The sequence below is a fragment of the Aeromonas sp. 604282 genome, from assembly GCF_049170575.1.
Taxonomy (GTDB): domain Bacteria; phylum Pseudomonadota; class Gammaproteobacteria; order Enterobacterales; family Aeromonadaceae; genus Aeromonas; species Aeromonas veronii_A.
Genome location: NZ_JAAKMV010000002.1, coordinates 1 through 115,343 on the forward strand (window position 1 = coordinate 1; position 115,343 = coordinate 115,343).

General features: G+C 56.4%; 98 protein-coding genes, 3 tRNA genes and 1 pseudogene (1 of these 102 running past the window's edge). 38 read left to right on the forward strand and 64 right to left on the reverse strand.

Translation table 11 applies throughout. The features are described from left to right. From G5367_RS03110 to G5367_RS03140, 7 genes are all read right to left on the reverse strand, one after another. On the reverse strand, nt 1-964 hold a 964-nt coding region (locus G5367_RS03110), incomplete at its 3' end, for a retention module-containing protein (protein ID WP_421243793.1). A 269-nt stretch (nt 965-1,233) separates the two neighbouring features. After that, complete coding sequence (locus G5367_RS03115; protein WP_421243794.1) at nt 1,234-3,159, reverse strand: EAL domain-containing protein; 1,926 nt, start codon at nt 3,157-3,159, stop codon at nt 1,234-1,236. A gap of 3 nt (nt 3,160-3,162) precedes the next feature. Further along, nucleotides 3,163-3,915, reverse strand: coding sequence for a transglutaminase-like cysteine peptidase (locus tag G5367_RS03120; protein WP_421243924.1), 753 nt, complete (start codon nt 3,913-3,915; stop codon nt 3,163-3,165). 135 nt (nt 3,916-4,050) lie between these two features. After that, nucleotides 4,051-5,376, reverse strand: a complete 1,326-nt coding sequence (locus G5367_RS03125; RefSeq protein WP_005346740.1) for a TolC family outer membrane protein — start codon at nt 5,374-5,376, stop codon at nt 4,051-4,053. A gap of 37 nt (nt 5,377-5,413) precedes the next feature. Further along, on the reverse strand, nt 5,414-6,847 hold the full coding sequence (locus G5367_RS03130; RefSeq protein WP_203117815.1) for an HlyD family type I secretion periplasmic adaptor subunit: 1,434 nt from the start codon (nt 6,845-6,847) through the stop codon (nt 5,414-5,416). After that, entirely contained in the window at nt 6,840-8,984 is a 2,145-nt protein-coding gene (locus G5367_RS03135) for a type I secretion system permease/ATPase (RefSeq protein WP_335844055.1), read from the reverse strand. The genes G5367_RS03130 and G5367_RS03135 overlap by 8 nt, the downstream gene beginning before the upstream one ends. Before the next feature lie 377 nt (nt 8,985-9,361). Further along, nucleotides 9,362-10,291, reverse strand: coding sequence for a TIGR01212 family radical SAM protein (locus G5367_RS03140; protein ID WP_042083735.1), 930 nt, complete (start codon nt 10,289-10,291; stop codon nt 9,362-9,364). Between the two features lie 612 nt (nt 10,292-10,903). Here G5367_RS03140 and gltB point away from each other — a divergent pair. Beyond that, on the forward strand, nt 10,904-15,361 hold the full coding sequence (gltB, locus tag G5367_RS03145) for a glutamate synthase large subunit (RefSeq protein WP_421243795.1): 4,458 nt from the start codon (nt 10,904-10,906) through the stop codon (nt 15,359-15,361). Nucleotides 15,362-15,373: 12 nt separating this feature from the next. After that, a complete protein-coding gene (locus tag G5367_RS03150) occupies nt 15,374-16,789 on the forward strand; it encodes an FAD-dependent oxidoreductase (RefSeq protein ID WP_005346752.1) in 1,416 nt (471 codons plus the stop codon). A 140-nt stretch (nt 16,790-16,929) separates the two neighbouring features. On the opposite strand, the gene G5367_RS03155 is transcribed toward G5367_RS03150, so the two are convergent. From G5367_RS03155 to G5367_RS03170, 4 genes are all read right to left on the reverse strand, one after another. Then, nucleotides 16,930-17,691 carry an amino acid ABC transporter ATP-binding protein gene (locus G5367_RS03155; RefSeq protein ID WP_042056191.1) on the reverse strand — a complete coding sequence of 254 codons (762 nt, stop codon included), beginning with the start codon at nt 17,689-17,691 and terminating at the stop codon, nt 16,930-16,932. Then, nucleotides 17,688-18,344, reverse strand: coding sequence for an amino acid ABC transporter permease (locus tag G5367_RS03160; protein ID WP_178378368.1), 657 nt, complete (start codon nt 18,342-18,344; stop codon nt 17,688-17,690). The genes G5367_RS03155 and G5367_RS03160 overlap by 4 nt, the downstream gene beginning before the upstream one ends. A 57-nt stretch (nt 18,345-18,401) precedes the next feature. Next, nucleotides 18,402-19,175: an amino acid ABC transporter substrate-binding protein gene (locus G5367_RS03165; RefSeq protein ID WP_139441836.1), complete on the reverse strand. Its 774-nt coding sequence runs from the start codon at nt 19,173-19,175 to the stop codon at nt 18,402-18,404. A 337-nt stretch (nt 19,176-19,512) separates the two neighbouring features. Beyond that, nucleotides 19,513-20,091, reverse strand: a complete 579-nt coding sequence (locus G5367_RS03170; RefSeq protein ID WP_088869238.1) for an O-methyltransferase — start codon at nt 20,089-20,091, stop codon at nt 19,513-19,515. A gap of 287 nt (nt 20,092-20,378) precedes the next feature. On the opposite strand from G5367_RS03170, the gene G5367_RS03175 reads away from it, so the two are divergent. Then, a complete protein-coding gene (locus G5367_RS03175) occupies nt 20,379-21,674 on the forward strand; it encodes a DEAD/DEAH box helicase (protein WP_421293817.1) in 1,296 nt (431 codons plus the stop codon). 98 nt (nt 21,675-21,772) lie between these two features. Further along, nucleotides 21,773-22,423, forward strand: a complete 651-nt coding sequence (locus G5367_RS03180; protein ID WP_257700383.1) for a DUF2913 family protein — start codon at nt 21,773-21,775, stop codon at nt 22,421-22,423. A gap of 95 nt (nt 22,424-22,518) precedes the next feature. Here the strand turns inward: G5367_RS03180 and G5367_RS03185 are convergent, their stop codons facing one another. From G5367_RS03185 to G5367_RS03195, 3 genes are all read right to left on the reverse strand, one after another. Beyond that, nucleotides 22,519-22,758: a FeoC-like transcriptional regulator gene (locus tag G5367_RS03185; protein ID WP_005350974.1), complete on the reverse strand. Its 240-nt coding sequence runs from the start codon at nt 22,756-22,758 to the stop codon at nt 22,519-22,521. Beyond that, a complete protein-coding gene (feoB, locus tag G5367_RS03190; RefSeq protein ID WP_201954633.1) occupies nt 22,755-25,025 on the reverse strand; it encodes a Fe(2+) transporter permease subunit FeoB in 2,271 nt (756 codons plus the stop codon). The genes G5367_RS03185 and feoB overlap by 4 nt, the downstream gene beginning before the upstream one ends. Before the next feature lie 129 nt (nt 25,026-25,154). After that, nucleotides 25,155-25,382 carry a FeoA family protein gene (locus tag G5367_RS03195; protein WP_005337384.1) on the reverse strand — a complete coding sequence of 76 codons (228 nt, stop codon included), beginning with the start codon at nt 25,380-25,382 and terminating at the stop codon, nt 25,155-25,157. A 119-nt stretch (nt 25,383-25,501) separates the two neighbouring features. Here G5367_RS03195 and G5367_RS03200 point away from each other — a divergent pair, with 119 nt between their 5' ends. The 8 genes from G5367_RS03200 to G5367_RS03235 all read left to right on the forward strand — a co-directional run bounded on the left by G5367_RS03200 (nt 25,502) and on the right by G5367_RS03235 (nt 31,884). Continuing rightward, a complete protein-coding gene (locus tag G5367_RS03200) occupies nt 25,502-25,831 on the forward strand; it encodes a stress response translation initiation inhibitor YciH (RefSeq protein WP_346211516.1) in 330 nt (109 codons plus the stop codon). A 259-nt stretch (nt 25,832-26,090) separates the two neighbouring features. Then, nucleotides 26,091-26,648 carry a TMEM165/GDT1 family protein gene (locus tag G5367_RS03205; protein ID WP_005337386.1) on the forward strand — a complete coding sequence of 186 codons (558 nt, stop codon included), beginning with the start codon at nt 26,091-26,093 and terminating at the stop codon, nt 26,646-26,648. A gap of 152 nt (nt 26,649-26,800) precedes the next feature. Further along, complete coding sequence (locus tag G5367_RS03210; protein ID WP_421293818.1) at nt 26,801-27,739, forward strand: DUF2157 domain-containing protein; 939 nt, start codon at nt 26,801-26,803, stop codon at nt 27,737-27,739. Beyond that, nucleotides 27,732-28,736 (forward strand): DUF4401 domain-containing protein, encoded by a 1,005-nt coding sequence (locus G5367_RS03215; RefSeq protein ID WP_335837458.1) that lies wholly within the window; start codon nt 27,732-27,734, stop codon nt 28,734-28,736. Before G5367_RS03210 ends, G5367_RS03215 begins: the two co-directional genes overlap by 8 nt. Next, a complete protein-coding gene (locus tag G5367_RS03220; protein ID WP_421243797.1) occupies nt 28,733-29,251 on the forward strand; it encodes a GDYXXLXY domain-containing protein in 519 nt (172 codons plus the stop codon). Before G5367_RS03215 ends, G5367_RS03220 begins: the two co-directional genes overlap by 4 nt. Nucleotides 29,252-29,322: 71 nt before the next feature. Then, the gene (locus tag G5367_RS03225) at nt 29,323-30,069 is read left to right on the forward strand and encodes a substrate-binding periplasmic protein (protein WP_337072729.1); all 747 of its coding nucleotides are present in this window, start codon (nt 29,323-29,325) and stop codon (nt 30,067-30,069) included. Between the two features lie 127 nt (nt 30,070-30,196). Further along, nucleotides 30,197-30,961 (forward strand): substrate-binding periplasmic protein, encoded by a 765-nt coding sequence (locus tag G5367_RS03230; protein WP_216978497.1) that lies wholly within the window; start codon nt 30,197-30,199, stop codon nt 30,959-30,961. Between the two features lie 104 nt (nt 30,962-31,065). After that, entirely contained in the window at nt 31,066-31,884 is an 819-nt protein-coding gene (locus tag G5367_RS03235; protein WP_216978496.1) for a substrate-binding periplasmic protein, read from the forward strand. A 170-nt stretch (nt 31,885-32,054) separates the two neighbouring features. Here the strand turns inward: G5367_RS03235 and G5367_RS03240 are convergent, their stop codons facing one another. The 4 genes from G5367_RS03240 to G5367_RS03255 form a co-directional block, all read right to left on the reverse strand. Then, entirely contained in the window at nt 32,055-33,410 is a 1,356-nt protein-coding gene (locus G5367_RS03240) for an 8-oxoguanine deaminase (RefSeq protein WP_421243798.1), read from the reverse strand. A gap of 252 nt (nt 33,411-33,662) precedes the next feature. Further along, complete coding sequence (locus tag G5367_RS03245; protein ID WP_421243799.1) at nt 33,663-35,648, reverse strand: MtrB/PioB family decaheme-associated outer membrane protein; 1,986 nt, start codon at nt 35,646-35,648, stop codon at nt 33,663-33,665. 11 nt (nt 35,649-35,659) lie between these two features. Beyond that, nucleotides 35,660-36,634 (reverse strand): DmsE family decaheme c-type cytochrome, encoded by a 975-nt coding sequence (locus G5367_RS03250; RefSeq protein ID WP_216978493.1) that lies wholly within the window; start codon nt 36,632-36,634, stop codon nt 35,660-35,662. 55 nt (nt 36,635-36,689) lie between these two features. Continuing rightward, nucleotides 36,690-38,774 (reverse strand): OmcA/MtrC family decaheme c-type cytochrome, encoded by a 2,085-nt coding sequence (locus G5367_RS03255; protein WP_421171940.1) that lies wholly within the window; start codon nt 38,772-38,774, stop codon nt 36,690-36,692. Nucleotides 38,775-39,020: 246 nt separating this feature from the next. Here G5367_RS03255 and pdsA point away from each other — a divergent pair, with 246 nt between their 5' ends. The 4 genes from pdsA (at nt 39,021) to nrfD (ending at nt 42,094) form a co-directional block, all read left to right on the forward strand. Next, a complete protein-coding gene (pdsA, locus tag G5367_RS03260; RefSeq protein ID WP_216953317.1) occupies nt 39,021-39,632 on the forward strand; it encodes a periplasmic diheme shuttle PdsA in 612 nt (203 codons plus the stop codon). Between the two features lie 153 nt (nt 39,633-39,785). Continuing rightward, nucleotides 39,786-40,406 carry a cytochrome c nitrite reductase pentaheme subunit gene (gene nrfB, locus G5367_RS03265; RefSeq protein ID WP_005346804.1) on the forward strand — a complete coding sequence of 207 codons (621 nt, stop codon included), beginning with the start codon at nt 39,786-39,788 and terminating at the stop codon, nt 40,404-40,406. Then, nucleotides 40,403-41,071 (forward strand): Nrf-like electron transfer protein NetC, encoded by a 669-nt coding sequence (netC, locus tag G5367_RS03270; protein WP_323912211.1) that lies wholly within the window; start codon nt 40,403-40,405, stop codon nt 41,069-41,071. The genes nrfB and netC overlap by 4 nt, the downstream gene beginning before the upstream one ends. Nucleotides 41,072-41,140: 69 nt before the next feature. Next, nucleotides 41,141-42,094: a cytochrome c nitrite reductase subunit NrfD gene (nrfD, locus tag G5367_RS03275; protein ID WP_323912213.1), complete on the forward strand. Its 954-nt coding sequence runs from the start codon at nt 41,141-41,143 to the stop codon at nt 42,092-42,094. A gap of 177 nt (nt 42,095-42,271) precedes the next feature. On the opposite strand, the gene G5367_RS03280 is transcribed toward nrfD, so the two are convergent. From G5367_RS03280 to G5367_RS03295, 4 genes are all read right to left on the reverse strand, one after another. Beyond that, nucleotides 42,272-45,694 carry an ImpA family metalloprotease gene (locus tag G5367_RS03280; RefSeq protein WP_421243800.1) on the reverse strand — a complete coding sequence of 1,141 codons (3,423 nt, stop codon included), beginning with the start codon at nt 45,692-45,694 and terminating at the stop codon, nt 42,272-42,274. A gap of 299 nt (nt 45,695-45,993) precedes the next feature. Continuing rightward, nucleotides 45,994-46,749 carry a UDP-2,3-diacylglucosamine diphosphatase gene (gene lpxH / locus G5367_RS03285; protein ID WP_421243801.1) on the reverse strand — a complete coding sequence of 252 codons (756 nt, stop codon included), beginning with the start codon at nt 46,747-46,749 and terminating at the stop codon, nt 45,994-45,996. Further along, nucleotides 46,746-47,543, reverse strand: a complete 798-nt coding sequence (locus tag G5367_RS03290; protein WP_421243802.1) for a DUF4269 domain-containing protein — start codon at nt 47,541-47,543, stop codon at nt 46,746-46,748. The genes lpxH and G5367_RS03290 overlap by 4 nt, the downstream gene beginning before the upstream one ends. Then, nucleotides 47,533-48,030, reverse strand: coding sequence for a peptidylprolyl isomerase (locus G5367_RS03295; protein ID WP_005337417.1), 498 nt, complete (start codon nt 48,028-48,030; stop codon nt 47,533-47,535). The genes G5367_RS03290 and G5367_RS03295 overlap by 11 nt, the downstream gene beginning before the upstream one ends. A gap of 212 nt (nt 48,031-48,242) precedes the next feature. Between G5367_RS03295 and cysS the strand changes: the two genes are divergently transcribed. Further along, entirely contained in the window at nt 48,243-49,619 is a 1,377-nt protein-coding gene (gene cysS / locus G5367_RS03300) for a cysteine--tRNA ligase (protein ID WP_019445081.1), read from the forward strand. Between the two features lie 920 nt (nt 49,620-50,539). Here the strand turns inward: cysS and G5367_RS03305 are convergent. The 5 genes from G5367_RS03305 to G5367_RS03325 all read right to left on the reverse strand — a co-directional run bounded on the left by G5367_RS03305 (nt 50,540) and on the right by G5367_RS03325 (nt 55,130). Continuing rightward, nucleotides 50,540-50,827: a hypothetical protein gene (locus G5367_RS03305; RefSeq protein ID WP_335831306.1), complete on the reverse strand. Its 288-nt coding sequence runs from the start codon at nt 50,825-50,827 to the stop codon at nt 50,540-50,542. A 139-nt stretch (nt 50,828-50,966) separates the two neighbouring features. Beyond that, nucleotides 50,967-51,656, reverse strand: a complete 690-nt coding sequence (locus G5367_RS03310; RefSeq protein WP_421243803.1) for a hypothetical protein — start codon at nt 51,654-51,656, stop codon at nt 50,967-50,969. A gap of 104 nt (nt 51,657-51,760) precedes the next feature. Then, nucleotides 51,761-52,639, reverse strand: a complete 879-nt coding sequence (locus G5367_RS03315) for a hypothetical protein (RefSeq protein ID WP_167567363.1) — start codon at nt 52,637-52,639, stop codon at nt 51,761-51,763. Between the two features lie 1,004 nt (nt 52,640-53,643). Then, nucleotides 53,644-54,297, reverse strand: a complete 654-nt coding sequence (locus G5367_RS03320) for a hypothetical protein (RefSeq protein WP_127006434.1) — start codon at nt 54,295-54,297, stop codon at nt 53,644-53,646. A gap of 131 nt (nt 54,298-54,428) precedes the next feature. Then, nucleotides 54,429-55,130 (reverse strand): hypothetical protein, encoded by a 702-nt coding sequence (locus G5367_RS03325; protein WP_279490632.1) that lies wholly within the window; start codon nt 55,128-55,130, stop codon nt 54,429-54,431. Between the two features lie 663 nt (nt 55,131-55,793). Between G5367_RS03325 and G5367_RS03330 the strand changes: the two genes are divergently transcribed. Further along, nucleotides 55,794-55,988, forward strand: coding sequence for a hypothetical protein (locus G5367_RS03330; RefSeq protein WP_279490633.1), 195 nt, complete (start codon nt 55,794-55,796; stop codon nt 55,986-55,988). A gap of 505 nt (nt 55,989-56,493) precedes the next feature. On the opposite strand, the gene G5367_RS03335 is transcribed toward G5367_RS03330, so the two are convergent. Further along, nucleotides 56,494-56,616, reverse strand: coding sequence for a hypothetical protein (locus tag G5367_RS03335; protein ID WP_421293819.1), 123 nt, complete (start codon nt 56,614-56,616; stop codon nt 56,494-56,496). A gap of 807 nt (nt 56,617-57,423) precedes the next feature. Between G5367_RS03335 and G5367_RS03340 the strand changes: the two genes are divergently transcribed. From G5367_RS03340 to G5367_RS03355, 4 genes are all read left to right on the forward strand, one after another. Continuing rightward, entirely contained in the window at nt 57,424-58,443 is a 1,020-nt protein-coding gene (locus G5367_RS03340) for a Fic family protein (RefSeq protein ID WP_421293820.1), read from the forward strand. 403 nt (nt 58,444-58,846) lie between these two features. Beyond that, entirely contained in the window at nt 58,847-59,629 is a 783-nt protein-coding gene (locus tag G5367_RS03345) for a nuclease-related domain-containing protein (RefSeq protein ID WP_421243805.1), read from the forward strand. 195 nt (nt 59,630-59,824) lie between these two features. After that, nucleotides 59,825-61,324, forward strand: a complete 1,500-nt coding sequence (locus G5367_RS03350; protein WP_421243806.1) for a hypothetical protein — start codon at nt 59,825-59,827, stop codon at nt 61,322-61,324. A gap of 153 nt (nt 61,325-61,477) precedes the next feature. Next, nucleotides 61,478-62,683, forward strand: a complete 1,206-nt coding sequence (locus G5367_RS03355; RefSeq protein WP_421243807.1) for a hypothetical protein — start codon at nt 61,478-61,480, stop codon at nt 62,681-62,683. Between the two features lie 175 nt (nt 62,684-62,858). Here G5367_RS03355 and G5367_RS03360 read toward each other — a convergent pair whose 3' ends face one another. Then, the gene (locus G5367_RS03360; RefSeq protein WP_421243808.1) at nt 62,859-64,544 is read right to left on the reverse strand and encodes a sigma 54-interacting transcriptional regulator; all 1,686 of its coding nucleotides are present in this window, start codon (nt 64,542-64,544) and stop codon (nt 62,859-62,861) included. A gap of 132 nt (nt 64,545-64,676) precedes the next feature. Between G5367_RS03360 and G5367_RS03365 the strand changes: the two genes are divergently transcribed. The 4 genes from G5367_RS03365 (at nt 64,677) to G5367_RS03380 (ending at nt 67,230) form a co-directional block, all read left to right on the forward strand. Continuing rightward, the gene (locus tag G5367_RS03365; RefSeq protein WP_421243809.1) at nt 64,677-65,042 is read left to right on the forward strand and encodes a hypothetical protein; all 366 of its coding nucleotides are present in this window, start codon (nt 64,677-64,679) and stop codon (nt 65,040-65,042) included. Between the two features lie 61 nt (nt 65,043-65,103). Continuing rightward, nucleotides 65,104-66,360, forward strand: a complete 1,257-nt coding sequence (locus tag G5367_RS03370) for a GTPase (protein ID WP_421243810.1) — start codon at nt 65,104-65,106, stop codon at nt 66,358-66,360. Nucleotides 66,361-66,703: 343 nt separating this feature from the next. Then, nucleotides 66,704-66,829, forward strand: a complete 126-nt coding sequence (locus G5367_RS03375; protein WP_421243811.1) for a hypothetical protein — start codon at nt 66,704-66,706, stop codon at nt 66,827-66,829. A 191-nt stretch (nt 66,830-67,020) separates the two neighbouring features. Then, nucleotides 67,021-67,230 (forward strand): hypothetical protein, encoded by a 210-nt coding sequence (locus tag G5367_RS03380; RefSeq protein WP_421243812.1) that lies wholly within the window; start codon nt 67,021-67,023, stop codon nt 67,228-67,230. A 271-nt stretch (nt 67,231-67,501) separates the two neighbouring features. Here the strand turns inward: G5367_RS03380 and G5367_RS03385 are convergent, their stop codons facing one another. Continuing rightward, nucleotides 67,502-68,731 carry a hypothetical protein gene (locus G5367_RS03385; protein ID WP_421243813.1) on the reverse strand — a complete coding sequence of 410 codons (1,230 nt, stop codon included), beginning with the start codon at nt 68,729-68,731 and terminating at the stop codon, nt 67,502-67,504. A 387-nt stretch (nt 68,732-69,118) separates the two neighbouring features. After that, nucleotides 69,119-70,323, reverse strand: a pseudogene (locus tag G5367_RS03390) (IS3 family transposase). A 149-nt stretch (nt 70,324-70,472) separates the two neighbouring features. Between G5367_RS03390 and G5367_RS03395 the strand changes: the two are divergent. Further along, complete coding sequence (locus G5367_RS03395; RefSeq protein ID WP_421243814.1) at nt 70,473-71,294, forward strand: hypothetical protein; 822 nt, start codon at nt 70,473-70,475, stop codon at nt 71,292-71,294. A 158-nt stretch (nt 71,295-71,452) separates the two neighbouring features. Here G5367_RS03395 and G5367_RS03400 read toward each other — a convergent pair. The 11 genes from G5367_RS03400 to G5367_RS03450 form a co-directional block, all read right to left on the reverse strand. Beyond that, a tRNA-Leu gene (locus G5367_RS03400) sits at nt 71,453-71,539 on the reverse strand. Between the two features lie 41 nt (nt 71,540-71,580). Continuing rightward, nucleotides 71,581-71,654: transfer RNA gene (locus tag G5367_RS03405), tRNA-Cys, on the reverse strand. 35 nt (nt 71,655-71,689) lie between these two features. Then, nucleotides 71,690-71,765: transfer RNA gene (locus tag G5367_RS03410), tRNA-Gly, on the reverse strand. A gap of 181 nt (nt 71,766-71,946) precedes the next feature. Further along, the gene (pgsA, locus tag G5367_RS03415; RefSeq protein WP_031227442.1) at nt 71,947-72,501 is read right to left on the reverse strand and encodes a CDP-diacylglycerol--glycerol-3-phosphate 3-phosphatidyltransferase; all 555 of its coding nucleotides are present in this window, start codon (nt 72,499-72,501) and stop codon (nt 71,947-71,949) included. Between the two features lie 199 nt (nt 72,502-72,700). Then, complete coding sequence (gene uvrC, locus G5367_RS03420; protein WP_139472809.1) at nt 72,701-74,554, reverse strand: excinuclease ABC subunit UvrC; 1,854 nt, start codon at nt 74,552-74,554, stop codon at nt 72,701-72,703. 127 nt (nt 74,555-74,681) lie between these two features. After that, nucleotides 74,682-75,326, reverse strand: coding sequence for a UvrY/SirA/GacA family response regulator transcription factor (gene uvrY, locus G5367_RS03425; RefSeq protein WP_005337448.1), 645 nt, complete (start codon nt 75,324-75,326; stop codon nt 74,682-74,684). Between the two features lie 212 nt (nt 75,327-75,538). After that, nucleotides 75,539-76,288 (reverse strand): 3-deoxy-manno-octulosonate cytidylyltransferase, encoded by a 750-nt coding sequence (gene kdsB / locus G5367_RS03430; protein WP_421243857.1) that lies wholly within the window; start codon nt 76,286-76,288, stop codon nt 75,539-75,541. After that, entirely contained in the window at nt 76,285-76,473 is a 189-nt protein-coding gene (locus G5367_RS03435; RefSeq protein WP_005347033.1) for a Trm112 family protein, read from the reverse strand. The genes kdsB and G5367_RS03435 overlap by 4 nt, the downstream gene beginning before the upstream one ends. A gap of 121 nt (nt 76,474-76,594) precedes the next feature. Further along, a complete protein-coding gene (gene lpxK / locus G5367_RS03440) occupies nt 76,595-77,590 on the reverse strand; it encodes a tetraacyldisaccharide 4'-kinase (RefSeq protein ID WP_337072745.1) in 996 nt (331 codons plus the stop codon). Next, complete coding sequence (gene msbA, locus G5367_RS03445; RefSeq protein ID WP_421243858.1) at nt 77,590-79,353, reverse strand: lipid A ABC transporter ATP-binding protein/permease MsbA; 1,764 nt, start codon at nt 79,351-79,353, stop codon at nt 77,590-77,592. Before msbA ends, lpxK begins: the two co-directional genes overlap by 1 nt. A 104-nt stretch (nt 79,354-79,457) precedes the next feature. Then, entirely contained in the window at nt 79,458-81,659 is a 2,202-nt protein-coding gene (locus G5367_RS03450; protein WP_421243859.1) for a DNA internalization-related competence protein ComEC/Rec2, read from the reverse strand. A gap of 27 nt (nt 81,660-81,686) precedes the next feature. Between G5367_RS03450 and G5367_RS03455 the strand changes: the two genes are divergently transcribed. Beyond that, nucleotides 81,687-82,205 carry a DUF2062 domain-containing protein gene (locus tag G5367_RS03455; RefSeq protein WP_005347037.1) on the forward strand — a complete coding sequence of 173 codons (519 nt, stop codon included), beginning with the start codon at nt 81,687-81,689 and terminating at the stop codon, nt 82,203-82,205. Then, complete coding sequence (locus G5367_RS03460; RefSeq protein WP_236345165.1) at nt 82,199-82,702, forward strand: DUF2062 domain-containing protein; 504 nt, start codon at nt 82,199-82,201, stop codon at nt 82,700-82,702. Before G5367_RS03455 ends, G5367_RS03460 begins: the two co-directional genes overlap by 7 nt. 102 nt (nt 82,703-82,804) lie before the next feature. Here G5367_RS03460 and G5367_RS03465 read toward each other — a convergent pair whose 3' ends face one another. The 9 genes from G5367_RS03465 to glpT form a co-directional block, all read right to left on the reverse strand. Beyond that, nucleotides 82,805-83,995 (reverse strand): amino acid aminotransferase, encoded by a 1,191-nt coding sequence (locus G5367_RS03465; protein ID WP_005350888.1) that lies wholly within the window; start codon nt 83,993-83,995, stop codon nt 82,805-82,807. 145 nt (nt 83,996-84,140) lie between these two features. Further along, on the reverse strand, nt 84,141-85,082 hold the full coding sequence (locus G5367_RS03470; RefSeq protein ID WP_005347040.1) for a hypothetical protein: 942 nt from the start codon (nt 85,080-85,082) through the stop codon (nt 84,141-84,143). 172 nt (nt 85,083-85,254) lie between these two features. Beyond that, complete coding sequence (gene hdfR / locus G5367_RS03475) at nt 85,255-86,127, reverse strand: HTH-type transcriptional regulator HdfR (protein ID WP_421243860.1); 873 nt, start codon at nt 86,125-86,127, stop codon at nt 85,255-85,257. Further along, nucleotides 86,127-86,498 carry a DUF413 domain-containing protein gene (maoP, locus tag G5367_RS03480; protein ID WP_005337527.1) on the reverse strand — a complete coding sequence of 124 codons (372 nt, stop codon included), beginning with the start codon at nt 86,496-86,498 and terminating at the stop codon, nt 86,127-86,129. The genes hdfR and maoP overlap by 1 nt, the downstream gene beginning before the upstream one ends. 298 nt (nt 86,499-86,796) lie before the next feature. Then, a complete protein-coding gene (gene eco / locus G5367_RS03485) occupies nt 86,797-87,279 on the reverse strand; it encodes a serine protease inhibitor ecotin (RefSeq protein WP_005337529.1) in 483 nt (160 codons plus the stop codon). 218 nt (nt 87,280-87,497) lie between these two features. Further along, on the reverse strand, nt 87,498-88,586 hold the full coding sequence (gene glpQ, locus G5367_RS03490; RefSeq protein ID WP_005337531.1) for a glycerophosphodiester phosphodiesterase: 1,089 nt from the start codon (nt 88,584-88,586) through the stop codon (nt 87,498-87,500). Between the two features lie 96 nt (nt 88,587-88,682). Further along, complete coding sequence (gene glpD / locus G5367_RS03495) at nt 88,683-90,170, reverse strand: glycerol-3-phosphate dehydrogenase (protein ID WP_421243861.1); 1,488 nt, start codon at nt 90,168-90,170, stop codon at nt 88,683-88,685. A 317-nt stretch (nt 90,171-90,487) separates the two neighbouring features. Continuing rightward, the gene (locus G5367_RS03500) at nt 90,488-91,246 is read right to left on the reverse strand and encodes a DeoR/GlpR family transcriptional regulator (RefSeq protein WP_005347045.1); all 759 of its coding nucleotides are present in this window, start codon (nt 91,244-91,246) and stop codon (nt 90,488-90,490) included. Nucleotides 91,247-91,348: 102 nt separating this feature from the next. After that, on the reverse strand, nt 91,349-92,707 hold the full coding sequence (gene glpT, locus G5367_RS03505) for a glycerol-3-phosphate transporter (RefSeq protein WP_005347046.1): 1,359 nt from the start codon (nt 92,705-92,707) through the stop codon (nt 91,349-91,351). A gap of 490 nt (nt 92,708-93,197) precedes the next feature. Here glpT and G5367_RS03510 point away from each other — a divergent pair, with 490 nt between their 5' ends. The 4 genes from G5367_RS03510 (at nt 93,198) to G5367_RS03525 (ending at nt 98,203) form a co-directional block, all read left to right on the forward strand. Continuing rightward, nucleotides 93,198-94,046 carry an MIP/aquaporin family protein gene (locus G5367_RS03510; protein ID WP_005350866.1) on the forward strand — a complete coding sequence of 283 codons (849 nt, stop codon included), beginning with the start codon at nt 93,198-93,200 and terminating at the stop codon, nt 94,044-94,046. A 54-nt stretch (nt 94,047-94,100) separates the two neighbouring features. Next, entirely contained in the window at nt 94,101-95,603 is a 1,503-nt protein-coding gene (gene glpK / locus G5367_RS03515) for a glycerol kinase GlpK (RefSeq protein ID WP_005347048.1), read from the forward strand. Nucleotides 95,604-95,799: 196 nt separating this feature from the next. Beyond that, the gene (locus tag G5367_RS03520; RefSeq protein ID WP_236345166.1) at nt 95,800-97,776 is read left to right on the forward strand and encodes a methyl-accepting chemotaxis protein; all 1,977 of its coding nucleotides are present in this window, start codon (nt 95,800-95,802) and stop codon (nt 97,774-97,776) included. Between the two features lie 193 nt (nt 97,777-97,969). Continuing rightward, a complete protein-coding gene (locus G5367_RS03525) occupies nt 97,970-98,203 on the forward strand; it encodes a hypothetical protein (protein ID WP_421243862.1) in 234 nt (77 codons plus the stop codon). A 171-nt stretch (nt 98,204-98,374) separates the two neighbouring features. Here the strand turns inward: G5367_RS03525 and G5367_RS03530 are convergent, their stop codons facing one another. Next, nucleotides 98,375-99,277 carry a LysR substrate-binding domain-containing protein gene (locus G5367_RS03530; RefSeq protein ID WP_005347051.1) on the reverse strand — a complete coding sequence of 301 codons (903 nt, stop codon included), beginning with the start codon at nt 99,275-99,277 and terminating at the stop codon, nt 98,375-98,377. A 193-nt stretch (nt 99,278-99,470) separates the two neighbouring features. On the opposite strand from G5367_RS03530, the gene G5367_RS03535 reads away from it, so the two are divergent. Continuing rightward, nucleotides 99,471-99,854, forward strand: a complete 384-nt coding sequence (locus tag G5367_RS03535) for a DUF6404 family protein (protein ID WP_005347052.1) — start codon at nt 99,471-99,473, stop codon at nt 99,852-99,854. Nucleotides 99,855-99,968: 114 nt separating this feature from the next. Here G5367_RS03535 and G5367_RS03540 read toward each other — a convergent pair whose 3' ends face one another. Next, a complete protein-coding gene (locus G5367_RS03540; RefSeq protein WP_421243863.1) occupies nt 99,969-101,477 on the reverse strand; it encodes an AbgT family transporter in 1,509 nt (502 codons plus the stop codon). Further along, nucleotides 101,467-103,437, reverse strand: a complete 1,971-nt coding sequence (locus G5367_RS03545) for a TonB-dependent receptor domain-containing protein (RefSeq protein ID WP_421243864.1) — start codon at nt 103,435-103,437, stop codon at nt 101,467-101,469. The genes G5367_RS03540 and G5367_RS03545 overlap by 11 nt, the downstream gene beginning before the upstream one ends. A 226-nt stretch (nt 103,438-103,663) precedes the next feature. Between G5367_RS03545 and G5367_RS03550 the strand changes: the two genes are divergently transcribed. Together G5367_RS03550 and G5367_RS03555 are read left to right on the forward strand one after the other, a co-directional pair. Continuing rightward, complete coding sequence (locus G5367_RS03550) at nt 103,664-104,842, forward strand: MFS transporter (protein ID WP_421243865.1); 1,179 nt, start codon at nt 103,664-103,666, stop codon at nt 104,840-104,842. A gap of 155 nt (nt 104,843-104,997) precedes the next feature. Beyond that, the gene (locus G5367_RS03555) at nt 104,998-105,669 is read left to right on the forward strand and encodes an NAD(P)H-dependent oxidoreductase (RefSeq protein WP_139411956.1); all 672 of its coding nucleotides are present in this window, start codon (nt 104,998-105,000) and stop codon (nt 105,667-105,669) included. 97 nt (nt 105,670-105,766) lie between these two features. On the opposite strand, the gene G5367_RS03560 is transcribed toward G5367_RS03555, so the two are convergent. The 8 genes from G5367_RS03560 to G5367_RS03595 all read right to left on the reverse strand — a co-directional run bounded on the left by G5367_RS03560 (nt 105,767) and on the right by G5367_RS03595 (nt 112,251). Further along, a complete protein-coding gene (locus G5367_RS03560) occupies nt 105,767-106,375 on the reverse strand; it encodes a DoxX family protein (RefSeq protein WP_041208529.1) in 609 nt (202 codons plus the stop codon). After that, nucleotides 106,372-107,166: a DUF2063 domain-containing protein gene (locus tag G5367_RS03565; protein ID WP_421243866.1), complete on the reverse strand. Its 795-nt coding sequence runs from the start codon at nt 107,164-107,166 to the stop codon at nt 106,372-106,374. Before G5367_RS03565 ends, G5367_RS03560 begins: the two co-directional genes overlap by 4 nt. Beyond that, nucleotides 107,159-108,016: a DUF692 domain-containing protein gene (locus G5367_RS03570; RefSeq protein ID WP_421243867.1), complete on the reverse strand. Its 858-nt coding sequence runs from the start codon at nt 108,014-108,016 to the stop codon at nt 107,159-107,161. The genes G5367_RS03565 and G5367_RS03570 overlap by 8 nt, the downstream gene beginning before the upstream one ends. Next, on the reverse strand, nt 108,004-108,330 hold the full coding sequence (locus G5367_RS03575) for a hypothetical protein (RefSeq protein ID WP_213386993.1): 327 nt from the start codon (nt 108,328-108,330) through the stop codon (nt 108,004-108,006). The genes G5367_RS03570 and G5367_RS03575 overlap by 13 nt, the downstream gene beginning before the upstream one ends. Next, a complete protein-coding gene (locus G5367_RS03580; RefSeq protein WP_201995463.1) occupies nt 108,323-109,282 on the reverse strand; it encodes an MBL fold metallo-hydrolase in 960 nt (319 codons plus the stop codon). The genes G5367_RS03575 and G5367_RS03580 overlap by 8 nt, the downstream gene beginning before the upstream one ends. 131 nt (nt 109,283-109,413) lie before the next feature. Beyond that, nucleotides 109,414-109,524, reverse strand: a complete 111-nt coding sequence (cydX, locus tag G5367_RS03585) for a cytochrome bd-I oxidase subunit CydX (RefSeq protein WP_005337572.1) — start codon at nt 109,522-109,524, stop codon at nt 109,414-109,416. 16 nt (nt 109,525-109,540) lie between these two features. Next, complete coding sequence (gene cydB, locus G5367_RS03590) at nt 109,541-110,680, reverse strand: cytochrome d ubiquinol oxidase subunit II (protein WP_139462118.1); 1,140 nt, start codon at nt 110,678-110,680, stop codon at nt 109,541-109,543. Beyond that, on the reverse strand, nt 110,680-112,251 hold the full coding sequence (locus tag G5367_RS03595; RefSeq protein WP_421243868.1) for a cytochrome ubiquinol oxidase subunit I: 1,572 nt from the start codon (nt 112,249-112,251) through the stop codon (nt 110,680-110,682). The genes cydB and G5367_RS03595 overlap by 1 nt, the downstream gene beginning before the upstream one ends. A gap of 122 nt (nt 112,252-112,373) precedes the next feature. Between G5367_RS03595 and G5367_RS03600 the strand changes: the two genes are divergently transcribed. Beyond that, nucleotides 112,374-113,789: a PLP-dependent aminotransferase family protein gene (locus tag G5367_RS03600; protein WP_115544541.1), complete on the forward strand. Its 1,416-nt coding sequence runs from the start codon at nt 112,374-112,376 to the stop codon at nt 113,787-113,789. Nucleotides 113,790-113,882: 93 nt separating this feature from the next. Here G5367_RS03600 and G5367_RS03605 read toward each other — a convergent pair whose 3' ends face one another. Both G5367_RS03605 and G5367_RS03610 read right to left on the reverse strand, forming a co-directional pair. Further along, the gene (locus G5367_RS03605) at nt 113,883-114,341 is read right to left on the reverse strand and encodes a GNAT family N-acetyltransferase (RefSeq protein WP_421243869.1); all 459 of its coding nucleotides are present in this window, start codon (nt 114,339-114,341) and stop codon (nt 113,883-113,885) included. A gap of 154 nt (nt 114,342-114,495) precedes the next feature. Beyond that, entirely contained in the window at nt 114,496-115,134 is a 639-nt protein-coding gene (locus tag G5367_RS03610; protein WP_139690650.1) for a tellurite resistance TerB family protein, read from the reverse strand. 141 nt (nt 115,135-115,275) lie between these two features. Here G5367_RS03610 and G5367_RS03615 point away from each other — a divergent pair, with 141 nt between their 5' ends. Continuing rightward, nucleotides 115,276-115,343, forward strand: partial view of a hypothetical protein gene (locus G5367_RS03615; RefSeq protein ID WP_337072758.1) — the beginning only. Its footprint extends 235 nt past the window's final position; the window shows 68 of its 303 coding nt (coding positions 1-68); the start codon lies at nt 115,276-115,278; its stop codon lies beyond the right edge, outside the window.

Below are 115,343 nucleotides of genomic sequence, written 5' to 3' on the forward strand. Positions count from 1 at the left end.
TCTCTGACCCGTCGCCATCGCTGATACTCACCGTGTTGGTCAGCAGCACCTGTACCGTGCCATCCGTTTCGGTCGCCCCCGCATTCAGCGCCTCGACGTTGAAGTCGATGTCACCTTGTGGTGCCACTGTAAGTGTCAAGGTAGAAGTAACAACATCGGAGCTATCGGTGACCAGATAACTCACCGTAGGAGCCGCGCCAGAATAGTCAGGGGCGGGGGTAAAGGTAAAAGAGCCATCACTATTGATGACTAGCGTACCAATCCCAGTCAGGATCGATGTCACACCAGCGGGAACATCAATATTACTGCCCCAGCTATAGCTAATGATGGATTGAGTCAGGGGGCCATCGGGGTTGGTACTGTTAACCAAAAGATCACCACTGACGGCAGTATCTTCATCCATCGAAAATACTTCGCTCTCATCCAGCAAGATATTCGTTACTGGCTCTGGTTCCAACAGTGGTTCAGGCACTTGCTCTGTATTAATAAAGGGAGCAGCCTGATAATTAGTATCAAAACCGGCCTCGGCAATTGTCGCATCACCAGTTCTATCAATGGTGACAAAACCACCGTTGCCGCTTGCTCCCGCTACCCCACCAATACCGCCACCACCTGCTGCTGGTGCCCCACCGGCAGCAGAAGCCTCAAAGTTTTGAGTCGGGTCAACACCCTGCAGAATAGATTCTTGCAATGCGGCAATATCTGAAGGAGCACCTTCCTGGCTTGCCGCAACTTGCGGTTGAGCAGATTCAGCAGACTCGGAACCTGCTGGAACATCCGATGCAGGAGTATCGTCGTAAGGTGAAAGAGCCAGCTTTGCATCATCCGCTATGGCTAATTTGGCCCCGGGTTGGAGAATTTCCCCTCTTTGCAGAGGGCGGCTGCTTCCATCAGCCAGCACAATCTCCACATTACCTTCAATCGCAGAGACAACCACGGACTTGTCGATGATTTGGGTACGCATATCCATTGCTCCAATGGTGACAGATCTTGATGTCTACACCGTAGAGGGAGATACCGTGCTTTTCCGTTGCAATAATGTATAGATTTGACTGCTCTCAAACAGATATAGAGAATAAAATCGAAAGATTAGTTTTTCTTTTTTAAAATCATAAGGATATGAGCAAAACCAAATAGACCTCATGTTGATTTGATAATAAAAAAATCAAAAAACATAATTTATTGATATAAAAACGGCCCCTTTCGGGGCCTAATTTGTGATGCACATATCAATCAAGATAGGGGGAAGGCAGGATGCACAAATCCCTGATAACCATCGATATGCAACTTGGAAAGCAGTTCCACTTGATGTTGATCTTCGACGCGGGTTGCAATGGTGGTCACACCAGCATTGTGTGCGGCGCGACACACTGCAGCTAGGAATGAGGTGTCAGCCCCCGGCTCCATGACCTGACTGGTATAACCGTGATCGACCTTGACATAAGCCGGCGACAACTCCTCCAGATAGCCCAGAGACTGGAAGTGACGACCATAGTGGTCAACCCCCCACTGGAAGCCATGAGCTTGCAAGGTGCCCACCAACGCAGCCACGTTGTCTTTATGTTTCATGATGGCAGCTTCAGGTATTTCAAATAACAACCGCTCTTTCAGCTCTGCATGCTCGGTCAGATAGCACGTCAGCCAAGTTAAAAATTCATCCGAGCAGAGCGAGCCAGCAGTGATGTTGATCGCCAGTACCAGATCAGACTGTTTTTGCAGTAATGGAACGCAAGCATCAAGCACCGCTTGGTCAAACTCGCCACCCAGTTTGAACTGTTCAATCGCAGGCAAGAACTGACCGGCAAAATAGTCTGTGCCATCCCGAGAGATAGACGCAAACAGTTCGGCATGTAATCTGGCACCATTATCAAACCGGCAAGCTGGTTGAGCTTTAAAGCGCCAAAGTTGTCGTGAAATGGCATCTTGTACCAGATCTCGCCAGGCCAAACGCCCCATCAAACCTTGCTCGGTGCCTCCTTCCATCACCACAGCACCACGGCGTTCATTACGCGCCTTGCCAAGCGCATTATCGGCTTTGGTCAACAAGGCGGAGAGATCATCATTGCCATCACGACCGGCAATACCAATGACGGAGAGCGCATCCCCTTCGCCCATTGGATTCACCACCAGATCGGCAATGCGGCTATTAATCACTTCAGCCAGCTCTTTTAGCTGAGTCAGATCGTCAGTTGGACAGAGCAGCGCATATTCCGTCGCGGAGATCCGTGCCAAGGCTGCGCCATCCCACCCTTTTAATTGCTCTTTCAAAGCCTGAGCTATCGACTTGACCATGTTGTCGCGGGCAGCAAAGCCTTCATCGCGATAGATATCATCCAGCATGTCGACCGCAACCAGCATGACGCCACCTTGGCCAGCCTCCGCTATCCATGCGTTTACCTGGCCTACAAAATAGGCTCTGTTGCCCAGTCCCGACACGGCATCGACATAAACCCGCTCACGCAATTTCTCGGCCTCATCGGCTTGCTCTTTAAACTGCAGCGCCAACTTGCTTGAGAGGGTGTTGATCGCCTGAACGACCTGCTTCAATTCATGGGTTTTAGGCTCCGGGATCGTATGGCCGAAATGGTGCAGCTCGATCTCGACGGCTTGATCACAGATCTGTTTCAGTGGCTTGAGTAAGTAGTTGAGTGCTCTCATCAACAAAATGGTGGTGATCAAAAATCCGACCAGAAACCAGCTCGCCAGCTCACTCATACCCCGCCACAACTCGTAATAAGCCTGGCCGGGGTGACCCACTACTTTTAATTTTCCAAGCTGCAACCAGCCAGATGTCAGAATTGACTCGTTGGATACCTCAGGAAACAGACCCAAATTCACAAACCACTGCGGCACCCCCTGAATATTGTTGGTATTTTCCTGCTCGATGACATCCTTTGATGCCAGCAGATCAAGGCGAACCAGTCGATAATAGCCGCCATCAAAGATGGCCTGGATCACCGACTCGGCACCGACCTTGTCACCGTTTTCCAGATAGGGGGTGAGCGCAAGCCCCAGCGAGGTTGCCGTATTGATGACCGTTGTTTCCTGTTGCTGCGCCAGATAGGTGCGGGTTGAATTGAATTGCACCCAGTATGTGGCCGCAAATAACAATCCAAACAGCAGCAGCATGGTGGCTAATAACTGTCGATAGAGCGTCATAGGTTAATCATCCAAATTCACCACTGGCCGAGCCAATCGCCCCGAGGTCATGCGATTGCGTAAATCATTCCATAATCCCAAGCGGGATGATTGACCAGCCAGTTCCCCTTGGCCTCGTGCCTTCATCAACCACAAGTGACTACCGTTAAAACTGTAAATAGGCACCAAATCACGCCGCTGTGTGGCAGGGCGAATCGAGCCGATCAAATTATCCAAAATAACCGGAACGGAAGAGGGTGTCTCATAATATGCCACCACCATGTGAAACTGGTTGTAATCAAGAGCCTTGACATACACCATCCGCATTTTATCATCCGGGATCCCAAGCTCGAGCAGCGTAGAGTATTTGGCGATACTGAAATCTTCACAGTCTCCCCCGGCTGCCCCCAAAAATTCCAGCGGGGTTGCCCAATAATCCTTTTTGCGCCACAACTTGATATCATCAATAAAGCGCATCCGATTGAAAAAATTATTTACCCGCTCAAGTTTTTTTTCTTCGCTCAGGGCCCTGCCCTTCGTCTCCATGACCAGCATACGCCAACTGGCCACACGCTTGCCGGCTCTGACTCCATAGGTCTGCTCCGCCCGCTTGATCAAGTTGAGATCTTCCTGTGGCAAAGGCTGACTGGCACAGAGCAGAAGTGAGAAGGGCAACAGCAGGATCCATAAGGAGCGGCTCAGAACACGTAGGGCTAGGTGTCTCCATTCATTGAGGAGATAACACCATCTGCCACCATTATTGCACTGGAGTGTCACATCATATTCCTGCTGCATTATTGCTGCTGCACTCCTCAAAACCCGAGCAACCACCTGCTTTAGCCAAATATGGTGACTGCCAGCAGCAGTCACCATATTAGCGTTCATCATCCCGGCTGGATCATGGACAAATGGTTATTGCCTGGCCTGCCATTCAGCGGGTTGTTTGACGCTAAATGCATTGAGCAGGCTACCTGTCGCATTGAGAATGCGATAGTCCGCCAGCAGTGCATCATACTCGGCGGTGATATAGCTGCGACGCGCCTCGAACAGTTCGTTCTCGGTGTTCAATACGTCCAGCAATGTCCGTTGACCCAACCCAAACTGCTTCTTGTATGCCTGTACGGTGTCATAGCTGGCATCAACATGCTCTTTCAGGAAGGTCTTTTGCTTGGCCAGCGACTCTTTCGCGTTCCAGGCCAGACGAGTGCCCTCCTCCACCTGACGGAACGCATTCAAATGAATGTCTTTCGCCTGAGAGTAGAGCGCCGATGTTGCATTGCTCTCTGCCACGTCAGAACCGCCACGGAACAAGTTGTAACGCATCCGCACCATTGCGGTCAGATCATCGTTGCGCCCTTTGACCGCATCGATATCCTCATTCCAGTTCTGATCGACCTCGAATGTCACATTGGGGTAGAAACCGGATTTCGCACCTTCATGCTGATACTTGGCCGCTTCGATATCCTGCAGGGAAGAGAGCAGGGTTGGGTGGACTTCGGTCGCTGTTTTCAGAGCACTATCGAGGCTGGTCGGGATAAGCTCGGTATTGGGAACCGGCTGTACCAGGTCTTTGGGTACCTCGTTCACGACACGAATAAATTCACTCTCTGCATCGCGATAGTTATTTTCGGCAGCGGCCTGATTTGAATAGGCCCGGGCAACACGACCTTCAATCTGGGTCTGATCCGCAGTAGAACCAAGCCCTGAATCAGTCCGCTTGCTGATGTCGCTGCGGATCTGTTCGTGGGTTTCCAGGTTCTGTTTGGAGAGTTCCAGGATCTCCTGCTGACGCAGCATATTGAGGTAGACCTCAGCTACTCGCAGCGCGGTATTTTCAGCTTCGGAGATCATCGCCAGACGCTGGGCATTGGCTTCAGCTTCAGTTCGGGAGACGTTGTTGCTGACATCAAAGCCATCAAACAACATTTGCCGCAAACTGAGTCCAGCCTCCTTGCGAGTCATGGAATCATCGATATTGCTGTTGGCGCTGGCAGCACGGGTAGAAGGGCTGTCAGTTTTTTCATAGCCTACGCCACCACGCAGATCGATCGTAGGATAATAGCCACCCTTGGCTCCATCATGCTGATAGAGTCGTGCCTGATACAGATCAAAGGCTTCCTTGATCTTGGGATGCGTAGCAAGTGTCTGTGCCACCGACTCTTCCAGAGTCTGAGCCTGACCCAAACTCGGGATCAGGGTGCAGCCACTGACCAGCATGGCAACAATCGTTTTTTTCATGTTATCTCCAGTCATGTTTTGTTTTTAGATTGTTGGCTTATCGTTCTCTCAGTGCCGACTGCTTTGCCCGTAAGATCGGCTTAAGCAAATAGTCTAGGACACTTTTTTTACCAGTAATGATATCAGCACTGGCTAACATACCGGGGATGATGGGAAGTGCGTTAAGCTCATCGCCCAAGTAACTCTTCTCTGTCCGAACCCGAACCAGATAAAAGGAGTTCCCCTCCTCATCCTGGATCGAATCAGCACTTATCTGTTCAACCTTGCCATGCAATCCTCCATAGATTGTAAAGTCGTAGGCAGTAATTTTGACGATAGCATCCAGCCCCGGTCGCAGGAAGGCGATATCTTTCGGTGACACCTTGGCTTCTACCAGCAAGGTATCCTCCAGCGGCACAATCTCCATTAGATCCATGCCGGGCTGAACCACACCGCCCAACGTGTTGATCTTGAGCTTCTTGATGGTTCCTTTGAGCGGAGCAATTACGCTGGTTCGGTCAACCCTGTCTCGCAAGCCAACCTGCCCTTCTGACAACTGGCCAAGTCGCCCTTGTTTCTCATTCAGTTCAGTCTGGGAGTCTGCCCTGAACTTCAGCGCAATATCATTACGCTTGGAGATGGTCTCACGCAGCACCGAATTGAGTTTTGGGATCAGCAGACGGTTACTCTCCAGTTCCCCCTGCATTTCGTTAACCTGCCGTTCCAGCTTGATTAGCTCCACTTGCGGCACTATGCCCTCTTTCGCCAGTGGACGGCTAATATTCAGCTCTTGTCTGGCCAGATCCACACTGCGATTCACAGTGCGGATCTTGGCATTCAGTTCAATCAGCTCCTGCTCTTTCTGTTCGATTTGCTGACCAAGAATATAGAGCTGGTTCTTCAGGTTATTGAGGCGATCCCGCTGTACAGAGCGCTCACGGTGCGCATATTCGGCAAAGACGGTTTCATAACCATCGGGGAACTGGATTGGCGCTTCGCCTACCACGACCTGCTCACGCCACCCCAGTGCCGGGTCGTTTTTCACCTCGACGCTGGCCATCTCAGCGCGCAGACGAGCCACATCCCCCTTGAGAGTGACCACCTCCTGCTCCCGTTCTCTAAAGTCGGAGCGGAAACGGGTGTCATCAATACGCAGCAGCGGCTGCCCCTTTTCGACGATATCCCCCTCTTTGACGAAGATCTCTTTGACGATCCCCCCTTCCAGGTTCTGGATCACCTGCAGCTGGCGTGACGGAATAACTTTGCCCTGACCCACGGTGACTTCATCCAGCTCAGCCCAGGCCGCCCAGACGATGGCACTCATGAAAAAGAGGAAACAACACCACAACAGGATGCGGGCACCGGTCGGCGTGGTGAGCAGCACAGCTGCCGCACCGTCATCGACAAACTCCAGATGCTCGGGCGCCGGCAATACATCGCCGGAAGGCGCCTTTTTGCTGCGCTTGAACCAGTCCATGAGCCCCTTAACCATGGGACACCTCCTGCACGCGCACTTTGCCTTCCTTCAACTGCTGTAACACCACCTCTTTGGGGCCATCAGCCACTATCTGTCCCTGCTCGATGACGATCACTCGCGATGCCACATCCAGCATCGAGGTTTTGTGAGTGATGAGGATCAATGTGGTTTCCGGGCCCAGTCTGGCAAGCTCCTGTTTGACCTGCATCTCGGACTGGTTGTCCATGTTGGAGGTCGGCTCATCCATCACCAGAATGGGGGGATCATTAAGCAGGGCGCGTGCCAGAAGGATCGACTGACGCTGGCCACCGGAAAGCTGACGGCCACCCTCGCCTATCTGCCGATCCAGCCCGTTGGGATCGCGGTTGGTAAAGTTGGTAACACCCGCCCGCTTGGCGGCGCGCAAGACTCTCACGTCATCCACCAGCGGATTACCCAGCATGATATTGTCTCGCACGGAGCCAAAGAAGAGAATGACATCTTGCGGTACACAGCCGATATTGCGGCGGATCACTGACGGAGGCAGCTGGTCGATTTCAAAACCATCGAGGCGAACAGAACCATCGGTCGGTCGATACAGCCCCATCAACAGCTTCTCAAGGGTCGTTTTACCCGCCCCAATCCGACCGATAATCGCCACCTTTTCGCCCGGCTGAATGCGCAAATTGATATTGTGCAGAGTGCTAGTTTCCATTCCCGGATATTTGAACGAAACATTCTCGAATTCAATTCGACCGGCAAGCACCGGATGATGGATATATTGCTTGCCCTCCTCCTGCTCCCCCGGGGTTTGCATGATTTTTTCCAGAATATCCAGTGCAGACTTGGCCTGGTTATAACGGGTCGACAACACCGAGAGTTGTACCATGGGCGCAATGGCACGGCTGGAGAGCATCACGGCGGCAATCATGCCACCCATAGTGACCAAGCCTTCGGAGATCTGGTAAACACCGACGATCACCAGACCGACCGTCACCACCTGCTGGATATAACTAGCCAGTGAAGACATGGAGTTGGTAATACGGCGGGTCTGTACGCCCCAGGTGGAAATATGAGAGACAGCCTGTTCCCAGCGATGCTGGAACATGCTCTCCGCACCGAAAATTTTGACGGTTTCCAGCCCGGAAATACTTTCAATCAGGTTGGCGTTCTTCTGGGATGCAAGACGTGATCCCTCTTCGATGGACTGCTTGAGGGGCTCCTGAATATAAAAACTGTAAGCGATCAGGATCAGCATGGCGACGATAGGGACCACCACCATCACGCCGGCAAACATCCAGATAATAAAGAGGAAGAAGATGGCAAAGGGCAGATCGATAAGAGTAGAAACCGTCGCGGAGGTGAAAAACTCCCGCACCGATTCAAACTCCTGCAGATGTTTGGCGAACGCGCCGGTGGAAGCGGGGCGAGACTCCATCCGCATGCCCATCACCTTGGCGAAAATCTTGGCGGACAGCAGTACATCAGACTTTTTTCCGGCGATATCGATAAAGTAACTGCGTAGCTGCCGCATCACAAAATCGAAGGTAAAGACCACCATGGCCCCGACCGCCAGCACCCAGAGTGAATCAAATGCCAGATTGGGCACAATCTTGTCATAGACGTTCATGGTAAAAAGGGGGCTGGCAATGGCAAACAGGTTGATCAGAATGGAGGCAATAAGCACATCGCGATAGATGCCGCGGGATTCGAACAAGGTGCTCCAGAACCAGTGTCCATCACGGGTTTCCAACACCTTGGGAGAGCGCTCGTCAAACTTGAACTGCTTCTTCACGTAGAAGAGGCGCCCCAGATACTCATCACCCAACTGGGCTGCGGTTAGCCATTGGGCTGCATCACCTGCCTGCGGGAAAATCACTTTCCCTTGGCTGCGATCTTCGTTCCACTCCAGCAAAATGCAGGCGCCACCATTGCGCATCTGCAATACACAAGGCAGCAGCAAGGGAGAAATATCGGCCAGTGGCTGTATCACTTCACGGGCGGATAACCCGCCCCGCTCGGCAGCACGGCAAAAGAGTGCGGTAGTCAGGCGCCCGGAGACCAGTGGCAACCCGGTCGTCAGGGCATCTTGGCTGTTGGGCACACCATAAAAGCGGGTCAAGAAGACCAGACACTCCAATAACTCATCAATACGACTTGTTTCTGCTTGCATAGCATCCTGTCACTGCATAAATGAGGTAGATAAGAGCGTTCATCGCTCATATTTCCCTGCTATAGCCACGCTAAAACCGAGTGGCCTTCCCGCTGATGAGACTGATCAGGGGATAAACCTGTCCAGATAGATCGCGACACTCATCCCCAATTTCCCGGCACAGCAGCAATGGCGGCATGATTCGTTATTGGTAAAAATAATCGGCTCATCAACACCATGCTAACACTGCAATCAGGGTGAATGCCGGAGTTAATTGATAATGACATTTATTATGGCGCACCACTATATCAACCGGCACGTACCAAAACTATAGTTTAGGGTATGAAGTTTTTTATATAACCCTATGTTTTACGTGAAAATAATAATCTGGCGCTCAATTATAGGTCAGGAAGTATGAAGGGTCTGCCCAACGCGTGACCTTGCGGGCCGTTCAATGAGAGTGCTTTGGCAATGTCCGCCATGGCTGTCCAGCGGTTTTCACACCAGGCTGGCGCCAACAGAGTCGGACGGCGCGCGGAGGCCGAAATCCGGTGATACACCACCTCGGGCGGCGTGTGCTGGATCATGGCAACGGCCGCTTCCACATACTGCTCCAGCGTCAATACCTCAAGGCGCCCAGCCTGCCACGCCTTGCCGAGAGTACTACCCTCAACCACATGAAGCGGATGCAGCTTGATCCCCTCAACACCGGTCTCAACGATGCGATGCAGGGTATCGAGGCTGTCCATTGGCACCTCGCCCGGCAGGCCGACGATCAGATGAGCACATACCTTGATGCCGCGCTGATGGGCACGTCTTACCGCATCCTCATAGGCGGCATAACCGTGGCCGCGGTTGATCCGTTGCAGGGTCTTGTCATTGGCACTTTGCAGCCCGAGCTCCAGCCACACCTCGTAACCCCGGGCCTGATAGCCCGCCAACAGATCCAGCACCGCATCCGGTACGCAATCGGGGCGAGTGCCCACGCAGAGCCCCACCATATCGCTCACCGACAGCGCCTCTTCATACATCCGCTGCAGATATTCGACCTCGGCATAGGTACTGGTATAGGCCTGAAAGTAGGCAAGATAGCGCTTGGCACGGGTGACTTCGTCCCGGCGAGCCAGCAGTTGTTGCACCACGGAGAGTTGCTGAGCCGACTCGTCAGCAAAAGAGGATACATTGCAGAAGGTGCAGCCACCGCGGCCCAGGGTGCCGTCACGGTTCGGGCAGGTGAAGGCCCCGTGGATGGAGAGTTTGTGGATCTTCTGACCATGACGCTGCTTGAGATCCTGACCGAATGTATTGACGAGTTCGTGTAACTGCATGACACCTCCGCTAAAGGAGCGCCATTGTACGAGCTTGCGCAAAACAGGGGCTGAGCTGGATCAAGCTAGCGGAGAGGGTAAAACATATAAATACCCGACCAATTTTGAATAAATATAGAGAAAAAGCGCAAAAAAAAGGATTTTTACAGTTCTTTGACGATTCAAACAGTAAACATCCATATGAAAATGAGACCTGATAACCCACTGTTGAACAATGAGAAATTCAAAGAGACCCGACAGCACACAATTGCAAGCATGGGATATTGAAAATGTGATCCCTTCCGCTGTCGGCCACATCGGGTTGGTAAAATTACTACATTCGCCCATCGTCGCCGAGCACACCATTGAGCCTGTCAATGGCGATATATTTAACCAACAAAATCAAACAACACAGAATAAATACTTCATAACTGCGAGCGAATCCCCCTAACCCGACATTTTGTTATGCGAATGTAACCATGAAGACAAACCTGACCTGCGATTGACCTCGCCAGAAAATCCCATTAGTTTGGAGATTCGCCACGTCAGGCAGACGGAACCACAAGAGCCAATCGCAATTTATGCAGTCAGGTGATGACTGTGCGATACAAGGCCGAGCAAGGGAGAAATGCAATGTCACTATATGATCCAAAGCTGGAGAGGGATAACTGTGGCTTCGGCCTGTTGGCCCACATGGAAGGGGAAGCCAGCCACAAGCTTGTCCGTCTCGCGATGTCAGCATTGGCTCGCATGCAGCACCGCGGCGGGATCTCCGCCGATGGCAAGACCGGCGATGGTTGCGGTCTGCTGCTGCAAAAACCGGACAGCTTCTTCAGAGCTGTCGCCGAGGAGAAGGGATGGCACCTTGGCCGCAACTATGCGGTCGGCATGCTGTTTCTCAACCCTGACCCCGTATTGGCCCAGCAGACCCGCGACATCATCGACGAAGAGCTGGAAAAAGAGACCCTGAGTCTGGTCGGCTGGCGCAAGGTGCCTGTCGATACCAACGTACTCGGTACCATCGCCAAAGCCTCCCTGCCCAGCATTGAACAGGTCTTTGTCAACGCCCCGCCCGGCTGGGTCGACAAGGATCTCGAGCGCCGCCTCTATATCGTGCGCCGCCGCATCGAAAAGCGCGTCAACGACGACTACTTCTATGTGGTCAGCCTCTCCAATCTGGTCACCGTCTATAAAGGACTGTGCATGCCGGTGGACTTGCCGCGCTTCTATCTGGATCTCGCCGACATCCGTATGCAGGCGGCCATCTGCGTCTTCCACCAGCGTTTCTCCACCAACACCAGCCCGCGCTGGCCGCTGGCGCAGCCGTTTCGCTATCTGGCCCACAACGGCGAGATCAACACCATCGCCGGCAACCGCCAGTGGGCCAAGGCGCGCAGCTACAAGTTTGCCACGCCGCTGATCCCCGATTTGCAGGAAGCGGCCCCCTTCGTCAACACCACCGGCTCTGACTCCTCCAGCCTCGACAACATGCTGGATCTCTTCCTCGCCGGTGGCATGGACCTGTTCCGCGCCATGCGCCTGTTGATCCCGCCAGCATGGCAAAAACATCCGAACATGGATGATGACCTGCGCGCCTTCTACGACTTCAACTCCATGCACATGGAGCCGTGGGACGGCCCGGCCGGTATCGTCATGACCGACGGTCGCTACGCCACCTGCGCACTTGATCGCAACGGTCTGCGTCCGGCCCGCTACGTCATCACCAAGGACAAGTTCATCACCCTCGCCTCCGAGGTCGGCACCTGGGACTATACCCCGGACGAAGTGCTGGAGAAGGGCCGGGTCGGCCCTGGCGAGCTGTTCGTGGTGGATACCAGCAACGGCAAGGTGTGGACCAGCTTCGAGATCGATGACGATCTCAAGACCCGCCACACCTACAAACAGTGGATGGACAAACATTGCCGCCGACTGGTCCCCTTCGAGCAGATGGACGACAGCCAGACCGGTAGCCGCGAGTTCTCCGACGACCAGCTGAAAACCTATCAGAAGCTGTTTGGCTACTCCTTCGAGGAGCTGGATCAGATCATCCGGGTTCTCGGTGAAAATGGTCAGGAGGCGGTGGGCTCCATGGGGGATGATACCCCGATGGCGGTGCTCTCCTCCGGCCCGCGTACCCTCTATGACTACTTCCGCCAGATGTTTGCACAGGTGACCAACCCGCCCATCGATCCGCTGCGTGAGAACCACGTCATGTCGCTGGCCACCTGTATCGGTCGCGAGCAGAACGTCTTCAACGAGACCTTCGGCCACGCCCACCGGGTGCTGTTCCAGTCACCGATCCTGCTCTACTCCGACTTCCACCAGCTGCTGGCACTGGAAGGTGAGTACTACCGTCATCAGGTGATCAGCCTCAACTTCAAGCCAGAAGAGGGGCTGGAAGCAGCCATCGTGCGCATCTGCGATGAGGCCAAAGCCGCAGCCAAGAGTGGCACCGTACTACTGGTGCTGTCGGATCGCGACATCAGCGCCGACACCCTGCCGATCCCGGCCGCCATGGCGGTGGGTGCAGTACAGCGTACCCTGGTGGACAACAACCTGCGCTGCGACGCCAACATTCTGGTGGAAACTGCAAGCTGCCGTGACCCGCACCACTTCTCGGTGCTGCTGGGCTTTGGCGCGACCGCCATCTACCCCTATCTCGCCTACGAAACCCTGGCCAAACAGGTTGAAGAGGGCGTGCTCACCATGTCCCTGCGCCAGGCGATGGTCAACTATCGCAACGGCATCAACAAGGGGCTCTACAAGGTGATGTCCAAGATGGGCATCAGCACGGTCGCCAGCTACCGCTGCTCCCAGCTGTTTGAAGCAGTGGGTCTGGCCAAATCGGTGGTCGATACCTGCTTCCGCGGCGTATCGAACCGTATTCAGGGTGCCGATTTTGCCGACATCCAGCAGGATCAGCACAATCTGGCCCGTCAGGCATGGCTGGTGCGCAAGCCCCTCCCCCATGGCGGCCTGCTCAAGTTCGTCCACGGCGGCGAGTACCACACCTACAACCCGGATGTGGTGCAGACCCTGCAAACCGCGGTGCGCTCCGGCAACTATGCCGATTACAAGGAGTACGCCCGTCTGGTGAACGAGCGCCCGGTTGCCACCCTGCGCGATCTGCTGGCCCTGAAAAAAGTCGACAATCCGGTCGCGCTGGATCAGGTTGAGCCAGCCGACAAGCTGTTCCCCCGCTTCGACTCCGCCGCCATGTCCATCGGCGCCCTCGGCCCTGAAGCCCACGAGGCGCTGGCTGTCGCCATGAACCGCCTCGGCGGTCAGAGCAACTCCGGTGAAGGGGGCGAGGATCCCAAGCGCTTCGGTACCGAGAAGAACTCCCGCATCAAGCAGGTGGCTTCCGGCCGATTCGGTGTCACCCCCCACTACCTGATGAACGCCGATGTAGTGCAGATCAAGGTGGCGCAGGGTGCCAAGCCCGGCGAGGGTGGCCAGCTGCCCGGTGACAAGGTCACCGCCCAGATCGCCCAGCTGCGTTATTCCGTGCCCGGCGTGACCCTGATTTCACCGCCGCCGCATCACGACATTTACTCCATCGAGGATCTGGCCCAGCTCATCTTCGATATCAAGCAGATCAACCCGAGCTGTCTGGTGTCGGTGAAACTGGTCTCCGAACCCGGCGTTGGCACCATTGCCTGCGGCGTGGCCAAGGCCTATGCCGACTTCATCACCATCTCCGGTTATGACGGTGGCACTGGCGCGAGCCCCCTCACCTCGGTCAAATATGCCGGCTCCCCGTGGGAGCTGGGTCTGGCCGAGACCCAACAGGCGCTGGTCGCCAACGGTCTGCGCCATAAGGTGCGGCTGCAGGTGGATGGTGGTCTCAAAACCGGCCTCGACATCATCAAGGCGGCCATCCTCGGCGCCGAGAGCTTCGGCTTTGGCACCGGCCCCATGGTGGCGCTCGGTTGCAAATACCTGCGTATTTGCCACCTGAACAACTGCGCCACCGGCGTTGCCACTCAGGATGAGAAGCTGCGTCGCGAGCACTTTACCGGCCTGCCGGAGATGGTGATGAACTACTTCAAGTTCATCGCCGAAGAGACCCGCGAGCTGATGGCCCAGCTCGGCGTCACCCAGCTGACCGACCTGATTGGCCGCACCGATCTGCTGGAAGCCCTGCCCGGCCTCACCGCTCGTCAGGCCAAGCTGGATCTCTCTGGCATTCTGGCCCGTCCGGTAGCACCGGCAGGTTCCAGCCTCTTCAGCCAGCAGCACAACCCCACCTTCGACAAGGGGCCGCTCAACCTGAAAATGGTGGAAGATCTGCTGGAAGCGGTGGAAACCTCAAGCGGTGGCGAGTTCCGCTACGACATTCGCAACACCGACCGCTCGGTGGGTGCGCGCCTCTCGGGCGAGATTGTCAAACGTCACGGCAATCAGGGAATGGCGGCGGATCCGGTCAAAGTGCACTTCAACGGCACCGCAGGCCAGAGCTTCGGCGTCTGGAACGCGGGTGGCCTTGAGATGATCCTCACCGGCGATGCCAACGACTACGTGGGCAAGGGGATGACCGGCGGCAAGCTGGTGATCAAGCCCCATGTCGGCGTGGCGTTCAAATCCCATGAAGCGGCCATCATCGGCAACACCTGCCTCTACGGCGCCACTGGCGGCAAACTCTACGCCGCGGGCACTGCCGGCGAGCGTTTCGCGGTGCGCAACTCCGGCGCCTTGGCGGTGGTCGAGGGGATTGGCGACAACGGTTGTGAATATATGACCGGCGGCATCGTCACCGTGCTCGGTCAGACCGGCGTCAACTTCGCGGCGGGCATGACCGGCGGCTTTGCCTACGTGCTCGACGAGTGCGGCAACTTCGCCAAGCGCACCAACCCCGAGCTGGTGGAACTGCTGGACGTGGCGGATCTCGCCATCCATCAGGAGCACCTGCGCGGCATCATCACGGCGCACCTCAATGAGACCGGCAGCTCGCGCGCCGAGGAGATCCTGGCCAACTTCGACTCCTATGTGCCCAAGTTCAGGCTGATCAAACCCAAGTCCAGCGACGTGAAATCGCTGCTGGGTCACACCAGCCGTTCCAGTGCAGAACTCAGAATCCAGGCGCAATAAGGAGGGAACCCTATGAGCCAGAACGTATTTCAGTTTATCGATGTGCAGCGGGTCGACCCGCCCAAGAAGCCGCTCAAGATCCGCAAAATCCAGTTTGTGGAGATCTACGAGTCCTTCAATCAGCCGCAGGTACAGATGCAGGCGGATCGCTGCCTCGAGTGCGGCAACCCCTATTGCGAGTGGAAGTGTCCGGTCCACAACTACATCCCCAACTGGCTGAAACTGGCCAAAGAGGGGCGCATTCTTGAGGCGGTGGAGCTCTCCCACCAGACCAACAGCCTGCCGGAAGTGTGCGGTCGGGTCTGCCCGCAGGATCGCCTGTGCGAGGGCTCCTGCACCCTCAACGATCGCTTCGGCGCGGTGACCATCGGCAACATCGAAAAGTACATCACCGACAAGGCGTTCGAGATGGGCTGGAAGCCCGATCTCTCGAACGTGGTCAAGACCGGCAAGCGGGTCGCCGTTATTGGCGCCGGCCCGGCGGGTCTCGCCTGTGCCGACGTGCTGGCACGCAATGGCGTCACCCCGGTGGTGTTTGACAAATATCCGGAGATCGGCGGCCTGCTCACCTTTGGCATCCCCTCCTTCAAGCTGGAAAAAGAGGTGATGCAGCGTCGCCGCGAGATATTCCAGGGGATGGGCGTGGAGTTTCGTCTCGAGACCGAAGTGGGCAAGGACATCACCTTCGCCGACCTGCTCGGCGAGTTCGATGCGGTCTTCCTCGGGGTCGGCACCTACAAGTACATGAAGGGTGGCTTTGCCAACGAAGAGGCGCCGGGAGTCTATGATGCCCTGCCCTACCTCATCGCCAACGCCAACCGCTTGCTGGGCTTCGAGAAGGCACAAGCCGACTACATCGACTTCGCCGGCAAGCAGGTGGTGGTACTGGGCGGTGGTGATACCGCCATGGACTGCGTGCGTACCGCTATCCGTCAGGGCGCCGCCAAGGTGATCTGTGCCTATCGCCGCGACGAGGAGAACATGCCGGGCTCCAAGCGGGAGGTGAAAAACGCCCGCGAGGAGGGGGTTGAGTTCATGTTCAACCTGCAACCGGTGGCGGTCGAGCTGGATGCCAGCGGTCGCACCGTCGGCATCAAGGTAGTGAGCACCGAGCTGGGTGAACCTGATGCCAATGGCCGCCGCAACCCGGTGGTCATCGAGGGCTCCGAGCAAGTGCTGGCTGCCGATGCGGTGGTGATGGCGTTTGGCTTCCAACCCAACCCCCAACCCTGGATGGCGGAGTTTGGCATCGAGCTCGACAACCGGGATCGCATCAAGGCCCGCGAACAGGCGGAGTATGCCTTCCAGACCAGCAATCCCAAGGTGTTCGCCGGTGGCGACGCCGTGCGTGGCTCCGATCTGGTGGTGACCGCCATCTACGAAGGGCGCAAAGCCGCCGAAGGGATCATGGACTATCTGGCGGTCTAACCTGCACTTCCGCAGTCAACCCAAACAGAGCCCCGCCAGTGCGGGGCTCTTCTTTTGAGGCTAGGAATTTAAGGCTCGGAATTTAAGGCTAGGAGTTCTCGCTGGCGACTTGTCACCTATCACTCCCGTCCGGGGAGCGGCTAGATGCTCCAGCTCTCCGGCAACCGCTCGGTGAGGGTGGAGATGTACTCGAAGGTACGCGCCCGCTTGGGAGTGGTGAACATCTGGCGTGCGCTGCCTGCTTCCACCACCTCACCCGCCTCCAGAAAGATCACCTGCTGCGCTATCTGGGCTGCCAGCCGCAGATCGTGGGTAGCAATCAGCATGGTGGTTCCCTCGCGGGCCAGCTGGCGCAGCACGGTCACCACCTCCTGGGCAAGCTCGGGATCCAGCGCCGAGGTGGGTTCATCACAGAGCAGTACCTTGGGCGATGGCGCCAGCGCCCTCGCAATGGCAACCCGCTGCTGCTGGCCACCGGAGAGGGTGGCAGGCACCGCCTCGGCCTTGTGCCTGAGCCCCACCTTGTCGAGCAGTTGCAAGCCTCGCACCTCCGCTTTCGCTCTTGGCCACTTCAACACGGTCACCAATCCCTCAATAACGTTTTCCAGCACCGTCATATGCGGGAACAGCTGGAAATTCTGGAACACCATGCCGGTCTGCTGGCGCAATGCCTGCACGCTCTGGCGAGGCAGATGGTGAGAAAAATCGAGTTCGCCCCCCCCCAGCACCAGGTGCCCCGCATCCGGCCGCTCCAGCACATTGACACAGCGCAACAGGGTGCTCTTGCCACTGCCGGAGGGGCCAATCAGGGCGGTCACACTGCCCGCCACCATGGCAAGATCGATCCCCTTGAGCACCCGCTGCCCGCCAAACTGCTTCTCGATACCACGCAACCGGATCATAGGGCGACCTCCCGGGTCTCTTTGTGGGTCAACTTGCGCTCCAGCCGGTCTTGCAAGGTGGAGAGCACCGAGCTAAACAGCAGGTAGATGATGGCCGTCTCTATGTAAAGGATCAGCGGCTCATAGGTGACAGAGGCGAGCCGCTGGGCCGCCTGAAACAGCTCAGGCACGGTCACTGCCGCCGCCAACGAGGTGTCCTTCACCAGCGAAATAAAGGTGTTGGAAAGCGGTGGCACCGCAATGCGCGCCGCCTGCGGCAGGATCACCCGCCACATCACCTGGGGCCAGTTCATGCCAATCGAATAGGCTGCATCCCACTGCCCTTTCGGGATCGCCGCGAGAGTAGCGCGGATGATCTCAGAGCTGTAGGCGCCGATGTTGAGGGTGAACCCGATCACCGCGGCGGTGAAGGCATCCAGCACAATGCCAGCACTCGGCAAGCCATAGAAAATCAGAAAGAGCTGCACCAGCAGCGGCGTACCACGAATAAGCCAGACATAAAAACGAACCAGTGCCACCAATGGTGTCGGGCCATATAATCTGGCCAGCGCCACCAGCAAGCCGAGCAATATTCCCAAGACAAAGGTGATCAGGGTCAGTGGCACGGTAAAAATAAGCCCCGCTCTAAGCAGGGGCCAAAAAGAGTCGATCATTAACTGCAACCAGGCTGGCACGTTAATTACCTCGCTAGTTATTATTTTCCGGCAATATTATTGCGAGACATCAGTACCAAAATACTTAAGAGATATTTTCTGGTAGCTACCATCCTGTTTGGCAGTGCGCAGTGCCTGATTGATAGCGGCCAGCAATTCCGGCTGTCCCTTGGCGAGCAACACTGCCGATTGATCCCCCTTCGCCTCGGTCGCCGCCACCCTCAATTTGGCATCCGGTTTCTGTTTCTTGAAGTCGAGGAACGAGAGGCTGTCATTGATGGTGGCATCCACTCGCCCGGTCAGCACCAGCTGTAGTGACTGGTTGAAGCCCTCGGTGGCGACCACCTCGGCGCCCGAGGATTTCGCCAGCTGAGCAAAGTTGCTAGTCAGGGACTGGGATGATTTCTTACCCTTCAGATCCGCAAAGCTGTTGATGCTGTGATTATCGCTGTGCACCACGATCACCGCTTTGGAGGTGATGTAGGGATCTGAAAAATCATACTTTTTCAGCCGCTCCGGGGTGATGGCCACTTCGTTGAGCACCAGATCGTAGCGCTTGGCATCCACCCCGGCGATGAGACCATCCCACTTGCCTTCGACAAACTCCGGCTTCACCCCAAGGCCTTTTGCAATCAGCTCGCCAATCTCCACATCAAAGCCGACCAGCTTGCCGCTCTTGTCGTGATAGGTGAACGGAGGATAGGCGCCTTCAGTGCCGATTTTGATCGCACCGGCACTCTGGATAGCGGCGAGGCTGGACTCGGCTTGCGCCGATGTCATCAAAGCCAGTGGAAGGGCTGCCAGCAAAAACAGGGAGTGCAGTTTTTTCATTATTCACCTCGTTATATTTGTAAACATCCAGCACGCTTGCCAACGATAATCCGGATTACCATGCAATTATTATTTTGAATCCTACTGCTACCAGCACCATTTAATCGGCTCACGCCACATATACGATGACAGTCAATAAACGATTGCACTTGGCGGCACCAGCAAAAAATAACGCGAAGGTTCCCGTTACCAAACCATGAAATATGAAGATGTTAAGTGAAATAATGAATAACGAAAAAGCAGTCCCGCATTCGCTACTGATTGCGGGACACACTGTTTATTCATGATGAATAAACATACACTGCCAGCCCGATACCAAATCCAGGCCATCACCTTGTTACAAACGCACCACCAGCCACTCCCCCTTGCCGACCGGCACCAGCGAGGTGGCAAAGGCCGGATCCTGCCCGACCTCGTTCATCCACTCCACCATCTCGCTGCGATGGGAGATGGCGTTATCGACCACCAGCAGGCCACGGGGTGCCAGCAGGCGGCGGATCTGCGGCCACCATGCCCGGTAGTGCTGACGATCCGAATCGAGGAAGATGAGCTGATAGCCGCCTTGCGGCAAGGTCGGTAACAGCTCGCCTGCATCCCCTGCCAGCAAGGTTACCCAGGGGGCCAGCCCTGCCCTCTGAAAGTTGTCATGGGCCAGCACGCGCTTATCCTCATCCAGCTCAATGGTGGTCACGTGCCCCTCCAGCCGACGCACCGCTTCTGCCAGCCAGAGTGTGGAGTAACCATTGGAGGTGCCAATCTCCAGCACCGCCTGCGCCCCACGGGTCTGCACCAATACTGACAGCAACTCCCCCGTGTCGCGGGTGATATTGAGCAGCTTGCGGTGTCGAGCCTGCTGCATGCTGTCATTGCGCTCGCCAAGCTGCTCCAGCTGGCGTTTTAACTGTTCCAGTTCCATCGATATCCCTTTCGTCCTTGCCCAAAACCGTTAGCCCACACCTCCAAGCTTGGCATTTGGGAGTCAAATGATTGCTTTCAACCGCCACTCACACCACAAAGGATGAGAAAAGGACAACCATTTGAGGCAGAATTTGTGACGTCTATCTGTTACACTTCGCGCCCGCCATTTTCCGGCTCACTCTCTGACTTGATGTCAGGCGCAGCCGTCGGTGGTTACAACCTCCGTCTCGCTCATGCCGAGCTAACCAAGCCAAACACAGCCCAGCTGGAACACAGGAACCCATTATGAGATTTGAATCGTTCGATTTTGCCCCCGAGATTTTGCGTGCTGTCTCAGATTGCGGTTATCAGGAGATGACCCCTGTGCAGCAACAGGCGATCCCGGCCATTCGCCGTGGCCGCGATGTGCTGGCCAACGCCCAGACAGGTACCGGCAAGACCGCCGCCTTCGCCCTGCCCATCTTGCAGCGTCTGGTAGACAATCCGGCTCCGGTCCAGCCTTCCAACGCCCGCGTGCTGATCCTGACCCCGACCCGCGAGCTGGCGGCTCAGGTGGCGAGCAACATCAATGACTTCGCCAAGTATCTCGATATCACCACCATCACCATCGTCGGCGGTGGCAAGCAGGACGTGCAGGCCAAGAAGCTCAAAGCGGGCGCTCACATCATTGTGGCCACCCCGGGCCGTCTGCTGGAGCACCTCACCGCCTGCAACCTCAGCCTCTCTGGCGTCGAGTGTCTGGTGATGGATGAAGCGGATCGCATCCTCGACATGGGCTTCAGTGCCGATGTGCAGAAGATCCTGCAAGCGGTCAACAAGACCCGTCAAAACCTGCTCTTCTCCGCCACCTTCTCCGATGCGGTGAAGAAGCTGGCCAACCTGATGCTGGACAGACCGCAGATCGTCAGCGTCAACAAGCAGAACTCCACCGCCGACACCGTCAGCCACACCGTCTATCCGGTCGAGCAGAAGCGCAAGCGCGAGCTGCTCTCAGAGCTGATTGGCAAGCAGAACTGGCAGCAGGTGCTGGTGTTCGCCAGTACCCGCGAGAGCTGTGATGTGCTGGTCGAGGAGCTGAACCTCGACGGCATCAAGTCCGCCGTTGTCCATGGCGAGAAGGCCCAGGGCAACCGTCGCCGCGCCCTGCGCGAATTCATGGAAGGCAAGGTACGGGTACTGGTCGCCACCGAAGTGGCCGCCCGTGGTCTGGACATCCCGGACCTGGAATACGTGGTCAACTATGATCTGCCGTTCCTGGCGGAAGATTACGTGCACCGCATCGGTCGTACCGGTCGTGCCGGCAAGCGCGGCATGGCCATCTCCTTCGTCAGCCGTGAAGAGGAGCGCACCCTGCTGGAGATCGAGGCCCTGATCGGCCAGAAGATCCGTCGCATCATGGTGCCGGGCTATGAGGTGAGCAGCCGTGACGAGCTGATCAAACAGCTGCAGGAGCGTCGCCGCTTCGGCAAGCGTCCGCAGCGTGAAGATAACGCAGTGGCCCAGGTGATGGCCGAAGCCAAGCTGCAGGGTCAGCGCCTCAAGCGTCTGGCTGCAGCCAAGAAGCCCCGTCAGCCGAAATAAGGCGGGCAGTTGCTCTATTGAACCGCAAAGGCGCCACTGGCGCCTTTGCCATCTCTGTCATCGGTGTTGACCCCTGGTGGTCAACTCAAGGATTGCTTATGACCTCTCCGACCTACAATCAGGCCCTGCTCGAGATGGCCACTCAAAGCCTGGCCGAACTGGCCCGCACCGCCGAGCAAAAGGCGGGCAAGCGCACTCCGGCGCAAGAGAGCCACTTTCTCTGCACCTGGATGGCCGACTCCCTCAAGGAGAAGCGCTTCTCCCGTCTGGTGATGGAAGATTTGAAAGCTTGGGTGCAGCTTGGCCGCACTCTGGGTGCGGGCGCCGATCTCAAGGGATTGCTGGAGCGCATCGCCTTCCAATACCAGTGCGCCATGACCAATCCGCAGCAACTGGGGGCCAAGCTGGCTGCCCTGCTGGAGGAGCTCTCAGCGGCAGGCTGGCTGGTGCTGACCGAGAGCGAGGTGAACGCCAAGCTGCGCCTGCAATCGGGCGGTCAGGCGAGTCTGGTGGTAAGCCATAACGAATATGCAGGCCATATCGAGGACGGTGAGCTTGTCAAACCCCTCACCCTCTATGTGCGCGGTGACGAGAAGGTGCTGGCCGAGGCGGCCTTCAAGCACGGCCTGCTGCTGAGCCAGGGCAACAAGAAGACCACCCTGGTCAAGCACCACAAGGCCTACCGGCTGATGCCGGACAACGCCCAACCGGCGCTGGCACTGCTGAGCGAGGCTCGCCAAGGCGCCTGATCCCGCCTGTCTTCAGCAATAAAAACGGCAGACCCTTGAGCAGGATCTGCCGTTTTTTTATTGTTCGATGTTTGATGATGAGGTTGGGTAGTCGTTTAGCGGATCTTGATGCCAATCTGGCCCGCGTCACACCACTCGAACATCACCTCTTCGCTCTTGCCGCAGCAACTGCCACCACAGACCCGGCTTTCACGCTTGATGACCCGCCCCTTGCGCATCCAGACGCCGAGCATGGCCTCCACCGCATCTTCCGAGGTGTGGAAGTGGCGAGCCAGATCACGCCGGCTCACCTTCTGCTGCGCGGCGAGGTAATCCCCCAGCTCGCGCAGGATCATAAGGTCACCACCTTGCGGGCAACGATGTCACCGTGACGGCGACCGGCCCACCAGAGCAGTACCAGAGAGAGGCCATAGCTGACGATCCAGAACAGGCTCTGCTCCGGGTGAGCGGCGAAGGTCGCCACCTGATAGAAGAGGGTGGCGCACATAAAGGCCATATAGTTGCACCATACCGCCGTCATCAGCGCCCACTGGCGACCGGTTTCCCGCACCAGCGCGCCCATGGCTGCGGCGCAGGGCATGTAGAGCAGCACGAACAAGAGGTAGGCAAAGGCACCGGCCGCCCCGTCGAAGTGGGTCTGCATATTACCGTAGGTGGAAACATCGACCTCCTGCGCTTCGGCGGCAGCTTTCTGGTCGTCGAGGTTGCCAACATCAAGCCCCATGGGGTCGCTCGGGTTGATCTCCGCCAGATTGGCCGCCACGGCATCGATCGCCTCGTGGAAACTAGCCACCAGCGAGAACTCGCTCTCCTCCTCTGCATCGCCACCACCGGCGTAGAGGCTGTTGAGGGTACCGACCACCGCCTCTTTGGCGAAGATACCAGTGACAATACCGACCGTGGCTTGCCAGTTGTCATCGCGCACACCGATGGGGTGCAGCACCGGCGTGACGGCCTGGCTAATCTTGCTCAGTACCGAGCTCTCCTGCTCCTGATGGCCAAAGCTGCCATCGGTACCCAGGGAATTGAGCACGCTCAGCACGGCAACCACCAGCACGATGGTTTTACCTGCGCCAAAGACGAAGGATTTGAGCTTTTGCCAGGTCTTGATGGCAACGTTGACCGGACGCGGCCACTCGTAATCCGGCATCTCCATCAGCATGGAGTCGCTCTTGCCCGGCAGCAGGGTGCTGCGCAGCAACAGGCCGGTGAGCACCGCCACCAGAATGCCGATGAGGTAGAGGCCGAACACCAGGTTCTGGCCTGATTCAGGGAAGAAAGCCACCGCAAACAGGGCGTAAACCGGCAGACGGGCACCGCACGACATGAAGGGGGCCATGGCGGAGGTCATCAGCCGCTCCCGCTCGGAGTTGAGGGTACGGGTCGCCATCACCGAGGGGACGGTACAGCCAAATCCCATCAGCATCGGCACGAACGCCTTGCCTGGCAGGCCGAGTCGGCGCATCAGGGCATCCACCACGAAGGCGGCGCGGGCCAGATAGCCTGAACTCTCCAGCACCGCGAGGAACAGATAGAGGCAGCCAATCACCGGAATAAAGGTGGCCACGGTCTGCAAACCAACGCCAAAGCCGTCTGCCAGAATGGCGCCCAGCCACTCGGGGGCATTGACCAGCCCCAGCAGGTGGTGCACCCCATCGACAAACAGGGCGCCGCCCATGATGTCAAAGAAGTCGATAAAGGCGCTGCCAACGTTGATGGCAAACAGGAACATCAGGTACATGACAAACAGGAAGAAGGGGATGCCAATCCAGCGATTGAGCAGCACCCGATCCAGCCACTCGCTCTGGGCCTCGGTGAGCTTGCCCTTCTGCTGACGAGCCTGTTGTACCCACTGGTGGATATGGCCGTAGCGAATATCCGCCAGTTGCAGGTCGATATCCTGTCCCTGATGGGCACGAGCCACTACATTGGCGGCCGCCGCCTGCTGACCGGGCAGCAGGGTCTCCTGCATCACCGCATCCTCTTCCAGCAGGCGCAGGGCGCGGCCACGGGTAGTGAGGTGATGCGGGGCGAGCAGGGTCTCCAGCTCCGCCAGATCGGTTTCAAGCGCGTGGCCGTAATCGAGCTGCAAGGCGGCTTGCGGCTGACCGATAAACTGGCGGATCTGCTGCTTGAAGGCGGCAACCTGCTTGCTGTTGTGGGCAGAGAGGGCCACCACCGGGCAACCGAGAGATTTGCCGAGCTTGCTCTCGTCGATGACGATGCGACGCTTTTGCAGGATATCCAGCTTGTTGAGCACCACCACCATGGGCAGGCCCAGTTCGCGCAGTTGCAGCGTGAGGTAGAGGGAGCGCTCCAGATTGGCGGCGTCGATGACGTTGAGCAGCAGGTCGGGTTGTTGGCCCTGGGCAAAGCGGCTGGCGATCTGCTCGTCCAGACTGCCATCCTGACCCGCCAGGCTATAGATGCCGGGCAGATCCATCAGCTTGAAGTGATGCTCACCCGCGCTGAACTCACCCATCTTCTTGTCGACGGTGACGCCACTCCAGTTGCCTACCTGCTGGCGGGCGCCGGTCAGGGCGTTGAACAGGGAGGTCTTACCGCTATTGGGGTTACCTACCGTTACCAGGGAATAATTCATACCAGCTCTACCTCTATTTTCTTCTGAACCCGCCGCGTGCGAGTGGCAAGCTGCTTTGCAGGTTCGACTTCTTGTCTCTGAACCGCTCCCGGTGACGTTTCTTGACCGGAGCGGCAGCCGAACAGGGGGTTATACCGGCTCGACTTCTATTTGCTGGGCCAGACTCTTTTGCATGGAGAGACAGATCCCCTGGCACTGGATCTGGAGCGGGTCCCCCAGGGGGGCGGAGCGCAGATAAATGACTTCAGTCTGGGGCAACAGGCCCATCACCATCAGTTTGCGGCGCAGCGGCCGGGCGAGCTGATTCATATTCTTGATGCGAGCACTCTGTCCCGGTGACAACTGCGTGAGTACCATGACTGACTCCTGAAGTTAAACAATAATAATTCGCTTTTACTTGGGGCATTATAAGCTGTGTCTTCAACTTTTATTTGAGTAAAATCAAACTCCGCTTAGCTAACCCATAAAGTAATGCCATGAGTCACGACAACAACAGCCGCCTCGTTTACAGCACAGATGGCGGCATGATCAAGGAGCAGAGCGCTCCCCAATCCGCCTCCCCCTTCCCCACCGACGGCACCGTGCGCATTCGCCGCGAGACCAAGGGGCGCAAGGGCGCCGGGGTGATCACCATTCATGGCATACCCGCCGATCAGCAAAAATCCCTGGCCACCCTGCTCAAGAAAAAGTGCGGCACCGGAGGCGGTATCAAGGAGGGAGTGATCGAGATCCAAGGAGATAAACGAGACCTGATCAAAGCCGAGCTGGAGAAAGCCGGTTTCAGCGTCAAGCTGGTGGGTGGCTGATCCCCTTGTCACTCATGCGGTTTTTCCCTAGAATGCCCGCTCCCATCGAGGGGGAGTAGTCTCGCACACCGGTGCCATCCATTGCATGAATACCGGTTTGCGACCCTGATCAACATACTTGGTGCCAAATCACCATGGTCAGGGTGATCCATGCCAGCCATGGATTTGACAAGACCTTTGACGGGCCAGTGCCAATACCGGGGACGGATGGCGCAGGCTTGTCTTTGGTTTATAACAATTCCGTCCCCCGGTCATTTTTATGGAAGCCTTGTTAACCTCAACCCTCAGCGTCGCTATTGCAGAAATCGGCGATAAAACCCAGCTGTTGGCGTTGCTGCTCATCTGCCGTTTTCGCAAGCCCTGGCCCATCATCGCCGGCATGCTGGCGGCTACTTTGCTCAACCATGCGGGCGCCGCCTGGATTGGTGAGTTCATCAGCCGCTGGCTCGATCCCAAGATAATGACCTGGCTGGTCGCCATCGCCTTTATTGCCATGGCTATCTGGATTTTGGTGCCGGACAAGATGGATGACGAGGAGAGCTCGCTGGATAAATACGGCCCCTTTATGGCCACCTTCGTGCTCTTCTTCATCGCCGAGATTGGCGACAAGACCCAGATTGCCACCGTGCTGCTGGCCGCCAAGTATGACTCGCTGGTGCAGGTCATTACCGGGACGACCCTCGGCATGATGCTGGCCAACGTGCCTGTGGTGCTGATCGGCAAGCTGGGGGCGGACAAGCTGCCACTCAAGGGGATCCGCATAGCCTGCGCCATCCTCTTCGTCGGCCTCGGAGTGAGCACCCTGATCTTCGCCTGATGGCCCGAATCCGATGACCAAGCCCTCCCCTATGGAGGGCTTTTTTGTTTGTTACGTAACCCGCTGTCGCAACCCCCAGCCGCAGAGCCAAGGAGCAGTGCACGGTTGCGGGGGCCTCATGTCATAATGGGGCAAACCTCGTGGAGCCACCCATGCACAACGTATCAAGAGAGACGCTACTCGAATGGGTCAAACAGGGACGACTGGCACCAGCGCAACTGGCCGCCGCCCGAGCCCTCGCCGATCTTCCCCCCAATCCGGCACGCTGGCAGTGGCTGTTTGACCGGCTGCTGCTCTGGCTCGGCGCCCTCTGCATCGGGGCTGGACTGGTCTTCTTCGTCGCCTTCAACTGGCATGAGTTGGGTCGGGTCTCCCGCCTCGCCCTGCTGGAGGCGCCGCTGCTCGCCATGCTGCTTCTGCTGTGGCGCAAGCCCCTTGGGGATACCCCCCGTCAGGCGCTACTGCTCGCTATCTCCCTCAATATCGGCGCTCTGCTGGCGCTGGTGGGTCAAACCTACCAAACCGGTGCTGATCCCTGGCAGCTGTTCGCCACCTGGGCGCTGATGTTGGTACCGCTGGCGGCATTTGGCCAAAGCCCTCTGCTCTGGACCTTAAGCTGGCTGCTCGGCCAGCTGGCGCTGGTGCTCTACTGGCGGCTCGGCCTGTTTACGTTCTTCTTTACCTTCGATGAAGAGGGATTGGGCTGGTGCCTTACCCTGCTCAATGCCGCCCTCTGGGGTCTGCTTCTGCTGGCGCCAACCCGCTGGCGCCTGATGCCAAGCTGGCTGGCGGGTCTGGCCGCGGGTCTGGGAGCCACTCTGCTCACACTGCTGGCGCAGTTTGATGCCGCTTCCCCGCTGGTGTGGCCGCTCTGGCTTGGCTGGCTCGCCGCGGCCTATGCCCTCTGGCATCACAGATTTATCGCCGGACTCGCCATGGGGTGCCTCAGCCTGATTGCCATCATCCTCGCCGCCCTTGGCAAATGGATGGAGCCCGATATCAACGGCTTCTTGCTGCTTAGCCTGATCGCCATCGGCCTTTCCGTCACTGCTGCCCGCTGGTTGCAACAACAACGGAGGTTACATGAGTAATCTGACCCTTTGGCACGCGCTACAACAGGCCAATATGGTGGACGGGGAGATGCCCCGCGACACCCAACCTCACTGGTCGAGCCGTTTTATGCTGGGGCTGGTGGGGTGGATTGCCGCCCTGTTCTTGCTCTTTTTTCTCTTTATGACCTTCGAGCAGCTGACCCGCGAGGCCAACAGCGCCCTGCTGCTGGGGTCCGTATTGCTGGTGGTGGCCTACGCCCTCAATCGCAGCCAACGCGGCGATCTCTGGGATCAGTTCGTGCTGGCCCTCACCCTGGCGGCCGATGCCTGGCTGCTCTATGGCCTGATCGATCAGATTGACTATCATCACACCCTGCTCTGGTTCGGGCTTGCCCTGCTCTCGCTCGCCATTGCCGTGCTGTTCGATCACTGGCTGGTGCGGCTGTTTCACAGCGTGGCGGCGGCCCTGCTGCTTACCCTTGGTCTCGCCTGCCTCGGGCTGCAACTGCTGGCGCTGCCGCTGGTGATGACCGCCATCACTTTCTGCTGGCTGCGGGCAGATAGGGATCCAGAGCGCCACCAGCTCTATCACTCCATCACGCTGGGGCTCGCCCTCTCCCTGCTGGTGCTGGGCCGCCTGCACCACCCGCTGTGGGATGGAGGCAGCAGCGTGCTGGACGAACTGGGGCTATCGCGCCTGCCGCTCTGGCTCAATCCCCTGCTCTGCGCCGCCCTGCTGCTGGCGGTGATGGTGAAGCTGAGGCTCCCTCTGCTGTTTGGCCTGCCACTAGTGCTGATCAGCGCCATCATCCCCGGCATGGGAGCGGGCGCACTGGTGCTGATCCTCGGGTTTTATGCCGGCAGTCTGGGGCTGATGACACTCTCGGCCCTGCTGCTGCTCGGCTATGGCTCGCTCTATTACTACGATCTTGGGCTCACCCTGATGACCAAATCCTGGCTGCTGCTGGGCTCCGGCATCCTGCTGCTGGGGGCCCGCCAGCTGCTCACCACCTTCGCGGCAAGGAGCGACTCATGAAACCCGTCACCCGACAGCTCGCCCTGTTGCTGAGCGGCCTCGCCATCCTGGCGGGCATCAATGCCACCGTCTGGCGCTATGAGCACGCCATGAGCAGCGGCGAAGTGGTGCTGCTGCGGCTCGCCCCGGTCGATCCTCGCTCCCTGATGCAGGGGGATTACATGCGGCTCAACTATGAAATTGCCCGCGAGCTGACCAGCCGCGACGCCAGAGCTACTCAAAACAAGGGCAGCGATACCCTGGTGATCCGCCTCGATGCCCATCAGGTGGCCAGTCTGGTGGCCGATGGCAAACCGGATCGGCTCGCCAGCGATGAGCGGCTATTGCAGGTGCACCAGAGCGAGCGGCAGTGGCAGATCGGCCCCGATGCCTACTTCTTTGAAGAGGGGGAGGGAGAGCAGTACGAAGCGGCCCGCTACGGCGAGTTCCGGCTGCAAGCGGATGGCAAGACCCTGCTGGTGGGGCTGCGGGATGAGGCCTACCAGCCCATCGGGCAGATCCGCGCCCGCTGGTAACGGCCGTGAGTGGCTATTTACTCTGTTGATGGTCACACTCAAGAGAAGGTTGATCGCTAAGGATGTTCCCAATGAGGATATGGCTGATCTGTCATCTATTGCTGCTCTGCTTAGCCTCGACGGCACGAGCTGATCTGGGCAAGCTCGAGTATCTCACCGAAGAGTACCCCCCCTACAACTTCAGCGATCAGCAAGGCCAGCCCACCGGCCTTGCGGTCGATTTGCTGCAGATGATCTGGCAACACAGCGGCGTGACACCCCAGCCGGTGCGCATCCTGCCCTGGGCTCGAGGTTATTACTTGCTAACCCAGAAGCCCAATGTGGTGCTCTTCTCCACCGCCCGTACCCAGTCGCGGGAAAATCTCTTTAAGTGGGTGTGCCCCATCGGCTACTCGGAGTACATACTGCTGGGCCGCAAAGCACAGAACATCACCCTGACCACCTTTGATCAGATGAGTCAGTACAAGATCAGCGCGGTGCGTTCGGATGCCGCCGAACAGCTGCTGCTCAACAACGGCATGGATGACAACAACATCATCCCGGCCAACCGCCTCTCCCAGGGGTTGAAGATGCTGCTCTCCGGCCGCGCCGACCTGCTCGCCACCAGCAAGCTGGCGGGATATGACGCCATCCGCGAATTGAAGCTCAACAGCGGCGACTTCAACGTGGCTATGGTGCTGAGTGCCGAACAGCTCTGCTATGCCTTCAGCCGTCAGGTGCCCGACAGCGAGATCTCCCTCTTTCAGCAGGCCCTGACCCGCGCCCTCGCCTCGGAGGAGTTTCGGAAATTGCAGACCAAATATCTGCCGATACACTGATCTTTCATCCGATGGCGAGGATTGAGCATTTTTACCGTACGATCGCTACCTGTCAGGGGGCTGGCTATTGTGCACTCGAGTCGTCACACTGTTTGGCATCGTCGATATATAGTGAAGGGTCTCACCCATGAGAACATGGCATCTCTCCCACATCTTGCTGCTCCTGTGGACCAGTTTTGCATGGGCAGGCCTGGATTCTCTCGAATACAAGACAGAAATATCCCCGCCTTTTAACTTCAGTGACGCACAGGGTCAGCCCACCGGCCTTGCCGTCGAACTGCTGCGGATGACCTGGCAATACAGCAATACGCCTCCCCAACCAATACGAATCCTGCCGTGGGCCAGAGGCTATCAAGAGTTGAACAGCAAGCACAATGTCGTGCTGTTTGCCACCGCCCGGACACCGGAGCGGGAGGTGCTTTTCAAGTGGGCTTGTCCCATCGACAACTCGGACTTTGTACTGCTTGGCCGCGCCGCTGACAAATTGAACCTTTCCTCCATCGAGCAAATAAAAAATTTCAAGATTGCGGTGGTACGCTCGACCGTGTCGAATCAGCTGTTGCGGGAAAGGGGTCTGGATGAGAGCAACCTTGTCGAGGCCAACCGTCTCAGCCAGGCAGCCAAAATGCTCGCATCGGGCCGCACCCATCTCTTTGCCACCAACAAGCTGGTCGGCTACCAAACCCTCAAGAACCTCAATCTGGATCTTAAGGACTTCAATGTGGCCTTCATCCTCGATAGCAAGCCACTCTGCTACGCCTTTAGCCGTCAGGTGCCAGACCGGGATATCGACAGATTTCAACAAGCTCTGGATAGAGCACGGGCATCACCTCAATTTTTGCAACTGCAAGCCAAATACCTGGCGCTGCAGCCAACACATGGGCCGGGATAGCCACGACCGCCCGCGTTTTTTGCCAAACATGCTCTGTTGCCTTGGCGAAATCGGCCAGCTTGGTCACACTTGAGCATGATATTCCCTTGATCAGGACGGCAAAAATGAAACCATGGATTGGATTGGCCGGGGCGCTGCTGGCCACTCTCGCACAGGCGAGTCCTGAACTCGGCAAACTGCACTACATCACCGAAGAGTACAAACCCTACAACTACGCCGATGCCAGCGGCTCCCCCACCGGCCTCGCGGTCGAGCTGCTGCAACTGGTATGGAAAAAGACCAATACGCCGCCGCAGCCCATCACCATCATGCCATGGGCGCGCGGTTACTACCTGCTGACCCAAAAACCCAATGCAGTACTCTTCTCCACCGCTCGCACCCAGGCGCGGGATCCCCTGTTCAAATGGGCCTGTCCCATCGGTTACGCCGAAATCGTGCTCGTAGGGTTGGCCGAGCGCAATATCACCATCTCCAAACTCGATGATGCCAAAGCGTTCAATATCGGAGCTGTGCGGGCTGATGTGGGAGAACAGTTGCTACTCAACAACGGCTTTGACGAGACCAAGCTGATGGCCGCCAATCGGCTGGCACAAGCGCTGAAGATGCTCACCTCAGGTCGGATCGATCTGGTCTCCACGAACAAAACCACCATGGAACAGCTGATCGCGGAGCAAAAGCTTGATCCTGCACGATTCAAAGAACAATGGGTACTGAGCTCAGAGCAGTTCTGCTTCGCTTTCAGCCATCCGGTGAGCGACGAGCTGGTCAAAGAGTTCCAGACCGGCTTGACCCAGGTACTGGCGAGCAGTGAGTACCCGCTGCTGCACAGCAAATATTTCCCGGCGCCCGCCCCTGCGGCAGCCAAAAGTGAAGCAGCCAACACGACATCGGCTAACAGCGCCCCCACCAGCACAGCCAACTAGCAGCCCTCACCTTTTAACACCGCCAATACAGAGGGGCCCGATATGGGCCCCTCTGGTTTTGTGGCTCACTGTACTCAAGCGCGCACGACTTGTACGTTCTTGTCGAGCACTCTCCTTTGGCTATTCACCTTGGGTTGCCCACATTGAGTTACTCGTACAGACCTTTGCGTTCAACCACGCACCAACGCCGCGGCGGCCACCTTGTGACGAGCGATGAGACCCTCGACATCCAGTCCCTCGATGGCGCCATCCACAACCCGCCACTTGCCACCCACCATCACCCGATCGGCACGCTCGGCGCCGCACAAAATGATTGCTGCAATGGAATCGTGACAGCCACTAAAGCGCAGATCGTCGAGCTTGAACAGCGCCAGATCCGCCTGCTTGCCGGGCAGCAGCTCGCCGAGATCGTCGCGCCCGAGCAGCCGTGCCGAGCCTACGGTCGCCCACTCCAGCACTTTGCGTGGGGTGATGCGCTCGGCGCCGTAACGCAGTCGCTGCAGATAGAGCGCCTGACGAGCTTCTTGCATCAGGTTCGAGGCATCGTTGGAGGCCGAGCCATCCACTCCGAGCCCCACCGGCGCACCGGCCGCTTCGAGATCCAGGGTCGGGCAGATACCGGAGGCGAGCCGCATATTGGAGACGGGACAATGACACACCCCGGTGCCTGCCGCCCCCAGCCGCGCAATCTCGTCCGGATTGAAGTGGATGCCGTGGGCCAGCCAGGTGCGATCGCCAAGCCAACCCACCTTTTCGAGATAATCGACGGTGCGCAGGCCAAAGCGTTCAAGGCAAAACGCCTCCTCATCCAGCGTCTCCGCCAGATGGGTGTGCAGCCGCACATCGAACTCGGCCGCGAGCCTGGCGCTCTCCACCATGATCTCTTCGGTGACCGAGAAGGGGGAGCATGGAGCCAGCGCAATCTGGATCTGCGCCCCGGCGCCGCGCTCGTGGTACTGGCGCACCAGCCGCAGGCTGTCATCGAGGATCTGCTGCTGCCCCTGCACCGTGTGGCGTGGTGGCAACCCCCCCTCATCTTCGCCAAGGCTCATGGAGCCGCGAGTCAGCGTGGCGCGCATCCCCAGCTCACGCACCGCCGCCACCTGAATATCGATGGACTCCTCCATCCCGCGCGGGAAGAGGTAGTGGTGATCCGCGGCCGTGGTGCAGCCCGAGAGCAGCAGCTCCGCCATCGCCACCTTGCTCGCCAGCGCCAGCCCATCCGGCGTCAATCTTGCCCACACCGGATAGAGGGTCTTGAGCCAGGGGAAAAGCGGCTGATTGACCACCGGCCCCCAGGCACGGGTCAGGGTCTGGTAGAAGTGGTGGTGGGTATTGATAAGGCCCGGCAGCACTACATGGTCACGGGCATCGAACAGCTGCTCGCAAGGCCGGGCAGGCTGCTGGCCTGCCGCCAGCACCTCGCTAATCAGACCGTTTTCAATCACCAGTCCGCCGCGGCCATCGACCGTTTCGCGGGTAAAGGTGGCAAGGGGGTTTTTGATCCAGATACGGGTAGCGGACATGGCCGACTCCTCCATCAGTGACACATAGGGGTGAGCCAGCTCAGTTATACCCTGTCTGCTGATCCAGAGGCGGCGCAGTACCGCAGTGGCTCCAGTCTATCCAGCGGCGGCAAAAAATCTGTGATCACCTTATAAAATCAAGGGGATAGCTACTCTGCTTACGGCATAGATGCATCAATTGCAATCAGCGACCAGGCATGAGCCGCAGACATAAAAAAGGGGAGCCTGGCTCCCCTTACAAGATGGGCTGCATTAGAACTTGTAAAGCCAGGAGATAGCGGTGAAGTAACCGTTATAGTTCTGGTTCACATGACCCATGCTGTACTCCTCACCGGTATAGAGGTAATCCACGTCATGGTAGAACTCGTAGCGCATATCCCAGCGCAGCGACTGCTTCTCGTCGAGCTGATAAAGGGCGTAACCTTCCAGACGGTGCTGTTTACTGGTCAGATCGGGGTAGTCATAACCCTTGCTGGCATCTGTCTGGCCACGGCCATAGGAGAAGCTGTAATCCACCCCCAGTTCCAGCGCCAAATCAAACGCCTTCTTCTGGCTTAGTCCCACTCCCAGAGTAGTGATTTGGTCACGCACCCGGGTCGAATAGGGCTGCCAGTCCGGGGCACCGGTGTAGGCATGGTTCTGGCTTGAGGTGATCCACTGTACGTTGCTGAAGAGATGGCCACTGAGGTTCTCATCAAACTGCTGGTTAAGGGTCAGATCGATACCATAGTCCTCCCCTTCACTGAGTCCGATGTCAGGCTCCGGATAGTTGGCCCGTGCCCACCACCCTTCCAGCGAGGAGCTTAACTGCTCGCTGAAGGCATACTGCAGATCGCCACGCAGCTCGAACCTGTCACGATTGGCCAGATAGAACTGACGCAAGGTCGGGCTGACATTGGTATTGTTATTCTTCCACTCAGAGCCATCCCGGGTGCTCCAGGAGAGTTTCCCCCCCAGTTGCAGATCACCCACCGGGCGATAGCGACTCTTGAGGAACAATGTCTGCTCATCCGTCTTGCGACGATCCGCGTACTCCCGTTCATCGGCACGATACTGGTAACCCCCGGTTACCTTGACCGATCGACTCAGGCGGTAATCCGCTTCCAGATTGGCTTTACTGTGAGAACGATCCCCCGGCTGCCGTTGTTTGCCAATAACAACCTGCTTGTCCGAGTTGTCCTGCCGATCCCGGTATTCGCCCCCGGCCCGCAGAGTCAAATCCCGGCCAAAACGCCCCACCCATTTGGCATTGGTCTGGATGGTATCGATCTCACCGTGGAAATCGCTCTGGGTGATCGGCACCTGCCGGAAGGCGGCTAGATTGCCATCCGACGTTGTTCGGCTGCTGAGAATGCGACCGCTCAGACTCTGCCGGTTCCAGTTGTACTGGCCGGATAAACTGACCTGATGGAAGCTGTTGTCGGGTTCGTAAGCCCGCTCATTGGCATAGGGGTCGCTGGCCGAACCGAAATAGAATGCGGTCTCCTCGTTGCGATAGAGTGAGCCGTTGTAGGCCAGATCAACCAGCCAGCCTTCACCCAGGTAGCTGATGCCACTCTTGACCAGGGTGGTACTGCTGCCATCGACCAGCTTGGGTACAAAGCCCGGCATGCTGCCTATCCCCAGGATGCTGGACTGATAAGTGGCCAGCGTTGCCTCTTTTTTCTCATAAGAGAAATCGGCATAAGGGCGCCATGGGCTCTTGGGGGTATAGGCAAGCCCCATAGTCAGCTTCTTGCGGACCACCTCCTTGTCAAATTCGGCCAGCGCACCAGCCGCCATAGGCGCATCGTCAGAGCGATAGACACTCTTGCCATGGCTGTTCCAGTAAAAGGGGGTTTCGGAGTAGCCAATTTTGGCGCGCGCGCCATCATAGAACCCTTGCTCCAGTGACATGCTGAAACGGCGCATTCCAAGATCCCTGGCCTCGAGTGCGCCATAACGGGATCCCTCTCCCCGATACTGCAGGTCAGCGTTAAAGATCCCCTGCATGCCGGTATCGTTGGCGGCGGGCACCCAGTTGCGAAAACGGGTCGCGCCATCATCGTTGATGTAGCCTGTCCCCAGCCCCACCTCACCAAACCAGCCACTCTCGCTTTCACAGGATGCGCAGCGCCAGCGCGCGGTTTTGGCCTCCCTGGCCGATTGCAGAGAGTAATCCTCGACAGCCAGCGGCTCCTCGGTGGCATGGGCCGAGAAGATGGTCAGCAAGGAGAGCCAAAGTGTTGAATGTTTCATGACTTCTCTCCTCAACGTCGCAGGGACTGCCCATTCGGATGGTTGGTCCCGTGGATCTGGTTATGACAGTTCAGGCAACTGCCGCCGCGCACCTTGAGATCCCCCTCGGTGATGGACACGTTGGCATGGGGGGCGCTGTGACACTCCTGACACAACTGGGGCACGCGCTTGTTGAGCAGCGCCTGATTGATGGAACCGTGGGGGCTGTGGCATAGAGAGCAATCCTCGGTCACCGGTTCGTGCTCCCACAGGAAGGGGCCCCGCTTCTCGGCATGGCACTCGTAACAGCTCTCGTTGACGGTTGGCTGTTTCAGGCTGGCCTCATTTTGTGACTGATGCGGGTTGTGGCAGCTGGAGCAGGGCATTTCGCCATTCAGGATGGGATGACTGGTGCGCTTGTGCAGATCCGATTTCTCTGCGGCATGGCAGCTGGTGCAGGTCTCGACCTGTTTCTTGCTGTCCATCACCGGATCCTTGGCCTGGTGCAATGTGTGGCAGCTGGTACAGGAGAGATCCTCGACCGCATGAACACTGGCATGCCAGCCCATCCGGTTGGTATCGGTATGACAGGAGAGACAGACACTGTTCTGCTTCTCGACCGGCACAGGTGAATCGGGACCAAAGGTGATCATCGGCTCCCGTTTCTCTCCTTTGCGAGGATTGCGCGTGTGGTTGCCTGCCGGACCATGACAAGCTTCACACTGCCGGTCGGCCATGGGGCCATTCTGGTTGCCCAGATTGCCGTGCACACTGTGGAATATGCCGGTCGCGGGTTTGCGTGAATCTGAATCGTGGCACTTGAGGCAGGTATCAGCTCCCTTCGGGGAGTATTTTCCCTGGTCAAATTTCTTGTCCAGAGCCGATTCAATCTGGAGTCGCGGATCTGCATCGCCAGCGGGTTGCGCGGCATCGCTCTTGGCCCAGGCTGACAGGCAGCTCAGGGCCAGCATGCCAGCCAATAACCACTGCGTGATGGTCTTTTTCATCTTGTTTCCTTCAACGGCGAAGGGCCAGGGGTTACCCCCTGACCGCAGGATTTCATCAACGGAAGTCGTAGACCTTGTGAACCTTGTCGACACCCTGCTCCTGCCCGACGGCATGGCAAGAGGCACACTGTTCAACACCGGTTGCGGCTTCGATCGTCTCTGCACCAAAGACGGCGCCGTTATTCTTCATGTGGGTAGCCCACTCATCCCCTGCCACCGGGCTATCCGGCTTGACCAACCCCAGCGGTGATTTGAGGTGGCAGCTGGAGCAGACCACCAGCACCGGGCTGAAGTATTTGGGCTGTTTGTTGTCAGCCGTGGTGGCGACCAGAGAGGGGCGCGCGTTCTGCTGGTTGGGCAGGTTGTATTGCCCCTGGGTATGACAGGACTCGCAGTTGCTGATATCGCCCGGGAAGGTAGCACTTCCCCCATGTTTGGCGCCCAGCGCGTGGAAGGAGTGGACGTGATATTTCAGGTCCCCCGGCACCCCCGCATAGAACGAGGTACGGGTCGCGTTGTGGCAACTGGTGCACTGGCTCATATCCTTGGCCGCATGATTGCTCATGTGGACTGCCAGATCCTTGTGACAACTGTTGCAGGAAGCGAGATCCGCACCGGCCTTGAGCAGATAGCTGCTGTCGATGCCCCCTTCGGCACGGAAGTAGGCGTTGACCGGATTGATGGCGATCAGGGAGAGTGCGCTGGCAGTGCTGCTGCAAGGCAGCAGATCCCCTGCGGCAAACGCCCCGTTGCGATCGGCTTTACGCGCCACACAGACTCTCAGATCGGCGATGGTCGCGGCCAGGGTGCCGTTGACCTCGTTGCCTGTCTCTTTGCTGCACAGGAAGCGACCTGTGCCCTGGCTGACACACTTGCTGAACTCGATCTTGTTGCCAGTGGCGAAAGTCTGCGGGTTGGTGGTGGCCAGCTCGAATCCCTGGCCCTGATCCCAATTGACCAGAATGGCCGGATTGCCATCTTTGACATATTTCAGCACGTCATTAACGCTCTCGGCCGGCGTACCGTCGACGGTGACGGTCAGTTCGATCTCGATATTGGGAGCGGCATAGCGAACGTCATCGAACGTGAACTGCAGCTTGTCGCGTCCAATCGCCTCGTTGGCCATGTAACCCAGGTGGACCATGTAGGGGGACTTGCTGCTGGCCGGATCAGCGCCATGGCACTGGGTGCAGACTGCGCCACTGTTTATCTTGCCAGTGATGTGAGCATCAAAACCTGTGGAGCTGGTTGAATCGGCATGACAGGCACCACACGCTTTTTCCTGGGCATGTTGCCAGTTACCGGCATTGAGGGTGGCTGGCGTGGCGTCCTTGTGACAGGTATCGCAGTTGCGCGAGTCTTGCGGGAAGTGGCTGACCGTCTTGGTATCCGTACTATCCAGATTGCCATGGTACTTGTGCACTATGGTCGTCAGAGAGCGGCGGGTAGCAATGGCCGGATTGCTCTCGTTGTGACAGGTGACACAGAGTTTGGGGTCAGCGCGATCCGCGTGTTTGATCGCTTGCTTCATGTGACAACTGTTACAACTGCTCTGATCCACGATATCCCGGGTCAAAGCGGCGCGCGTCCCAGCCGGCACCCAGTCCAGCACATAGTTGGTGACGGGGACATTGTTACTGCCACCAAAAAAGATACCCACACGATGAGTCGCCGTTTCATCCCAACTAATCACGCCATTGTTGCTCTGTGAATCAGCAGGATAGGGATCCGGCACTGTGGTGGGGTTAATAGCAAAGGTGTAGCGATATTGCCCATTGCCCAGTGACTCCAGCTTGCCGCTGTTTTCACTGGTGGCTTTGCCGGAACGGTAGATAAAACTCTTCCAGATGGCCGGGTCTTCACGTGTGGCATCGCGGCCGGGGATCACCTTGTTGAGGGTGAATGAGGGGATCGTAGCGCCCAGGTCGTAACCCGAGCCCTGTTTGTCCGTCACGTTGAACTGTACCGAGAGCTGACCATCCGGGGTGAGAACCGGTGTCGACGCCGAGATAATCAGAGATCCAGGGGTTCCTGGAGGAGGGGTGGGTGGCTCACTCTTGTCACTGCCATCCCCCCCGCCACCACAGGCCGAGAGGGTGAGCACCATTGCAGCTGCCACCAGCGCTTTCCAGTATTTCATCTTGTTTATCCTTTTTTATCGGATTTTTTATTTCATGTATGAGCTGTCTCAGAAAAGTCCCAAAAACATGCAACATTGAAGCCTTTTGAGCCCCACCTTGGTCAAAAACCATTTCCCCCCGAATTATAAGGTTTATGTGGCTCTCGACGTTGACAGAAGTCTCAAAAGCGGGACTAAGCCCACTTTTTCGAATAAAAAAACGGTATAAGCTGTCTTTTGCGATTTTTATGTCAAGAGGAGTGCAAAATGAAGCGAAGCATGAAATGGGAAGTGGTGGGGTTATCTCTGTTGATTGGTTCAATTGGGCCAGCCTTTGCCGGGGTCGACGAGATGGCCAAAACATGTAACGCATGTCACGGTAATCAGGGGATCAGCTCACATACAGATATTCCGACAATCGCCGGAATAGCAGAATCTAATCTTGCGGAGCAGATGCGAAGCTACCTAGATGGCCGCCCTGCTAAGACCGTTAATCATGTCACCGGTGACACCAGCAAACAGGGAAACATGACCGACATTGTTAAGGGTCTTAGCGACGATCAGATCGACGAATTGGCAGCTTACTATGCCGAACTGCCCTACCAGCCGATGAAGCAGCCGTTCGATGCCGCACTGGCCAAAGCAGGACAAAAACTGCATGAAGAGTCTGGTTGCAAGAAGTGTCACTCCGAAGGTGGCTCCGTTGCCGACGATGAAGCCTCCATCCTCTCCGGTCAGCCAAAAGGTTACATACTGATGGCCCTGCAAGAGTTCAAGGCCGGCAAGCGCAGCAATGACGAGAAGATGAATAACGCCATCATTGCCATGAGTGATGCCGATCTCCAGGCGTTGGCCGAGTACTACGCCAGCCAGCAATAACCAAAGCGGTCAGGTTTATCCATTGATCAAGCCCCCACTCTGTCGTGGGTGGGGGACTCTTGCCCGTTTCTGGCATTTTGGGAGGTATTTGTCGCTCTTTTTCTTGTCAGGGGGTGGATAACGCCGCTGAACCTCTTTGATCCGGAGTCCAGTATGAAAAAAATAATGCAGTGGGCCTTGCTTGCCACGATCTGTCTGGGTGCAAGCGAGTTTGCCCTCGCAGCGACCGCCGTCGAACCAGCGTCTGCTGCCGTCAGCACTGTGGCCGATAGCAGTGCCGCCGATGCACTGGCCGCACGCCAGGCCAAAGCCGCGAAGAAAGCCGCAGCCGAGAAAAAAGCGGCCGCCCGTTTCGCCAAGTGTGACAAGTGCCACGACGGAAACGAGGGGATGCATGGCAAGCATGCCAGCGTCACCAACCCCAATACCAATGAAGCGGTGACCTGTACCAACTGTCACGGCAACCCGTCAGCCCAGCACCGCAAACAGCGTGGCGGCATTGTCGACGTGATGCGCTTTGGCGACGATGCCTTCCCGCTCAGCCAGCAAAACGGCGTCTGCATGAGCTGCCATGAGCCCGATGATCTGCGCAAGGCGCTGTGGGCTCACGACGTGCATGCGACTCGCGTGACCTGCACCAGCTGCCATCAGTTGCACCCGGCCAAAGAGCCCATGGTCGGCATCCCCGAGAAGGCCCGCATCAAGCTGTGCGTCGACTGCCACAGCAAGCAGCATGAGGCCAGGCAGCAAGCCGCGGCCAAGGAGGGCGCATGAGCACGACCCGTCGCGAGTTTATGGTGGGGATGAGTGCCAGCGCCTTGATCCTGATGACGGGGTCGCCCCGCGCCCTGGCCAACAGCATGACCATCGGGGGGGTGCGCTACGGCATGATCCACGATGAGACAGCCTGCATCGGTTGTACCGCCTGCATGGATGCCTGCCGGGAAGTCAATCAGGTGCCACAAGGGGTAGCCCGCCTGCAGATCCTGCGCTCCGGCCCTGTGGGTGAATATCCGGATCAGGAGTACCGGTTTTTCCGCAAGTCCTGCCAGCACTGTGATAACGCCCCCTGTGTGCATGTCTGCCCGACGGGTGCATCCCATATCCGGGCCGAGGATGGCATCGTCGACATTAACCCCGATCTCTGTGTCGGCTGCCGCTACTGTCTGGCGGCCTGCCCTTATCAGGTACGCTTTATCAACCCGGTCACCCGCATTGCCGACAAGTGCGACTTTTGCCGCAAAACCAATCTGGCCAACGGCAAGCAACCCGCCTGTGTCGAAGCCTGCCCTACCAAGGCGCTGGTGTTCGGCAATCTGGATGATCCTCACAGCCCGATCGCCAGACGGCTGGTGCATGAAACCACCTATCGCTACAAACAGTTCCTCGGCACCTCGCCCAAGATGTATCGGGTACCAAAAGGGGAGATAAAATCATGAGTCCACATAACCCGCATCATGGCGGTATCCCTCTGCAGATGGTGAGTAGCGAAACGGGAGGTGTGTACCATGTGGCATAACGCATTTCACTTCGACTCACTGGTCTGGGATGGTCCCATCGCCATCTACCTCTTTCTGCTGGGGATCTCCGCCGGTTCAGTCACCCTCTCGGTGCTGTTGCGCCAGCGCGGGGCCGGCAGCGAGAACGGCATCATCAGGGCGACCGCCATTCTGGCCCCGCTCAGCGTGATACTGGGGCTGCTGATCCTCATCTTCCACCTGGCTCGTCCCTGGACCTTCTGGAAGCTGATGTTCCACTATCAGTTCGATTCCGTGATGTCGATGGGGGTCATGCTGTTTCAGGTCTATATGACGGTGTTGTTTGCCTGGCTGGCGGTGGTCTTCAGAGCCGAGATCGAGGGGTTGCGGCGACACCTGCTGGCGGACAGGTTCGCCTTCATCGATACCCTGATAGGCAAGGTGGCACAGCTTGAGCGACTGCTTACTCCCCTGTTGTTGTTGCTGGCCGTACTGCTGGGGGCCTATACCGGCTTCCTGCTCTCGGCGCTCAAGACCTACCCCATGCTCAACAACCCGATCCTGCCGGCGCTGTTTCTGGTATCCGGTATCAGCTCGGGGGTAGCCTCCACCATCTTGCTGGCGGTGACTCTGTTCAAGGAGAGCAGCCATAGCAAGGGGGTGAGCTTTGTGCACCGCTTCGAGCGTCCCATGGTGGCTATCGAGATCTTCTTGCTGGTCTGCTTCTTCACCGGCCTCTACTTCGGTGGCGGCCAGCGGGAGGCAGCGATGTGGGCGGCCATAGGCGGCGGCTTCTGGTCGCAGGTCTTCTGGTTTGGCGTGATTGGCATAGGCATCCTGCTTCCCCAACTGTTGGGGCTGTTCAGCTCGCCAGCTCGCCAGCACCAGCACTCCCACCTGGTGCTGGTCTGCAGCCTGAGCCTGGTGGGGATCTTGCTGCTGCGCTACTTCATCCTCTATGCCGGTCAGATGACGGTGCTGTAACATTGCTGCGTGGATGGGCCAGAGATGTGTTTAGTCCTTATACAGGCTTACACATTTTCGGCTCGTTCTTCTCCACGCAGACTCCCCAACCTTCTCGGCATCCACCATGGGGCCAAAGGCCGGATAAACAACAAGCGCCCAGCCGGGCGCTTGTTGTGGTTATCGTGATGACCGGATTCAGGGTGTTGGGCAGGCGCTTGGCGAGCCACTGTTGCGGGGCCAGAGGGTGGATCCGTCGCTTTCAGAGAGCGGCAGGAATGTGACGCCTTCGCTCATGTTGGCTGGGGGCAGGTCATCCTCCAGCACATACATCCCCATCGGCAGGCTGCCATAACGCTGGTTGGCCTGCACCTGAGCGACCGCGAGGCTTGAGTAACGCAGGCCGAGCAGATCGAAATGATTGCGCCAGTCCCAACCGGTGAGCCGACTGAGTGCAACCAGCATAAAGTCATTGCCCGGTATGTCGCGCACCCGTTTGCCGCCATAGACCGCATGCCCCGAGTAGGGGAACAGGCTAAAGCCGAGCCTATCCTTGCTGGCATTCCACTGCACTTCACTGTCGGCTGCCGCGCCGAAGATCCGTGAATGCTGATAGAGCAGGGTGAAGAGAGTGAAGCCATCGTTCAGCCGGGTGCCATCAGTCAGGATCATACCGTGGGCGCGCAATGCCATCTGGATATAAAACGCCATGCGATAGCCGTTGTGGACGGCGTAGGCATTGCTCTTCCAGGGGGCTTCGTAGCGACTCTCGCCGGTATCGAGCACCTTGCAGTTGGCCCCGAGCACGAGGCGGTTGCCACTCCTGTCCCTTACCTGCGCCGCATCAGACATGAACACATAGAAGAGATCCTTGTGATTCATGTGCCCATCCTTGATGGGCGCCGTGTTGCCATCCCTCAGATAATGGGCGCGCCACTTCACCACATAAGGGAAGATGTTGTTGGAGTTTTCCCCCGCCCGGCTCCCGTAGCCACTCCAGTTGTCGGCATCGCCTGCCGCAGCGTACTGCACGTTCAACCGGTTGGTCTGCAGGTTGTGGCCCAGCTCGTGATTGTCGAGCCAGCCGGTCGGGCTGATGCTGCCGGAAGAGTCCCACGGGTTGCCGCTGCAACCGCTGCCGCAATGGGCATTCTGGTCATAGTTGGCATGCTGGATGATGGTGCGGGTATGGAGCGATTCATCGAGACACCCCTCCCCCAACAGTGCCACGCAGGCGTTTTTAACATCCGCAGGCAGCGACTCATCGAGCCCCTTGCCCTGAATTTTCAGGCCCGCCAGGGTGTAGACACCATTGATGTGATCCCGGGCGATGCTGTCGAGCAGGGCATTGGTGTCGGGGATGACGCCACCAACCGCCTTGGTGAAGCGATCCCGGCGCAGATGCTGTTCGGCGCCATCGGCCCGCAGATCGATATGGGGCAGCTCGGTTTGTTCCAGCCGCTCGTTGAACTCTCGTATCTGCTGCTCATCACTGAAATCCATGATGGCCGGATGACGGGTGACGCCCGTGGCGCTCACCTGGACGGCCAGCGATGCAGCCGCCCCTTCCAGATAGAGGTAGATAGGGCCGCCATAGGGCGAGGTGAAGGTGACACTGCCCCCCTTGGCCAAGATCAGCCGCCCGGTGGCCAGCTCCAGCGGGGCTCGATAGATCTTCTGCTCATAGGCGCGATTGGTATTGGGCCTGTGGTAGTTGAGTCGGACGGTAGCGGACACATCGGCGTTATCGGTGCGTCTCAGGGTGATGATTTGTCCCGGCAGGGCATACCAGCCGGTGGTGGTCCACTGCCCGCTGTAGGGAACCGCAATGCGCCGACTGTCGGTGAGCGTTGCGGGATAGGCGTAGTGAGCCGCTTGTCCCTTCACCACCTTGTTGCGATCGGTGACGTACTCCCCCAGATCGGGCTGGGCCGGGGTACGGGTGCGGGCATAGCTCACCAGCCAGTCGGCAAACATCGCCTGCTGCCAGGATTGATGCTCATCCCAGGCAATGGGGTAGTCGATGGCGGCACGGTATTTGTCGGCCAGCAGCAGGGTGGCGGGCAACAGTGTCACGCCGTCACGGGCAAAGGGACTGATCCCGGCCTTGTCGAGGGTGATGGCCCCATTTCTCAGCCAGTCGGCACCCAGCTTGAACTGCTGGTTGAAGCTCTCCGAGCCACCGCAATTGATAAAGTTGCCGCCGCAGCTATCGAGCCACTGGGTAGTGAAGTTGCGATCCAGAAGGTTGCCAAGCAGGGTATCGACCGCCATCAGCTGGGCGTCGGGTGCCATGATGGTGTTCACTGCCAGATCGCTGGCTCTGAGTTTTGACCAGTAGTTGCCCCAGGTAACCAGCCCCATATCGAGATAGAGGGGGCTTAGCAGCGGGCTGGCATCGCGCCGATAGTTGGAGAGCAGCAGCGGGATCCCGGCCGCTTTGGCCTTGGCAATCCCCTGTGCGATCCCCTGATACCCCAGCCCCTGGCGGTCGATATCGCTGATCACGATAAGCTCCGGCGCCATGGTATCGATGCAGTCACTCAACGCCTGATAATCGCAGGTATTGGCCGGGTTGATGCTGTGCTTGTCGGGATAGATCGCCTTGAGCCAGTCCCGCACGCCTTCGTTATGGGGAAAATACCAGCTATCGGTGCGGCTTGGCATCTGGGCGGTGAGGATGCGCAGGCCATCGCTATCCTTGCCCCGGGTCAGCCAGCCAATCAGCCCCTTGAGCAGCGCCTCGCTCTGCGCTGTGCGGTCAACGGAAAACAGGTTCGCCCCCATGGCTGCCTGACGGTAATCGGCTTGCTCGGAGACCATCACCAGCCCCCGGATCTCGCTCTCCCCCTTGCCATTGATGTTGGAGGGGAGCAGGGTCACCGTGCTCTCCGGTTGGAAGCTGGAAAAGGTGATGGAGTCGTGGCTCGGGTTCCAGCTGATCTGTGCCATTCCCTGATAGAGGCTGCGAACCAGCTCAGTGCGGTGCGTCTCACTGTCGGCAATCGCCGCACGGGCATGGGCGATCAGGGATTGCTCGCTGGCAAGGGTATGATCTTCCCGGGCAATCGCATTGGCGGCATCGCTGATAAAGCGAGCCGAGATCTGACAATCGGCGCGCATGGGTGCTGTGGTATAGGTGTTGCCCGTCAGTGTGCCCTCACACCCAGCGATCTGCGCCAGCACGAAGCCACTCTCGGGCTGCACGGTGAAACGGCCCTGTTCACCGGCGTTCAGACGCAGGGCGTCGGGGCTGAGTACGCCCCCCTGAGAAGCTTGGGTGGTGGCGTTGAAATAGACGGCGGCACTCTCCTGCGTGAAGCTGGCCGAGATCTGGCAATCGCTGCTCATGGGGCCAGTGGTATAGGTGAGGCCGTCCAGGGTGCCATCACATCCGCTTATCCCGGTCAGGAGGTAACCGCTGTCAGCCTGTACCGAGAAGCGCCCCTGTTCACCCGCCGCCAACCGCAGGCTGGTGGGGTTCAACTGTCCGCCCGCGCTGCTCTGGCTGGATGCCTCGAAATAGTTGGGGGTGACAGGGGTCTCTTCCTGTTCGCCATCACCGCCGCCACAGCCTGTGATCAACAGCGCCAGTAAGGGAGTGAGAACCGTCTTTTTCATTGTCTGATACGTTCCTTGTGTTACGACGGGTGGGAGGAGTCGGTAGTCTAATGAGCGGTTTCGTTTATTTCAACGCTGATTGAATGGTTAATTATCTTTATTTTCAGCATGTTGGATGTGTTTTTTGGCCGGCGTTTGCCGTATTTGGTGTTGCTAGCGCAGCAGAACCGATAGGGATGGGGCGAGCACCCCATCAGCACAGGCCATACCAGCCTGAGCTCACCGTAATGAGTCGCTTCACCGGGTTAACAGGGGATGCTGGGCCGCAGGTTTTGCCTGCAACCCTCGCAGGGGGGATGTCAGACGGATGGATGAGCGGCGGGGTCGATCGTTGCCAGCGCCCGCATCTCCAGCTGCTGCTCGCCGGGGCGACAGACCAGCACCGAGCCTTGCTCGAACCAGTCCCCCAGCACGATACGCCGCGCGGGGTGGCCATCGAGGATGAAGTCGTGGATGGCGGGTCTGTGGGTGTGGCCGTGGATCATCATCCGGCAGTCTTGCTGGCGCAGCATCTCGTCCACCGCCGCGGGCGTTACATCCATGATGATCTGGCTCTTGTGGGCATTTTCCATCTGGCTTTGGCCGCGCATCTTGCAGGCGATGGCCTGACGGCGGGCGAGCGGCAGCCGCAAAAAGAGCCAGCGCAGCCACTTGAGCTGGGTGATGCGACGAAACTTCTGATACCCCTCATCCAGGGTGCAGAGCAGATCGCCGTGGCTCAGCACTACCCGCTCCCCATAGAGGTCGATAACGCAAGGGTCACCCAGCAATGTCATACCCGCGCGCTTGGCAAACTGTTGGCCCAGCAGAAAGTCGCGGTTGCCGTGGATAAAGTAGATGGGCACGTTCTGCTGGCTCAGGGCCAAGAAGGCATCGGCCATCTGTTGATGGAGCGGATTGGGGTCATCATCGCCAATCCAGAATTCGAAGAGATCTCCCAGCACATAGAGGGCATCGGCGCCGGGGGCGTCGTGCTCGAGAAAGCGCACCAGTGCCGCGGTCATATCGGGCCGCTGGGCAGAGAGGTGAATGTCACTGATAAAGAGGGTGCTCATGATGTGGGGATCGGGCTCTCGGTCGAAACAGGGCAAACGGGGGTGGCAGAGATAGTAGAAACAACAGGGGACGAACAGTGCGCTGCGGGCGCCATCGCATCAGTGGATGTATGCATACCGTCACGGGATGGCGGCAGCCATGACAGCTCGGCCAGATTTCGTTCCTCCAGCGTCAGCAGGGTGGCGTAAGGATCGCCCGCCAGCCCCAGCAACCGGCACATGGCCGCCTCCCCTTTCAATCCCTCTTCAAGACGCAGGCGCAATACCTCCTGATAGAACGCATCGCCAAAGCGTTGCAGCAAAGCCGCCATCAGGGTGAGGTGGCGCCAGCCGTTCAGCGTCTCGATGGGAGCTGGGGTGACATAGAGCTCAAGCAGCCAGCAGACATCGCCCTTGTCAGAACCGCTATTAGCACAGCTCTGGTCAAGGCAGGAAAAGGTGCGCTCCAGCAGCCAGATATTGTCGTCCTTGGCGCTCGCCTGCCAACCTTGCTCTGCAAAAGTAGCGGCAAACGCCGCAGGATCGGGATGCTGGCAGAGAATATCGAGATCGCTGCCCGGCCGATCGAGGCCGATGGCCAGCGTACTCACCAGCGCCATATCGGCGCACTGCGCGGCCAGCTCATCCCACAACCCGGCTGTGAGCAGGGCATGGGCCGAGCGCTGGCGCGGGTTGCCGTGGGCCAGATAGTCGAGGCGGCGCCAGTTTGGACTGGCAGTGGAGGAGGCAGATGGAAAAACTGCGGCCGGGGCCGCAGTTTTGTCAGTGCCGAGTCGGCAGAGATCAGTCAGCAAGGGTCACCTTGGTGATCACCACGTCTTCTACCGGCACGTCCTGGTGGATGCGGCCGTAGTTACCGGTCTTGACGCCTTTGATCTTGTTGACCACGTCCATGCCGGCGGTCACTTCACCGAATACGCAGTAGCCGAAGCCCTGAGTGGTGGCGGATTTGAAGTCGAGGAAGTCGTTGTTGTTCACGTTGATGAAGAACTGGGCGCTGGCAGAGTGCGGCTCCATGGTGCGGGCCATGGCGATGGTGCCGATCTTGTTGGACAGACCGTTGGCCGCTTCGTTCTTGATGGGGGCGCGGGTATCTTTCTCTTCAAAGCCCGGGGCATAGCCGCCGCCCTGGATCATGAAGCCGTCGATGACGCGGTGGAAAATGGTGTTGTCGTAGTGACCGTCACGGCAGTATTGCAGGAAGTTAGCCACGGTTTCCGGGGCTTTTTCAGCATTCAGGGTGAGGGTGATGTCGCCGTGATTGGTGTGCAGAGTGACCATGATATGTCCTTTCATTTGATGCGGGCGACGAAGTGCCCGCAGGTGTATGGCATAAAGTGGTGGCAATTCTAGCCCATCAGGGGCTGGCGGCATAGTCTCTCAGGCGCCGTAACCGTGCTGGCTGGCGGGATTGGCCCGCTTTTCTACCTCGTTTTCTGCCCCTGAACGGGGTATCATGACCAACCATTTTACTCACAGGCAGTGGTTAGAAGATGCTGAAGATATACAACACACTCACTCGTCAAAAAGAAGAATTCAAACCTATCCACCCGGGCAAGGTGGGCATGTATGTGTGTGGTGTCACCATCTACGATCACTGTCATATCGGCCACGGCCGCACCTTCGTCGCCTTTGATGTGGTGGCTCGCTACCTGCGTTACGCCGGTTATGACCTCACCTACGTGCGCAACATCACCGACGTGGATGACAAGATCATCAAGCGCGCCGCTGAAACCCGCGTCACCTGCGACGAGCTGACCGAGCGTCTGATCGGCGACATGCACGCCGACTTTGACGCCCTCGGCATGGTGCGCCCGGATATCGAACCGCGCGCCACCCAGCACATCGAAGAGATCATCGAGCTGGTGCAATCCCTGCTGGAAAAAGAGCACGCCTACGTGGCGGATAACGGCGATGTGATGTTTATCGTCGAATCCTATGCCGACTACGGCAAGCTCTCCGGTCAGGATCTGGAGCAGCTGCAAGCCGGTGCCCGCGTTGACGTGGTGGATGCCAAGCGCAACCCGCTCGACTTCGTGTTGTGGAAGATGTCCAAGCCGGGCGAGCCGACCTGGGAAAGCCCTTGGGGCCCGGGCCGTCCTGGCTGGCACATCGAGTGCTCCGCCATGAACTCCAAGCACCTTGGCAACCACTTCGACATCCACGGCGGCGGCTCCGATCTGCAGTTCCCGCACCACGAGAACGAGATCGCCCAGTCCTGCTGCGCCCACGGTGGTGACTACGTCAACACCTGGATGCACAGCGGCATGGTGATGGTGGATAAAGAGAAGATGTCCAAATCCCTTGGCAACTTCTTCACCATCCGCGACGTTTTGGCTCACTACGACGCCGAAACCGTCCGTTACTTCCTGATGTCTGGCCACTACCGCAGCCAGCTCAACTACTCGGAAGATAACCTCAAGCAAGCCCGCGCCGCGTTGGAGCGCATGTACACCGCCCTGCGCGATCTGCCGGTAGCCGCTGCTGCCGGTGGCGACGAGCAGGTGGCTCGCTTCAAGGAAGCGATGGACGACGACTTCAACACCCCGGAAGCCTACTCCGCCCTGTTCGATCTGGTGCGCGAGATCAACCGCCAGAAGGGTGAAGACATGGCTGTTGCCGCCGCGCTGGGCGCCCGTCTGCGCGAGCTGGGCGCCGTGCTCGGCATCCTGCAGCAAGATCCCGAAGCCTTCCTCAAGGGTGACGAAGCGGACGAAGAGGTTGCCGAGATCGAGCGCCTGATCGCCGAGCGCAATCAGGCCCGTGCCGACAAGAACTGGGCTGCTGCCGATGCCGCCCGTAACCGTCTCACCGAGATGGGTATCGTGCTGGAAGACAGCGCCGGCAAGACCAGCTGGCGCCGTGCCTAAGGCCGGTTGGCCTTGTTGGCGTCTGGTGCCAACAGGTTGAGCGAATAAAAAAACCGCAGCCCTTGGGCTGCGGTTTTTTTTGTGGTCTGCCGGAGGGCTGACACCTTCCCTCTCTCCTGATTGGCATGGCTTCGCCATGCAGGACGCGAGGGCGCTGACCTCGAAGAGGTTTCGCCGCCGCTACGCGGCTTGGCGAGTGACTTTGGAAAGACCCAAAGTCACCAAAGGTCTTCTCCCCCGGCAACCCGCTCGCTTCGCGGGTTCCCTCGTCTCGTCCAACGGGTCGGACGGAGCGCCGCAGACGGCACATCCCTGTGCCGACTGCGGCTGCGCCATCATCCCTGATGGCGCTCCTGACCCGTTGAACTCGACTCGGCGGTTTGCAGGGGGAACCAATACCGTGCCCGCCCGTGGCTTTAGCGTGCATGTTGACCGCCTTTTTTCGCTGAAAGGGGAGAGCAGTGCAAGGGGTTGGAGAAATAGGGTTTTGGTTGGAATAGAAGTGTGTTTGGGGAATAGAAATAAAAACCGCAGCTCAAGGCTGCGGTTTTTTCGTGGTTTGCCGAAGCCTCGGCATCCTTCGCTCAGATCCCCTCTCCCCTTGAGGGAGAGGGCTAGGTTGAGGGGACTAACGTTATTCCTTGGCTGAATACCTGCAGCAGAAGGGCATAAATGTGTTTCAAAAACTATTCGTCACAATATGGGAACCTTTTGAGCGATAGAAATAAAAGCTACAGCCTAAATTCTAGCCGGGTGAAGATAAGAATCTTGTACGTAAAGGTTGAAAACATTAGATGTTTAATATCAATCGCTTAGCGAGGTACATTTTTGTGTAGACTTGCTTATTCGTATTTTCTCTAAAATGTGCTTCGAAACGGAACCGAGTAAGCATTACTGTTTTCAACGTTTTAAACTTCTTGTTATATGCCTTTTTGCTTGCGATATGAGGCATAACTTTTTAAACCGAACATAACAGTTAAAAATAGGAAAAGTAATGGAGTAAAATAATACAGCCAATATAATTGTTCAAAAAAGACATTGATTGGCTTGCCAGAGGAGCTTTGTTCTAGGCTGGAAATCCAGTTATATGCACGGTAAGTTAGATACGCAAGCAGAAGAGTAATAGCGACTCCAACTTGCCAAAAGTAGCCAGTAAGTTTCCATAATTGCTCTAACAGTTCTTCTAATATTGAATGTCTACGTCCCATGTAGATTTCTCCTTTGGCATATAACACCCTGTTACGGGGTGAGCAGCGAAATAGAAAAAAACGCCGTAAATCACCTTCATCACTTAAACCAACGCATAATTAAAATGCCACACGTTGCGAGTCCCTCTTGAACAGATTGTTAAATTTCGTCTAAATGAGCTAAAAAGCCGTCTGCAAACTCAGATAACATCATCGTGCTATAGTTTGTACTGCCACTTGACCAAGGAGACCCCTCGGGAGAAAAAATTAATTGCATCGAGTGTAAGTCACTCAATAACCGAGAGTATGGTATTAATTTCGACACTCCACTACATTGTTCAATCTCTTGTTTCAATATCGCTTCATACTTAGGCAACTCGTGTCCATATTCATATCGATTACGGCTCTTAAACAAGCGTAGTAATGCCAAGTGACTTGCCGTTAACTGGCTAATCGTAGAAAGATAAATTGAGTTCAGCTCTTCAGTAACGCTATCAACTTTAATTGAATTCAAAATCAACTGTACAAGCGCGTTATGAGTAGCGACATCGCTGGTCTTTAAAGCTATATCTGTTGACCTTAGAATTGCACTTAACACCGCATTATGCCGCTCTACATCTGTTTTGAGCTTATCCATATCTATCGAAGCGTTATTAAGCGCGTCAGTAAGGGTATGAAGCCAACGTGTTCTTCGTGCATTGTACGGGTCTTCAACAATTGAGTTCAGTAACTCAAGTGCAGTCCCAGAGAACATTGGGGATAAGCCTATCCCAGCTCTTACAAGCCGATGAAACTTATCACTTGCAGGTTCTACCGATGGATCAAATTCTTCTTTATTTATCATCGTCATTTAAAACTTCCTATCAAATCAGTAAATTTAACGCCCGCATTTGCGGTTGGTTTGAAGCGCAGCGGAAAACCAATCCGACAACATGCGCTTGTTAGGCGATTTTTTCAAATCAGATTAAAATATACTCTAACAATTTTGCCATCATATTTTTCAGCATACACTGGATACATACCGTCACCCATGACTGTAGTTACTGCTATTCCCGCTCCCTTATGCCCGAGCTTAAACGGCATCTCACCATATCCTTTTTCTGACATAGTGGCATAACATGCACCAGCATAAGAAAAGTTAATCTTGTTAGAGTAATCTATTTCAATAGTTTCAAATCTGCCTAAGGCTATTAATTCATTTACGGTTTGTTCAAAGCCAGCAATTTTTTCTTCGTAGTTAGAGAAGTCTTTTCTGAATTGATAGATATCACCAGTTTCAGTGTCTTTTAGTAATCGAATATCTTCAAACTCATCATCTTGCCATTCAGAGTTGATGTAGCAGGGGTCTGTAATCATGAGTTGACCGCTATCCACAGCGACCATGCCCATTTCTTCTATTTCATATTCTGCATCAGATGAAAAAATCCTAAAGTCGTCATCTTCATCTTCAAGGGCAAGCTCAAGAAGATCCATTGTTCTTCTAATGTCTTTAGATTTTTCCAGGTCACTTCTTAATCTTTTTACTTCTTCAGATTTACTAGACAGTTCACTTTCGTGAGATTTTTTGTCTTCGCTTAACCTAATTATTTCCTCTTCTCTTATTTTTATACGCTCATTCAATATCTTTTCAATGTTTTCTGGACTCTTCTTCTCTAGAGCAGAAATCTGATCCTTCAAAAATGAATTATTCTTTTCTACAGCCTTTATTTGCTCGTCCTTAGACTGTAGAGATGAATTCAAATTTTTTATGTATGCAGCATAAACCCAACCCGCAACAATAAGTGCAAAAGCATTAGATCCTAGCTGCAAATAATTAATTAGTTCCTCAGGCAAAGTCCACTCCTCTTATTCGCCTAACAGTGATTAGATAGAAGGCGGCACTAATCCGTTAGCAGAGCCTTCCATATAACTCCGATCTGCCCTGATTTTTGCCATGAAAAAAGCAAATTAAATCAAAGCATTACCAATCTACCTCTGATACTTGAATGTATTCGCTTGACCTCCTCTTTTTACTCTACCATTACTACTGTATAAAAAAACAGGGCCATAGGTTCGATTAGCGAAGCGTAATCGGACGTTCGAGAAATAATATCATCATCACTTAAAAGCATTCACTATCGGGCTTTCAATATAAAACCGTTTTCCGATAGATATCTGTGCCGCTCTGCACACCATGAATTTTTCACCTATGTAACCATATCGATGGCGCTTGTTTCATTGGTGCGACAATCTGCTCTCTCCATGGGGTGGGCCAGGGATTGGTTGCGAGATAACAACTCGCCCGATCTTTGCCCCGAATAGGCTGGGGGTTGTGACCGCGGTGCAATGCGCTGCGCGTATTGCACCCTACGCCTGTTAACCGGCCTCGGGGCTGCGGGCTGGGTGTTGCCCCCTGTTGTTCGCCGAGGTGAGGGCCGTAGGTTCGATTAGCGAAGCGTAATCGGACGTTCGAGAAATAAGGTGTTATCACGTTGAAATACTCACTATCGGGTCTTCAATATAAAGGCATTTCCCGATAGGGATATCCAGCGCTTGCTGCTCTGCACACCATGATTTTTCACCTACGCAACTATTGTGATGGTGCTTGTTGCATAGGTGCGACAATCTGCTCTCGCCATGGGGTGGGCCAGGGGTTGGCTGTGAGACAACAACCCGCCCGATCTTTGCCCTGAATAGGCTGGGGAATGTTACCGCGGTGCAATGCGCTTATTGCACCCTACGTCTGTTTACCGGCCTCGGGGCGGAGGGGTTGGGTGTTGCCCCCTGTTGTTCGCCGGGGTGAGCTCGTTTGTCTAGGCCGCTAGGAAGGATGCCGATCACGTGGCGGTGAAACACCATCATCGATTTTCAACAGTCCAATACTCACCATTATTATATGGTTCACCTTCATCATCACATCGAGTAACCTTATTTTTCCCTTCTCCCATATCAAGTTCAAGCCAAGGTAATTTAGAGTTTTTAAATATAAAGTAGGCAGGCTCTTCTACGTTTATCTTTTGTGGCTTTTTGGGGCTGCAAAGTAAAAAGTGAGGCCTTACATTTGGCCATGTATCTTCATCGCCGAAAATAGCATTGAATCGTTTGTTTTTACTGTTTAACTGAGCGTTGCTAAAATAACTATCGCCTTTAGCCTCGATCATCACAATATGGGTTGTATTTTCGTGATCAACAAAGGCAAGAAGAAAGTCGACATCCTCTTGAGTGCCTGATATTTGATAGTCTATATTAACACCTTCATTTTCTATCGAATTCCGTTTGAAGGCTTTGTCAGCATCATTATGGGTTAGGAATAAGCTGGCATAAATCCAGTCAAGGTGATAGTCCATCGCGGCAAAGTATTCTCTGGGGATCTTTATACCGATTAGCTCTGATATTTTATCAAGCTGTTTGTCATCCATGCGAAACTCGGGGTTTCCCAGCATTTGGCCAATCAGGTAAAAACGCTCTTTGCGGTTAAATGATCTCAAGTTTGAAATTATGTCAACGTTCATATAATCCACTGGGTACGACGGTTAATTATTGTACATGAGATAGTGATAAGGCTAATGCCCCCATTTAATCGCCTTACTGTTTTTTGTTAAAATGAAAAGGTTAATTATTTTTATGGGGGCTTTGATTTATATTAAAGCTGCAGTGATGCCCTTACCTCAAAGACTTCTTCACTAACACATTTAGCTCGCTTTCCTTTTCCACTTGGTTGTATGACAAATTGAAGCGACTTATTTAAAGGGACTGGCTGTTTTCTGTAGTCTCGACCAATTTTAAATGAGTCAGAAAATGCTGCGATGGAACTTGCGAAGTGATGAATCATGTTGTCTTTGTCTGCATAGTCAGTTTCATCTAAATCGGTCATTCTGGATAATATCGCGCAGTCAATCAATGTTCCCTCCAGCCATAAAGAAGTAGAGGAATATCCCGCACACCATTTAAGATTAGTACCTTCTAAATAAACTTCCATTGTGCTTGTGTTTTCGCCAACAAAACATGAACCTATCATCAATCCTGTGATATTACATTCTTTTGAGCGTAAACCTACCTCCCAGATAAGGTCTGAAATTGATACATTGCCGACCTTTTTCTTGTAGCCATGAGCTGCAATATAGACCGTGGTATTAGTGAATTTTCTTTTGCACAGACAGTCCAAAGCTTTTAAAAAGCTACTTCTATCATAAAAGTTAGCATGATAAACCTCTGTATCACCAGCAAGTTTACCAACACCTTCAACAAAAGGAAGAACGCTTGTTCTATTAGAGTCACTATAATCAAGTTCCCATGGTGATTCTAGAATTAATATTGCACGATTAGAACTATGTCTTTTTGTCATCTTGTCACCTATTTGAAGTTTAATATATGGTTCGTGTTTTATTGCCTTATTCGCTCTCTAAGATTAAGTTTGTTTCTCCTAGGCATGTTATTACCTGCGTAAGTATGACTACTCTGTATAAATCTATTTAAGATGCCAAATGGGTGGATATCTAGGATTTTCCACATCATTACTTCGAATACACGAGGAGCGATTAACCTGTTGCAGAGAGATTTTTATTTGGCCACGTAAAGAAAAGTCACTCGCCAAGCCGCGCAGCGGCGGCGAAACCCCGTCGAGGACGGAGTTCTCGTGTCCTGCATGGCGAAGGCATGCCATTTAGGCAGATGATATTCCGCCATGCAAAGATGTTACCGAACCCCTAACCCTCTCCCGCAAGGGGAGAGGGGATGGTTACCGCGGACGATTACGCTTCGCTAATCGACCCTGCAGGCTTATTGCACCCTGCGCCTCATCCCGTGGTGGGAGAGGCGCACTCCCGCTGCTTGGTGACCCATCCTCTGGAATGCTAGGATGCCCAACCGTTTTCTTATCCAACCCTTATCACTTATGGCAAACCGGCTCGTCGAGAGTAAAAACAGGATCACTCGGGCAGTACGCTGGCTCGCAACTCGCGGCGCAGCGCTCTTCGCAGAAATCTCGGAGTTTCAGCAGCGCATCTGGGTGGTCAGCATAACGAACGACAACTACACGGATACCTTTATCGTCAATGAAGGCAGCTTCGAAGAGCCTATGCAGTGGATGCGGCGCAAACAGTACAACGCCGACATGCTGCAGCGGGTAGATGCCATGCAGCGATCCCAGGTAATCCAGTTCGAGCTGGGCGACATCCGCCATCGCCTGATGCGGGTCAAATAACGCTGAGCATGCTCAGTAGCGACGGGCGTTGGGCCAAACGGCATCAATATGCTGACCAGCCAGTGACCCATACCGCAGGATGCAACGAAGGAAGTGAATTGCACCTCTATTCGGCGCAGGTTTGCTTGTGGCAACAGGCTTTGTGGATTGCGACATGCGCCTCACCCATATGAAGGTAAAGATGGTGACCGCGGACGATTACGCTTCGCTAATCGACCCTACGCTAAAGTGGCTACCGCCCCTGACTCTCGCTACCAGATTGCGCCGTTGACCATTGATCTCGGAAAAGGGGCCAACAGACGCCCGTCGCCATATTACGGAGCCAGAGTGGTCTTATCTATGGTTTTAATGGGCTAACTATCAGAAAAGAGTGATTTTTTGCGCTGGCACAAACTTTTATTAACTGACGATTAGTTGATGACTATCTGGGTTTTGGGCGGCCGGTGGGACTGGGGGTGGATGGGGCGCCCCCCAACGATACCTCGAGTCTGACGAAGGAGGCCCCTCAGACGCTCGAACTGCAGCGGTTATGGGCGGCAAGTGGAATGAGGTGGATGTCGCCATAGCGGGGCTCGATGTCGAACAGCTCATCGCCCGCCACCAGTTGTCCGCCGCGGCGCTGGTGCATGGCTAGCCGACTCTGGTGCTACTCTGGCAATAACCGCAAAGCGGGTCTCACTGATGAGCCGCGGATCACCTTGCTCTGCTTTCGGGCAAGACTTGGGCCGATAACATCCGCCCGCAGCCTGCAGCTTCCTCTCTCTTGGCCCTTGCCTCTTTCAAGGAAACCTCTGGATAGACAACTGGTACCAGCCCCTCTCCTTTCTACCGGGGCAGAACCTGAGGCGCCTGTACTTCCCCCGATAGGGAGGGCCTATTTCATCAGGCAGCCTCTGCTGCTGACCAGCGCCCCTTACTTGTGACCCCATGGAGTCGGATGGCGAAATGGAGGGCTCTCCCGTTTCAATTGGGAGTAGATGACAAGTGCAGGGAGGATAATCCACCACCTAACAGCCAAGCATAGCAAACATATGGAGGGCTTTTTCCCCTGCCGGAAAATGCGTCCCCTAATCACGGAGGAATATCACAAGGCCAGATTAGCCGACGAGAGACAACAAAAAACCCGCAAAGCTTTTGGCTATGCGGGTTTTGGTATTTTTAAGACTCTAATATGGTGCCGAGGCCGGAATCGAACCGGCACGACGCGAACGTCGAGGGATTTTAAATCAAAGAGCTTCGTTTGCATCTCACCGCATGAGATAGCAAGTAGATGGAGCGAGTAACACCGCAAGTTCGCAACAAATCGCACTCCGTCATAGAACATCGCATACCGCTTATCACAGAATTCGCAAAGATACGCCGCCGTGTTGGTCTTGCCCCCGATCTGATAACCTCTGAGCTTTCGCATTTGCAATCGTTTCAGTCGGAGTCCCCCATGGCAGCCTATTCCCCTCCCTTCACCCTGACCCACGCCATGTTGAGCCGGGTGGCGGAGATCGCAGAATTGGTGGGGCAATGGCGCTCGACGCAGAGCTCGCAAGTCCCCATGCTGCGCCGGGAAAACCGGATCCGCACCATCCAGGCATCCCTGGCTATCGAGCACAACACCCTGAGCCTGGATCAAGTCACGGCAGTGATCGACGGCAAACCTGTACTGGGATTGCCCCGTGAGATCCAGGAGGTGCGCAATGCGTTTGCCGCTTATGAAGCAATGTCGGCTTGGGCCCCTACCTCTTCTGCGGATTTGCTCAGGGCCCATGGACGTTTGATGCACGTGTTATGCGATGACGCAGGGCAATGGCGTAGCAGTGGGGTCGGCATCTATCGAGGTGAGCAATTAGTGCATATGGCTCCCCCCGCGACTCAGGTTCCGCGTCTGATGGAACAACTGATGCAATGGTTGGCAGAAACAGAGGCCCATCCCTTGATCGCCTCTTGTGCCTTGCACTACGAGTTGGAGTTTATCCACCCCTTTTCCGATGGAAATGGTCGTATGGGACGCTTGTGGCAAACGGTGATCTTGAGCCGTTGGCAACCAGTGATGGCCTTCCTGCCGGTGGAAGCGATCATCAAAGAGCGCCAAGAGCACTACTACCACCAATTAAGTCAGACCGACAGGCTGAGTGACTGCACCGATTTTATTCTGTTTCTGCTAGAGGCGCTGCGAGATGCGTTGGCCGAAGCGATTACCGCACAGCCGACATCTCAGCCCACCCCGCCAGAAAAAGTGAGGGTAGAAACGCCGGTAGAAATGAAGGTAAAAATGCGGGCAAAAACACCGGATGCAGTGTTGGCGATCTTAGCGAGCGAGCCTGCCCTGACCCTGACACAAGTAGCCGAGCGAATAGGCAAATCGACCAGCACGGTGGAGCGAGCAGCTGCCGCATTGGTTAAAGCGGGGCGATTGCGCTTTGTTGGTCCGCGCAAGGGTGGGCATTGGGAAGTGTTGTCATAGGACTGCTTGCTAAGGCCACCGAGTGAGTTGCTACAGCCGCCCAGCTTCCGGGTAGCATCAGTAAACATATAACCAGCCAAGTAAACCCAAGCGCAACGAACCCCATTTGCGCACAAAGGAGGCGCAGTAACTCTCTGTTTTATCTCACTAACACCACAAGGTGTAAGATCTCCATTGGGGATAATCAGATACTGTGATACTTACCCCACATCCCAATGGATAGACTCCTATAGGTCAGCTAACCTGACCTCACCACATTCCCCAAAAGACGCATGAAATGGAACTCTCGTCGCTCGCGGTATCTGTTCTGGCAACTTCTGGCTTGTTCTTGGGCCCGATATTCTTATCAGTTGGGATCATCTTGCTAATAAGAAAGAGGCTTCGCTCACATAGGGTCAGCCCGTTGACCGCCGACCTGCTCAGGCCAGCGGGTCACACCCTGCAACAGCAAATCCAAGACCTACAGATAGACCTCTTTTCCCAAATGCTATTCACGCCATTGACCATGATGATGATCGGGTTCTACCTCTTGTTACAGAGCTACATCGATAAGAAGGCTATGAGCACGACTGTGATGCTGACTTCTGGGGTAGTCATGCTGGGTCTCTTTATCTATGGCACAACCAAAACTTACAAAATGGCCAACAAGGTTCAACACCTCAAGCTGGGTTACTCCTGTGAACTGGCAGTGGGTCAGGAGCTGGACCAAATCGTTAGGCCCCAACAGTACCCCTATCGGGTTTACCACGATATCCCGTTTGATGGATTCAACATCGACCATTTGATCATCTGCCCTAACGGGGTCTTTGTCATCGAGACTAAGGGTCGCTCCAAACCCATCAACAATGGAGAAAAACAGTTCAAGGTTCGGGTCGAAAATGATGCGCTTCACTTCCCAAACCATGTTGAAAAAGCGCCGCTCGAACAGGTCCGCCGTAACGTCACCACTGTGCGTAACTGGCTCAACAGTGCAACTGGGACCGAAGTCCCGGTAGGTGGCGTTCTGGTTCTACCTGGCTGGTTTGTGGATTTACGCCAGAAGATCACCTTCCCCTACATCGTCAGTGCCGCTGCACTCCCAAAGCAACTCCCCCAATTTAGAGCTGGCTCACTTGAACTGGCTCAGATCCAGGCCATAGCGCACCAAGTAGAGCAAAAAGTACGGGACGTCGCCAAGGCAGGCTAACAAGACTGTATTGCCGACTGATTTTGCATCGGTCGGCAAAAGTCCCCCTCCCTTGAATTCCCCTCGGTTTGAGGCTTTTGGGGTATAGGGGAACACAGGGGGGATTCGCAGCGATGAATTTGAAGCTACCCATTGCGGGTAAAAAGCCAGCGGCGCTATTGTACTAATTCTTTTTTTGCACAAGGAGTGTGCTCGATGTCTATCTCGCCCATGGATCTCGCTACTTATTACGGTGTCGATGACATTCCTGCAGCCCTATCGATAGGCGATAACCTCCATAGTTTGCTCGTAGCCATATTCAGGAATGAACCTCTGAATCCGCCCCGCTGTGACATTCTAGCCAACTATGACCTTAACGCCTTGAGAGGCTTTATCAACGGCGATATGACTCTCCCTGAGTTCAGACGCCAATCTGCGGTAGAACAGGAGCAGCGCCGTTCTAAATCTCTTTACTATAAGGGCCGAAAGATTGTGCATCGCTACCAACCTTCAATCACGAAGCCATTGGCTGCTCAGCCAGACGACAAAGCTAATATAGAGAAGACCAGACAAAATCCCACTTGGGATTACCTGCAGAAGTTCCGGATCAAAAATGGTCTGGCCGATGGCCAGAATTCTGTGTCCCTCCCCCCGCATGAACTGGCCAAACAATTCTGGGTGGATGATATCACCAGTGCGATCACGGGCGGTGCCAGGTTGCACAGCCTCCTTGTCGCTGCCGGACAAGGCGCGACGATATCAGCAGCAAACAGACAATTTCTCTTGAACAGGGGGTTGAATGCCTTGCTGTGCTTCTTGACCGGCGACCTCTCCCAAGAGCAGTTCGACCAAAAAGGGAAAGCAGAACAGGAGCAACGAAACGAGCTTGCGCAACAGAAACAACGCGAGATCGCCGCTCAGAAGGCCGCAGATGAAGAACGTTATAAAGCCGAGCAGAAAGCCCGAAGTGTGCGACTTGAGGCTGAGCGGATTCAGCGTGAGAGTGACCCCAAGTACATCGCACGGATGAAGAACCAAGCACTCAGGGAGAAGTATGGTGTCACTGGATATGTCGAATCACATCACCTCAAACAGCTCATGGCAATCCTTCTCAAGCTGGATGCAGGTACACGGCTACTGGAGACTGAAACCATCTGGCTCAAGAGCAATGGCCGTGAGTACGAGACAAAGGAGATTCTGCATAGCTACAACCGACTCGAAGCTGATCACTGGCTAGCGGAGTACCGCAACAGTAAGAACCCATGGAGTGCAGTCAATGCCAGCGGACACTTGCGTAAATGCGCAGCATCGAATGAGGCGATTGCGCTGCTGAGTGCCATCCCAGCCAAGCGGCAGGTTCAGCCTAAGCTGAAATCCGCCATTCTCACCACTCATGGTGGCGCGATGCGTGACCATGGCGAACATGCTGCCGCATTGAACATGGGTGCTGAAGCTCACCGCCTTCAACCCAACAACTTTCGCCCCTGCACACTACTTGGTGCAGTCTGTATCGAGCTTGGCAACATTAGTGAGGGACATGAGTGGTATTGCAAGGCGGAAGCCAGAGGCGCTGGCCGTGACAGCATTATGTCGGATGTCAGGTCGCTTCTTACCCGGATGACAGCCGATAAGCGTGAAGCAGTTATCGCAGAGCTGTTACGCATTCATCCCGAACAGTATCGATGGCTAACGAAGTGGCGTCAGGCAAAGGCATAATTGACATTATTGCTAGCAAACCGAGAGTGAATCGCAAGCCGTTATGGTTGGGAAGTGTCTAGATCGCTAGTGGCGGTTCACATGGGAAAAAATGTATCGACAAGCTCATGCTCTATTTGAAAAACTAGAAAAAATTGGTCATTTAAGGTAGGCATGATGACTTACAACCCCCTGGATGAAGAGTTACAAGCCAAGAATGCTCACATGAAAAAGGCAAAGCAAGCAGCTGAATATTTGGCTGCAGAAGAGCTCTGGTTCACGGCGTTCAACCGCGAGATGGAAACAGAAAAGCTGATAGCAGCACAAGCACTTCACTCCGAGCACATGAAAGAGCATGATCATTTAAAAATTTTACTAACTCACCAGCGAGCAAAATGTAGTCAAATCGACGGGAACTTAGATACCTTTAACCCGTTCATCAGGTTCTCAAGCAAATATGACCAGATGAAAGAGAGAAAACTAAAAGAATTCAGTCTCTTGAGTTTGTTGGAGATGCAGGTCAAACGCTCCAAGGATGAATGCGGGAACGCTCAAGGACTTGCCAAAGCCATCACCGACAATATTGCCCGCTATGACAGCTATCAAGCTGCACTAAAGGGTGAGGAAAGAGAGTTGAGCCTACAGGCTGATCGCGCAGCGATTGAGTTCGCCAGAGTGTATGTCAAGCACAAAGTCATCGAGGAAGCCCTTCAACCCAAACTTGACCTCATAGCAAAGTACGAGGCGGAGCTGGAAAAGGTGGCCTCGGATCTTGCTTATGCTGAGTCGCTGCAGGAGAAGCTTAATAGCAGTAATTCCTACGAGCGCAGAGAGATCCATCAGTCGTGTGAGAACTTCTTTGGAACTGGTAAGCCCAGCAGTGTGATTGTCAAAAAGAAACGTGTAAAAAAGGCTCTTGAACGCAAGCTGGAAAAAACCCAAGTAGTGGCTAGACGCATAGGTTTCACCAAATCTTGGGTTATCAAGAAACTGTTCATAGACGGTAATAACCTCTGTTACTTCGACGAGAAGTTCATCGGTCTAAAAGCATTGCTCGCACTGATCAAGACCATTAATGGGCAATACAACATTCAGATCGTTTTTGACCATGGCATTCTTGGACTCACAGAGCTGACTGCTGCTGAGATTAAACAGCGATTCCCTGACAACGTAGAGGTTCACATCGCCGCTAGAGGGCAGATCGCGGACCACACGCTCATCTCACTCGTAAACAGTGATGAGCAGTATTTTTTGATCAGCAATGACCGATTCGCAGAATTTGCTGACACCCCTGCGGTGGAAGAAGAAAGGGTCATTCGCCATGAGCTCTTGAGCGATACCATTTTCATTCACGACCTTGACCTCCAGGCGACCTTCTAGCAAATAGCGCAGCCTGGACTACCGGATGTATTGCGGGGCAGTAAACTCCGCAATATATCCCCTCGGAAATCCTCCAAGAGGTGCGCTCCACCGAGCACCCTCAAAATACCCCCATGAATGGCGACTATTTTGAGAAGGTGACGTTGGCGGGGATCGGAAAATAAAAAAGTATCGATCACTCATGCTCTTGCCCTGACTTCAGTGCTGAAGCTGCTGAGGTAATGATCTTCGTAATTTTAGAGTCAGCCAAAAAGCTCTTGCTGAACTGGTCTTTGTGTTCACGAATAAATTTATTCAAGGTAGGATGGGTTCCTAGGCGACAGGACTCCTTAAGTTCAGGCAGTGAGGCTTTCAGGTTGAAACCATTCTTTTTGATGATTCTTTCCGCCTCACGAACTATTCTACTTTGCTTACTGTAGGTAGGCTCAGTCCCAATAAAAGAGGCCGGGATTCGGTTTGCTTCCTCTTTGAGCAGACGGTCGATCAGGTCGTTGCTCACCTGTGTCCTCTCACCAAGGACAAAGAAGAGATCCCAGGCAAAGCGCTCCATTTGGCGGAAGTTTCCCGGCCAGGGGGCGGACAATATTTTCTCAATGACACCCTCTTCATAAACGGTGAAAAGTTGCGGCAACGCCTGTTTCGCTTTTCCATCGCCGGCAAAAGCAGGTAGTTCAAAGGATCTCCATCGGTATAGCGTCAGGATTTGCGCTAATAACGCACTGGCGTTGTCCTGTGCAAATAACTCGTTTAGTGATTTGAATCTCACGACGTCACGGATACGATGAAACAGGTCGCGGCGTAACCGCCCTTCGGCCAGCAGGCGCGAAACGGGCTCATTGACGGCGAGTACCACTTTGACGTCGTATTTCTTCTTTGCCGCATCTTCCCCCACTTTACTGATCCAGACGTCATTGCTGATGGCTGACAAGAGGTCCAGCAGCTGTGTTTGCGAGGCCAAACTGGCACTTTGTAGCTCATCTAGGAAGAGCACGCCGTTATGTGCCTCTTCAAAAAATCCTTTTTTGTTGGTCGCATCAGTGAATGCACCTTTCGTCGAGCCACGCATCCGTGTTTCCAGCAATGTTTCACTGACGGCGGCAAGGTTGATTTCAACCATTGCCTTACCCATCTTCACAGCCAGATGTTTTGCCGCCGCGCTTTTTCCTGTACCGGTATCGCCCTCAATAAGCAAAGGGCCGGGCTTTATGTGGATGCCCGTATCTTCATCCATTCGTAACTGTGAGTTTCTGGCAAACAGAAACGCCATCACAGTATGGAAGATTGAATCGCCACTATCAGCCTTGTGTACGGACTTTGCCAGCGCGATGGAGGTATTGCCTGCGCTAAGCAAAGCAGAAAGAGAACCAACAAACTCATCGCGCTTATCTGCCTGATACAGCGCTGAACATGAAGGAGAGCTATCTGGCAGTAGAAATACGGTTTTACGCGTCACGATAGCTCGCGCCTGGCTGACAAAATGACGGTCATTAACCCGGTCGTAGGGATCCGTTACAAAGTTGGGAAAGGAGTCGCTCTTGTTTTGTAAAACAGCACTTGGCCCTTTCTCTGCAATGTGGTCGATCCACTGCATAAAGTCCGGATACTTTTCAGTCAGCACTAGGATGTTTGTCTGTTTATTAAGCAATCCCAACGCGTGTTTCCATTCGCTCATCATGGCTTGCGAAATCATGTCGGTAATGTTCGGAGTAAGCGAAATCATCTGTTGGCGGGTAGGTCCCAAGGTGACCTCATACCAATAAGGTGCCAAATCGGGGGGGCATTTCTCTTCGCTAAAATTGATAACTCGGATTTCCATAATTTCGATTTCATCACCAAGTGAAACACTGAGTGATAATTTCACCACTATCAGCCAAAGTCAACAAAACGAAAATGCACACAAACCATTGATAATAAACAGTTAATCTTTTACTTCCAAGGTTGGCACACAATTCGCAAAAGACATATCACTGCACACAACCGAAGAGATAAAACGATGAACATCCAAATTGCGAGTCCGGACCACATCAGTAAACTGTTAGCCTTTATTGCCGTGAAAGCCAAAGGAACGCGCTTCGAAATCCCCGCAAGCTTGTTGCAAAGCGTTGAGAGTGATCTGCGTGATTTCTGTAAAGCGCACCGTGTTACGGTTCAGTTTGAAGATGCTTCAACCGAGCGTGTCATTGTCTTTTGTGCCACAGGGGCGGTAACCGGCACAGTAGTGGGCGCAATGTTCGGCGGCGTGTTTGGTGCACTGAGCGGTGCTCTGCTCGGGAGTGCAGCGGGAGCGGTCTTAGCACAGGTGCGTATTACCGTCTATCCGGCAGCCGACAGCGACAACCTTGTCCTAGTGTTAGCCTAACTTTTTATAGTGAACGCAGGTACTGCGGCATGACGTGGCACCTGCTCAAAAGGAAAAAATAATGAGCAAAACTCTTTCACTCGTTGATGTTTTACAACGTACCCTAGCACAGAACAAAGAAGACATTACGCCGCTGCTTGGCTACCTTGGCACCACTCCAGACGAACTGAACCTGCAGATGAAGCGCAGCAGTACACTCCCTGATGCGCAGAAAATTGCCCATTACCTGCGCAAAATGGGCAGCAACGATTTCGCCAGCCTGTTTCGCAGCGGTGACGGTGTGGGGTATGAAGAAATAGTCTGCGACGTTGGTGAAAAGCTCAAAGTTAAAGGGGTCACGGAAGACAAGCCGGTAGAGATCAACGAAGAATTAATTATTCAGCATCTATTTTCTGATGCACTGAAGAAAATGAGCGATGAAGAACGCCGCGCACTGATGCGTTCGATGAATCTTTCCGAGCAAGATCAGGGAGCGATTCTGGCAGGTACATTATTGGCCTCTCAGGTTATGTTGAACCAGTTTGGCGGCTTTGCGGTGTATAGGATGTCTGTCATTCTGGCCAATATGCTGGCCCGTTCGCTGTTGGGCAATGGCCTCAACTTCGCGGCGAATGCGGCACTGGTGCGCGGCGTGGGCGCATTCCTGGGTCCCATTGGCTGGATTGTTTCCGGTGCATGGCTGGCAGTAGAAATTGCAGGCCCAGCATTTCGTAAGACGGTCCCAGCGATCGTGCACATTGCCATGTTGCGACAGAACGTATTGAAACGTCTTACTATTAGCGTGGTAGGCGATGGTTCTGTTGGCAAAGATGCGCTATTTAAAAGCGTATTCGGTGTCGATACTGGCAATATCAATCCCATTGCAGGCTCAACATCCGATACTAAGGTGTACGACCTTGGGCACACCGGCACTATTAAACTGATTAACTTCCCGGGGTTCCACGATGTTCGTTCCGAGGTTAATGACTTAGTGAACGACAACATCAAGCACACCGACTTGTTCCTGTTGGTGGTTGACATTAACCGTGGTGTATCAGGTCATGACGTGCAGACCCTGAAGAACTTAAAGGCGGAGGGTAAACCTGTGTTGGTCTGTTTGAACAAGATAGATATGCTGCGACCGAATGATAAAGCTGAGGTGATTCAGGAAGCCACAAAGCGCTTCTGGGGTTCACAAGTGATTGAAACGGCATTTGACCCTGATCCACGTTTGTCGCAGGATGGTCCGGTTGGCGCGCAGGACGTGTTTGACTGGGTGGTAAATCAGCTAGAGGCGCAGGGTAAAGAGACCGCGCACCTTAAAGCCGAGCAGAAATAACGTCGATAAAATTAAGCTCGGTGCATGCCCCTAATGAATCGCCACCGCTTGAATAGGCAACTCGTCGTTAGGAGAGCATACTGAGTTGCCTACAAAACCGGTGGTGTAATGTTCACCTGCTTGCACTACTTTATCACTCTACCCGTTCATGCATTTAATAAGGATTTTATTATGTCAGGTAGTATTCAGTTGCCGCATACTTGCCCACATTGCCAAAAGGTAACAGCGAACACTTATCAGGAGCTTGAGGCTAAATTTGGCTTTAGAAACCAAAAGCAGACTGTAACCAAGCAAAGCTGGTGCCGAGTTTGTCGTTCAATCAAGGAATAAGCGGAGGTTACACATGTTCGATACATTATTTGGTTCTCTGATGGCTAAAGCAGCAGAGATGGATTTAGAGAAACTCGCGATGGTGTTTATAGTTGCTATCGTCATTGTCTCAAAGAGTAGTAAAGAAGCTAAGAGTTGATGAATCACCATGACCACGTAGCAGGGGCGTGACGGTACATCCGCCGCCCCTTTTTGAATCGCTACCAGTGATCTAGAGACTTTCCAATCATCGTGGTAACGGATCTAGAAATCTGCCGGGCTCAGCTGTTCATCGTAATGTAGTGGTGAGCCAGCTATCACTGGTATTCAAAGCTCGGGGAAGTTCTATTTATGAGCACCTCATTTTTTCGGGGGGGATTACCATTTTTAATCCTTCCTATTCCGGGATGTGGTCTTGCTCAATTTTATATCTCATCAAACACAATTTTGAACCCTATATTGGCTGTTAACATTGGTTTTTCAGCACCGTTGATACTTCGCGCTCTTGCACAGATAAATCCAATGCAGAAGCCTGTGTTACCAACAGATAATGATGCATAACAAAACCCTGGAGTGGGACCGCTTTGCGGCCACACAATTTAAAATTAGGCGAACCGAAGCTAAAGAGATAAATGAACGATGATGGAGTTTTCTTTAGGGATAGTACGAATAAGTCCAGACCTTAACGAAATCGAACAATTACTTTTTAAATTACAGCAAGTTATAGATGATCACTTTCACGCCCCATGACTTGTTCGCATGTTCCCTAACGCAGCACTCACTGGTAAATTAGGAGCGCAACGATTAATTTACCGGTGAGTGCTGCACCTTATTAGCGCTTTGAAGTTAGCTTCTTTATTGATTTCTCTAACTCGGATATCGATATAGACATATACTGTCTAGACTTTTTGGCCCCTTTAATACCTCTACTTATATCTAATATTCTCTCTTTCTGTTTCGCTGACATTGAGGAGTCTAAGCACAGCTGAAACTGAAGCTCATCCTCGAAGATTGTTTCAACATATTTAAGCTCTGGAAAAGAAATCATAGCCTTTACTGGACAGCTTGAGATCGTATCGAGTAATCCCTTATCCAAAGTAGTTACGCTTGGAATGTAAAAATTGTTACCAGTCTCTTCTGTAAGTAAAGTTTCCGTGAATCTAAATATAAACAGATCCCATGCAAGCGCCCCGATACGCTTTACCGAGTCATCCTTTGGCGACTTAAGAGAGCCCTCATCAAAAACAGGCGTAAAGAAACCAATGCTGAATCCAATGACAACTTTCCATGCGAAGTAGATTTCCTTGAGGGGTAATACACCTAGCTCATCCAAGCAGTAGTCAACAAGAATATGGAGAGCCTTTTCTATCGTGATATTCGTATTTGTCCAGCACATATGAAAGGTTTTAAGCATAACTGCATAGACTAGGTCTCTTCGATCTACCAGGCCCCACACGACTTCACTTGACCTAAAGCTCATCCAAACTGACTCAGCTTGCTCAACATATGGCTCGAATATATCGCCTTCCGTGTTCGATTTATTGATGGCGCCTCTTATTTTGTGGTCGAGATAAATTGCTGCTGAGACTTTATTAACCGGATGAGGGTTGTTGTCACAAGTAAATTGCCTTAAGTTCTCTAGCATGGCGAAAGTATAGTCGAACCCACCACCATATATTCTTTCGATCACAGTCAAGACATTTTCGATCTTTTCCGTTGTTGTAATCTCGATGCCCTTGAAGTACTTTGGAAGGTCAGACAACAAGTTCGTATCAAGTAATGCTCGTTGCTTAAAACCAATAACAGATGTTTCTAACTCCATCTCATTTCTGATTGAATCTGAGTATGCTAGCAATCGATCTTTGGCAAAGATACCTGAAATAATATGCTTCAGTGAGACATCTACCTGCAATTGTGCACCACTAAAATTTGTAGAGTACAACATTCTTACGCCGCTAAATGCGGCTTCATCTTTATCTATAACATATTGAAGAGAAGAATTTTGATCGGCGGTTAAAATTGCTTTTTTAACGCGGTATATTTTGTCTTTTTCTGTGTTCATTTAAAAATTACATCTTCCTTCAGATAAAATTAGCGCTAGCAGCTATATTCAACGACGCTTGACCGTATATCTGCGTTGGTGAAAGCCGCATAACATGAGTATCCGATCAACTACTACAATTCCTGCAAATCATCAATATCAAGCGGTTATCCTTGCTCGTCGCAGTACCCAATCGGACGAACACGGCGCCTTTCCTCTGAATCGCCCCGGCTTCTCAAGACACTTTTGAGCCGTTCGAAATATTGCTTTTCACACTCTACTGGCGGCACCACATCAACACAATGATGGGATACCGCCAACAGAAGCCGAAAAGTGGCTTAACTATGTGTCCGGATTTAGTTGACCACTACTGGATTTGACCCCATAGATCCAGACACTTTTTCCCGCTTAGGGTTGTGATACCCGACTGCGCAGAAATTCCCGGGGTGAACGGTATCCCAAGGCGCTGTGCGGGTGGTGCTCGTTATAATGCTCAAACGCGATGGCCAAATTGCCTACCGCTGTTCGGCTATCTGGTTTCGGCATCATCTCGATATAGTCTCGCTTCATCGTCTTCACGAAGCTCTCCGCTATACCGTTGCTCTGTGGGCTTCTCACCGCAGTCGTTCAGGGCTCCAACCCGAGCTCTCGTGCAAATACGCGGGTCTCATGGGCTCGATACGCCGAGCCATTATCAGTCAGCCACTCCACCGGTGATGCCGGCAACGAATCCCCGAAGCGACGTTCAACAGACCTCAGCATGACATCTTGCACCGTGGCACTGTCGTAACCCCCGGTACTAGCAGCCCAGTCCAAGGTTTCCCTGTCACAGCAGTCCATGGCGAACGTGACTCGTAGTTTTTCACCGTTATCGCAGCGAAACTCGAAGCCATCTGAGCACCAACGTCGATTGCTCTCTTTGACGGCAACACGCCCCTTATGTGCCCGCTGGGTCAATGGTGCAGCCGGTTATCTTTCCAGCAGCAGTCCATGATCGCGCATGACGCGATATACCCGTTTGGCGTTTACCACAGGCTGTCGTGTTGCCTCTGACTGACGCCGTAACAGCGCCCAGACTCGGCGATAGCCATAGGAGGGAAGCTCAGCCATCGCCTCCATGACCCGGCCAAGTAAGGCAGCATCATCATGCTGGCGATGATGACGACCATCTTGCCAACCTGGTTTTCGATGAACACGAACGGATAGCTGCGCACGCGATACATTAAGGGCCTGGCTCACAGCACTTAATCGTCGTCCTCCGGCAACAAGGGCGCATGCGCAATCCATTTTTTTGCTCGACCATACTCCACGGCTTCTTTGAGGATCTCGTTCTCCATGGTCTTCTTCCCGAGCAGACGCTGGAGCTCTCGGATCTGCTTGATGGCAGCAGCCAACTCTGAGGCAGGAACAACATCCTCACCGGCGGTGATCGCCGTGAGAGACCCTTCCTGGAATTGCTTACGCCATTTGAAAAGCTGGTTGGCGTTGACGTCGTGCAAGCGAGCGACATGAGAGACGGTCATTCCGGGCTCAAAGGTCTGCTGCACGATGGAGATCTTTTCCTGCGGAGTCCGGCGTCGACGGCGCTCAGCCCCTGTTAACACTTCGACCATCTTCTCGTTGCGACTAGAACTGAACATAGTTCCAAGACTACCTCTTAAGTTAAGAGGGGCGAAGTGTCTGGATCTTCAAGGGGCCAATCTAATAGTATCGGTACAATGGTGGACATGTTTGAAGCTCATTGTTTCTTGAGTAGGGATACATGAAGAAGAAAAAAGAGATCAACTGGGAGCGTTGGCACTGGTTAAAACAACATATCAAGCGAGTACGAAAGTCACCAGAGCCCGAAGACCCGCCAACTAAGATAACCAATTATCTAACCACGATATTTGCAGCTATCCCACTCATAACCGCCAGTATCTACTTAAGTGGCATGGCACATTTTTTTGCAAAATGTCAGGCTCATGGACTCAATATATCGGAGCTTCCCCAGCCGACCGATGTCACACTAGCCACAGGCTACTTTCTCTGGCTGATGGCAGGGAAAATATATGGCCTTACTTTCCTCGGCATCGTTCTCGGCATACTTTTTCTAGCCATCACATTGTTTCTTTGGGGATCACTTCGCCTAAGATGGGCATGGTTTTGCCATCAGATAGATATGATAAAATTCCCCAGAATAAGGCGATATATACGCCGAAGAGTGCGAGTTCCAGCCCCCAAGTTATACCTCCTGATTGTCTGGCTAAAAATCATTTACGATCGCATTGTCATTTTGATCGTGCCCGCCCTTATCATTCTACTACCCACACTTTTCAGCTTCAGTGAAGGGCGGGATGCCGCGCAGGCTCAGATACAGAAGCTGGAAAGCGACCACTTAGGAGTACTATCAGACAAGGCCTTGTCACCTCTGCTAGGTGACATGCCGCACATCCGTCTAATGTGTAACACTACTCATTGTGCTTATCGGCTCAAAGGTGGGGAAATGATGCTATTGCGTCACGATCAGGTAGAACAAGTGACATGGATAGCCCCCAAAAACACTGCAGGTAAAGCGTCAAAAGAAAACAACACTGAGAAATAGAGAGGTTATTGTGCCGGACACTGTGTGTCTGGTACTCCTCACCCTTCCAATACTCCAACATCGAACATACTGATAACAGCTGTCGCCACTTTGTCGCCATTTAGGAAAAATAAAAAGGCCACTATTTCTAGTGGCCTTTCGTAACTCTTTGATTTTAATGGTGCCCGAGGCCGGAATCGAACCGGCACGACGCGAACGTCGAGGGATTTTAAATCCCTTGTGTCTACCGATTTCACCACTCGGGCACCGCAATCGGTATCAAGCTCGCGTGGCGGGCTTGTCAATATGGAGGCACGTTCCGGAGTCGAACCGGACTAAACGGATTTGCAATCCGCTGCATAACCGCTTTGCTAACGCGCCATGCAAAAGAGAGTTGGTTCTCTATTGTCTGAATTTGGAGCGGGAAACGAGACTCGAACTCGCGACCCCGACCTTGGCAAGGTCGTGCTCTACCAACTGAGCTATTCCCGCATTGGTCTGGCTGACTGCCTGACTACGAGGACGCATTCTAGCGATGTTCCTCGCCCAGTCAACCAGAAATATTTAATTACCTGATCGTTCGGGCGTTTTTTGCCCTTTTTGAACAGTTTTAGCGCCTTTGGCCGTTTCCTGCCTCAAATCAGCGGAAACCTCACCTTGCGGCGCAAGTGACTCACAGGTTGGCGTGGTGGGTCAGATCGCCCCAGGCTGCCTTCATGTACTGGAACATCGACCAGAAGGTGAGCACGGTGGCGACATAGAGCATCACATAGGCGAGCCACACCATCCAGACGTTGTATTGCCAAATCAGACCGGTCAGCGACACCATCTGGATCATGGTCTTCCACTTGCCAATCCAGCTGACCGCCACCGAGGAGCGTTTGCCGAGCTCAGCCATCCACTCACGCAGGGCGGAGATGATGATCTCGCGGCCAATCATGGTCATGGCGGGGATGGTCACCCAAATGGTGTTGTAGTGTTCAACGATGACTACCAGTGCGGCGGCAACCATGATCTTGTCGGCAACCGGGTCAAGGAAGGCGCCAAAGGCGGTGGACTGATTGAGCTTGCGAGCCAGATAGCCATCAAACCAGTCGGTGGCAGCGGCCAGAATAAAGATGATGGCGGCAGCCAGATAGGACCATTGATAAGGCAGATAGAACAGGATGACGAAGACGGGAATGAGCAAAATCCGGAAAAACGTCAACAGGTTAGGTATATTTGTCATTATTTTCAGCCACTTCTTGTACGTCGCTACATAGTGCGCCAAAGCCGATTTGCGATGCAACCGCACTGGCGCCCGTCTTGGTCTTTTTAATCCATCAATCTTCTCAAAATGCGAGGGCCATTATGGCATTTACGGCCCCCCCGCGTCACGGCTCTTGTGCATCAAGGAGTTAGCGATTTTGCCATGCTGCTAACCCTGCTCAGGCGCTGTGCAAGCCGTCGTGGATGGTCTGGGCCAGCTCCTGACTGATGCCGGGTACCTTGGCCAGTTCATCCACGCTCGCCTTTTTCACCTCCTGCAGGCCACCCAGATATTTGAGCAGCGCCTGCCGCCGTTTCGGGCCCACCCCCGGAATATCCTCCAGACTGCTGCTGGTGCGGGCCTTGGCCCGTCTGGCTCGGTGGCCAGTAATGGCAAAACGGTGAGATTCATCGCGAATATGCTGAATAAGGTGCAAAGCGGGCATATCTGCCGGTAAATGCAGCTCTTCGTGGCTCTCCCCCATGATGAGAGTTTCCAACCCCGCCTTGCGGGTGACCCCCTTGGCAATCCCCACCAGCAGCGGATATTTGCCGCCGAGGAACTCCAGTTGACGGGCCAGGATCTCTTCGGCGCGGCGCAGTTGGCCGAGGCCACCGTCAATAAACAGCACGTCCGGCACCTTGTCCGGCTCCTGCTGCTTGCCAAAGCGGCGCTCCAGCGCCTGCTCCATCGCCGCGTAGTCATCACCACCAGTGATACCGTCGATATTGAAACGACGATATTCCGATGAAAGCGGCCCCTCCCGGTTGAACACCACACAAGAGGCCACCGTGCGCTCCCCCATGGTGTGGGAGATATCGAAACACTCCATGCGAGCGATGGGGCGCTCCAGCTCCAGCAGCTCTTCCAGCTGGTCGTAGCGGGCGGTGATGGTGCTCTTGTGAGCCAGCCGCGAGCGCAGCGCCGTCTCGGCGTTGATGGAGGCGAGCTTGATAAAGCGGGCCCGCTCGGCGCGGGTACGGCTCACCACCCGCACCTTGTAGCCTGCGGTCTGGCTGAGTGTCTCGGCGATGACGCTTTCGTCCTCGAGGGCCACATCGAGCAGCACCTCGCTCGGGATCTGCCGCCCCCCCTGCCCCGACAGATAGAACTGCAGCAGGAAGGATTGCACCACCTCGTCGAGCTGGGTATCGGCCGGCACTTTCGGGAAGTAGCTGCGCGAACCGAGCACCTTGCCCTGACGGATAAATAGCACGTGAATACAGGCAGCACCTTGCTGGAAGGCCACCCCCACCACATCGAGCTCGTCCAGCACGTTGCCGCTCACCGACTGCTGTTCGGTAACCCGGCGCAGCGCCAGGATCTGATCCCGATAGCGGGCCGCCTCTTCAAAGCGCAGATCGCCGCTGGCGGACTCCATCTTGCCCACCAGTTCGCCAATCACTTGCTGGTTCTTGCCCGCCAGAAACAGCTTGGCCAGCTCAACCTGCTGGGCATATTCGGCCTCGCTCACCAGTCCGGGCACGCAAGGACCGGCGCAGCGCTTGAGCTGATAGAGCAGGCAGGGACGGGTGCGGTTGGCGTAGACCGCATCCTCGCACTGGCGTACCGGAAATATTTTCTGCATCAGATGCAAACTCTCGCGCACCGCGCCTCCAGAGGGGTACGGGCCGAAGTACTCTCCTTTGATCTTGCGGGCGCCGCGATGGACGCCGATGCGCGGATGCTGGTGCGCGGTGATGATGATCCAGGGGTAGGATTTGTCGTCCCGCAGCAGCACGTTGTAACGGGGCTGGTACTGCTTGATGAGGTTGTGCTCGAGGATCAGCGCCTCGGTCTCGGTGTGGGTGACGGTGACCTGAATATCGGCGATCTGGCGCACCAGGGTGCGGGTCTTGATGCTGTCGACGTTGGTGCGAAAGTAGGAGGCGAGCCGCTTTTTCAGATCCTTGGCCTTGCCCACATAGATCACGGTGCCACCGCTGTCATACATGCGGTAGACGCCGCTCTGATGGGTGACGGCGCTCAGAAACGCCTTGCTGTCGAAGAGTGGTTCGGGAGAGAGGGTCATCAGCTACTCGGCTCACACAAAGGCAAAAATTGACGGGCAGAGCATACTGCCCCCGCCGCCTGAAAAGCAAAAGGGCAGAAAAGCAAAAAGGCGGCACGCGCCGCCTTTGTGACCACACGCCACCCGATTAGAGGGTATCGGCATCCAGCATGCCATAGCGAATGGCCAGATGGGTCAGTTCCACGTCACCGTTGATCCCCAGCTTGCTGAACAGACGATAGCGGTAGCTGTTGACCGTCTTCGGGCTCAGGTTGAGCTGCTCGGAGATATCGGTCACCTTCTGCCCCTTGGTGATCATCATCATGATCTGCAGCTCGCGCTCGGAAAGGGACTTGAAGGGATTCTCGTCAGCGGAGGCAAATTGGCTGAGGGCCATCTGCTGGGCAATCTCCGGGGAGATGTAGCGCTGACCGGAGTGCACCAGCCGGATCGCCTGGATCATCTCGTCGGGAGCAGCCCCCTTGGTCAGGTAACCGGCGGCGCCTGCCTGCATCACCTTGGTGGGGAATGGATTTTCTGAATGAATGGTCAGCACTATGATGCGCACATCGGGGCGGATCCGCAGAATTTTGCGGGTCGCTTCCAGACCACCAATACCCGGCATGTTCATGTCCATCAGGATCACGTCCGGATGGTGTTGGCGACAGAACGTAACTGCGGTCTCGCCGCTCTGTGCCTCACCCACCACCTTGATCCCGCGCACATCTTCAAGAATGCGTCTTATCCCTGTACGCACCAGCTCATGATCATCGACCAGGAATACATTTATCACCCAAACACCCCGTTTTATCTCGTTTTAGCCGCCCGGTTAGGGTTAACAGGGCGTCTTGCATCATAACCAAACTCGTCGCTTTGGCAAACCATGCACGCCAAAAGTTTGAGAAAACCCATGTTTAGCGTTTAAAATCAAATAATTATATAAATTTTCAAAACAAAAAACGGTGCCTTGCGACACCGTTTTTCATGACGTTAGTGCTGTGGCCATCACTTGGCCAAAAAGGTGCGCACCTTCTCCAGATCGGCCTGGGTATCCACCCCGACCGGCGGCGCTTCAAGGGCCTGGGCGACGTGGATCTTCTCCCCGTACCAGAGCACCCGCAGCTGCTCCAGTGCCTCGACCTGCTCCAGCACGCTCGGCGCCCAGTCTACATAACGCTGGATAAAGCCGGCGCGATAGGCATAGATACCGATATGACGCTGGTAGTGGTCACCAATCTGCTCGTGACTGTTGGCAAAGCGATCCCGATCCCAGGGAATGCTGGCGCGACTGAAGTAGAGGGCGTAGCCATCCTTGTCAGTCACCACTTTCACTGCGTTCGGGTTGAACGCCTCTTCGGCATCCTTGATCGGCACCGACAGGGTCGCCATCGGCGCCGTGGCGGCGGCCAGATTATCCGCTACCTGACGAATGATGGCGGGCGGAATGAGCGGCTCATCCCCCTGCACATTGACGATGATGGTATCGGCGGCAAAGCCGTAGTGACGGCACACCTCGGCCAGACGCTCGGTGCCGGACTGGTGATCCGGTGAGGTCATGCACACCTCGACGCCGGTGCTCTGCAGTGCCTGCTGTACCCGCTCGTCATCGGTGGCAACGATCACCCGATCGGCACCTGATTGCAGAGCTTTCTCCACCACGTGCTGCACCATGGGCTTGCCATGGATATCCGCCAGCGGCTTGCCCGGCAGACGAGTTGACGCATAGCGGGCAGGAATAACGACGACGAAACTCATGACGGCAGCTCATCGCTGTTGAGCGGACGGGCACGGTTCTCCAGTAGTACCGGGATCCCCTCCTCCAGCGGATAGGCCAGCTTGTCGAAGCGGCAGACCAGCTCATGAACCGCTTTGTTGTAGTGCAGCTTACCCTTGCAGACCGGGCAGGCGATGATGTCGAGCAACTTGATGTCCAAAGCCAAAACGATACTCCTTCAACGATGTCGCGCTGGCGGCTTCATCACGCCAGCGATGGATGTCGAGCAACCAGCTATTCCATACGGGACCGCTATTGGTCCACTTCTCCCGCTCAGGCGGGAGAGATTAATCTTGCGCCCTAGTCGCGCCCTTTGCCTTCGCCCCCAGCTTGTGCAGCAGGGCATCGAGCAGGGAGGCGGGCAACTCGGCACTGACCGGCAGATACCACCAGTTATCGAGGGCAAACGGGCGGCACTTGACCGCATCCTTCTCGGTCATCAGCAGCGGCTTGCTGGCAAAGCGGCCCACCAGCTCATCCCGATCAAAGGGATGATGATCGCCGTAGGCGGCCTGCTGTTCCAGCTGATAGCCGAGCCCTTCCAGGGTGGCAAAGAAGCGGGGTGGATGACCAATCCCCGCCAACGCATCGACCGGCCCCGACAAGGGGGCGGCAAGCGGTGCATCGTCGCGCACCCGGCGCGGGGTGTCGGCGACCAGTTGCATGGGGTACTCCCCCTTGCCCGGCTCACCGCCGTTGCAGATGATGGCGTCCACCCGTTTGAGACGAGTGACCGGCTCGCGCAGCGGCCCCATGGGCAGCAAGCAGGCATTGCCGAAACGGCGGGCGCCGTCCACCACCACCAGCTCGATGTCGCGGGCCAGCGCATAGTGCTGCAGACCATCGTCGGTGATGATGATATCCACTTCACCGCTCTGCTCCAGCAGTCGTACCGCGTCGGCCCGCTTCGGAGCAACCACCACGGGGCAGCCGCAGCGCCTGGCAATCAGCACCGGCTCATCCCCCGCCTGCGCCGTGGTGCTGGTTTCATCCAGACGATAGGGGTAATGGGGCGCCTTGCCGCCATAACCACGGCTCACCACCCCGGGGCGATAGCCACGGGCTTGCAACTGCTCCACCAGCCAGACCACTACCGGCGTCTTGCCGTTGCCCCCCACCGAAATATTACCCACCACGATCACCGGCAAGGAGGCGCGATACCCCTTGCGCCAGCCGTGACGATAGGCGTAGCGGCGGCTGCCGCTGATGATGGCAAACAGCAGGGCAAAGGGGGCCAGCAACCAGCGCCAGCCACTTTTGCGATACCAGAGCCGTTCCAGCATCAGGCCTTGCTTCCCGCGTTGCCAAACTGAATAGCGCGCAGCTGGGCATAGGTGCCGCGCTGCTCCATCAATGCTTCGTGGTTCCCGCGCTCGACGATATGACCTTCGTCGATCACCAGGATCTCATCCGCCTTCTCGATGGTGGAGAGACGGTGGGCGATCACCAGCGAGGTACGGGCCTTGCAAAGCTCGTCAATGGCCGCCTGAATGTGGCGCTCGGACTCGGTATCGAGAGCTGAGGTGGCTTCATCCAGCAGCAGAACCGGCGCATCGCGCAGCAGGGCGCGGGCGATGGCAACGCGCTGGCGCTGACCGCCAGAAAGAGAGGCACCATTCTCACCAACCACGGTGTCGTACCCTTGCGGCATCTTGCTGACGAACTCGTCAGCGTGGGCGATGCGAGCGGCCTGCACGATCTGATCGCGGCTGTACTTGTCTTCTGCCGCGTAGGCGATGTTGTTGGCCACCGAGTCGTTGAACAGGTGGACATGCTGGGAGACCAGCGCGTACTGCTTGCGCAGCTCGCTCAACTTGTATTCGCGGATGTTGATGCCGTCCAGCAGGATCTCGCCCTGATCGATGTCGTAGAAGCGGGTCAACAGGCTGGCAATGGTACTCTTGCCAGAGCCGGAACGGCCCACCAGCGCCACCGATTTGCCCGCCTCCACCTTGAAGCTGACGTTGTGCAGCGCCGGGGTGTCCTTGGTCGGGTAGGTGAAGGTGACGTTGCGAAACTCGATCTCGCCGCGAGCACGCTCCAGAGTGCGGGTGCCGCTATCCTGCTCCGGCTCGGTGTCGAGCAGGCCAAACAGGCTGTGGCAGGCGGTGATGGCCCGCTGGAACTGGTTGTTGACGTCGGTCAGGCTTTTTAGCGGCTTGAGCAACATCATCATGGAGGTGATCATGACGGTAAACGTACCGGCAGTCAGGGTTGATTTGACGCTGTCAATGGTCGCGACGTAGAGGAACGCAGCCAGCGCGATGGAGGCAACCATCTGCACCACCGGGCTGCCGATGGCATCGGCGGCGACCATCTTCATGGTCTGCTGGCGCATGTTGTTGCTGACCTGGAAGAAGCGCTTCTCTTCCACCTTCTGGCCACCAAACATCAACACCTCTTTGTGCCCCTTGAGCATCTGCTCGGTGGAGGTGGTGATATCCCCTACCGCCTGCTGGATGTGACGGCTGATCTGGCGGAAACGGCGGCTGATAAGGCCGATGATGATGCCCACCAGCGGGCCAACCACCAAAAAGATCACTGACAGCTGCCAGGAGTGCCAGAACATCAGGCCGAGCAGGCCGACCACGGTCGCCCCTTCCCGCACCAGGGTCACTAGCGTGGTACTTGCCGCCGAGGAGACCTGACTCGCGTCATAGGTCACCTTGGAGAGCAGATGGCCGGTGTTCTGACGGTCGAAGAAGCTCATCGGCATCGCCACCATGTGATTGAACACCTGCTGTTGCAGACGCATCACCACGTGGTTGCCGACCCAGGCCATGCAGTAGTTGGAGAGAAAGTTGGCGACACCGCGCAAGGCCACGATGCCGAGGACGAAGAAAGGCATCCATTTCAATACGGTGCTGTCGTTGCCATTGATGCCCTGATCGATCAGCGGCTTGATGGAGTAGACAAAAGTGGTATCCACGGCGGCGTAGCCCAGCATCCCGATGATGCCACCGACCAGGCCCAGCTTGCGATCACGGACATAACCGAGCAGGCGTTTGAATACTGGCCAGCTCTCTTGTGAGGTTTCTTGTTGCATGAATAGCCGTTAGTAATGGAAATGACGGGCTATTCTAGCCAAAGCGCAGGATTACACCAAGCGCCGCCACCGATATAGCATCCCTCCACGGCAGAAATGGCGGATTATTGCTCAAACCACACTCGCGGTCGCCACCACTCGCCACTGCGTCGGTACCAAGGGCCTGAATCTCGCTCGGCAGTGACGCGCAAGCCCGCTGCGGTGGGTTCGACCAAGATCGCCCCTTGCTGACCGGTGATCCACTGGCGGGCATCCCGATAGCGGGCCACTACATCGGGACGGGGAAAGCCCCACTGATTCATAAAACCGGCGCTGTGGATCACCTCCTGCGCAGCCACCGCCGCGACAAACGGGGGCGTGGAGGAGGTGCGACTGCCATGATGGGGGCTCACCAGCAAGGTGCTGGCCAACCCCTTTCCCTCCAGTGCCACCAGCCGTTGCTCAGCCTGCCGTTCGATATCGGCGCTCAGAAGCACGCTGCGCTGCCCATCGCTGATACGCACCACGCAGCCATCGTTATTGCGCCCGCCACCGGGGCGTTCTGGCCAGAGCACTGCAAACGAGAGTCCCTGCCAGCGCCACTGTTGCCCACGCTGGCAGAGCGTTGTTCCCTCACTGAAGGGGTAAGAGGAGAGCTCGTGACGCACCGGCATGGCGCTGAGCAGTCGCTTGCGATTGCCGGCATGGTCCCGATCCTTGTGGCTGATGATGAGGCGATCGATGACCCGGATCCCCAGATGGCTTAGCTGAGGCAGGATCACAGCGTCCGCCATGTTGTAGCCTCCGGGATAGCGATCACCGGTGTCATAGAGGATGGTTCGCTCCCCCTTGCTGATCAGCACCGCCAGCCCCTGCCCCACGTCCAGCACCCGTAGTTGCCAGCGGGCAGGCGTTGGCCAGAGCGTGAGCAACAGCGCACACATCCCCGGCAGCCAGAGCCAGCGTGCCGGGCGCCACTGCGCGGCGACCCCGAGCAGCAACAGCAGGGTGCAGAGCGGCAGCCACCAGCCGGGCAGTGACCACCACAGTTGCAGTTGATCGGCCAGCCAGTTCAGAATCGTCAGCACCCACCCGAGCCCCAGATCCGCCAGCCAGAACAGGACATAGGCAAGCGAGGTGGATAGCGGCGCCAGCAGCACACCTATCAGGGCCAGCGGGATGATGGCGATACAAAAGAGCGGCACCGCCAACAGGTTGATCACCATGGCAAGGGGCGCAATCCCCTCGAACAACGCCAGTTGCAGCGGCAGCAGACCGAGCAGGAGCCAGAGCTGGATCTGCCAGAGCCCCGGCTTGTCGTGGAGATATCCCACCAGCAGCAAGATGGCCACCGCCAGAAACGAGAGCCAGAAGCCGGCCGAATAGAGTGCGAAGGGATCCCAGAGGGTCAATACCACAAAGGCCCACAGCCAGATGCGCCAGGCCGGCCACTCTCGTCGGCTCCAGCGCAGCACACTCCAAACCAGCACCATGATCAGGGCCCGCTCAGTGGCCACCGCAAACCCGGCCAACGCGCTGTAGACGGCGGCAAACAGCAGGGAGGTGATGATGGCGCCACGCAGGCCAAACAGCCTGCCCAGCCACCACCCGAGCACCGCCACCAGCGCGATGTGTTGCCCTGATATGGCGATGATATGGGTCAGGCCGCTGCCGCGAAACAGCTCCCACTGGGCATCCGTGATGCCGCTCTGCTCGCCAAAAGTGAGCGCCGCCAGCAAGGGGGCATGATCAAGTGGGCGCCAACTCTCGGTCGCCGCGCCCAACCAGCGTTCACGCCACCCCGCAGGTGCCTGTTGTATGTCGATCACCCGGCGCAAATTGCCGGTGGCGGCGATCCCCTTGCCCAGCAGCAGACGCCGACCATCCAGCCCCGCCTCGTTGGCCAGACCGTGAGCCGGTTTCAACGAGGTCACCAGGGTGATCCGGCTGCCTACTGTCATGGCTGGCAATGCCTGGTAGGCATTGACCCGGATCAAGGGCTCAGGTGTCACCGGTTGCTCGTCGAGGGTGCTCACCCGCAGCAGCAGCCGGACAAATTTATCCCCCTCGGGCTCTGCACTTTGCAGCTGTGCGGTTATCATGTGGCTCGTCTGATCGCCCAACCGCTCCAGCCAGGCCAGCCGATAGGCAAGATTGGCCTGCATCCAGAGGATGCCGAGCAGGAGAAACAGCCACCGCCAGGCACGGCAATATGCAAGGGGGATCAGCAGGGACAGCAACAGGCCCCCCCATGCGAGTGAAGGTAACCATGGCCAGAGCAGTGAGGAGCTTGCCCCCAGGGCAAACGACAACAGACGCAGATCCATGGAGCAAGTATTTAGCAAGGTTTCAATATGCCCAAACGACTCATAAAACGCTGGATGCCCGATCAGCAAACCCTGAAAGAACACAAGCACTTGCGGCTGTTCGGCAAACTGCTGCTCGATGCCAACCTCTGGCACCTCAACCGGCGATCGGCCGCCGGGGCATTTGCGGTGGGCCTCTTCATGGCTTGGGTGCCGCTTCCCTGCCAGATGCTGCTGGCCGCCGGTGGCGCCATTCTGTGCCGGGTCAATCTGCCGCTCTCGGTGGCGCTGGTCTGGCTCTCCAACCCCTTTACCATGCCGCCCCTGCTCTATGGTGCCTATCTGGTGGGTTGCCAGCTCATGGGACATTCAGCACAGCAGATAGAGATTGAGTTCACCTGGGAGTGGCTGGTCTCGGTACTGGGCACAGTGGCACCGCCGCTGTTGCTGGGCTCGCTGATCCTGGCCCTGCTCAGTTCCCTTATCGGCTACACCCTGATCCGCACCTTCTGGCGGATCAGCACAGTGCGCCAGTGGCAAAAACGCAAGATGGCCCGCCCATGCTGAGTCGCTGGTTTGCCCGCTTCAAGCTCGATCCCGATACCCTGCGCCAGCAGAAGTGGTTTGCCCTGTTTGGTGAACGACTGCTTGCCCCAGCACTCTGGCAAGGGGGAACCCGCGCCCTGAGCGGCGCGGTAGCAGCCGGGATCTTCGCCTGCTGGTTCCCCATCCCGATGCACTCGCTCATCGCAGTCGGTCTGGCGCTGGCATTCAGCCTCAACCTGCCGCTGGCACTGCTGGCAGTCTGGTTCAACAACCCGCTCACCCTCCCCTTCATGTACCTGTATGCCTATCGCACCGGCTGTCTGGTGCTGCACCAGACGCCGGAGCCTTTCCACCTCAGCTGGACCCTCCACTGGCTGGAACAGGAGGCGGCGACCCTGGTGCCCCCCTTCCTGCTCGGCAGCCTGCTGCTGGCGGTACTCACCGCCCTTAGCGGCGGCGCTCTGACCGCGCTGCTGCTGCAACTGCGCAAATGGTGGCAAGGTGCCCGCCACCACTGAGCCGCCCTTCCCCTTGTTTGGCGATCAAAAAAGCCCGTCACCAAGGTGACGGGCTTTTTTATGGCATAGTGCTGCATAGCGCCAGAGCATCAGGCGATGGGATTACAGCACCTTGGCAATGGCCTCGCAGAGGGGATCGATATTGGCGCGGGTAATACCGGCCACACTGATCCGGCCGGAGCCGACGATATAGATGGCAAATTCGCTCTTGAGGCGCTCCACCTGATCCTTGGTGAGACCGGAGAAGGAGAACATGCCGTTCTGCTCGCGGATAAAGCTGAAATCCTGGCTCACGCCGAGGGCAGCCAGCTTCTCAACCAGCAGCTCGCGCATCTCGCGAATACGCACCCGCATGGCGGCCACTTCTTCGACCCACTCGGCATATAGAGCCGGATCGCTCACCACGGCTGTGACCACAGCGGCGCCGTGTGACGGCGGGTTGGAGTAGTTGGCACGGATCACGGTCTTGACCTGAGTGAAGGCCACATCGGCGATCTCTTTGGTTGCGCTGACCAGCGTGAAGGCACCGACCCGCTCGTTGTAGAGGCCGAAGTTCTTGGAGAAAGAGCTCGCCACCAGCAGCTCGTCATGGCATTCGGCGAAGATACGCAGGCCTTCGGCATCCTCTTCGATACCACGGGCAAAACCCTGATAGGCGAAGTCAAACAGCGGCAACCAGCCGGCGGCAGCACTTTGTTTGGCCAGCGCGCGCCACTGATCGCTAGTGGGATCGATACCGGTCGGGTTGTGGCAGCAACCGTGCAGCAGCACCAGCTCACCCGGCTGCACTTCGGCCAGCGAAGCCTGCATGGCGGCAAAGTCGAGCCCCTTGGTGGCGGCGTCGTAGTACTTGTACCACTTGACGGTCAGGCCCGCGGCCTGGAATACGCTGACGTGGTTGGCCCAAGTGGGATCGGAGATCCAGATGGTCTTGGCCAGACCATTGCGCACCACAAATTCGGCCGCGATACGCAGGGCACCGGTACCGCCCGGCGCTTGGGCGGTCTTGGCACGACCGCTGGCAACCAGCGCAGAATGCTGCCCGAACAGCAGTTGCTGCACGATACGGCCATATTCGATATTGCCTTCAATACCGAGGTAGTTCTTGGTCTTCTCGTCGGTCAGCAGCTTCTGCTCGGCTTTCTTGACGCAGTGAAGAATGGGGGTGGCACCGGACTCGTCCTTGTAGATCCCTACGCCCAGATTGATCTTGTGGCTGCGAGAGTCAGCGCGGAAGGCTTCGGTCAGGCCCAGGATCGGATCCGCTGGGGCGGCAACAACCTTTTCAAACATGGTATTCCCTGTATTCCGTTGAGTTCGTTGGGTGGCAAAGCGGCTTGATAAACAAAAGCGCTCATCTGGCGAGCGCTTCGTCAACTCTTTATATCACCGCGTTCAATGGGGGAAAACCGCTTTTTGGCTCGCTTTCAGGCCAATTTCAACCAACGGCATGCCACGCTGGTGCCAGCGCGCATACCTCGGCCGACAAGCCACCATTGGACTCAACCAAACCGCTACAAACTGCTAACAATGACTTGGGGATCCGGCTCGGTTCCCAGGGCCGAGCCTCGGTCAAAGGCTGGGCATACGCACTGAGAATGGGGGCCAGATCACGGGGCAGCCACCAGCTGGCCGGACGGCCCAAGCGCTGGGCCAACGCCTGTAGCCGATCAACCCCGGCAGGGTCGAGGGCGGTGAGATGACTCCACAACACATTGGGGGGCAAGGCGGCCACCACCTGCTGTAAGGCTAGAGGAGCCGATGGAGGAGCCCACACCAGCAAGGTGCCGGGTTCAAGAGGCAGCTCGGCAAAGGCGCCGACGCTATCTGTGGTGATCACCCGCTCGATACTCCCCTCCCCCCACAGGATCTTGCCAAGACCCGCCAGGGTGCGCTCGGGCAAGGCCACCTCCCCCAGCGCCTGCAACCAGGGGGCTGCGTCGATCAGGGTACCGCCGCTGAAAAAGAGGCTGAACGGCTGGGCTGCGCGCAAGCGCAACAGCTGATCGGCACAGAGCCGGATCCCCTTGTCCTCGAAATCGATCTGCTCGTTGGGGGTGAAGTTCACTTCGCTCTTGCGATAGAGCGCCGCCAGCACCCGTTCGTTGACCTGCTCCCCCAATTGCCAGCCCTGAGCATGCAACCACTCCTCAGGCTCGGGGGGGGCGGTGGCGATCTCGGCCAACATCAGCTCGCGGGTGAGATAGCGCCGCCCGGCCGGGGTGAGCTCATAGCTGTGGCTGCCATGGGCGAGCAGCAGCTGGTTATCCTTGAGCAGGCCCACCAGCGGTTGCCACTGGCGGCCACGGATCACCACAGGTGAATGACTCAGCAACTGCTGCGCCAGCGCTCGCCATTCGGGGTGACTAAAGTCGATCAATTACAATCCATCCCTGTCAGTGCTCAATCGGATAAACAGCCTGAAAAGGTACCGTTACAGGCCGATGACGCCAAGCCTCCCGCGCCAATTACGTGACCCCGCTCCCTGCAATTTTCCCCCAAACAGAAGAGCCCACCATAGGGTGGGCTCTTCCTTGGATAACACTCGACGCTTATTCGACGTTGAGGCGCAGCTCGGCGTCGTACCAACCCAGTGGCAGGGTCAGTAGCTGATCGATCAGCTCCCGGCGATCGGATTTCTCCAGATAGGCGAGATAGAGCGGACGGCTCAGCGGCTGGCCCCCCTCCACCAGATGGAGCGCGCCCTTCTCGAGGAAGGGGCTGACCATCCGCCGTGGCAGGTAAGCAGCGCCACCATTGGCCAGCACAAACTGCAACGCCATGCTGGCGGAGCTGGAGTGCAGCACCGGGGTCTTTTGCAGGCTCTGCAAGCGGCTGGGTTGTGGCTCGAAGCTGGTGCCCCAGTCGAGATGGATGTGCGGCATCTGCATCAGGTTGTCGGCATTGGCGGCCGGATCCCGGCTCACCAGCTCGAACACCAGCTCACCGATGGGATGCAGGGCAATCTCGTCGATCTTGGTGGGCTCGGAGAGCAGGGCCAGATCGAGGGAGCGCTCCAGCAACTGGCGGCAGAGGTGCTCGCGGGAAGCCGTTTCCAGCCGCACCGCCAAGCCGGGCGCCAGCGCATAGATGTGGTTGAGCCAGTCATTGAAATCGAGCTCCCAAAACACCGCGGGCGCGCCGATGGCCAACTGCTGGCTGAATCCTGGTGAGAGCGCCACATCCTGCTTGGCACGACCAAGGGTGTGCAAGATGGCGTCTGCGTAGGGCAGCAGACGCTCACCGGAGGCGGTCAGGCGGATGTTGTTGCGATGACGGGCAAACAGACTGACACCCAGTTGCTGCTCTAGCTGGCGGATCCGGAAACTCACCGCCGACTGGGTCAGGTAGAGATTTTCAGCAGCCCGGCCAAAATGCCGGGTCTTGCTCACCTCGATAAAGGTCCGAAGCAGCTCGGTATCCATTAATCGATGGACTCGTCACTGCCACCACCGCTGCCACCACCGACATCAAAGCTGCCGCCACCGCTACTCTCTTCGCTGGCGCCGCCAACAACGGTGCAGAGGCGATGAACGCGCTTGGGACCGATCACCTTGAGGTATTTGAACCACACCTTGGCATGGGGGTTGGCACCGGCTGCGCCGGATTTGACCTGCTCGACGAAGGCGGACTCGACATCGTCACGGGGTGCAAGGTTGCCCTGGTAGAGTGCCAGCATGGCGGTACCATACTTTTCCAGACTGTCCGCTTCGGCCACAGTGAATTCGCCACTGCGACGCAGGCCACGGGGAAAATGTTTGAAGTCGTTGAAACGCTTGTCTGATTCGAAGCTCATAGTGCTCTTTTTTCTGGTTAGTTTGACCTTTGCGGGCAAGTATCATCAGGCCATCGCCGAGTGCAAAATCAATTTTCTCACTATGTTAATAAATATCTTTTATCGAAGTCACTTTGCCCCATCGCTGACGCCGATTTTGTGGCATAACACACAAAAAACGTTGATAAATAATAAACTTATGTAAACGTGCAGCCAATTTACACGTCACTTTCTGGACTGTGCAGGCAAAAATAAAGCGCCATACGGCGCTTTATTTATCACATCAGGTGAACCAGCTGAACCTTTGGTTCAAACATGCTTACTCAATCATGGCCGGTTGGGCCAGGTTGTCGGCACGCCACAGACGGTAGCGCACTTCATACTCCTGCGGCACGTAGATCACGAACGGCAGTTTTGAGTTGTAGTTCACAAAGAAGCCCTGACCGTAGATCTGGACGAAGGTCTCTTTCTGCTGGTTATCCGGGCACATCATCAGGGTGCTGATGGGGTCGGAGACCTTGCCCAGTTTCAGGTAGTTGTAGCCCCAGCCTTTGACGCTGTGCTGTTCCAGGTTGCCAGCAAAACGCGGTACGTTGCAATCAACCATCATCTTTTTGCCGACCTGCAGCTCGACCATCATGTCGGCTTCTTTTTCGACTTCAGGCAGGCGGATCACCACACGTTCCTGATTCACGTCAGCGGCTGGGAACATGCTGATATCAAATTTTTTCGGCTCGGCGGCGAAGGCATGGCCACCCAGCAACAAGGCGCCCAGCAGGCTAAAACGCAATACGGTTTTCATCTGTACCTCATGGGGTTGGTTCAACGCCGCTAGACTAACCGCTCTGCCGATTTCATGCCAGCGATCTGCTACGTAAAAACTGCGTAAAATGATGCAGATCCGGCACACCATGACGTGATCTGGCTATTTTCTGACAGGGTGCACACTACCGTCACGGGAACCTGAAACAAAAAGCGAGGCCAATTGGCCTCGCTTTGCATTCAAATGGCGCCAGAGTGCTATTTGGCCGCCTCTTGATGGGCCTTGATGACGGCCACCGCCTTGTCGGGGAAGTCGCTGAACACCCCGTCCACATCGGCCTGATAGAGGAAGATGTTAAGGAGATCGGTGAAGTCCTTGGCATAGGCCGGGATCTGCCCCTCATCCTGACGGAAGGTATAGGGGTGAACTTTCAGGCCCGCCGCGTGGGCTTCTTTTACCATGCCGGTGAAGACCGGCTTGCCCAAAGTGCCCGGCTCGGTGACGATCATCGGTTTCCACGGGCCAATCCCTTCGGCATAGCTGGCGATGGTTTTCATCGCTCCCGGCTTGAACATCCAGTCATAGTTGTAGGGGGTCGCCTTGCCCTTGGCGTCGTAGACCATGGTCTCGTTCCAGTCGGTCTCGGCCATCAGTTGCACCAGTTTCAGATCCATACCCATGGCGGGCATCAGTTCGCTGTTGATGCGCTTGAGTTCATCGGCATCGAAGCACTGCAGATAGACCTTGTCATCCTTCCCGGTGTAGCCGTACTCCTTGAGCACCTTCAGCACTGCTTTGGAGATATCCTTGCCTTCGTGACGGAACAGCCAGGGCGCCTTGATCTCCGGGTAGATGCCGATGTTCTTGCCGGTGCTCTTGTTGAGCCCCTGGATCATCTCGATCTCCTCCTGGAAGGTGTGGATCTTGAAGTCTGACTTCCAGAGCGGGAAGCGGGCCGGATAGACCGGCACCTGCTTGCCATCCACCAGCTGGAACGGCTCGGTCATGCGCAGGGAACGCACCTCGTCCAGGGTGAAATCCACCACATAATAACGGCCGTCCGGACGGGCACGGCCGGGGAAGCGCGCCGCCACATCGGTGATGCCATCGAGGAAGTGATCGTGCATCACCACCAGCTGGTCATCCTTGGTCATCACCAGATCCTGCTCCAGATAGTCGGCCCCCATGCCATAGGCCAGCGCCTTGGACTCCAGGGTATGCTCGGGCAGGTAGCCGGAAGCGCCACGGTGGGCGATCACCACCTTGCCTTCATCGGCAGCCAACACGGGTAATGAGAGGGAGGCCCCAAGGCTCAAGGCGATGAGGGAAACGGCGAGTTTTTTCATATGTGATGCTCTTTATTATTGTGTGTAGGTAATTGTTCTATCAGAGGTTTGTTTCATATTTACGGTGGGCAGCAGCGCACTGCCCACCGTCACTCATCAGCTCGCCTTGCGCAGAGCCTGATGGTATTGGTCGAGCCAGATCTGCAGCATCTGCTGCTCTGACTCGTTCAGGCGCAGCCCCAGCTTGCTGCGGCGCCAGAGGATATCATCCAGTGAACAGGCCCACTCCCGCTCGATGAGATAACGCACTTCCGACTCGTAGAGGCCGCCACCGAAGTGAATGCCGCGATCCTCTTTCAGCCAGAGACGGGCATGGGCGCCATAGGCCTCGGCAATGCGAAGGGCGCTGCGATCATCGAGCCAGTCAAACTCCAGCGCAAAGGCGCGGGCCAGCTCGCGTACCGAGCAGTCAAACTCGCCGCCGGGCAGACGGCTGGTCGCCGTCCAGTCATCCCCCATCTGGCTGAACCAGGGCTTGAGCTTGTTGCAGGCGGCCTGCGCCAGCTTGCGATAGGTGGTGAGCTTGCCGCCAAATACCGAGAGCAGCGGCGCACCGTCAGACTCGCCAGACAGTTCGAGGGTGTAGTCACGAGTCACCGCCTGCGGCGAGTCTGATTCGTCATCACAGAGCGGACGCACCCCGGCATAGGTCCAGATCACATCTTGCGGCGCAATTTGGCGAGTGAAGTGGGCGTTGACCACCTTGCACAGGTAATTGATCTCGGCCTCGCTGATCTTCGCTTCCCGCGGGCTGCCGTGATGCTCCACATCGGTGGTGCCGATGAGGGAGTAGTCCTGCTGATAAGGGATGACGAAGACGATGCGATTGTCTTCGTTTTGCAGGATATAGGCCTCTTCGCGCTCGTGGATGCGCGGCACTATCATGTGGCTGCCTTTAATAAGGCGAATGCCGCGGGGGGATTTCTCGTGCAGGCTCTCGTCATAGAAGGTCTTGACCCAGGGGCCCGCCGCATTGACCAGACCACGGCAGGTGACGGTGAACTGCTCGCCCCCTTCCCGCTCCAAAGTGAGCGTCCAGTGTTTGGAACCGCGCACTGCCTTGATGCAGCGGGTGCGGGTCTGCACGTCGGCCCCCTTGTCACGGGCCATCATGGCGTTGAGTACCACCAGCCGGGCATCGTCGACCCAGGCGTCCGAGTATTCAAACCCCTTGTTGATCCCTGCGGTCAAGCCATCTTGCGGCAGAAAGCGCACGCCACAGCTCCCCTTGAGCTTGTCGCGCTTGGCCAGATTGTCATAGAGGAACAGACCGGCGCGGATCATCCAGGCCGGACGCAGGTGCGGACGATGCGGCAGGCGAAAGCGCATGGGACGCGCAATATGAGGCGCCATACCGAGCAGCACCTCACGCTCCGCCAACGCCTCTTTCACCAGCCGGAATTCGTAATGTTCGAGATAGCGCAAACCGCCGTGGATCAGCTTGCTGGAGTTGGACGAGGTGGCAGAGGCGAGATCTTGCGCCTCAAACAGGGCAACTTTCAGGCCCCGCCCTGCCGCATCGGCTGCGATGCCGACCCCGTTGATGCCGCCACCGACGACGACCAGATCATAATGTTCGCTCATGTTCACCTACTTTCATTTTTATGATTGCTTTAACAGCAATGTTTGATTTCGCTCATTTTAGAACATGAAAATACAACAAACGAACATTTTATGGTGAAAGTGTGATCGCCACAGCCCGCCAGAGGTGGCAAAAGTGGTACGGCAGGTGAACGAATGGCGTCGGGCCAAAAGCGGCGGGTTAATAGCCAAAAAAACCAGATTGAATAGTGGTTTTGGCAATACCCATAAAGGGGTGAGATGAGTGCAGGAATCGGAGACAAAAAAAGAAAGGAGGCCGCCCTGACGGGCGACCGACACAGCCTTGGCGTGTTTCGCCGTCAGCAGATGTGGCAGGCGATCTGGTGTTGTGCCATCAATCGCGTCAGCTTTTCCGGTGGCTCCTGATCGGTAAAGAGGGCGTGGATCTGGCTGAGATTGCCCAGGTTCACCATAGCATTGCGACCGAACTTGGTGTGGTCGGCGGCCAGGAACACCTGACGGGAGTGGGCAATGATGGCCTGGGCAATCTTCACCTCGTGATAGTCGAAATCGAGCAGGGAGCCGTCGTTATCGATCCCCGAAATCCCGATGACGCCATAGTCCATGCGAAACTGACCGATAAAGTCGCGGGTCGCCTCCCCCACGATGCCGCCATCGCGGTTGCGGATCTCGCCACCGGCAATGATGACGGTGAAGTCATCCTTCGCCGTCAGGATGCTGGCCACGTTGAGGTTGTTGGTGACGATACGCAGCTCACGGTGATCGAGCAGGGCGCGGGCAATGGCTTCGGTGGTGGTGCCTATGTCGATAAAGAGCGATGAGCCGTCGGGAATATTGGCCGCAACCTCGCGGGCGATGCGCTCTTTCTCCTTGAGTTGCATCACTTTACGGGCGCTGTAGGCGGTATTGACGGTACTCGAATGCAGGGAGGCACCGCCATGATGGCGCCGGATCTTGTTCTGTTCGGCGAGATCGTTCAGATCCCGGCGAATGGTCTGGGGGCTGACGTCAAAGTGGGTCACCAGATCGTCGGTCGAGACAAATCCCTGCCGCGTCAGGACGTCCAGTATCTCCAGATGTCGTTGGGTTTGCTTCACGCTTGCACTCCGATGATGAAACGGAAAAAGGCCCCGGCAGATGCGGGGCCTTTTGGCAGTTTACCTGATCCCCTTTGGGATCAATAAGCTGAGGATCACGTTTTATGCCTTATGGGCAGCCGCTTTCTTGGCCGCAACGGCAATGTTCTCGTGCTTGAGGGTCATCGCCAGCAGGATTATGGAGAGCACACAGGAGACGGTCAGCACCATGAAGCCGCCATCCCAACCGAAGTGGTCAACGGTATAACCCAGCATGGCGTTGGCTGCCACGGCGCCGCCCAGATAACCGAACAGACCGGTGAAACCTGCCGCAGTACCGGCAGCTTTCTTCGGTGCCAGCTCAAGAGCATAGAGGCCGATCAGCATGACAGGGCCGTAGATCAGGAAGCCGATAGCCACCAGCGCCATCATGTCGATGGTCGGGTTGCCGGCCGGGTTGAACCAGTAAACCAGCACAGCCAGGGTCACCAGCACCATGAACAGGATACCGGCCGGGGCACGGCGGCCCTGGAACAGCTTGTCAGAGATCCAGCCACACAGCAGGGTGCCCGGAATACCGGCCCACTCGTAAAGGAAGTAAGCCCAGGAGGAGTTGTCGACGGTGAAGTGCTTGGCCTCTTTCAGGTAGGTTGGCGCCCAGTCCAGTACACCGTAACGAATGAGGTAAACGAAAGCGTTGGCAATGGCGATGTACCACAGCAGTTTGTTGTGCAGCACGTACTTGACGAAGATCTCCTTGGCGGAAAACTCCTGCTCGTGGCTCTCGTTGTAATCCTTCGGATAGTCGTTCTTGTACTCCTCGATGGGAGGCAGGCCGACCGATTGCGGGGTATCACGCATCACGAAGAAGGCGATCACCGCGATGCCTGCCGCCGCTGCCGCAGGCACATAGAAGGCGCTGCGCCAGTCGTTGAACCAGCCCATCCCCAGAATGAACAGCGGGCCAATCATGCCGCCGCCCACGTTGTGCGCCACGTTCCAGACCGCAACCACTTCGCCGCGCTCTTTCTGTGACCACCAGTGCACCATGGTGCGACCGCAGGGCGGCCAGCCCATGCCCTGTGCCCAACCGTTCAGAAACAACAGCACGAACATAATGGCGATGCTGGAGGTGGCCCAGTGCATGGTACCCATCATGAACATGATACCGGCCGACAGCAGCAGACCGGCGGAGAGGAAATAACGGGCATTGGAACGGTCGGAGACGTTCCCCATCAGGAACTTGGACAAGCCGTAAGCAATGGAGACCCCGGAGAGGGCCAGACCCAGATCGCCGCGAGAGAAGCCCTGCTCGACCAGATAGGGCATCGCCAGACTGAAGTTTTTCCGTACCAGATAGTAGCCGGCATAACCGAAGAAGATCCCGAAAAACACCTGCCAACGCATGCGTTTGTAGAATGGGTCGACCTTGTCAGCCGGGAGCCTGTCGATATGTGCCGCAGGCCTGAAGAGACTAAGCATGTTCTGCTTCCTTATTGTTGTTATGGGCGGTTGAGGATGCCCTGATCATTCCGACGAATCATGTGAGTCCATTGATTCGTAAGCGAGCCAATTGTGCTCATATACGCTCATTTAATCTGTGATGCATACTCAAATATTGCAGTTTTATTACAAAAAAAAGCTCCAAATGAGCAATTACTCAGCAAGCTCTATCCCTTGTGCAGCAAGGGATAGGGCTTACCCAATAAGTGGTATTTACTAGCAATTGAGTTGCTTTACGTCACATTTTCTTAGCAATGAGTGGGATCTTGTCCACATTTCCCATGGCGGGGGGATGGTGAAATTAACGGGAAGGGTTATTTTCTCTCACGACCGATAACGAGCGAAAACGAGCACATCGTTTGCGCAAGACACAAAAACAACAAGGAAACGTTTTCGGCAACAACGGATAGACACAAAAAAGATAAAACAGAACATCAAGCCTCTACGGGTGGATATAAGGAACAACGTTATGAGCATACAAAGACCCAACACTCTGCTTGGCGAGTGCATCGCCGAGTTTATCGGAACCGGCCTGCTGATATTTTTCGGCGTCGGATGTGTAGCGGCACTGGTGCTGGCAGGCGCCAACTTCGGGCAGTGGGAAATCTCCATTACCTGGGGTCTGGGTGTGGCCATCGCCATCTATGTGACCGGCGGTATTTCAGGTGCCCACCTGAACCCGGCTGTAACCCTGGCGCTGATGACCTTCTGCGGTTTCGACAAGCGCAAGGTGGTGCCCTACATCATCGCCCAGATGGCCGGTGCCTTCTGCTTCGCGGCCCTTGTCTACTTCCTTTATGGTAACCTTTTCACCCAGTGGGAAGTGACCCATAACGTGGTGCGCGGCAGCGTCGAAAGCCTCGGTACTGCCGGGATCTTCTCTACCTACCCCAATGCCCTGCTGACCAACATGCAAGCTTTTGCCGTCGAGCTGGTGATCACCGCCGTGCTGATGCTGGGCATCATGGCGCTGGGTGACAACAACAACGGCGCTCCCAAAGGTTTCGCCGCCGCCCTGCTGATCGGTATCCTGATCGCGGTGATCGGCGCCTCCCTTGGCCCGTTAACCGGTTTTGCCATGAACCCGGCCCGTGACTTTGGTCCGAAACTGTTCGCGTTCTTTGCCGGCTGGGGTGATGTTGCCCTGACCGGTGGTCGTGACAACCCCTACTTCTGGGTTCCGATCCTTGGCCCCATCGTTGGCGCCCAGATTGGTACCGCTCTGTATGTCAAAGTGCTGGCTCCCTGCGTCCCGGGCAACCGTGTCGTCACCACCGAGCAAGCGACCCAAACCGCCAAAGAAGAGGCTGCCGCATAAGAGCGGCCCCCTCCAACGTATAAAAACGTGGAAAATAGAAACGTGGAGAACATCATGTCTGCTGAAAAGAAATATGTCGTCGCCCTGGACCAGGGAACCACCTCTTCCCGCGCCATCGTGTTTGATCAGGATGCCAACATTGTCGGTACCTCCCAGCGCGAATTCACCCAGCACTACCCGAAAGCGGGCTGGGTAGAGCACGACCCGATGGAGATCTGGGCGACCCAATCCTCCGTCTTTACCGAAGTGCTGGCCAAGACCGGCCTGCGCAGCGAAGAGATCGCCGCCATCGGTATCACCAACCAGCGTGAAACCACCGTTGTCTGGGAAAAGGCCACCGGCAAGCCCATCTACAACGCCATCGTCTGGCAGTGCCGCCGCACCGCAGCCATCTGCGAAGAGCTGAAAGCACGCGGTCTTGAAGAGTACGTCCGTGAAAACACCGGTCTGGTGCTGGATGCCTACTTCTCCGGTACCAAGGTGAAGTGGATCCTCGATAACGTCGAAGGTGCCCGCGAGAAGGCAATGAACGGCGAGCTGCTGTTCGGCACCATCGACACCTGGCTGGTCTGGAAGATGACCAATGGCGAAGTGCACGTCACCGACCCGACCAACGCCTCCCGTACCATGCTCTACAACATCCGCGAGCTGAAGTGGGACGAGAAGATGCTGGACGAGCTGGGCATCCCCATGTCCATGTTGCCGGAAGTGAAACCCTCTTCCGAAGTGTACGGCTACACCACCCGTGGCGGCGGCTCCCGCATCCCCATCGCCGGTATTGCCGGTGACCAGCAGTCTGCCCTGTTCGGCCAGCTCTGCTTTGAAAAAGGGATGGCCAAGAACACCTACGGCACCGGCTGCTTCATGCTGATGAACACCGGCACCGAGCCGGTTCGCTCCAGCAACGGCCTGCTGACTACCGTTGCCATCGGCCCGAAAGGGGAAGTGAACTACGCGCTGGAAGGTGCAGTGTTTATGGGCGGTGCCACCATCCAGTGGCTGCGTGACGAGCTGAAGATCATTCACGATGCCCGCGATACCGACTACTTCGCCTCCAAGGTGGGTGACACCAACGGCGTCTATCTGGTGCCGGCCTTCGTCGGTCTGGGCGCCCCCTACTGGGATCCGTATGCTCGCGGCACCATGGTCGGTCTGACCCGTGGCGCCAACCGCAACCACATCATCCGTGCTGCGCTGGAATCCATCGCCTATCAGAGCCGCGATGTGCTGGATGCGATGCAGCAGGACTCCGGCATCAAGCTGGCAGCGCTGAAAGTAGACGGCGGCGCCGTAGCCAACGACTTCCTGATGCAGTTCCAGGCTGACATGATGCACACCCCGGTGGTACGTCCGACCCGCATCGAGACCACCGCCATGGGTGCCGCCTTCCTGGCTGGCCTTGCAGTCGGCTTCTGGAAGAGCTCGGACGAGCTGGAAGACAAGTTCAGCGTGGACCGCGAGTTCATCCCGCAGATGGACCGAGACGATCGCGCCAAGCGCTACAACGGTTGGAAGAAGGCTGTCGAACGCTCACGCCGCTGGGCAGAAGAGGAGTGATCGGATAACCGTTCCCAGTTGACCTGAAAAACGAGAGAGGCCGACACTCATGTCGGCCTCTCTTTTTACCTCTATATTACCTCCCCATCCCCTGTCGATATCCACTTATGCTCTCGGCACAACACAATTGAGTTGTTTATCTATAATTTGCTTCTGGGTCGCATCTGCGACCCGTTTTTTACAGGAGCTAGGGATTATGGACAGAGCGATAAACCGATTTTCAATTAACTTCCTCTGGTCAGGACTCGGGATCAGAACCCGGATCCTCTCCGGTGTCGCCATACTGATGGTCATCGCCATCAGTTGTATCACCCTGATCCTGGAACAGATCTCCCACACTCAGGCGCAGCAGCGGGTCGAGCGCTATGAGCTGCCAAGCAGCGTGGATCGCATCGCCAACCAACTCACTGCCGAGCTGACCCACCACTTGACCGAAGCACAGGCACTGGCCAGCAACAGCTTCGTCATCGACTGGCTGGCTCAGGGTATGCCTGCAGCAGAGTGGCCCAAGATGGAGCACTACTTTCAGGCACTTCAACAGCGCATTGGCGGCAATGTCTTTATCGCGCCGATCCAGACCAATGCCCTGCTCAACTTCAACGGCGGCCCCACCGCCCAGAAAGCGCTGAACGAAGCAGACCCGAAAGATGAATGGTTCTACGGCTTTCTCAAGCGCAGCAAACCCTATGAGCTGAACCTCGATATCTCGGATTTTGACAAGCGCGCCTCCCTCTATATCAACACCGCCGTTACCCACGAGGGCAAGACCCTGGCGGTGGCAGGCACCTCCATCGACATGAGTGCCCTGAGCAAACTCATCAGCGGCTACCGGATCGGCAAAAGCGGTCAGGTCTATCTGGCAGACATGGAAGGTAATATCGAGATCCACCCCGAGCAGGAGCAGGAGGGGGCCGCCCACCACCAGCAATCCTTCCTCGATACCGTCAAACAGCTCACCCCCAACGCCCGAGAACAGGTGGCCGTAGAAGCGCTGACGCTGGAGGGGCAAACCTACCTTATCGCGGTACGCTACATCCCCACCCTCAACCGGCTGCTGATTGGCGAGATCAATGGCGCCGAGCTGGAAGAGGGATTACATGAGTCACGCCAGCTCATCATCATGGTGTCGCTCGCCATCGGCGGGCTCGCCATGCTGGCCTCAGCCTGGCTGGCACACTCCATTAGTCGCCCCATTCGTCAGGCTGCCGATGGCATGCACCATATCACCGCCGATCGGGATCTGGCGACTCGCCTCGACTTCTCGGACGAGTCTGAACTGGGGCTGATGGCCCAAAGCTTCAATCGGCTGATCCAGAGCTTGAACCAGAGTTTCTCCCGCTTCCAACAGTCGGGCAGTGCCCTCTCGGCCCAGTCATCGCAATCCCTCCATCAGGCACAGGCGCTGGCAGGAGAAGCATGCCAGCAAGCCCAGAGCATTCAGGAGTTGACCAATGTGGTTGCTACCATCGGCAGCAATGCCGAGCAGATCGCCAGCCGCTCGGAGGGCGTCAACGAGGTGACTCGGCGCATCGCCAGCCATATGCTAAGCATCGAACAGGATGTAACCCAGAGCGCCGCGCAACTCGACAGCTTGCGCAGCAGCATCGGTAGCTCCTCGGCATTGCTCGATGAGGTAGTGAAAGACAGCAACAACATCACCCAGATCATGAATCTCATCCGCGATGTCTCGAACCAGACCAACCTGCTGGCCCTCAATGCGGCCATCGAAGCGGCCCGTGCGGGGGATATGGGACGGGGCTTTGCAGTGGTGGCCGACGAGGTACGCCAGCTGGCAGTACGCACCCAGACCGCCACCAAGGATGTGCAGGATCTCATCTTGCGCCTGCAGGAGGGAACCCGACAGGCCAGCAGCTCGATGGCCGACTCCCGCACCCAGAGTGAAGAGGGATACAACCGGATGAATCAGGCAAGAGAGGTGCTGGTTGATGCCACCAGCCAGATCAATCAGGCTGCACTCGAGATCAACGAGATCAGCGCGCTGGCCCAGTCCCAGAATCAGCAGATGGGGCAAGCCAGAACGGCGCTTGATGAGCTCGCCATGGTGGCCGAACACCAGCGAGAACACGCGCAGGAGAGCAATGCTGCCAGCCGCGAACTGTTCGAACTGGCCAAGGCCATCGACGAGCAGATCCGCCAATACCGGATTGGCTAGGCCCGGCACTTCCCCCTCTCCCTCTCAATAACCAAAACGCCACCACAGGGTGGCGTTTTCATTTTGCAAATCATTTTGCCTGCCCTCTCGAAACGGGAATGACGACAATACTCGTAAGGCATTGATAATTAACATTAAACAATGTGGAATGACCATTGCTTAGTGATATCAGACTCAACAGAGGGATATCGCCATGAAACCGACCACCACTCAAGCGCCCGTAGCCCACGTCGTCACTCAAAAAGAGACACTGACCCCCCGCGAAGGCACCTTCCTGATGATGGTGGCCCAACTGGTGGTGCTCACCTGCATCGTACTGGCCGCCACCGTCGGCGGCCTCTCCTGGCAGTGGACCCTGCTGCTGGCCATTCCGCCGGTGATCGGCGGTGCCCTGCTCAGCCGGGTATGGGGCAAACTGCCCCAGTAACTCCGCTTCACCTCACACACCTTCCCGAACAGACGGCCGACCCTCAAGTCGGCCGTCTGTTTCTCTGCCGCCTGGCTGATGCTGATTGGCCGCAACGAAGGCGCGACTTGTTCTTCGCCAAGCAAACCGCAGCGACGAACCGTTCAAACAAACCGCACAAACCAACCTGCACTACAGGGTATGGCTGCCCAGCTGATCTTTGAGAAAATCGAGCCAGACCCGCAGCCGGATATCGCGCTGGGCATCGGAATAGAAGACCGCATTGATGGGACGCGAGGCGCCGCTGTTGCTGCGCGCCAGCACCTCCACCAGCGCGCCGCTCGCCCGATCCGGCCCGGTCATGAAATCCGACAGACAGACAATCCCCTGCCCCGCCAGCGCCAGCTGACGCAAGGTTTCGCCGCTGCTGGCACGCAGAGTGGGGGTGATGGCAAAGCGATCCCCCTGCTCGGCAGTGAGCAGCGGCCAGTGGTTGAGGTGATCGGGATGCAAAAAGCCAAGCAGCTCATGACCGCTCAGCAGATCCGCCGGTTGGCGCGGGGTGCCGCGCTCGCGCAAATAGGCGGGAGAGGCCAGCAGCCGCAGCCGCGAGCGGCCCAGCGGCAGCGCGCGCAGGGAGGAGTCGGTCAGCTCGCCGATGCGGATGGCCATGTCCACCCGCCGCTCCATCAGATTGATAAAGCCCTCCGAGCTGTGCAGCTGCAGCTCGATGGCAGGGTAGCGGCGGCGAAACTCGCCGATGATCGGCACCAGCCGATGCAGAATAAAGGGGGTAGCGGCATCGACTCTCAACACCCCTTCGGGTTGTTCCCGGCGCATCAGCAGATGCCCCTCCGCCTCGCTCATCTCGGTCAGGATCTTCACCGCCCGCTTATAGAACCAGCTCCCCTCCTCGGTCAGGCTGACCCGGCGGGTGGTGCGATTGAGCAACACGGTTGAGAGTTTCTCCTCCAGCCGCTTGATGCCACGGCTCACCACCGAGTTGTCCATGCCGAGGTTCTCCGCCGCCTGGCGAAAACTGCCCGCCTCCACCACCGCCACAAACAGGGTCAGTTCATCAGAATGGGTCTTCATTACTGTTATCCGGACAAGAGTAATGGGCCTTTATAGGCGCAGCTGCTATGGATTAGCAAGCGTGTGGTGAGGCCTGTGCTTTTTCTACAGAGAAAGAACGTGACCGCGAGCCCACATCATGCTCGTGATTTATCTGTACAATGCAGCCCAAAAGGCACCGTATGGCACTATTTATTTCACAAGGATGGATAACATGACATTTGAAGAGCGGCTGGCCGCCGCCCATCAGGAGCTGGCAAACAAAGGGGTATGGCATTCCAACTACAATCCCCCCTTGTTCTGGTTGTTGCGCCAACTAGGTTGGTCTGTCAAACCGCCTCAGTACGAGGGCTGGCTAACCAACTTTCTGGTATTTGGCATCGGCCTTGGCCTGATCTGGAGCATTCTGTTGTGGTTTTTCAGCTGGCAACCCTTAGAGATAGACCCACTATTTGCCCTACGCCAGACAGCCCTGTTTGCCGGATTAACAGGCATCATCATGGCGAGTCTCTTCAGGCTACGCTCCAGGCAGCTTAAACTGACCCCTTGGGAAAGATTGCCATCCTCGGCAACAGATATCACAAAGCAACCGGATTGATAATCCGTTGGCATTGTTATGAAGCAGGAGTTCTGGGCACATTATTGCCTTTGCCCGTCAGAAATCAGGTTGAAAAGAGCCCCTCATTGGAATGAGGGGCATGACAATCTCCTGCTACATCCCCATGGGCCACTGCAATACATATACCCAGAACAGCAAGAGAGCCGTCCATGCAAACAAGAACGCCATGCTAAACGGCAACATTAATGACATTAATGTGCCTAACTTGGCATTTTTGTCATAGTCTTGCGCCGTCGCCAATATAAGCCCCAAGTAGCCAAACAGTGGACTAATGATATTGGTTACCGAGTCACCGATTCTGAATGCAGCTTGGGTCACCTCCAAAGGTATATCTACATAGAACAGTGATGGTATAAGCACTGGCGCCATAAGGCTCCACTGAACAACAGGTGAACCCATAAAGAGATTGAGGAACGCACAGAGAATAACAACCAGTAGCAAAATGAATGCAGGATGCAATGACAGATCTGCAACCATGTTGCTCATCGACATGGCCAACACGCCTGAAAGTTGGCTTAACTTGAATATATATATCAGCTGGGATGCCACAAAAATAATCAGCAAAAATAATCCTAGCTGACTTAAACTCTTTTGGCATGCCTTGATGAGATCTTGCTCACCCCGAAAACTACCAGATAGATAACCGTAAGTTAAACCACTCAAGCCAAAAGTAATAGAAATAACTATTGGTAGACCACTAATGATCTCGCTGCGAGCGAGTTGCTGCCCTTCATTGGGTGCCAGCCAATTCCCCGGCACTGCCGCCGATAAAACAAAGAAGATGATCGCAGAAAGAAATACGCTACCAGAAGCCAGCATGGCCCTGTCATTTTTCTTATTGCAGGGAATATCATGGCTAATTAGATGACTATCAGTAGCATCATTATCAATTAGCCAATGCTGCCGTTTTTCTACTACCATGATAGAAATACAAGACCCCACTGCGACTAATAGAAGGACACTGGCACTCATAAAAAAGTAATTCGCCAATGGGCTAACACTGTATTCAGGATCGATGAGCTGGGCTGCCGATGTAGTGATACCAGCAATCACCACATCATAGGTTGTAATGAATATAGTTGCATGCGTCCCTCCCGCGACACCGGCAAAAGCCGTTGCAAGTCCGACCAAGGGTGAGCGACCCGCAGCCTGATAGGCACGGCACGCCAGAGGTATCAAAACAATATAACCAACTGCGCCAACCACATTCGAAACTATCCCCAGAGCCATAATGCTGATGGTCAGTTGCCATTTTCCAGTTTTATTTACTAACCGTTGCACCGAGTAGCTAATCAATCCGGAAGAGTCAGCAAGCCCGATACCAATCGTCGCTATAATGACTATGCCCAAAGGAGGGAAGTTAATAAACTCTTTAACACTGCCACCAAGCCATTCTCGAATACCGGCCAATGACAGCATATTATGAACGTACTGAGTGTTCTCGCCAGGCAGGGTGTAAGAGAGTTGTGCTTTGGCAGCAATAAAAGAGACGACCATGACTATCAAAGATAGCCAAATGAACAAGAACACCGGATGGGGAAGTCGATTTCCCCATCGCTCAATACTATCAAAAACAGACCTTTTCATGGTTTTAGAATTCATAATTAATGCCGGTATAATAAGTTCTTCCCTGAATGACCTCAGTGTACGTATCCGGGCTGGACACATCTTTATTCATCAGGTTGTTAACCCCCATCTTCAGTGCCACTCCATTGGCAAGGTCGTAACTCATGCCAAGATCCAGGGTGGTATATGGATCAGACACATCATTATTGCCAAGCTCGCCACGCACTTCACTACGATAATGCAACCGAGTGAAAATATTTAATGCATAGTTAGCATACCATGTCGCCTTGAGCGAAGCTTCATGCTCTGACGTACCAACCAGTCTGTCTCCGGAATAATCATCTTTTGCATCAAGATATGTATATGAGGCATCCAGACCAATATATTCCCATTGATGCGTAGCAGACAGTTCCAAGCCTTTCAGAGTGGCCTTGTCTATATTGACGAAGGTGTAGTCACCATTTTTTTTCTTTGCTTGTTGAATAATGTCATCAACCTGATTATAGAATACTGTTGCGCTGGCTAACGTAGTACCATTGGTATAATACATCCCCAATTCACTGAATGTGCCAGTTTCTGCTTTCAGGGCCGAGTTACCATAAATGTTACAGCGACCGCCGCAGCCAGGAGCTGCATAATATGGGGATATTTGAGCCAGGCTGGGTGCTTTAAATGCCGTCCCCACCCCAGCTTTCATACTCCAGTTCTCAGCTACCCCTTGGGTGAGATAGCCACGGTAGGTAAACTCGCTGCCAAACAATGAATCATGATCATATCGCCCACCCAGGGTCAAGGTAGTTGCGTCAGTCAATGCATGATTGGATTCAACGTAAGCTGCAGAACTCTTTCTGTCTGCGGAGCCCCCCTTAAAACTAATATTGTCTACTTTGGCATTGCGGGTTTCAGTGCCAAACGTGATGTCATATTGATTGAACGATAATATGGCTTTGGCATCACCACCATAATTATGCTCAGTACTATTTGATGTGAGGAGATCATACTGGACATCAAAGTCACTGTAATAGAGATTGGCATCGATGTTCAGTCGTGAGGATTGGTAGCCATATCCTAGCGTGTAGCTTTGCAGACGGCGTTGCTGTTCATAATACCGATTGTTGAACATCGCAGTACCCAACTGCTCTTCATTGGATAGCTGAATATCAAGCGCTAATGAATGCTGGTCATTAATAGCAAGATCGAAGGTATTTACCAAGTTGTAGTTTTCTTGCGCGCGACGCTTGGTCGCATCAGGGTAGTCAGCATAAAATGACTCGGCGATATCCAGATAGTTGCCATATACGGTATAACTCAATGCATCGTTGACAGGCATGGAGTAATACAATCCATAAACCTGGCCATTACCACCTCGATCACCCTGGTTGTATTGCCCTTCAACACTCATAGCCCCTTCAGCAGCACCATTGTGTTTGCGCGTTATCACATTCACAACGCCCCCCATGGTATCGGCACCGTAAAGGGTAGACATCGGGCCACGAATAACTTCGACTCTATCAACGGCTACTGTAGGGGTAAGGCTTAATGCACTGTCACTGCCACGCCAAAGCGCTTCTTTGGTATAAGAACGGCGACCATTCAACAACACTTGCGTGTAATCATTGCTCAGGCCACGAATGCGAATGCTACGGGAACCATTAGCCTGGGTTGATATATTGACGCCCGGAACATCGACCAACAGATCACCGACATCCCCCGTCATTTGATATTTACTCTGCTCCTGGCTATCGATCAAGGTCATGGTTGCAGGGGCTTCAAGAAGATTTTTTTCCTTTCCGGCGGTTGCTGTTACCACCATGGTTTCATCAGCAATATTCTCGGCAATTGCAACATGTGCAGGAAGTATCAGTGCACTCAATATGTAAGGCGTTCGGACTTTTAGATTATTTATATTCATTTTAAGTGATTTATTATACGACAAATTGCGCATTATAATGGAAATTATTATCATTTTGCATTGTTTTTCATTACTGATATTCATGGGTGATTAAAAAACGGCTTTATGACCCAAATCAGCCTATTAGTCGTTACTTCCTCTATCCCGGATTACCGGTGTCCTTTTCTCAACCGTTCCTGCCGCCTGATACGCCTTATCATTGCTGCTGATTTGGCAAAAGTAATTTGCTGTTGCCATCATTTTTGCCAACAAAACCCATCGGCATACTGGCGCCATTCTCCCGTCGGGAGTCCCTAACCAAGGAGTTGTTATGCCACTGGCGTTATTTGCCCTTACCTTAAGTGCCTTTGCGATCGGCACCACTGAATTTGTGATCGTGGGGCTTATCCCCACCATAGCCGAGCAGCTCAATGTCTCGCTTCCCTCGGCGGGCCTGTTGGTCAGCCTCTATGCCCTTGGGGTTGCCATCGGCGCCCCTGTGCTCACGGCGCTCACCGGCAAGGTGCCGCGCAAGTGGCTGCTGGTAGGGCTGATGGCACTCTTTACCGCCGGCAACCTGCTGGCCTGGCAGGCCCCAGGTTACGAGAGCCTGATCGTGGCCCGCATCCTCACCGGACTGGCGCACGGGGTCTTCTTCTCAGTGGGCAGCACCATTGCCACAGGCTTGGTCGCCAAAGAGAAGGCGGCGAGCGCCATCGCCATCATGTTCAGCGGCCTCACCGTGGCGCTGGTAACCGGCGTACCGCTCGGCACCTGGATTGGTCAGGTCTTTGGCTGGCGTGAAACCTTTCTGGTAGTAAGCCTGCTCGGCCTCATCGCCATGGTGGGCAGCCTGCTGCTGATCCCGGGCAACCTGCCCAAGGGGGCAGCCTCGACCATCCGCGAGCAGCTTTCGGTACTGACCAAAAAGCCGCTGCTGCTGGTCTACGCCAAGACCGCCCTCGGTTATGGCGGCGCCTTCACGGCGTTTACCTTCCTCGCCCCCATCCTGCAGCAGGTGAGTGGCTTTAGCGCCGGTGCGGTGAGCCTGATCCTGCTGGTCTACGGGGTATCGGTTGCCGTCGGCAATATCTGGGGCGGCAAGCTGGCCGACAAGATGGGTCCATTGCCGGCGCTGAAGCTGCTGTTTGCCGGTCTGGCGCTGGTGCTGCTGGCCCTCACCTTCACCGCCCCCCATCCGGTGCTGGCCGTGCTCACCGTGCTGGTGTGGGGCGCCTTTGCCTTCGGCAACGTGCCGGGTCTGCAGGTGCTGGTGGTGAAACAGGCCGAGCTGCACACCCCCAAGGTGGTGGATGTGGCATCGGGCCTCAATATTGCCGCCTTCAACGTCGGCATTGCGCTGGGATCTGTGGTTGGTGGTTTTGTGGTAGAGCACCTCGGCCTGATGCACACCCCCTGGATCGGCGCTCTTATCGTGCTGCTGGCCTACGGGCTGACCCATGTCAGCGAGCGACGCGAAGCCCTCCGGCTCGCCGCCTGTCAGGCATAAGCTGCGCCAGCAGGCGTCACGCAAGGGCGTGGCGCCTGCTGCAATCGGTGCGGCAGGCTTCTATGCTGTGACACAGCGCCAACCCGTCAACTGTTTCAGCAACTTTTTCAGCAACCAAGCCTGTCACCCTCGCATCATTTGCCACGGAGTCTGTTATGAAGGTGCTTATTGTCTATGCCCATCCCGAACCCAAAAGTTTCAACGGTGCCCTCTTCTGCCACGCCATCAGGGCGCTGGAGCAGGCGGGCCACACAGTGATGACCAGCGATCTCTATGCTATGGGCTTTGACCCCGTCTCGGATCGGCGCAACTTCACTGCCGCCAGCGATCCCGATTTTCTCAAGCTGCAACTCGAAGAGCTGGCTGCCACCGAGCAAGGTAGCTTCGCCCCGCATCTGGAGCAGGAGATGCAAAAGCTGGAGGCGGCCGATCTGCTGATCTTCCAGTTTCCGCTCTGGTGGTTTGGCCTGCCTGCCATCCTCAAGGGGTGGGTGGATAGAGTCTTTGCCATGGGGCGGGTCTATGGTCAGGGCCATATATACGAGAGCGGCAAATTTCGCGGCAAGCGGGCGCTGCTGAGCCTCACCACCGGCGGCCCTGCCGAGACCTATCTGCCCGACGGCTTCAACGGCGATATCGACGGGGTGCTGCGCCCCATCCAGCGCGGGATCCTGCAATTTGTCGGCTTCGACGTGCTGCGCCCCCATATCTGTTATGCCCCGGTGCGGGTCTCGCAAGAAGAGCGGGAAGCCTGGCTCGCCCAGTGGGCCGAGCGCCTTGGCCAGATTGAGCAGGAGTCCCCCATCGCAGTCGGCCGCTACCAGTAACAGCTGCCCCCCACAGCACAAAAACAGCGAGCGGCCCCCGGCCGCTCGCTGTTTTTCACGCTCTGTCGTTATGGTTTTTGTTATCCGTTGGCGGGTCTTATGCCGCCTGTTGCACGCCTGCTTTGCCGGTCACCGCCCGCTTGAGCCAGTAGTCGAGGCTGACGTAGCGGCCCCCGCCGTAAACCAGCAGCACCAGCAGCATCACGAAGTAGGTGGCGGCAAACTCCATCCCGTTGTTGAGCATCACGGGGTCCCCGAGCTCGGTGATGTAGTTGTAGCGACCGGGGAAGTTGGCGGCCAGCCACTCGATAAAGCCGTTGAGGCGCACAGTGGCCTCCATGCTGCCAGTAGCGATGGCGTCCCAACCGTGCTTCCAGTGCACCATGGCGCTCGCCACGCTCATCAGGAAGATGGTGGGAATGGCCATGATGCGGGTAAAGAGGCCAAGGGCGATGCAGATGCAGCCCAGCACCTCGGTACCTGCCGCCAGAAAGGCGAGCAGGGTCGGGAACGGCAGGTTGAGCCCCCCTTCCGAGACCGGGGCGCCAAACCAGGCGACGGTGCCAGCAAAGCCCACCACCTTGGAGTGGGCCCCCACATAGATGACCGGAATGAGATAGAGGCGAATGGCCAGCAGGGCCAGAAAATCGAGCCGCTTGCACTGGGCCACCGCCCGCTCGTACCACTGGATCAGGGTGTTGTTCATGGGAATTCTCCTTGGTGTTTGCTAAATGGGGGCAAGGGCGCGCCAGACTGGCGCTCGCCAACGGACAAGATCAGCAGACCCAGCCGGTAAAAATGGCGTGCCCACCCTGTCAGATCAAAATCACGGCGAACCTGTTGCACCTGTTGCTGGAACGCGGCTTGAGTGATCCCAGGCTGCTGTTGCAGCAACTGGATCAGCGCCACATCCCATTCGCGCAGCCGCTGGGTCACCACCTGATGATCCGGGCTGCGAAACAGGCCATAAAAGTGGCTGCCCTGCCGGGTCGGCACCACGCCGCTGCGACGGATGGCAAAGGGGAGTTCAAGCAGTTGCAGGGTGGGATTGAGCAGAAGTGGACTCTCCGCCGTCACCTCAACCCCCGATATAACTTGCGGCACCACCCCTTCATCAATCTCGACACAGAGGCAGGCCCACTCATACTCCAGCAGCGCCAGCCGCTGCCTGGGCCAGTTGAGGGTGCCTTCGCGGTGGCGATGCTGCACATAGCGGACAAACTCGGTGGCGATATGGTGAAACTCGGGGGCCTCGGCGCCGTGCGCGATGACAAACCCCTCCACCAGCAGCCCTCTGTCCACCGGCGCCCAGTGAGCGTGGGTGAGCGCAAAGGCGCTCTCCAGCACCGACTCCACATTGGCTCGCACGCTGCGGGCATAGTGGCTGGCGATGCCATCCTGCGGCAGCCGCACCCGGCTCGCCAGCCAGGCGGTCTGCTGCTGCATCCGCTGCGGCGCCGTTTTGGACGTGCTGATAAGAGATAACCGTCTATCCATAGCGCACCTCCCGCACCTGACTGTCGATCGCCTCGCAACAGGCGCCGTGCACCCGTGCCAGCTCGGCCTCCAGCTCTGCCAGCGGTGGTAGATGGTGATCCCGCTCCAGCAGCAGGGGGCGCAGGCCATGGGTCTGCACCGTATAACGGGCCAGCGCCACCACCGCCTCGCACACCGGTTTGCCGTGGGTATCTAATAAAGTGCCATCCGCCTCTTCCAGATGACCGGCGATATGGAAATAGCGGATCGCACTGCCCGGCAGCCCGGCGATCATCCGCTTGGGGCAGTAACCGTGGTTGCGGCTGTTCACAAAGACGTTGTTGATATCGAGCAGCAGCTCGCAGCCGCTGCGCGCCACCAGCTCGGCGAGAAAATCCTCCTCCGGCATCTCGTGGTCATAGCCGTGGTAGTAGGAGATATTTTCCAGCACCAGCGGGCGGGCCAGCGCATCCTGCACCTGCGCGATCCGCTCGGCCAGATAGGGGATGTTCTCCCACTGCCGCGGCACCGGTAGCAGTTCGTAAAGATACCCCTGCTGGTCGCGGGAAAAGCTCAAATGCTCGCTGTAGATCTCTATGCCGAACTCATCCAGAAAGGTGCGGATCTGGCTGAGCAGGGTGCGATTGAGGGGCTGGCAATCGCCGAGGGAGAGGCTGAGGCCGTGGGCCACCAGCGGGTAACGCTCGGCCAGCTGATGCAGCTGCGCCCGCTTGGCGCCGCCGATGGCCATCCAGTTCTCCGGCGCCAGCTCGAGAAAGTCGATGCCGGGGCGGACGGGGCCGGAGCAGAGCGCATCCAGATGCTCCTGGCGCAGCCCGATCCCCCGACTGCGGGAGCTTATTGGCCGCATACCCCCTCCGTCATCTTGCTGCCCTTGCTGGATGTATTGCCATCAATCCCCTCGCCCGCCACGCCACACTTGCCATCGCGAGCGCGCACCAGCCGCCCCTGCGGATCACTGTCGAGGGCCTGCTTTTCAAAGCGCTTCTCGGTGCCGCACTTGCCCGCCGCGCACTTGCCGCCGTGCTGTTCGCTGGGGGCGGCCTTGACCGGTGCATCGCTCGGGGTGGCCGCCAGCGCCAGTCCCGGGGTCAGGGCAATCAGGCTGGTCATGGCGATGGAGAGGGTCAGTTTGTTGGTTTTGTTGCTGCTTGAGTTACTCATGAGCGGACTCCTTGACGGATGAAACGGGGTAGCTGGAGAGATCGCGGGCGGCCACGATCTGACCGTGGAACTGCTGTTTGACGATGGCCATCGCCTCTTTCTTGTGATTGAGGCCAACCCCCATCCAGTGGTTGAGCACCAGCAGCTTGGGGTTCACCTCGGCGGCAATCTTGGCCACCACCGACGGCTTGGCGTGAAGCGAGGCGGAGACAGGGTCGGCCCCTTCGTGGATGGCGAGCGGCATCACCAGAATGTCGGCCCCCTTGGCAAACGGCACAAAGGCCGGGTTGCTGCCGTTCTGATCCGCCGAGATAACGATGGTTCCCTCGGCGCTCTCGATGCGATAGGCCAGACAGGGCACGTCACCGTGAGGGATGCCGAGTGCGGTGATGGTCAGCCCATCCTGCTGATAGACGGTGTGGGGCTGCGGGCTCTGGTAGGGCACATCGTGCAAGGTGATGGGGAAGAGGCCATCGGTGCCATCCTTGAAGCCGCTCAAGTAGGCATAAGCGCCCTTCTCCTTGTTGAAGAGGGCATCAAAGTAGCCGCTCATGCTGGGGAAGGCCGAGCCGGCTTGTGGCCCCGCCAGATCCAGCGGATCGCTGCGCTCGAAGAAGTAGGCCCCCTTGAGCAGGGCGGGCAGGTCGGTCACATGGTCGGTGTGAAAGTGGGTGATGCCGATAAAATCGACCTCTTCGAGCTTGGCCCCCGCCTGGCCGAAGCGCAGGTAGACGCCGCCACCGGCATCGATCAGGATGCGGGATTTCCCCTTCCACCAGATCACCTCGCTGGAGGAGGCACGCAGGTCGTCGGAGATGGGGCCGCCACTGCCGAGCACCTGCAGGGTGAAGGTTTTATCCAGTGGCGTCAGTTGTACCGGTTCGGCACAGGCCGGGGCGACGGTGAGCGCGCACCCGATGGCCAGCGCCACCGCTTTCAATCTCTGTTTCATCACAATTACCTGTCGGTTGGTTGTCGGTTGAAAGTGTGTCGTTTGTGTCGTTTAAAGAGGGGAAGAGAGGGGCCGATGGCGACGAGTGAAGCGCCAGCCACCGGCCATCGGGAGGGGCGCGAGCCCCGCCGTCAGTTACCGTCCCGTTCGTCCGCCTGCCAGCGCGCTTCCAGCCAGAGCAGGTTGCACAGGCCCAGCAGCAGGGCGAATCCGAGGCCCAAAATCCAGGTGAAGTACCACATAGCAGATCCCTTGAGGTCAGTAGAGTTGATGGCTGTCGCGCTTGATGCGGGCACGGTCGAGCTTGCCGCGCACCACCCGATAGACCCAGCCGGTGTAGCCCAGGTTGACCGGCATCAGCACCAGCACGAGGCCGAACATGATGGCAAGGGTCTTGTAGCTGGAGGTGCTGTCCCACAGGGTCAGGCTGCTGACCGCATCGAGGGATGAGGGCAGCACGAAGGGGAACAGGGCGATGGCCACCGAGCAGAGCATGGCGGCGCAGGCGATGGCGCTGGCCAGCAGCGCAATCCGGCCCCGCTCCAGCCAGGAGGCAATCCCGCTCACCAGCGGCGCCAGCGCCCCGATGATCGGCACCAGCCACAGCAGCGGATAGTCAAAGTAGTTGCGCAGCCAGCCTCCGGCGTGGGGGATCACCCCCTTCATCAGCGGGCTGATGGCAGCATTCGGGTCAAAGGGTTGTGTGCCGACACCGGTCAGCTGAAACCCTTGCAGATCCACCAGATGCCAGCCGGCCAGCAGGTAGCAGAGGCTCACCAGCGGGGCCAGCAGGATGGCGATCCCCCGTGCGCGCAGCGCAGGGGTGCCGGTCACCTTGGCTTGCAGAAAACCGGCGCCGTGCAGCAGCAACAGGCTGATGGCGGTGGCCAGCACCGAGAGCAGCCAGCCCCAGTGGAAGTCGAACGCGCCATAGTGCAGACGCAGCGCCGTGTCGAAGCGAAACGGCAGCCCCTCCATCACCAGACCGATAGCCGCACCGAGGATGAGCGCCGGTATCAGGCCACCGGCCACCAGCGCCCGATCCCACCAGCGGCGCCACACCGGATCGGCCAGCTTGCTGCGATAGTCAAAGCCGACCGGACGCAAAAATAGCCCGAGCAGCAGCACCACCATGGGGATGTAAAGCCCCGAGAAGGCGGCGGCATAAACCAGCGGCCAGGCGGCGAACAGGGCACCGGCACCGGCAATCAGCCACACCTGATTACCCTCCCACACCGGCCCCACGCTGTTGATCACCAGACGGCGGTCATCGTCATCTTTCGACACCACCGGCAGCAGCATGGCGATGCCGAGATCGAAGCCATCCATCACGATAAAACCGACCATCATGAAGAGCACCAGCGCCCACCAGATGAGTTTCAGGGTTGCGTAATCCATCAGGCGATCCTCGCAAGTTCGGGTTGTTCACCGCTGTAGCGGCCGGTATGGAGAATGGCGGGCCCCTTGCGGATCACATGGCGCAACAGGAACAGCTCCACCACCAGCAACAGGGTGTAGATGGAACAGATGGCGATGAGGCTGAACCAGAGTTGGCCCGGCTGAAGCAAAGAGACCGAGGCCGAGACCGGCAGCACGTCGCTGATGGTCCAGGGTTGACGGCCAAGCTCGGCCACCAGCCAGCCCGCCTCGATGGCAATCCAGGGCAGCGGAATGCTCCAGAGCAGGGTCTTGAGCAGGCGCGGTGAGTCTTGCAGCCGGTTGCGGCAGAGCTGGACAAAGCTCACTACCATCAGCCCCAGCATGGTGACGCCAAGCCCCACCATCACCCGAAAGCCCCAGAACAGCGGTGCCACCGGCGGGATGGAGTCATCGACCGCCTTGGCAATCTCTGCCTCACCGGCCTTGGCGATATTGCTGGCATAGGGGGTCAGGAGCATGCCGTAGCCGAGATCCTTGCCGTGCTGCTCGAAGCGAGCGCGGTTGGCCGGGCTGTCATCGCCCCGACGGATCTGGTCGAGGGCCTCTGCCGCCACCATGCCGCTGCGAATGCGTGCCTCGTTCTGCACCTTGATATCCTTGAGGCCGGTCACCGCCTCGTCGATGGAGCGGGTGGCGATGATCCCCATCAGATACGGGATCTTGATGGCGGCATGGGTGGTCTGCGCCTGCTGATCCGGGAAGCCGAACAGGGTAAAGGAAGCTGGTGCCGGCTCGGTCTCCCACTCCGCCTCGATGGCGGCGAGCTTCACCTTCTGCACCTCGCCGGTGCGATAGCCCGACTCATCCCCGAGCACGATGACCGAGAGGATGGCCGCCAGTCCGAAGCCGGAGGCGATGGCAAAAGAGCGCAGGGCAAACTGCACCTCGGTCTTGCACAGCAGATACCAGCTGCTCACCCCCATCACAAACATGGAGGCCGCCACATAGCCCGCCGCGACGGTGTGAACGAACTTCACCTGCGCCACCGGGTTGAACAGCACGGCGGCGATATCCACCAGCTCCATGCGCTGGGTCAGCAGGTTGAACTCGGCCCCCACCGGGTTTTGCATCCAGCCGTTGCCGATCAGGATCCAGAGCGCCGAGAGATTGGAGCCGAGCGCCACCAGCATGGTCACCAGCAGGTGCTTGCCGCGGGAGAGCTTGTCCCAACCGAAGAAGAAGAGCCCCACCAGGGTCGATTCGAGAAAGAAGGCCATCAGCCCCTCGATGGCCAGCGGGGTACCGAAGATGTCCCCCACATAGTGGGAGTAGTAAGCCCAGTTGGTGCCGAACTGAAACTCCATGGTGATCCCCGTGGTGACCCCCATGACGAAGTTGATGCCAAACAGTTTGCCCCAGAAACGGGTGATGTCCTGATAGATCACCTTGCCGGTCATCACATAAGCCGACTCGGCGATCACCAGGATCCAGGACAGCCCCAGCGTGAGGGGCACAAACAGGAAGTGGAACAGGGCCGTGGCGCCAAATTGCAGGCGAGACAGGCTGACCACGTCATCCGGATTGATCATGCGTCACTCTCTTTTGTTGTATTTGCCTTGCACGTTTCGTGCGTGACAAGTACATCACGGAGCATGACACCTATAACAGATGCAGTTATATTGAATTACACCTATAACAGTTGATCCAGATCATGTCCCTTTACCAGCAGTTGGCCGACCGCCTGCAAAGCCAGATTGACGATGGCATCTGGCAACCGGGGGAGCGCATCCCCTCCATTCGCCAGAGCTGCAAGACCCACGGGCTCAGCCCCATGACGGTGTTGCAGGCCTATCAACTGCTCGAAAGTCAGGGGCGGATCCTCGCCCGCCCCCAGTCCGGCTACTACGTCAAAGCCGCCTCACCACAGGTCGTGCAGCACACCCCGAGCCAGACCCACTACAGCGGCTCGGTGGATATCAACGATCTGGTGTTCGAGGTGTTGCAGGCGAGCAAATCGCGGGATCTGGTGCCCCTTGGCATGTCGGTAGCAGACCCTACCCTGTTCCCCCATCCCCAGCTCGGGCGGGCACTGGCCAGCTGCATGCGCAAGCTCGATCCCTTCAGCACGGTGGCCGACCTGCCCCCCGGCAACGAAGCGCTGCGCCGCGCCATCGCCCAGCGCTACGCCAGTGACGGGGTGGCGGTCAATCCGCAGGAGATCATCATCACCACCGGCGCCATGGAGGCGCTCTCCCTCAGCCTGCAGGTGCTGACCGAGCCCGGTGACTGGGTGGTGGTGGAGTCCCCCACCTTCTATGGCGCCCTGCAGGCCATCGAGCGGCTGAAACTCAAGGCGGTGGAGATCCCGGTCATTCCGGGGGTAGGCATCGACCTCGACCTGCTGGCCGACGCCCTCACCCGCATTCCGGTCAAGGCGTGCTGGCTGATGGGCAATGTGCAGCACCCGCTGGGCCACACCATGCCGGATGGTCACAAAGCGCAGCTGATGGCGCTGCTCAACAGCCATGGGGTGCCGCTGGTGGAGGATGACGTCTATGCCGAGGTCTACTTTGGCCGCGAACGCCCCAAGCCGATCCGCCACTGGGATCAGCGTGGCGACAGCCTGCTCTGCAGCTCCTTTTCCAAGTGTCTGGCGCCGGGCTTTCGGGTCGGCTGGGTGGTGGCGGGGCCCCATGCCGAGCGGGTGCAGCGGTTGCAACTGATGTCCACCCTCTCCACCAATGTACCGAGCCAGCTGGCGCTGGCCGAGATGCTGCGCCAGGGCGGGGTCGATGCCCACTTTCGCCGCCTGCGCCACACCCTGGCCCAGCGCCAGCAGCAGATGCGAGCGGCCCTGCAACGGTTGTTGCCGGACGAGGTGCGGATCTCCTCCCCCGATGGCGGCTACTTTCTCTGGCTGGCACTGCCTGCCCATTTCGACAGCCGCGCCCTGCACGCCAAGGCTCTGGGCAGCGGTTTTTCAGTGGCCCCCGGCGCGCTCTTCTCCAGTCAGGGGCAACACAACCACTGCCTGCGCCTCAACAGCTCCCATCCCTGGAGCGAACAGCTGGAGCAGGCCCTCACCCGACTGGCCGCGCTGATTGCCGCGCAGCTCGGTGAAAAGTAACGAGGCAAGGAGCCGCTGGCGAAACGAACAAAGGCCCGCAACGGGCCTTTGTAGTTGGGGAGTGACGCGCCTTGGCTCGCCATCAGAAACTGGTTATCTGGCCATGATCTGCGACTGCACCTTGAAGCCCAGCGCCTCGTAGAGCGCTTTGGCACGCTCATTGAAGGCCATCACCTCCAGCCGGATTTGCTGAGCATCACGGGCCTTGGCCCACTCATCGCAATGGGCGATCAGCGCCTTGCCAATCCCGCGGGAGCGGTGCTGCTCATCCACCACCACCGAGCCAATGCGGCAGATCGGCGCACGGGTGAGAAAAGGCACGCTCTCATTGATGTCTATCCGCGCCGTCAAAAAGCCCACCACCCTGCCATCCTGCTCGGCAACGCAGAACAGACGCCCTTCGGCGTCAATGGCATCGAGCAAAAATGCCCGCTCCTCTGGTGACGGCGGGCAGAACACCTCGGGATAGTGCTGATGGTGGAGCTCTCCAATCTGCCGGTTCAGCTCGACAATGGCGTCGATATCCAGTTCGCTTGCCTTGCGTATCTCCAACGGTTGCTCCTTGCAAAAATGGTGATGGTCCTGCGCCATCTTAGGGGCTGTGCCCCGCAATCCAAATAGGCTCATCCGTATCTTTTGGCGGGCAGCAGAAACAACAACGCCCCTTGAGCGGGGCGTTATCGGCAATCCATGGCGATGAGGGATATCAAGCGGGGGCGTTAAGCTGGGCCACCTGCCGCTCGATGCTCCCCTTGAGGTTGTCATCGAGCTTGAGGGCGCGCGCCAGTTCGTCGAGATAGCCTCGCTCCATAAAGTGATCCACCTCGATGGCGAGCAGGGAGGCGAGATAGACCTCGGTGGCCAGCTCCATGTCGGTCACTTCCCGCGCCAGCGCATGGGGATCGAGGGGACGGGCCAGCTCGGCGTCAATCCAGCGGGCCACATCGCTCTGACCCTGTTCGGTCAGGTACTCCTGAATTTTCTGGCGCTCGGCGCCGTCGATATGGCCATCGGCCCGGGCTGCCGCCACCATGGCACGCACCAAGAGTGCCGCGCGGGCATCCAGCGCATTGCCTTCCAGGGTACTGACGGGATGGGTAGGCTGGGCGGGTGCCGCCTGCTGGGCCTGCCAATCCTGATAGAGCTTGTAGGCCAGCCCGCCAAGGGCCGCCGCGCCGCCCACGGCAGCGGCCTTGCCGCCATATTTGCGCACTTTTTTATTGCCCAGCAGCAGACCGAGCGCGCCACCGGCCAGCGCTCCCTGCATCTGCCCCTTGCGCTTGTCGCCGCCTTCGTTGAGCCAGCCTTTGCCAGCCCCCAACAACTGTTCCAGCATCTGTTTCATCGTGGCACCTCGCTATTGTTCGGCCCATGCTGGCGCCAGACTGATGAACCAAGAGTGAATGGGCCCCATTATTGCGCCGTCCCCTGTGCATCCTGCCGCCATTCGCGGTATACCTGAAACAGGTCAACAAGGAGCATCAGGATGCGCATCATCACCCCTTTCGTGGTTCTGCTGTTGTGCGGCACTGCCAGTGCCGCCAGCGAGCTGGA

Excerpts from the sequence above, each read along its gene's own strand:
- G5367_RS03310 (WP_421243803.1), bottom strand. The coding sequence starts at position 51,656 with ATGACGATGATAAATAAAGAAGAATTTGATCCATCGGTAGAACCTGCA.
- G5367_RS03140 (WP_042083735.1), bottom strand. The coding sequence starts at position 10,291 with ATGCAGTTACACGAACTCGTCAATACATTCGGTCAGGATCTCAAGCAG.
- G5367_RS03545 (WP_421243864.1), bottom strand. The coding sequence starts at position 103,437 with ATGAATATCAGTAATGAAAAACAATGCAAAATGATAATAATTTCCATT.
- kdsB (WP_421243857.1), bottom strand. The coding sequence starts at position 76,288 with ATGAGTTTCGTCGTCGTTATTCCTGCCCGCTATGCGTCAACTCGTCTG.
- msbA (WP_421243858.1), bottom strand. The coding sequence starts at position 79,353 with ATGCAACAAGAAACCTCACAAGAGAGCTGGCCAGTATTCAAACGCCTG.
- G5367_RS03535 (WP_005347052.1), top strand. The coding sequence starts at position 99,471 with ATGACATTTGAAGAGCGGCTGGCCGCCGCCCATCAGGAGCTGGCAAAC.
- G5367_RS03510 (WP_005350866.1), top strand. The coding sequence starts at position 93,198 with ATGAGCATACAAAGACCCAACACTCTGCTTGGCGAGTGCATCGCCGAG.
- G5367_RS03610 (WP_139690650.1), bottom strand. The coding sequence starts at position 115,134 with ATGAAACAGATGCTGGAACAGTTGTTGGGGGCTGGCAAAGGCTGGCTC.
- G5367_RS03385 (WP_421243813.1), bottom strand. The coding sequence starts at position 68,731 with ATGAACACAGAAAAAGACAAAATATACCGCGTTAAAAAAGCAATTTTA.
- G5367_RS03215 (WP_335837458.1), top strand. The coding sequence starts at position 27,732 with ATGAGTAATCTGACCCTTTGGCACGCGCTACAACAGGCCAATATGGTG.
- glpQ (WP_005337531.1), bottom strand. The coding sequence starts at position 88,586 with ATGAAAAAACTCGCCGTTTCCCTCATCGCCTTGAGCCTTGGGGCCTCC.
- maoP (WP_005337527.1), bottom strand. The coding sequence starts at position 86,498 with ATGAGCTTCGAATCAGACAAGCGTTTCAACGACTTCAAACATTTTCCC.
- lpxH (WP_421243801.1), bottom strand. The coding sequence starts at position 46,749 with ATGAGCACCCTCTTTATCAGTGACATTCACCTCTCTGCCCAGCGGCCC.
- glpK (WP_005347048.1), top strand. The coding sequence starts at position 94,101 with ATGTCTGCTGAAAAGAAATATGTCGTCGCCCTGGACCAGGGAACCACC.
- gltB (WP_421243795.1), top strand. The coding sequence starts at position 10,904 with ATGTCACTATATGATCCAAAGCTGGAGAGGGATAACTGTGGCTTCGGC.
- G5367_RS03205 (WP_005337386.1), top strand. The coding sequence starts at position 26,091 with ATGGAAGCCTTGTTAACCTCAACCCTCAGCGTCGCTATTGCAGAAATC.
- G5367_RS03245 (WP_421243799.1), bottom strand. The coding sequence starts at position 35,648 with ATGAAACATTCAACACTTTGGCTCTCCTTGCTGACCATCTTCTCGGCC.
- pdsA (WP_216953317.1), top strand. The coding sequence starts at position 39,021 with ATGAAGCGAAGCATGAAATGGGAAGTGGTGGGGTTATCTCTGTTGATT.
- G5367_RS03115 (WP_421243794.1), bottom strand. The coding sequence starts at position 3,159 with ATGACGCTCTATCGACAGTTATTAGCCACCATGCTGCTGCTGTTTGGA.
- G5367_RS03520 (WP_236345166.1), top strand. The coding sequence starts at position 95,800 with ATGGACAGAGCGATAAACCGATTTTCAATTAACTTCCTCTGGTCAGGA.
- G5367_RS03305 (WP_335831306.1), bottom strand. The coding sequence starts at position 50,827 with ATGGGACGTAGACATTCAATATTAGAAGAACTGTTAGAGCAATTATGG.
- G5367_RS03595 (WP_421243868.1), bottom strand. The coding sequence starts at position 112,251 with ATGATCAATCCGGATGACGTGGTCAGCCTGTCTCGCCTGCAATTTGGC.
- hdfR (WP_421243860.1), bottom strand. The coding sequence starts at position 86,127 with ATGGATACCGAGCTGCTTCGGACCTTTATCGAGGTGAGCAAGACCCGG.
- G5367_RS03555 (WP_139411956.1), top strand. The coding sequence starts at position 104,998 with ATGAAGGTGCTTATTGTCTATGCCCATCCCGAACCCAAAAGTTTCAAC.
- G5367_RS03125 (WP_005346740.1), bottom strand. The coding sequence starts at position 5,376 with ATGAAAAAAACGATTGTTGCCATGCTGGTCAGTGGCTGCACCCTGATC.
- G5367_RS03365 (WP_421243809.1), top strand. The coding sequence starts at position 64,677 with ATGAACATCCAAATTGCGAGTCCGGACCACATCAGTAAACTGTTAGCC.
- G5367_RS03550 (WP_421243865.1), top strand. The coding sequence starts at position 103,664 with ATGCCACTGGCGTTATTTGCCCTTACCTTAAGTGCCTTTGCGATCGGC.
- G5367_RS03235 (WP_216978496.1), top strand. The coding sequence starts at position 31,066 with ATGAAACCATGGATTGGATTGGCCGGGGCGCTGCTGGCCACTCTCGCA.
- feoB (WP_201954633.1), bottom strand. The coding sequence starts at position 25,025 with ATGAATTATTCCCTGGTAACGGTAGGTAACCCCAATAGCGGTAAGACC.
- cysS (WP_019445081.1), top strand. The coding sequence starts at position 48,243 with ATGCTGAAGATATACAACACACTCACTCGTCAAAAAGAAGAATTCAAA.
- G5367_RS03600 (WP_115544541.1), top strand. The coding sequence starts at position 112,374 with ATGTCCCTTTACCAGCAGTTGGCCGACCGCCTGCAAAGCCAGATTGAC.
- G5367_RS03195 (WP_005337384.1), bottom strand. The coding sequence starts at position 25,382 with ATGGTACTCACGCAGTTGTCACCGGGACAGAGTGCTCGCATCAAGAAT.
- G5367_RS03170 (WP_088869238.1), bottom strand. The coding sequence starts at position 20,091 with ATGGAACTGGAACAGTTAAAACGCCAGCTGGAGCAGCTTGGCGAGCGC.
- nrfD (WP_323912213.1), top strand. The coding sequence starts at position 41,141 with ATGTGGCATAACGCATTTCACTTCGACTCACTGGTCTGGGATGGTCCC.
- G5367_RS03155 (WP_042056191.1), bottom strand. The coding sequence starts at position 17,691 with ATGATCCGGTTGCGTGGTATCGAGAAGCAGTTTGGCGGGCAGCGGGTG.
- G5367_RS03320 (WP_127006434.1), bottom strand. The coding sequence starts at position 54,297 with ATGAACGTTGACATAATTTCAAACTTGAGATCATTTAACCGCAAAGAG.
- G5367_RS03280 (WP_421243800.1), bottom strand. The coding sequence starts at position 45,694 with ATGAAAAAGACGGTTCTCACTCCCTTACTGGCGCTGTTGATCACAGGC.
- lpxK (WP_337072745.1), bottom strand. The coding sequence starts at position 77,590 with ATGCTGGAACGGCTCTGGTATCGCAAAAGTGGCTGGCGCTGGTTGCTG.
- G5367_RS03185 (WP_005350974.1), bottom strand. The coding sequence starts at position 22,758 with ATGATCCTGCGCGAGCTGGGGGATTACCTCGCCGCGCAGCAGAAGGTG.
- G5367_RS03450 (WP_421243859.1), bottom strand. The coding sequence starts at position 81,659 with ATGGATCTGCGTCTGTTGTCGTTTGCCCTGGGGGCAAGCTCCTCACTG.
- G5367_RS03375 (WP_421243811.1), top strand. The coding sequence starts at position 66,704 with ATGTTCGATACATTATTTGGTTCTCTGATGGCTAAAGCAGCAGAGATG.
- G5367_RS03465 (WP_005350888.1), bottom strand. The coding sequence starts at position 83,995 with ATGTTTGAAAAGGTTGTTGCCGCCCCAGCGGATCCGATCCTGGGCCTG.
- G5367_RS03200 (WP_346211516.1), top strand. The coding sequence starts at position 25,502 with ATGAGTCACGACAACAACAGCCGCCTCGTTTACAGCACAGATGGCGGC.
- G5367_RS03380 (WP_421243812.1), top strand. The coding sequence starts at position 67,021 with ATGAGCACCTCATTTTTTCGGGGGGGATTACCATTTTTAATCCTTCCT.
- G5367_RS03225 (WP_337072729.1), top strand. The coding sequence starts at position 29,323 with ATGAGGATATGGCTGATCTGTCATCTATTGCTGCTCTGCTTAGCCTCG.
- G5367_RS03370 (WP_421243810.1), top strand. The coding sequence starts at position 65,104 with ATGAGCAAAACTCTTTCACTCGTTGATGTTTTACAACGTACCCTAGCA.
- G5367_RS03165 (WP_139441836.1), bottom strand. The coding sequence starts at position 19,175 with ATGAAAAAACTGCACTCCCTGTTTTTGCTGGCAGCCCTTCCACTGGCT.
- G5367_RS03160 (WP_178378368.1), bottom strand. The coding sequence starts at position 18,344 with ATGATCGACTCTTTTTGGCCCCTGCTTAGAGCGGGGCTTATTTTTACC.
- G5367_RS03525 (WP_421243862.1), top strand. The coding sequence starts at position 97,970 with ATGAAACCGACCACCACTCAAGCGCCCGTAGCCCACGTCGTCACTCAA.
- glpT (WP_005347046.1), bottom strand. The coding sequence starts at position 92,707 with ATGCTTAGTCTCTTCAGGCCTGCGGCACATATCGACAGGCTCCCGGCT.
- G5367_RS03295 (WP_005337417.1), bottom strand. The coding sequence starts at position 48,030 with ATGGTCACTCTGCACACCAATCACGGCGACATCACCCTCACCCTGAAT.
- G5367_RS03255 (WP_421171940.1), bottom strand. The coding sequence starts at position 38,774 with ATGAAATACTGGAAAGCGCTGGTGGCAGCTGCAATGGTGCTCACCCTC.
- G5367_RS03150 (WP_005346752.1), top strand. The coding sequence starts at position 15,374 with ATGAGCCAGAACGTATTTCAGTTTATCGATGTGCAGCGGGTCGACCCG.
- G5367_RS03230 (WP_216978497.1), top strand. The coding sequence starts at position 30,197 with ATGAGAACATGGCATCTCTCCCACATCTTGCTGCTCCTGTGGACCAGT.
- G5367_RS03240 (WP_421243798.1), bottom strand. The coding sequence starts at position 33,410 with ATGTCCGCTACCCGTATCTGGATCAAAAACCCCCTTGCCACCTTTACC.
- G5367_RS03560 (WP_041208529.1), bottom strand. The coding sequence starts at position 106,375 with ATGAACAACACCCTGATCCAGTGGTACGAGCGGGCGGTGGCCCAGTGC.
- glpD (WP_421243861.1), bottom strand. The coding sequence starts at position 90,170 with ATGAGCGAACATTATGATCTGGTCGTCGTCGGTGGCGGCATCAACGGG.
- G5367_RS03580 (WP_201995463.1), bottom strand. The coding sequence starts at position 109,282 with ATGAAACAGAGATTGAAAGCGGTGGCGCTGGCCATCGGGTGCGCGCTC.
- pgsA (WP_031227442.1), bottom strand. The coding sequence starts at position 72,501 with ATGACAAATATACCTAACCTGTTGACGTTTTTCCGGATTTTGCTCATT.
- G5367_RS03180 (WP_257700383.1), top strand. The coding sequence starts at position 21,773 with ATGACCTCTCCGACCTACAATCAGGCCCTGCTCGAGATGGCCACTCAA.
- G5367_RS03355 (WP_421243807.1), top strand. The coding sequence starts at position 61,478 with ATGATGACTTACAACCCCCTGGATGAAGAGTTACAAGCCAAGAATGCT.
- G5367_RS03340 (WP_421293820.1), top strand. The coding sequence starts at position 57,424 with ATGGCAGCCTATTCCCCTCCCTTCACCCTGACCCACGCCATGTTGAGC.
- G5367_RS03135 (WP_335844055.1), bottom strand. The coding sequence starts at position 8,984 with ATGCAAGCAGAAACAAGTCGTATTGATGAGTTATTGGAGTGTCTGGTC.
- G5367_RS03395 (WP_421243814.1), top strand. The coding sequence starts at position 70,473 with ATGAAGAAGAAAAAAGAGATCAACTGGGAGCGTTGGCACTGGTTAAAA.
- G5367_RS03175 (WP_421293817.1), top strand. The coding sequence starts at position 20,379 with ATGAGATTTGAATCGTTCGATTTTGCCCCCGAGATTTTGCGTGCTGTC.
- G5367_RS03575 (WP_213386993.1), bottom strand. The coding sequence starts at position 108,330 with ATGAGTAACTCAAGCAGCAACAAAACCAACAAACTGACCCTCTCCATC.
- G5367_RS03570 (WP_421243867.1), bottom strand. The coding sequence starts at position 108,016 with ATGCGGCCAATAAGCTCCCGCAGTCGGGGGATCGGGCTGCGCCAGGAG.
- G5367_RS03530 (WP_005347051.1), bottom strand. The coding sequence starts at position 99,277 with ATGAAGACCCATTCTGATGAACTGACCCTGTTTGTGGCGGTGGTGGAG.
- G5367_RS03455 (WP_005347037.1), top strand. The coding sequence starts at position 81,687 with ATGCCCAAACGACTCATAAAACGCTGGATGCCCGATCAGCAAACCCTG.
- eco (WP_005337529.1), bottom strand. The coding sequence starts at position 87,279 with ATGAAAACCGTATTGCGTTTTAGCCTGCTGGGCGCCTTGTTGCTGGGT.
- uvrC (WP_139472809.1), bottom strand. The coding sequence starts at position 74,554 with ATGACCCTCTCTCCCGAACCACTCTTCGACAGCAAGGCGTTTCTGAGC.
- G5367_RS03220 (WP_421243797.1), top strand. The coding sequence starts at position 28,733 with ATGAAACCCGTCACCCGACAGCTCGCCCTGTTGCTGAGCGGCCTCGCC.
- G5367_RS03335 (WP_421293819.1), bottom strand. The coding sequence starts at position 56,616 with ATGCACCAGCGCCGCGGCGGACAACTGGTGGCGGGCGATGAGCTGTTC.
- G5367_RS03250 (WP_216978493.1), bottom strand. The coding sequence starts at position 36,634 with ATGAAAAAGACCATCACGCAGTGGTTATTGGCTGGCATGCTGGCCCTG.
- G5367_RS03350 (WP_421243806.1), top strand. The coding sequence starts at position 59,825 with ATGTCTATCTCGCCCATGGATCTCGCTACTTATTACGGTGTCGATGAC.
- cydX (WP_005337572.1), bottom strand. The coding sequence starts at position 109,524 with ATGTGGTACTTCACCTGGATTTTGGGCCTCGGATTCGCCCTGCTGCTG.
- nrfB (WP_005346804.1), top strand. The coding sequence starts at position 39,786 with ATGAAAAAAATAATGCAGTGGGCCTTGCTTGCCACGATCTGTCTGGGT.
- G5367_RS03130 (WP_203117815.1), bottom strand. The coding sequence starts at position 6,847 with ATGGTTAAGGGGCTCATGGACTGGTTCAAGCGCAGCAAAAAGGCGCCT.
- G5367_RS03210 (WP_421293818.1), top strand. The coding sequence starts at position 26,801 with ATGCACAACGTATCAAGAGAGACGCTACTCGAATGGGTCAAACAGGGA.
- G5367_RS03565 (WP_421243866.1), bottom strand. The coding sequence starts at position 107,166 with ATGGATAGACGGTTATCTCTTATCAGCACGTCCAAAACGGCGCCGCAG.
- G5367_RS03460 (WP_236345165.1), top strand. The coding sequence starts at position 82,199 with ATGCTGAGTCGCTGGTTTGCCCGCTTCAAGCTCGATCCCGATACCCTG.
- G5367_RS03540 (WP_421243863.1), bottom strand. The coding sequence starts at position 101,477 with ATGAATTCTAAAACCATGAAAAGGTCTGTTTTTGATAGTATTGAGCGA.
- netC (WP_323912211.1), top strand. The coding sequence starts at position 40,403 with ATGAGCACGACCCGTCGCGAGTTTATGGTGGGGATGAGTGCCAGCGCC.
- G5367_RS03325 (WP_279490632.1), bottom strand. The coding sequence starts at position 55,130 with ATGACAAAAAGACATAGTTCTAATCGTGCAATATTAATTCTAGAATCA.
- cydB (WP_139462118.1), bottom strand. The coding sequence starts at position 110,680 with ATGGATTACGCAACCCTGAAACTCATCTGGTGGGCGCTGGTGCTCTTC.